At 72.2% G+C, this 114,908-nt stretch carries 94 protein-coding genes (1 of these 94 running past the window's edge); 44 read left to right on the forward strand and 50 right to left on the reverse strand.

Annotation, left to right across the window (positions count from 1 at the left end):
* The first annotated feature begins 152 nt into the window (after positions 1-152).
* The 8 genes from ACZ68P_RS19705 to ACZ68P_RS19740 all read left to right on the forward strand — a co-directional run bounded on the left by ACZ68P_RS19705 (position 153) and on the right by ACZ68P_RS19740 (position 9,970).
* On the forward strand, positions 153-992 hold the full coding sequence (locus ACZ68P_RS19705) for an inositol monophosphatase family protein (RefSeq protein ID WP_471007760.1): 840 nt from the start codon (positions 153-155) through the stop codon (positions 990-992).
* Between the two features lie 150 nt (positions 993-1,142).
* Entirely contained in the window at positions 1,143-2,588 is a 1,446-nt protein-coding gene (locus tag ACZ68P_RS19710; protein ID WP_471007761.1) for an AMP-binding protein, read from the forward strand.
* Positions 2,578-3,093 carry an acyl carrier protein gene (locus ACZ68P_RS19715; RefSeq protein WP_471007763.1) on the forward strand — a complete coding sequence of 172 codons (516 nt, stop codon included), beginning with the start codon at positions 2,578-2,580 and terminating at the stop codon, positions 3,091-3,093. Before ACZ68P_RS19710 ends, ACZ68P_RS19715 begins: the two co-directional genes overlap by 11 nt.
* The gene (locus ACZ68P_RS19720; protein ID WP_471007764.1) at positions 3,093-4,502 is read left to right on the forward strand and encodes a class I adenylate-forming enzyme family protein; all 1,410 of its coding nucleotides are present in this window, start codon (positions 3,093-3,095) and stop codon (positions 4,500-4,502) included. The genes ACZ68P_RS19715 and ACZ68P_RS19720 overlap by 1 nt, the downstream gene beginning before the upstream one ends.
* Positions 4,499-5,503 carry a serine hydrolase domain-containing protein gene (locus ACZ68P_RS19725; RefSeq protein ID WP_471007766.1) on the forward strand — a complete coding sequence of 335 codons (1,005 nt, stop codon included), beginning with the start codon at positions 4,499-4,501 and terminating at the stop codon, positions 5,501-5,503. Before ACZ68P_RS19720 ends, ACZ68P_RS19725 begins: the two co-directional genes overlap by 4 nt.
* Before the next feature lie 100 nt (positions 5,504-5,603).
* Complete coding sequence (locus ACZ68P_RS19730) at positions 5,604-6,971, forward strand: hypothetical protein (RefSeq protein WP_471007767.1); 1,368 nt, start codon at positions 5,604-5,606, stop codon at positions 6,969-6,971.
* A gap of 120 nt (positions 6,972-7,091) precedes the next feature.
* Entirely contained in the window at positions 7,092-8,609 is a 1,518-nt protein-coding gene (locus ACZ68P_RS19735; protein WP_471007769.1) for a pyridoxal phosphate-dependent decarboxylase family protein, read from the forward strand.
* On the forward strand, positions 8,606-9,970 hold the full coding sequence (locus tag ACZ68P_RS19740; RefSeq protein WP_471007771.1) for a lysine N(6)-hydroxylase/L-ornithine N(5)-oxygenase family protein: 1,365 nt from the start codon (positions 8,606-8,608) through the stop codon (positions 9,968-9,970). Before ACZ68P_RS19735 ends, ACZ68P_RS19740 begins: the two co-directional genes overlap by 4 nt.
* Positions 9,971-10,024: 54 nt before the next feature.
* On the opposite strand, the gene ACZ68P_RS19745 is transcribed toward ACZ68P_RS19740, so the two are convergent.
* Both ACZ68P_RS19745 and ACZ68P_RS19750 read right to left on the reverse strand, forming a co-directional pair.
* Entirely contained in the window at positions 10,025-10,891 is an 867-nt protein-coding gene (locus ACZ68P_RS19745; protein WP_471007773.1) for a hypothetical protein, read from the reverse strand.
* Between the two features lie 97 nt (positions 10,892-10,988).
* Positions 10,989-11,861: a LysR family transcriptional regulator gene (locus ACZ68P_RS19750; RefSeq protein WP_471007775.1), complete on the reverse strand. Its 873-nt coding sequence runs from the start codon at positions 11,859-11,861 to the stop codon at positions 10,989-10,991.
* Between the two features lie 77 nt (positions 11,862-11,938).
* On the opposite strand from ACZ68P_RS19750, the gene ACZ68P_RS19755 reads away from it, so the two are divergent.
* Complete coding sequence (locus tag ACZ68P_RS19755; protein WP_471007776.1) at positions 11,939-12,661, forward strand: CTP synthase C-terminal region-related (seleno)protein; 723 nt, start codon at positions 11,939-11,941, stop codon at positions 12,659-12,661.
* 17 nt (positions 12,662-12,678) lie between these two features.
* Here the strand turns inward: ACZ68P_RS19755 and ACZ68P_RS19760 are convergent, their stop codons facing one another.
* Entirely contained in the window at positions 12,679-13,314 is a 636-nt protein-coding gene (locus ACZ68P_RS19760) for a nucleoside/nucleotide kinase family protein (protein WP_471007777.1), read from the reverse strand.
* Between the two features lie 48 nt (positions 13,315-13,362).
* On the opposite strand from ACZ68P_RS19760, the gene ACZ68P_RS19765 reads away from it, so the two are divergent.
* Positions 13,363-13,755 carry a VOC family protein gene (locus ACZ68P_RS19765; protein ID WP_471007780.1) on the forward strand — a complete coding sequence of 131 codons (393 nt, stop codon included), beginning with the start codon at positions 13,363-13,365 and terminating at the stop codon, positions 13,753-13,755.
* Positions 13,756-13,778: 23 nt separating this feature from the next.
* On the opposite strand, the gene ACZ68P_RS19770 is transcribed toward ACZ68P_RS19765, so the two are convergent.
* Complete coding sequence (locus tag ACZ68P_RS19770) at positions 13,779-14,228, reverse strand: ATP-binding protein (protein WP_471007782.1); 450 nt, start codon at positions 14,226-14,228, stop codon at positions 13,779-13,781.
* 144 nt (positions 14,229-14,372) lie between these two features.
* Here ACZ68P_RS19770 and ACZ68P_RS19775 point away from each other — a divergent pair, with 144 nt between their 5' ends.
* Together ACZ68P_RS19775 and ACZ68P_RS19780 are read left to right on the forward strand one after the other, a co-directional pair.
* Positions 14,373-15,203 (forward strand): helix-turn-helix domain-containing protein, encoded by an 831-nt coding sequence (locus ACZ68P_RS19775; protein ID WP_471007783.1) that lies wholly within the window; start codon positions 14,373-14,375, stop codon positions 15,201-15,203.
* Positions 15,203-15,448 (forward strand): DUF397 domain-containing protein, encoded by a 246-nt coding sequence (locus ACZ68P_RS19780; RefSeq protein WP_471007784.1) that lies wholly within the window; start codon positions 15,203-15,205, stop codon positions 15,446-15,448. Before ACZ68P_RS19775 ends, ACZ68P_RS19780 begins: the two co-directional genes overlap by 1 nt.
* Before the next feature lie 34 nt (positions 15,449-15,482).
* Here the strand turns inward: ACZ68P_RS19780 and ACZ68P_RS19785 are convergent, their stop codons facing one another.
* The gene (locus ACZ68P_RS19785) at positions 15,483-16,841 is read right to left on the reverse strand and encodes a TerD family protein (protein WP_471007786.1); all 1,359 of its coding nucleotides are present in this window, start codon (positions 16,839-16,841) and stop codon (positions 15,483-15,485) included.
* 111 nt (positions 16,842-16,952) lie between these two features.
* On the opposite strand from ACZ68P_RS19785, the gene ACZ68P_RS19790 reads away from it, so the two are divergent.
* Together ACZ68P_RS19790 and ACZ68P_RS19795 are read left to right on the forward strand one after the other, a co-directional pair.
* A complete protein-coding gene (locus ACZ68P_RS19790) occupies positions 16,953-17,381 on the forward strand; it encodes a hypothetical protein (RefSeq protein WP_471007787.1) in 429 nt (142 codons plus the stop codon).
* A 20-nt stretch (positions 17,382-17,401) separates the two neighbouring features.
* Complete coding sequence (locus ACZ68P_RS19795) at positions 17,402-18,283, forward strand: hypothetical protein (RefSeq protein ID WP_471007789.1); 882 nt, start codon at positions 17,402-17,404, stop codon at positions 18,281-18,283.
* A gap of 68 nt (positions 18,284-18,351) precedes the next feature.
* Here ACZ68P_RS19795 and msrB read toward each other — a convergent pair whose 3' ends face one another.
* From msrB to ACZ68P_RS19815, 4 genes are all read right to left on the reverse strand, one after another.
* Positions 18,352-18,765, reverse strand: coding sequence for a peptide-methionine (R)-S-oxide reductase MsrB (gene msrB, locus ACZ68P_RS19800; protein ID WP_365721558.1), 414 nt, complete (start codon positions 18,763-18,765; stop codon positions 18,352-18,354).
* 16 nt (positions 18,766-18,781) lie between these two features.
* Positions 18,782-20,191: a UDP-N-acetylmuramate--L-alanine ligase gene (murC, locus tag ACZ68P_RS19805; protein WP_471007791.1), complete on the reverse strand. Its 1,410-nt coding sequence runs from the start codon at positions 20,189-20,191 to the stop codon at positions 18,782-18,784.
* Between the two features lie 305 nt (positions 20,192-20,496).
* The gene (locus ACZ68P_RS19810; protein ID WP_471007792.1) at positions 20,497-20,982 is read right to left on the reverse strand and encodes an indole-3-glycerol phosphate synthase; all 486 of its coding nucleotides are present in this window, start codon (positions 20,980-20,982) and stop codon (positions 20,497-20,499) included.
* 106 nt (positions 20,983-21,088) lie between these two features.
* The gene (locus ACZ68P_RS19815; RefSeq protein ID WP_471007794.1) at positions 21,089-21,862 is read right to left on the reverse strand and encodes a pyrimidine reductase family protein; all 774 of its coding nucleotides are present in this window, start codon (positions 21,860-21,862) and stop codon (positions 21,089-21,091) included.
* 36 nt (positions 21,863-21,898) lie between these two features.
* On the opposite strand from ACZ68P_RS19815, the gene zapE reads away from it, so the two are divergent.
* From zapE to ACZ68P_RS19840, 5 genes are all read left to right on the forward strand, one after another.
* Entirely contained in the window at positions 21,899-22,996 is a 1,098-nt protein-coding gene (gene zapE / locus ACZ68P_RS19820; RefSeq protein WP_471007795.1) for a cell division protein ZapE, read from the forward strand.
* 34 nt (positions 22,997-23,030) lie between these two features.
* Positions 23,031-23,456: an OsmC family protein gene (locus ACZ68P_RS19825; protein WP_471007798.1), complete on the forward strand. Its 426-nt coding sequence runs from the start codon at positions 23,031-23,033 to the stop codon at positions 23,454-23,456.
* A 121-nt stretch (positions 23,457-23,577) separates the two neighbouring features.
* Positions 23,578-24,936: an alkaline phosphatase PhoX gene (locus tag ACZ68P_RS19830; protein ID WP_471007799.1), complete on the forward strand. Its 1,359-nt coding sequence runs from the start codon at positions 23,578-23,580 to the stop codon at positions 24,934-24,936.
* Positions 24,937-25,045: 109 nt separating this feature from the next.
* On the forward strand, positions 25,046-26,002 hold the full coding sequence (locus tag ACZ68P_RS19835; RefSeq protein WP_471007801.1) for a PPK2 family polyphosphate kinase: 957 nt from the start codon (positions 25,046-25,048) through the stop codon (positions 26,000-26,002).
* A 38-nt stretch (positions 26,003-26,040) separates the two neighbouring features.
* Positions 26,041-26,976, forward strand: coding sequence for a polysaccharide deacetylase family protein (locus ACZ68P_RS19840; RefSeq protein WP_471008226.1), 936 nt, complete (start codon positions 26,041-26,043; stop codon positions 26,974-26,976).
* Between the two features lie 7 nt (positions 26,977-26,983).
* Here the strand turns inward: ACZ68P_RS19840 and ACZ68P_RS19845 are convergent, their stop codons facing one another.
* From ACZ68P_RS19845 to ACZ68P_RS19870, 6 genes are all read right to left on the reverse strand, one after another.
* Positions 26,984-28,741, reverse strand: a complete 1,758-nt coding sequence (locus tag ACZ68P_RS19845) for a hypothetical protein (RefSeq protein WP_471007802.1) — start codon at positions 28,739-28,741, stop codon at positions 26,984-26,986.
* Between the two features lie 139 nt (positions 28,742-28,880).
* On the reverse strand, positions 28,881-30,539 hold the full coding sequence (locus ACZ68P_RS19850) for a glycosyltransferase family 2 protein (protein ID WP_471007804.1): 1,659 nt from the start codon (positions 30,537-30,539) through the stop codon (positions 28,881-28,883).
* 113 nt (positions 30,540-30,652) lie between these two features.
* Positions 30,653-30,841, reverse strand: a complete 189-nt coding sequence (locus tag ACZ68P_RS19855; protein ID WP_471007806.1) for a hypothetical protein — start codon at positions 30,839-30,841, stop codon at positions 30,653-30,655.
* Positions 30,842-30,855: 14 nt separating this feature from the next.
* Positions 30,856-31,506 carry an ABC transporter gene (locus tag ACZ68P_RS19860; protein WP_471007808.1) on the reverse strand — a complete coding sequence of 217 codons (651 nt, stop codon included), beginning with the start codon at positions 31,504-31,506 and terminating at the stop codon, positions 30,856-30,858.
* Complete coding sequence (locus ACZ68P_RS19865) at positions 31,503-32,453, reverse strand: ATP-binding cassette domain-containing protein (RefSeq protein ID WP_471007811.1); 951 nt, start codon at positions 32,451-32,453, stop codon at positions 31,503-31,505. Before ACZ68P_RS19865 ends, ACZ68P_RS19860 begins: the two co-directional genes overlap by 4 nt.
* Before the next feature lie 23 nt (positions 32,454-32,476).
* The gene (locus ACZ68P_RS19870; protein WP_471007813.1) at positions 32,477-33,154 is read right to left on the reverse strand and encodes an AIM24 family protein; all 678 of its coding nucleotides are present in this window, start codon (positions 33,152-33,154) and stop codon (positions 32,477-32,479) included.
* A 72-nt stretch (positions 33,155-33,226) separates the two neighbouring features.
* On the opposite strand from ACZ68P_RS19870, the gene ACZ68P_RS19875 reads away from it, so the two are divergent.
* From ACZ68P_RS19875 to ACZ68P_RS19895, 5 genes are all read left to right on the forward strand, one after another.
* Positions 33,227-33,922 (forward strand): aminoacyl-tRNA hydrolase, encoded by a 696-nt coding sequence (locus ACZ68P_RS19875; protein ID WP_471007815.1) that lies wholly within the window; start codon positions 33,227-33,229, stop codon positions 33,920-33,922.
* A gap of 144 nt (positions 33,923-34,066) precedes the next feature.
* Positions 34,067-34,816, forward strand: coding sequence for a DUF4142 domain-containing protein (locus ACZ68P_RS19880; protein ID WP_471007818.1), 750 nt, complete (start codon positions 34,067-34,069; stop codon positions 34,814-34,816).
* A gap of 337 nt (positions 34,817-35,153) precedes the next feature.
* Positions 35,154-36,740 (forward strand): multinuclear nonheme iron-dependent oxidase, encoded by a 1,587-nt coding sequence (locus ACZ68P_RS19885; RefSeq protein ID WP_471007820.1) that lies wholly within the window; start codon positions 35,154-35,156, stop codon positions 36,738-36,740.
* Between the two features lie 7 nt (positions 36,741-36,747).
* Entirely contained in the window at positions 36,748-37,803 is a 1,056-nt protein-coding gene (locus ACZ68P_RS19890) for a TIGR04222 domain-containing membrane protein (protein ID WP_471007823.1), read from the forward strand.
* A gap of 149 nt (positions 37,804-37,952) precedes the next feature.
* A complete protein-coding gene (locus ACZ68P_RS19895; protein ID WP_471007825.1) occupies positions 37,953-39,620 on the forward strand; it encodes an alpha/beta hydrolase in 1,668 nt (555 codons plus the stop codon).
* Between the two features lie 8 nt (positions 39,621-39,628).
* Here ACZ68P_RS19895 and hemQ read toward each other — a convergent pair whose 3' ends face one another.
* Complete coding sequence (gene hemQ, locus ACZ68P_RS19900) at positions 39,629-40,342, reverse strand: hydrogen peroxide-dependent heme synthase (RefSeq protein ID WP_471007828.1); 714 nt, start codon at positions 40,340-40,342, stop codon at positions 39,629-39,631.
* Positions 40,343-40,445: 103 nt separating this feature from the next.
* Positions 40,446-42,089, reverse strand: a complete 1,644-nt coding sequence (hemG, locus tag ACZ68P_RS19905) for a protoporphyrinogen oxidase (protein ID WP_471007830.1) — start codon at positions 42,087-42,089, stop codon at positions 40,446-40,448.
* A gap of 140 nt (positions 42,090-42,229) precedes the next feature.
* On the opposite strand from hemG, the gene ACZ68P_RS19910 reads away from it, so the two are divergent.
* From ACZ68P_RS19910 to ACZ68P_RS19920, 3 genes are all read left to right on the forward strand, one after another.
* On the forward strand, positions 42,230-43,189 hold the full coding sequence (locus tag ACZ68P_RS19910; RefSeq protein WP_471007832.1) for a DUF4349 domain-containing protein: 960 nt from the start codon (positions 42,230-42,232) through the stop codon (positions 43,187-43,189).
* A gap of 27 nt (positions 43,190-43,216) precedes the next feature.
* Positions 43,217-44,590, forward strand: coding sequence for an FAD-dependent oxidoreductase (locus ACZ68P_RS19915; protein WP_471007835.1), 1,374 nt, complete (start codon positions 43,217-43,219; stop codon positions 44,588-44,590).
* 119 nt (positions 44,591-44,709) lie between these two features.
* The gene (locus ACZ68P_RS19920; RefSeq protein ID WP_471007837.1) at positions 44,710-45,198 is read left to right on the forward strand and encodes a hypothetical protein; all 489 of its coding nucleotides are present in this window, start codon (positions 44,710-44,712) and stop codon (positions 45,196-45,198) included.
* 106 nt (positions 45,199-45,304) lie between these two features.
* Here ACZ68P_RS19920 and hemE read toward each other — a convergent pair whose 3' ends face one another.
* A complete protein-coding gene (gene hemE, locus ACZ68P_RS19925; protein WP_471007840.1) occupies positions 45,305-46,381 on the reverse strand; it encodes a uroporphyrinogen decarboxylase in 1,077 nt (358 codons plus the stop codon).
* 91 nt (positions 46,382-46,472) lie between these two features.
* Between hemE and ACZ68P_RS19930 the strand changes: the two genes are divergently transcribed.
* From ACZ68P_RS19930 to ACZ68P_RS19960, 7 genes are all read left to right on the forward strand, one after another.
* Entirely contained in the window at positions 46,473-47,165 is a 693-nt protein-coding gene (locus ACZ68P_RS19930; protein ID WP_471007842.1) for a DUF3000 domain-containing protein, read from the forward strand.
* Between the two features lie 308 nt (positions 47,166-47,473).
* Positions 47,474-48,139, forward strand: a complete 666-nt coding sequence (locus ACZ68P_RS19935; protein ID WP_365714029.1) for a response regulator transcription factor — start codon at positions 47,474-47,476, stop codon at positions 48,137-48,139.
* A gap of 98 nt (positions 48,140-48,237) precedes the next feature.
* Positions 48,238-49,521: an HRDC domain-containing protein gene (locus ACZ68P_RS19940; RefSeq protein ID WP_471007845.1), complete on the forward strand. Its 1,284-nt coding sequence runs from the start codon at positions 48,238-48,240 to the stop codon at positions 49,519-49,521.
* A 201-nt stretch (positions 49,522-49,722) separates the two neighbouring features.
* The gene (locus ACZ68P_RS19945) at positions 49,723-50,937 is read left to right on the forward strand and encodes a thiolase family protein (protein WP_471007848.1); all 1,215 of its coding nucleotides are present in this window, start codon (positions 49,723-49,725) and stop codon (positions 50,935-50,937) included.
* On the forward strand, positions 50,934-53,063 hold the full coding sequence (locus ACZ68P_RS19950; RefSeq protein WP_471007850.1) for a 3-hydroxyacyl-CoA dehydrogenase NAD-binding domain-containing protein: 2,130 nt from the start codon (positions 50,934-50,936) through the stop codon (positions 53,061-53,063). The genes ACZ68P_RS19945 and ACZ68P_RS19950 overlap by 4 nt, the downstream gene beginning before the upstream one ends.
* 147 nt (positions 53,064-53,210) lie before the next feature.
* Positions 53,211-54,281, forward strand: coding sequence for an LCP family protein (locus ACZ68P_RS19955; RefSeq protein ID WP_471007853.1), 1,071 nt, complete (start codon positions 53,211-53,213; stop codon positions 54,279-54,281).
* Positions 54,282-54,293: 12 nt separating this feature from the next.
* Positions 54,294-54,668, forward strand: a complete 375-nt coding sequence (locus ACZ68P_RS19960) for an NTP pyrophosphohydrolase (RefSeq protein ID WP_471007856.1) — start codon at positions 54,294-54,296, stop codon at positions 54,666-54,668.
* A gap of 39 nt (positions 54,669-54,707) precedes the next feature.
* Here the strand turns inward: ACZ68P_RS19960 and ACZ68P_RS19965 are convergent, their stop codons facing one another.
* From ACZ68P_RS19965 to ngcE, 9 genes are all read right to left on the reverse strand, one after another.
* On the reverse strand, positions 54,708-56,183 hold the full coding sequence (locus tag ACZ68P_RS19965) for an amino acid permease (protein WP_471008227.1): 1,476 nt from the start codon (positions 56,181-56,183) through the stop codon (positions 54,708-54,710).
* A 191-nt stretch (positions 56,184-56,374) separates the two neighbouring features.
* A complete protein-coding gene (dxs, locus tag ACZ68P_RS19970; RefSeq protein ID WP_471007858.1) occupies positions 56,375-58,294 on the reverse strand; it encodes a 1-deoxy-D-xylulose-5-phosphate synthase in 1,920 nt (639 codons plus the stop codon).
* A 196-nt stretch (positions 58,295-58,490) separates the two neighbouring features.
* Positions 58,491-59,795: a sugar ABC transporter permease gene (locus ACZ68P_RS19975; protein ID WP_471007859.1), complete on the reverse strand. Its 1,305-nt coding sequence runs from the start codon at positions 59,793-59,795 to the stop codon at positions 58,491-58,493.
* Positions 59,792-60,586 carry an ATP-binding cassette domain-containing protein gene (locus ACZ68P_RS19980; RefSeq protein ID WP_365714014.1) on the reverse strand — a complete coding sequence of 265 codons (795 nt, stop codon included), beginning with the start codon at positions 60,584-60,586 and terminating at the stop codon, positions 59,792-59,794. Before ACZ68P_RS19980 ends, ACZ68P_RS19975 begins: the two co-directional genes overlap by 4 nt.
* A gap of 184 nt (positions 60,587-60,770) precedes the next feature.
* A complete protein-coding gene (locus ACZ68P_RS19985; RefSeq protein ID WP_471007860.1) occupies positions 60,771-61,871 on the reverse strand; it encodes a substrate-binding domain-containing protein in 1,101 nt (366 codons plus the stop codon).
* A gap of 122 nt (positions 61,872-61,993) precedes the next feature.
* Positions 61,994-63,205 (reverse strand): ROK family transcriptional regulator, encoded by a 1,212-nt coding sequence (locus tag ACZ68P_RS19990; RefSeq protein ID WP_471007862.1) that lies wholly within the window; start codon positions 63,203-63,205, stop codon positions 61,994-61,996.
* A gap of 219 nt (positions 63,206-63,424) precedes the next feature.
* The gene (locus ACZ68P_RS19995) at positions 63,425-64,360 is read right to left on the reverse strand and encodes a carbohydrate ABC transporter permease (protein WP_471007864.1); all 936 of its coding nucleotides are present in this window, start codon (positions 64,358-64,360) and stop codon (positions 63,425-63,427) included.
* Between the two features lie 15 nt (positions 64,361-64,375).
* A complete protein-coding gene (locus tag ACZ68P_RS20000) occupies positions 64,376-65,305 on the reverse strand; it encodes a carbohydrate ABC transporter permease (RefSeq protein WP_471007865.1) in 930 nt (309 codons plus the stop codon).
* Between the two features lie 50 nt (positions 65,306-65,355).
* A complete protein-coding gene (gene ngcE / locus ACZ68P_RS20005) occupies positions 65,356-66,795 on the reverse strand; it encodes an N-acetylglucosamine/diacetylchitobiose ABC transporter substrate-binding protein (protein WP_471007867.1) in 1,440 nt (479 codons plus the stop codon).
* A gap of 340 nt (positions 66,796-67,135) precedes the next feature.
* Between ngcE and ACZ68P_RS20010 the strand changes: the two genes are divergently transcribed.
* The gene (locus ACZ68P_RS20010) at positions 67,136-71,014 is read left to right on the forward strand and encodes a GH92 family glycosyl hydrolase (RefSeq protein WP_471007868.1); all 3,879 of its coding nucleotides are present in this window, start codon (positions 67,136-67,138) and stop codon (positions 71,012-71,014) included.
* Between the two features lie 89 nt (positions 71,015-71,103).
* On the opposite strand, the gene acnA is transcribed toward ACZ68P_RS20010, so the two are convergent.
* Positions 71,104-73,821, reverse strand: a complete 2,718-nt coding sequence (gene acnA / locus ACZ68P_RS20015; protein ID WP_471007869.1) for an aconitate hydratase AcnA — start codon at positions 73,819-73,821, stop codon at positions 71,104-71,106.
* A gap of 263 nt (positions 73,822-74,084) precedes the next feature.
* Between acnA and ACZ68P_RS20020 the strand changes: the two genes are divergently transcribed.
* The 3 genes from ACZ68P_RS20020 (at position 74,085) to ACZ68P_RS20030 (ending at position 77,476) form a co-directional block, all read left to right on the forward strand.
* On the forward strand, positions 74,085-74,441 hold the full coding sequence (locus ACZ68P_RS20020) for a VOC family protein (RefSeq protein ID WP_471007871.1): 357 nt from the start codon (positions 74,085-74,087) through the stop codon (positions 74,439-74,441).
* Between the two features lie 50 nt (positions 74,442-74,491).
* Entirely contained in the window at positions 74,492-76,021 is a 1,530-nt protein-coding gene (locus ACZ68P_RS20025) for a helix-turn-helix domain-containing protein (RefSeq protein WP_365713998.1), read from the forward strand.
* A gap of 267 nt (positions 76,022-76,288) precedes the next feature.
* Entirely contained in the window at positions 76,289-77,476 is a 1,188-nt protein-coding gene (locus ACZ68P_RS20030) for a cytochrome P450 (protein WP_471007872.1), read from the forward strand.
* 108 nt (positions 77,477-77,584) lie between these two features.
* Here ACZ68P_RS20030 and ACZ68P_RS20035 read toward each other — a convergent pair whose 3' ends face one another.
* The 5 genes from ACZ68P_RS20035 to ACZ68P_RS20055 form a co-directional block, all read right to left on the reverse strand.
* Positions 77,585-78,766, reverse strand: coding sequence for a cation:proton antiporter (locus ACZ68P_RS20035; RefSeq protein WP_471007874.1), 1,182 nt, complete (start codon positions 78,764-78,766; stop codon positions 77,585-77,587).
* Between the two features lie 2 nt (positions 78,767-78,768).
* Positions 78,769-79,248 (reverse strand): cation:proton antiporter regulatory subunit, encoded by a 480-nt coding sequence (locus ACZ68P_RS20040; protein WP_471007876.1) that lies wholly within the window; start codon positions 79,246-79,248, stop codon positions 78,769-78,771.
* A 185-nt stretch (positions 79,249-79,433) separates the two neighbouring features.
* Positions 79,434-80,987 carry an MFS transporter gene (locus tag ACZ68P_RS20045; RefSeq protein WP_471007877.1) on the reverse strand — a complete coding sequence of 518 codons (1,554 nt, stop codon included), beginning with the start codon at positions 80,985-80,987 and terminating at the stop codon, positions 79,434-79,436.
* A gap of 163 nt (positions 80,988-81,150) precedes the next feature.
* Positions 81,151-81,552 carry a RidA family protein gene (locus ACZ68P_RS20050; RefSeq protein ID WP_471007879.1) on the reverse strand — a complete coding sequence of 134 codons (402 nt, stop codon included), beginning with the start codon at positions 81,550-81,552 and terminating at the stop codon, positions 81,151-81,153.
* Positions 81,553-81,649: 97 nt separating this feature from the next.
* A complete protein-coding gene (locus tag ACZ68P_RS20055) occupies positions 81,650-82,762 on the reverse strand; it encodes an acyl-CoA dehydrogenase family protein (protein WP_471007880.1) in 1,113 nt (370 codons plus the stop codon).
* A 193-nt stretch (positions 82,763-82,955) separates the two neighbouring features.
* Here ACZ68P_RS20055 and ACZ68P_RS20060 point away from each other — a divergent pair, with 193 nt between their 5' ends.
* Entirely contained in the window at positions 82,956-84,743 is a 1,788-nt protein-coding gene (locus ACZ68P_RS20060; protein ID WP_471007882.1) for an AMP-binding protein, read from the forward strand.
* A gap of 59 nt (positions 84,744-84,802) precedes the next feature.
* On the forward strand, positions 84,803-85,633 hold the full coding sequence (locus ACZ68P_RS20065) for a PaaX family transcriptional regulator (protein ID WP_471007883.1): 831 nt from the start codon (positions 84,803-84,805) through the stop codon (positions 85,631-85,633).
* Positions 85,634-85,684: 51 nt separating this feature from the next.
* On the opposite strand, the gene ACZ68P_RS20070 is transcribed toward ACZ68P_RS20065, so the two are convergent.
* Both ACZ68P_RS20070 and ACZ68P_RS20075 read right to left on the reverse strand, forming a co-directional pair.
* Positions 85,685-88,048: an oxidoreductase gene (locus ACZ68P_RS20070; protein ID WP_471007884.1), complete on the reverse strand. Its 2,364-nt coding sequence runs from the start codon at positions 88,046-88,048 to the stop codon at positions 85,685-85,687.
* 1 nt (position 88,049) lies between these two features.
* Positions 88,050-88,877 (reverse strand): enoyl-CoA hydratase family protein, encoded by an 828-nt coding sequence (locus ACZ68P_RS20075; RefSeq protein ID WP_471007886.1) that lies wholly within the window; start codon positions 88,875-88,877, stop codon positions 88,050-88,052.
* 303 nt (positions 88,878-89,180) lie between these two features.
* Between ACZ68P_RS20075 and ACZ68P_RS20080 the strand changes: the two genes are divergently transcribed.
* A complete protein-coding gene (locus ACZ68P_RS20080; RefSeq protein WP_471007888.1) occupies positions 89,181-89,630 on the forward strand; it encodes an ATP-binding protein in 450 nt (149 codons plus the stop codon).
* 309 nt (positions 89,631-89,939) lie between these two features.
* On the opposite strand, the gene argF is transcribed toward ACZ68P_RS20080, so the two are convergent.
* The 6 genes from argF to ACZ68P_RS20110 all read right to left on the reverse strand — a co-directional run bounded on the left by argF (position 89,940) and on the right by ACZ68P_RS20110 (position 98,841).
* Positions 89,940-90,947 (reverse strand): ornithine carbamoyltransferase, encoded by a 1,008-nt coding sequence (argF, locus tag ACZ68P_RS20085; protein ID WP_471007890.1) that lies wholly within the window; start codon positions 90,945-90,947, stop codon positions 89,940-89,942.
* A 150-nt stretch (positions 90,948-91,097) separates the two neighbouring features.
* The gene (locus ACZ68P_RS20090) at positions 91,098-92,330 is read right to left on the reverse strand and encodes an arginine deiminase (protein WP_365713975.1); all 1,233 of its coding nucleotides are present in this window, start codon (positions 92,328-92,330) and stop codon (positions 91,098-91,100) included.
* A 312-nt stretch (positions 92,331-92,642) separates the two neighbouring features.
* Entirely contained in the window at positions 92,643-95,183 is a 2,541-nt protein-coding gene (locus ACZ68P_RS20095) for a polynucleotide kinase-phosphatase (RefSeq protein WP_471007893.1), read from the reverse strand.
* The gene (locus tag ACZ68P_RS20100; RefSeq protein ID WP_471007894.1) at positions 95,180-96,883 is read right to left on the reverse strand and encodes a 3' terminal RNA ribose 2'-O-methyltransferase Hen1; all 1,704 of its coding nucleotides are present in this window, start codon (positions 96,881-96,883) and stop codon (positions 95,180-95,182) included. Before ACZ68P_RS20100 ends, ACZ68P_RS20095 begins: the two co-directional genes overlap by 4 nt.
* A gap of 46 nt (positions 96,884-96,929) precedes the next feature.
* Positions 96,930-97,877 (reverse strand): homocysteine S-methyltransferase, encoded by a 948-nt coding sequence (gene mmuM, locus ACZ68P_RS20105; protein WP_471007897.1) that lies wholly within the window; start codon positions 97,875-97,877, stop codon positions 96,930-96,932.
* Positions 97,878-97,917: 40 nt separating this feature from the next.
* Positions 97,918-98,841 carry an LLM class F420-dependent oxidoreductase gene (locus ACZ68P_RS20110; RefSeq protein ID WP_471007898.1) on the reverse strand — a complete coding sequence of 308 codons (924 nt, stop codon included), beginning with the start codon at positions 98,839-98,841 and terminating at the stop codon, positions 97,918-97,920.
* Positions 98,842-99,088: 247 nt separating this feature from the next.
* Here ACZ68P_RS20110 and ACZ68P_RS20115 point away from each other — a divergent pair, with 247 nt between their 5' ends.
* Positions 99,089-99,382: a hypothetical protein gene (locus ACZ68P_RS20115; protein WP_471007901.1), complete on the forward strand. Its 294-nt coding sequence runs from the start codon at positions 99,089-99,091 to the stop codon at positions 99,380-99,382.
* 148 nt (positions 99,383-99,530) lie between these two features.
* Here ACZ68P_RS20115 and ACZ68P_RS20120 read toward each other — a convergent pair whose 3' ends face one another.
* From ACZ68P_RS20120 to ACZ68P_RS20135, 4 genes are all read right to left on the reverse strand, one after another.
* The gene (locus ACZ68P_RS20120) at positions 99,531-100,028 is read right to left on the reverse strand and encodes a DUF6099 family protein (RefSeq protein WP_471007903.1); all 498 of its coding nucleotides are present in this window, start codon (positions 100,026-100,028) and stop codon (positions 99,531-99,533) included.
* 125 nt (positions 100,029-100,153) lie between these two features.
* Positions 100,154-100,534, reverse strand: coding sequence for a nucleotide pyrophosphohydrolase (locus tag ACZ68P_RS20125; RefSeq protein ID WP_471007904.1), 381 nt, complete (start codon positions 100,532-100,534; stop codon positions 100,154-100,156).
* Complete coding sequence (locus ACZ68P_RS20130) at positions 100,531-101,778, reverse strand: AAA family ATPase (protein WP_471007906.1); 1,248 nt, start codon at positions 101,776-101,778, stop codon at positions 100,531-100,533. The genes ACZ68P_RS20125 and ACZ68P_RS20130 overlap by 4 nt, the downstream gene beginning before the upstream one ends.
* 154 nt (positions 101,779-101,932) lie before the next feature.
* Positions 101,933-102,355 (reverse strand): cell division protein SepF, encoded by a 423-nt coding sequence (locus tag ACZ68P_RS20135; protein ID WP_471007908.1) that lies wholly within the window; start codon positions 102,353-102,355, stop codon positions 101,933-101,935.
* A 448-nt stretch (positions 102,356-102,803) separates the two neighbouring features.
* On the opposite strand from ACZ68P_RS20135, the gene ACZ68P_RS20140 reads away from it, so the two are divergent.
* Together ACZ68P_RS20140 and ACZ68P_RS20145 are read left to right on the forward strand one after the other, a co-directional pair.
* Positions 102,804-104,015: a S8 family peptidase gene (locus tag ACZ68P_RS20140; protein ID WP_471007910.1), complete on the forward strand. Its 1,212-nt coding sequence runs from the start codon at positions 102,804-102,806 to the stop codon at positions 104,013-104,015.
* A gap of 255 nt (positions 104,016-104,270) precedes the next feature.
* On the forward strand, positions 104,271-104,954 hold the full coding sequence (locus ACZ68P_RS20145; RefSeq protein WP_471007912.1) for an esterase/lipase family protein: 684 nt from the start codon (positions 104,271-104,273) through the stop codon (positions 104,952-104,954).
* Here the strand turns inward: ACZ68P_RS20145 and ACZ68P_RS20150 are convergent.
* The 5 genes from ACZ68P_RS20150 to ACZ68P_RS20170 form a co-directional block, all read right to left on the reverse strand.
* Positions 104,924-106,201, reverse strand: a complete 1,278-nt coding sequence (locus ACZ68P_RS20150; protein ID WP_471008228.1) for a PP2C family protein-serine/threonine phosphatase — start codon at positions 106,199-106,201, stop codon at positions 104,924-104,926. The two genes, ACZ68P_RS20145 and ACZ68P_RS20150, sit on opposite strands and share 31 nt — an antisense overlap.
* A 588-nt stretch (positions 106,202-106,789) precedes the next feature.
* Positions 106,790-108,022, reverse strand: coding sequence for a TIGR02679 family protein (locus ACZ68P_RS20155; protein ID WP_471007914.1), 1,233 nt, complete (start codon positions 108,020-108,022; stop codon positions 106,790-106,792).
* Entirely contained in the window at positions 108,019-112,164 is a 4,146-nt protein-coding gene (locus ACZ68P_RS20160) for a TIGR02680 family protein (RefSeq protein ID WP_471007917.1), read from the reverse strand. Before ACZ68P_RS20160 ends, ACZ68P_RS20155 begins: the two co-directional genes overlap by 4 nt.
* Positions 112,161-113,408, reverse strand: a complete 1,248-nt coding sequence (locus ACZ68P_RS20165) for a TIGR02678 family protein (protein WP_471007918.1) — start codon at positions 113,406-113,408, stop codon at positions 112,161-112,163. Before ACZ68P_RS20165 ends, ACZ68P_RS20160 begins: the two co-directional genes overlap by 4 nt.
* Positions 113,405-114,908 carry the 3' portion of a TIGR02677 family protein gene (locus ACZ68P_RS20170; RefSeq protein WP_471007920.1) on the reverse strand. It continues 59 nt past the right edge of the window, so the window shows 1,504 of its 1,563 coding nt (coding positions 60-1,563); its start codon lies beyond the right edge, outside the window; its stop codon occupies positions 113,405-113,407. Before ACZ68P_RS20170 ends, ACZ68P_RS20165 begins: the two co-directional genes overlap by 4 nt.

The following is a 114,908-nucleotide window of genomic DNA, read 5'->3' on the forward strand; positions in this document are numbered from 1 at the left end:
CATCGGCCTCACCGACCACCAGATCGACACCATGTTCTGGGACAACCCCCGCGCAGCCATCCAACACACCGTCACCAACCGCTGAATCGAGGCGAAGCCGGATTCCGACGCGCCGACGCGCGGGGATCCGTCCGTCACGAAGAGGAGGGGAGATGTCGCCGATCGACGCCGAGCTCGAGACCGTCCTCGGCGCGGCCCAGCGCGCCGTGGACGCGACCGACGCGATCCTCAGGCGGCTCCACCGGGAGCCGCGCGAGGTGTCGGTGAAGTCCGACGGCTCGCTGCTCACCCGCGCCGACCTCGCCGTCGAGGACGCGATCCGCGGCGAGCTGGCCCGTCACGCGCCGGGCACCGAGGTCTTCGGCGAGGAGCGCTCCGGCCCGGAGGGGGTGCGCGCGCTGCTCGCCGGCGAGGTCGACGGGTGGCTGGTGGACCCGATCGACCACACCCGCCACTTCGCGCGCGCCGACCCGGAGTTCGGCACGCTCCTGGCCTACCTCCGCGAGGGCGAACCGGTCGTCGGTGTCATCTCCGCCCCGCTCCTCGGCCTCCGCGCCTGGGCGCGGCGCGGGGGCGGCGCCTTCGTCAACGGGCAAGCCGTACGGGTCAGCGACCGGCACGACCTGGCATGGGCCGAGGTCGCCTTCGCGGGTTTCGCCGAATGGACCGCGGGCGCTCCCCACCGCAACCTGCAGGCGGTGCTGGCCCGCTCGTCGTACCCCCACGGCACCCGGGGCGGCTTCCTCCAGCATCTGCGCGTCGCCGACGGCAGCGTCGACGTGGCGATCGAGCCGTGGGGCGCGGCCTGGGACCTGCTCCCGGGCGCCTTGATCGTGACCGAGGCGGGCGGGCGCGCCACGGCGCTGGACGGCGGCCCGTCGGGGGCCGCTTCCGACGGCGGCTTCGTGGTCAGCAACGGCCCCCTCCACGGCGAGGTGCTGGAGCTGCTGCGGGCCGGGGTGCCGACGGCCGGGGGGAAGCTCACGGGATGAACACGCTGTCGAGCGGTGCCGTGGTGCGCCCGGCCGCGCGCGAAGTCCGCCGTACGGAGTCGAGCGGTGCCGTGGTGCACCCCGCTGACCAGCCCGGCCGGCTCCCGCGTCAGGGCCACGCGCGCGAAGTCCACCGTACGGAGGTGACGCATGACCGCTGAGCCGTCCGCGTCCCGTGCCGCCCCGGGCGGCGAGCTCTCGCTGCGCCGCTCCTGGGACGGGGCCGAGGCGTCCCGGGTCGCCCTGGCCCACCTCCGGTCCGGCACGGAACTGACCTTCGGCGAGGTGGAGACGAGGGTGTCGTCGGCCACGCGGGAGATGCTCGCGCAGGCCGCCGCTCACGGTCTTCGGCGCCCGGTCGTCGTGCGCGAGGCCGACGACGAGATCGCCACGCTGGTCGGCGTCCTGGCGGCGGCACGGGCGGGGCTGGGACTCTGCCTGGTGCGGTCCGGCACCTGGCCGGCGTCGTCGGAGCGGCTGTGCTCGCAGCTCGTCGCCGCCGGGTTCGACGGCGTCCTGCACGCGGGGACGCTCGCCGCGCGGGGCGAGCGCGCGCCGCGGGAGGAGACGGCCGGATGGCGTCTGCTCCTGCACAGCGGGGGGACGACGGGCCGCCCCAAGCTGATCCGCCTGGACCTCTCCCCCGCCGCGCTCGGGGGGATGCTCCGCCTGTACCGGCTGGCCGGCTGGCGTGCGGGGCTGAACCAGCTGGTCATGCTGCCCCTGCACCACGCGGCGGGCCTGATCCCCGCCCTGGCCGGACTCCTCGACGGTCACCGCCTCACCGTGACGGGCAGGCCCTTCGACTCCGACGAGGTCCTGGAGGTCATCGGCTCGCAGTCCGTCGAGTGGTTCTGCACGACGCCCACGCACCTGCGCCTGCTGGCGTCAGCCGACCGGTTCGCCTTGGCCGCCCTGGACAGCCTGCACGGCGTCCTGCACACGGCGGCCCCCTGCGACCACGAGACGAAGCGACGGTGGATCGACCGCGTCGGGCCGACGCGGGTGCACGAGTTCTACTCCTCCACCGAACAGGTCGGCCTCACGTTCTGCTCCGGGCGGGAGTGGACGGAGCGTCCCGGCACCGTCGGGAAGGGCTACCTCACCCGTATCAGCGTGCGTGACCGCGAAGGCAGGCCGGTCCCGGCCGGCACCGTGGGCGAGGTGTACATGCGGAGCCTGTCGCACGCGCGCAACACCGCGCCCGGTGTCCGGCGGACGAGCGACGGCTACGGCTCGGTCGGCGACAGGGGGTATCTCGACAGCGCGGGGTACCTGTTCCTCGTGGGGAGGGACGGAGACATGTTCACCGTGGGGGGCGAGAACGTGTACCCCGCCGAACTGGAGAGCGCGATCCTCGCGTTCCCCGGAGTCCGGGACGTGATGGTGCGGGCGCGTCCTCACCGCGTGCTCGGCAGCATCGCCGAGGCCCTCGTCATCGCGGACGAACCGACGAGGTCCACGGCGTCCGCGATCAAGGCGCACTGCCGGAGGACCCTGCCGCCGGCGTCCCGGCCCCATGTGCTCTCGTTCGTCAGCGCCCTCCCCCGTAACGACATCGGCAAGTTGAAGAGATTGAGTGACGATGACCACTGATGCAATAGCGCCCACCGATCTGGCCGCGTTCGTCGAGTCCCTTCCCGACGTCGCCGCGTGCTCCGTCGCCTTCGCGCAGGACCGCTGGATCGTGGCGATCCGCTCCGGCGGAGCGGTCAGCGCCGTCGAGTACCGGAACCTCACGTGGGAGCACCTCGGCCGGGGGACACCGGCTCCGGTGATCGTCATGGAGGATCCGTCGACCGTCGGCGAGCCGACGATGGAGCTGGTGGAGCGGGCTGCGGCGGAGAGCCGCTCGGTCTACACGGCCGCGCGGGACGACGTCGAGGAGCACGTCTGCCGGATCGTCGCCGCGGCGACCGAGAACGCCGTCGTGGGCGTGGACGACGACCTCTTCGACCTCGGAGCCGACTCGCTGGTCCTGATCGAGGTCTCGACCTCGATCTTCGAGACGTACGGCGTGCAGCTCGAGATGCAGGAGGTGTTCGAAGCCGGCACCCCGGCGCAGGTGGCGCGGCTGATCAAGGACCGGACGGCGGACTGATGTGGCTCCTGGGAGGCGAGCGGGACTCCGTGGCGGTCGTCGCCGAGGGCGAGACGATCACCTACGGCGAGCTCGGACGTCTGGTGGACGACTTCGCCGCGAGGTACCTCGGGCAGGAGGGGGCTCTCGTCGCCGTCATGGCCGAGCAGAACCTCCGCACGATCGTCGCGTACCTCGCCTCGTTCGTCACGCCGACCACGGTCCTTCTGGTCGACCCGCAGAGCGGACCGGAGGCCGTGGACCGCGCCGTCGCGGCCTATGAGCCGCAGCTCGTGGTCGGTCCTCCGTCGCTGGATCAGGACCTCTACGGCGAGGCCGAGCCGTGTCACTGGGTGCGCCGGGGAGGCGGGGCGTCGGGCACGGCGCACACCAGGCTGGTCCTGCTCACCTCGGGCTCGATGGACGCGCCGAAGGGCGTGGCGCTGGGCGAGCCGGGCCTGCGGGCCAACGCCACCGGCATCATCGACCGGCTCGCGCTGGACAGCCGCAGCCGCGCCATCACCAGCCTGCCGCTGCACTACGCCTACGGCCTGTCGGTGCTGCACTCCCATCTGGCGGTCGGCGGCAGCCTCGTGGTGACGAGGGAGCGGCCCACGTCCCGGAGGTTCTGGGGCGCCCTGTCGACCGGCGGCGTCACCCATCTCGCCGGCGTCTCCTTCATGTACGAGCTGTTGCAGGATCGATTCACCAGCCACTGGCCGGAGTCGCTGCGCCAGCTGACGCACTCCGGCGGGCGGCTGAAGCCCGAGGTCCAGCGCCGCTATCTCGACCTGGCGCTGGAGCACGGGGCGCAGTTCTTCCCCATGTACGGACAGACCGAGCTGATGACACGCGTCTCGGCCTTCGACCTGACCCGCAGGCCGGACAAGGCCGGCTCCGTCGGCGTACCGCTCGACGGGATCGAGGTGGCCTGCGACGAGGGCGAGCTGGTCGTCAGGAGCCCCAGCGTGATGCAGGGCTACGTCGACTCGGCCGTCGCGCTCCGCGGCCTGGAGGGCCGCGCGCCGTCGCGCGGGTTCCACCGGACGGGCGACCTGGCGACCGTGGACGACGACGGGTTCATCTGGATCACGGGCCGCAAGACCCGGATGGTGAAGCAGTTCGGCAAGCGCGTCAGTCTGGACGAGATCGAGACGTACCTCCGGCGCGAGGGGGACGTGGCCGTCATCGGCACGGACGCGGAGATCGTCATCTGCGTGGCCGGAGGCCGGGCCGATCCGGACGGCCTCGTCACGCGGACCGCGCGGGCGGCCGGCCTGCCGGCGGCCTCGATGTCGGTCGAGGCGGTGCCCGGCATCCCGAGGACGAGCCGGGGAAAGGTCGACTATCCCGCCCTGACCTCGCTCGTCGCGGCCCGGCGCGAGACCGCCGGACGGCCGGACCGGGACGCCCGAAAGGACCCGGCGTGAACCTCATCGACGGCAGCCGTCTGCCCGCCACGGTCTCGGAGCGCCTCATCGTGCGGCGGGCGGGCGAGACCCTCCACGACGAGCAGGTGGGCGCGCAGGACGAGACGTTCTCGCTGCTGTGCGTCAGCAAGCCGGTCTTCGCCCTCGCCGCGCTGAACTTCCTGTTCGGCCGGACCGACGTCGCTCTGGACGATCCGGTGCGGCCCCTGCTGCCGGACGCGTTCGGGCCGCGGTTCGACGCGGTCCGGATCCGCGACCTGCTGACCCACTCCAGCGGCATCACCCGGGACGCCACGCCGGGGCGGTGGTCCGAGGCGCGCTTCCAACGGTGGATCGCCGGCTCCCCCGTGGACCCGGCGCGCTCGCCCGCGTACTCCGTGATGACGGGCTGGTACGTGCTCGCGCTCGCCCTGGAACGCGCCTCGGGCATGGACAGGGCCGCGTTCGCGAAGCGCTACGCCTTCGAGCCCTTCGGCGCCCGCCTGGGCTTCGGCCCGCAGGCACCCGGCGAAGCGCCTCCGCTGCCGATCATGAACGGGGAGACGGGCGACCGCGAGCCCGATCTGTGGTGGGCCGACGCGCCCGACGTCATGGCCTGCGCGTGGCCCGGCTCCGGCTTCCGCGGTACGGCGGAGGACCTGATGCGGATCTTCGGGGCCGTCGCCTCCCGCAAGGGCCGGGAGTCGCTGCCCGAGCCGCTGCGCCGCGCGGTGGAACACCTGGAGCGGCCGGTCGGCGGGGGCCTGTCGACGGACGGCGAGGGCAAGCACGCGTTCGACTACTCGCACGGGGCGCTCGTGGGATGGCGGTGGCTCGGTCAGGAGCCGGGGCGGGAGGGTTTCGGCTCCGACTCCGGCACCGGGTCGTTCGTCCTCGCGGACACCCGCCGCGAAATGTCGGTGGTCTACGTCAGCAATCTCGTACGGGAGCCGGTGCAGAGCCTCTTGCGCCGCCGCCGGCTGATGAGACGCGTCTACGACCTTGTCGACGACGAGCGATGAACGGGGCGTTCCGTGCCGGGCTCGGCACGGGGCGCGGGAGCGGTCGTGGCGAGCGGCCCACGATCACACGGCAACGCAGGACACGAGGCGGGGAGACCGGGTGGACAGCAAGCGAACGGGCCTCACATGGGGGCAGGCGGCCATGGTCGAGATGTTCCACCACCGTGGACTGGACCCCGCCCACTGGCCGTTGAGCATCGTCTTCGACGAGCAGGAGGGGCACACCGACCGCGATGGCGTCCTGGCGGCGCTGCGCGCTCTGGCCGGCCGGCACGACGTCCTGACCTCGGTGTTCGAGGCCGCGGACGACACACTCGACCACGCGGACCCCGACACGTTCCCCCGGCAGATCGTGCGCCCGGGAGCCGACGTGCGCCCGCTGACGATCGAGGTCGACTCGACCGACGCTCCGCTCACCAGCGAGGGTGTCCTGGGGCTCACCCAGAGCGAGTTCGTGCGCCGCGGCCAGGCCTTCGTCCCCCTCCTGATCAACCGCGGCGGCAGATGGCTGGGGGGCGCGGTCGTCTCGCACCTCGCGGTGGACGGCAGCGGGCTGGAACTGCTGCACGACGAATACCGCGCGTTCCTCACCGGCTCCGCCCCGCGCGTGCGGGCGGCCGGGATCGCCGAGGTGCTCGACGCCGAGCGGTCGCCGGCGTTCGCCCAGGCGGATAAGGAGAACCTGGCGGTCGTGCAGCGGATCCTCGCCGAGGCCCCGGAGGCCAATCTGCGGAAGGACCCGACCGAGGCCGCCACCTTCGGGGTCGTGGAGTCCTCCGGGCACGCGCGCACCCTCGGCAGGCTCAGGTCCCTGTTGCGCGTCAGCAAGCCCGGCATCTCGCTCATCGTCTACGCGATCCTGCTCGGCGCCGATCTGTCGACGCGCCGGGTCGTGATCCGGTCCCAGCACCGCCGGCCGTCGCCCGTGCCGGGCGCCGTGAGCGTCGTGGCGAACTCCCCCTTCGCCTTCAGCTCCGTCTCGGTCGACCCGGACCTGAGCTTCCGGGACCTGGTGGCGCGGGAGTACGCGGCGGTCGTCGAGGGCTACCGTGCCTCCCTCTTCTCGCCCTACGGATACGAGCAGGTCAAGCGCGTCGTCGCGCGGGAACGGGACCTGGAGGAGCTGGACGGCCTGCCGGAGTTCAACTACCTGCTGAAGGGCGGGCCGGGCCGGGTGCGGGACGGTGTCCTGGCGGCGAGTTCGGTGGAGCGCTCGTGGTGCGAGATCGTCGACGGCGTCCAGCCGTACTCGCGCGGCAACCTGAGCATCTTCGAGGAGACCGACCACGACGTCCTGCAGCTGTTCGGCACCCGGTGGCGGGAGTCGACCGACGCGTTCGAGGTCGTCCGCACCTTCAACCGGTTCTGTGCCGTGGCCGCCACGGACGTCGACCAGCGGGTCGGCGACATCCTCGACCGCGCGAAAGGCCTCTACCGCGCCCGTCCGATCGCGGCGGCCCTTCCCTAGCCGCGCGTACCCCCGTCCCCCTACGCGTCTCCCGAAGCGACCCGCGATGCATCGACGTGACCGGCGCCGCGTGGTGTCCCACTCTGCCTGACCTCATTCGCCCCTCAGGGAGGAACCTCCATGCGAAGCAGGTCCCACCTGCTCAACAGCGCGACGGCGGAGCGCTACCACCGTGACGTCGCCCTCGCCACCGACCGCATCGCGCGCAAACTCGCCACTGTGGAAGGCCCGTTCAGCGGCGTGACCCCGCAGGAGCTCGCGCCCCTGGTCGACGGTGTCGATCTGGACACCCCCCTCGGCGACACGGCGGCGGCGCTCGACGAGCTGGAGCAGGTCTATCTGCGCGACGCGGTCTGGTTCCACCACCCCCGCTATCTGGCGCACCTCAACTGCCCGCTGGTGCTGCCGGCCGTGGTCGGCGAGGCCGTGATGGCCGCCGTCAACTCCTCCATGGACACCTGGGACCAGTCGGCCGGCGGCACCCTGATGGAGCGGCGGCTCATCGACTGGACCGCCCGGCGCGTCGGGCTCGGGACGGGCGCCGACGGCATCTTCACCTCGGGCGGTTCCCAGTCCAACCTGCACGCGCTGCTGCTCGCCCGCGAGGAGGCGCTGCGGCTGGCCGCGAAGAGAGCCCACGCGACGGGCGGCGCCGGCGACCCCGGCTCCGTCCGCAACGCCGTGCTGCCCACCTTGCGCGTCCTGGCCTCCGAGATCGGCCACTTCTCCATCGACAAGTCCGCCCGGATCCTCGGCCTGGCCCCGGACGCGGTCGTCCCGGTGCCCGTCGACGCCACCACCCGCCGGATGAGCGTGGACGCCCTCTCCGAGGCGCTGGACCGCTGCGCCCGCCGGGGGGAGACGGTGATGGCGGTGGTCGCGACGGCCGGAACCACCGACTTCGGCAGCATCGACCCGCTCCCGCGGATCGCCGAGCTGTGCGAGCGGCACGGCACCTGGATGCACGTGGACGCGGCCTACGGCTGCGGCCTGCTGGTCTCCCCCACCCGCCGTCACCTGCTGAACGGCATCGAGCGGGCCGACTCGGTCACCGTCGACTACCACAAGTCGTTCTTCCAGCCCGTCTCCTCCTCCGCCGTCCTGGTTCGCGACCGCGCGGTGCTCAGCCATTCCACCTACTACGCCGACTATCTGAACCCCCGGCGGATGGCCGAGAACGCCATACCCAACCAGGTGGACAAGTCCCTCCAGACCACCCGCCGCTTCGACGCGCTGAAGCTGTGGATGACGCTGCGCGTGATGGGGCCCGACGCGGTCGGCGAGCTCTTCGACGAGGTCGTCGACCGCGCCTTCGAGGGCTGGAAGCTCCTGGAGGCCGACCCCCGCTTCGAGGTCGCCATCCGTCCCGAGCTGTCCACGCTCGTCTTCCGCCACCGGCCCGCACCCGGCACCCCGGCCGCCCTCGCGGACGCCGCGACCCTGTACGCCCGCGAGATGCTCGCGGCGAACGGCGAAGCCCTGATCGCCTCCACCGTCGCCGACGGACGGCACTGGCTCAAGTTCACCCTGCTCAACCCCATGACCTCGTCGGAGGACATCTCCGCCGTCCTCGATCTGATCGCCACGTACGCCGAGCGGCACCTGGCCGCGCCCGCCCCCGCGGCGCTCGGCACATGACAGCGCACCCGACCACACCACCGGAGAACGAGACCGTGCCCCTGCCGCAAGAGGACGCTCATATCCACGACTTCGCCGCCATCGGCATCGGCCCCTTCAACCTGGGTCTCGCCGCGCTGACCGAGCCGGTTTCCGGCACGGTCCCCGGCGCCGACGGGATCTTCCTCGACGAGCGGGAGCACTTCGACTGGCACCCCGGCATGCTGCTGGAGTACTCCACGCTCCAGGTGCCCTTCCTCGCCGACCTCGTCACCCTCGCCGACCCCACCTCGCCCTACTCCTTCCTCGCCTACCTCAAGGAGTCCGGCCGCCTGTACTCCTTCTACATCCGCGAGAGCTTCTTCCCCCTGCGCAGCGAGTTCCGCGACTACTGCCGCTGGGCGACGCGGAAGCTCGCGCACCGGCTGCGCTTCGGCCACCGCGTCACGCGCGTCGACCACGACGAGTCCGCGGGTGTCTACACGATCCGCGCCGAGACGCCCGACCGGTCCGTGACCCTCCGCGCCCGGAAGCTGGTGCTGGGCACCGGCACGACGCCGTACCTCCCCGAAGCCGTGCACGGCCTGGACGGCAAGCATCATCTGCACACCAACGACTACCTGCTCAGGAAGGCCGAGCTCCAGGAGCGGCGGTCCATCACCATCGTCGGGAGCGGGCAGAGCGCGGCGGAGATCTACCAGGACCTTCTGCAGGACATCGACACGCAGGGCTACGAGCTGAACTGGATCACCCGCTCGCCGCGCTACTTCCCCCTCGAATACACCAAGCTGACCCTGGAAATGACCTCACCGGAGTACGTGGACTACTTCCACGGTCTCCCGGCCGGCACCCGCGACGCGCTGAACGCCTCCCAGAAGAACCTCTACAAGGGCATCGACGCCGACCTCGTCAACGACATCTTCGACCTGCTCTACGCCAAGCGGCGCCGCGGCCCCGTGCCCACCCGTCTGATCACCAACACGGTGCTGACCGGCGCGGAGCACACCGGCGACGTCTACACCCTGCAGCTGCGGCAGCAGGAGCAGGGACGGGACTTCACCCTGGACACCGAGGCCCTGGTCCTGGCCACGGGATACCGCTACCGGCAGCCCGACTTCCTGGAGCCCTTGCGCGAGCGCATCGCCTGGGACGGCAGCGGCCGCTACGACGTCTCCCGCAACTACGCCATCGACACTGCCCGTTCGGAGATATTCGTCCAGAACGCCGAGCTGCACACCCACGGCTTCGTGACCCCCGACCTGGGCATGGCCGCGTACCGCAACTCGTGCATCATCCGGGAACTGACCGGCCGGGAGGTCTATCCGGTGGAACGCTCCATCGCCTTCCAGGAGTTCGGCGTCCCCGCACCGTCCGACCCGTGACCGCGGGCGGGCCGCCGGCTTCCGTGCGGCCCCCACGGCCGACAGGCGCTACCGTCAGCGCAGCAGCGCCCCGCGCAGGGTGATCCCGTGCCGTGTGCGCAGCCGCCGCAGCTCCCACATCGCCACGACGGTGACGGACAGCGGCGCCCCCAGGAGGAAGGCCAGCCGGGCCCCGAGCGGCACCGTGGCGTAGGCGTCCCGGAACACGTCGAAGAGGGCGACCTCCCAGACGAGGAGCGTGGCGAGCAGCGGCGGGACCGTCTCGTGCAGGTCCGCGGTCCGGAAGACGTGGACGAGCGACTGGGCGATGCCGTAGAGGGCGAAGGGGGCGAGCCACAGCAGGAAGGCGCCCAGGGCGAAGAGCAGCACCACCCGCCACGCGGACGCGGTCCAGTCGGTGTTCTCGTCCACGTAGCCGAGCCCGGTGATCAGGCGCGGCACGGCGAGCGTGACGAAGAGCGCGAGGAGCGCCCCGGCGGGCTTGGCCGCGCGGCGCAGGAAGAGGCGCCGGTGGGGCGGGCGGGCCGCCGCGATGAAGGCGGCGACGGCGAGGGGGAAGGTCACCGCCAGCGTGATGAGGGTGGTACGGATCTGTCCGAAGCGGTCGTCCACCACGGCGTCGGCGTCCGGCGCCAGCCGGTAGGACAGCAGCATCCAGGTGATGGCGACCAGTCCGATGACCGTCCGGACGACCTGGACCCGCTTCACGACGGGGTCGTGTACCCGGTCCGGCCGGGACGGCGTGAAGACGGCCTGCGCCACGGCGATCGGGTTGAAGAGGCGCCCGAAGGTCAGCCGGCGCGGCGGGGCGGGCGGCCACGGCCCCGGCGGCGGTGGTGGTGGTGGCCAACCCGGGACCGGCGGCTGCCCCGCTCCGTACCGGTTCCATGGCCCCTGGCCGTTGCCCCCGCTGCCGCTCATCCCCGTGTCCTCCGTGTCGCCGCGCCACGTCACGAGGAGGATAGGCGGGTTGCGCTCCCCGTGACAGCGGCCCGGCACCCGGGAGGCGCCGGGTGCGTCAGGCGGGCAGCGTGCGCGCCAACTCCGCCGCCGGGCCGACGGGTTCGGCGGAGGTGCGGACGAGTTCGGTGCGGTGGACGAGCCGGGGCGCGGACAGCGGGACGGCGACGGTGCCCGGGATTCCCCCGGCGACGGAGGCGGGCAGCAGCGTCAGGCCGTGTCCGGTGGCGGCGAGCGCGCCGAGGGTGCGGACGTCGGTCCCCTCGTGGCGTACGGCGGTACGGAAGCCCTGGCCGGCGGGCCCGCCGTGCGCGGCCCGCAGCCGGTCCGGCGGGAACCCGGCGTCGGGGGCGTCGATCCAGCGCGCGTCGACGAGGTCGGCGAGCTGGAGCCCGGCCCGGCGGGCCAGCGGGTGCCCGGTGGGCAGCAGGACGGCCACCGGCTCCTCGCGCACGCGCACGGCGGTGAGCGGGGCGGTGTCAGCCAGCCTCAAGGGGTCGCTGGGGGCGGCGAGTCCGTCGACCAGGCCGAGGTCGGCCTCGCCGGTGGCGACGGCCGCGGGCACGTCGTCGCGGGGCAGGGTCCGCACGGTGACGCCCGTGGCGGGCAGGGCGGCGAGGGCACGCGGGTGCGCGGCGAGCGGGGACACGGCGACGGTCAGCGCCTCGCCGGGCGCGCCGGTGAAGCGCAGGACGTCGGCGCGGGCCGCGTCGAGCCGCAGCAGCAGCGGCCCGGCGTGTTCGAGGAGACGTTCACCGGCCGGGGTCGGGACGACGGGCCGGCGGCCGAGGAGGGGGAGGCCGAGGTCGTGCTCCAGGGCGGCGATGTGCTGGGAGACGGCGGACTGCGTGTAGCCCAGCTCGCGCGCGGCCCCGGAGAAGGAGGCGAGCCGGGCGACGGTGACGTACGTACGCAGGAGGTGCGGGTCCATGTCCATCAGTGTTCACGATGGAGAGTGCACGGATCATCGTTGGACGTGAACGGGGCGTGCCGACCAGCATGGCCGTCATGACGAGAACCCCTCGGATCGCCCTGGTCGGCGACCGCTCCCCGCAGGTGATGTCCCACGCCCGCGTACCGGCGCTGCTCGACGGGCTGGCCGAGCGCGACGGCCTGCTCCTCGACGCGTACTGGATCCCCACGACGGACGCGGCGGCCCCGGACGCGGTCCGGGGCTTCGACGCGGTGTGGGTGCTGCCGGGCAGCCCGTACGCGAGCGAGGCGGGCGCGCTGGCGGCGATCCGCACCGCACGGGAGGACGGTGTCCCGTTCCTCGGCACGTGCGGCGGCTTCCAGCACGCGCTCCTGGAGTACGCCCGCCACGTCTGCGGCCTGACGCGCCTCGCCCATGCCGAGAACGACCCGGAGGCGGACGCCGACGACCTGCTGATCGCCCCGATGGCCTGCTCGCTCGTGGGGCACGAGGGGGTGGTGCGGGTGACGCCGGGTTCGCTGGCGGAGTCGGTGCTCGGCGCCGAGCGGACGACGGAGCGGTACCACTGCTCCTACGGTCCGGACGGCCGGCATCTGGGGACCCTGCGCGCGCACGGCCTGCGGTTCACGGGCGAGGACGAGCAGGGCGGGGTACGGATCGCCGAGCTGCCCGGTCACCCCTTCTTCATGGCGACGCTCTTCCAGCCGGAGCTGGCGGGGGACGGGACGCGCCCGCACCCGATCGTCCGCGCGCTGGCGCGGGCGGCGACGGAGCACGGGGCGGGCCGAGCGCGGTGACGCGCGGCGGCGGGGTCTCAGCTCATCCGCACGACGAGGTGCGCGCGGTCGCGCCCCCGGGCCACGAGCCGGGCGTTGGCCTCGTCGGAGTCCCTCACCCAGAGTTCGGCCTCGGCCGGCTCCTTGCCGAAGCGGACATGGCGTCGGACGAGCCGGGGCACGCGCCGCCGGTCGTCCAGATCGAGGTACCACGCCTCGTCGAGGAGCGGCAGGACCGCGGCCCACGGGCCCTCGTCGTGGAGCAGGTAGTTCCCCTCCGTCACGACGAGCGGTACGTCCGGGGCGACCGGTACCGACCCTGCGACGGGCTCCTCCAGGGCGCGGTCGAAGGCGGGGGCGTAGACGACGGTGCCGGGTTCGGGGGCGCGCAGGCGGGCCAGCAGAGCGGCGTACCCGGCGGCGTCGAAGGTGTCCGGCGCCCCCTTGCGCCCCGCCCGGCCGAGCCGCTCCAGCTCTCCCTGCGCCAGGTGGAAGCCGTCCATGGGCACGAGCACCGCGCGCCCGTCGAGCCGGTCGACGAGCCGGGCGGCGAGCGTGGACTTCCCGGCTCCGGGCGCCCCGGCGAGACCCAGGATCCGCCGCCGCCCGGGGACGGCGAGGAGCCGTGCGCGAGCGGTGAGGTCGGCGAGCTGCTGGGCGTCCATGCCGGGCATTCTCGCACCACGTGGCGAGAAGCCGGTCATACGTATAACGTGGGCCTCATGTCCTCCCTCGCACTCGTCACCCTCGTCGTCCGTGACTACGACGAGGCCCTCGCGTTCTACACGGACGCCCTCGGCTTCGACCTGGTCGAGGACACCGACCGGGGCGACGGCAGCCGCTGGGTCGTCGTGCGCCCGGCGGGGAGCCCCGCCGGCACGGGCCTGCTCCTCGCGCGCGCGGCCGACGGCGACCAGGAGTCCCGCGTGGGCGCCCAGACCGGCGGGCGGGTGGGCTTCTTCCTGCACACCGACGACTTCGCGCGCGACCACGCCCGGATGACGGCGGCCGGTGTGCGCTTCCTGGAGGAGCCGCGCCACGAACCGTACGGCTCCGTCGCGGTCTTCGAGGACCTGTACGGCAACCGCTGGGACCTGCTCCAGCCCGCCTCCTGAGCGGGACGCCCACGGCCGGCGGCTCAGCCGAGGTCGAGCTCGGCACGCACCGTCTTCCCCACCGGCACGCGGTCCAGGACCTCCCAGCGCGAGGCCAGCGCCTCCACGATCAGCAGTCCGCGCCCGCCGTCGGCGAGCGGCACCACCGCCCCGGCCGCCGCACCGGGCGCCGGAGGCCGGCACTCGGTGCGCGTGTCCGCGACGTCGAGGCGGAGCAGCAGCCCCGGCGTGTACGAGAGCGTCAGCTCGAAGTCCCGTCCGGGCACCCGCCCGTGGGTGACGGCGTTCGCGGCCAGCTCGGCGACGAGGAGGGCCGCGGTGTCGGAGGTGTCCGTGCCGTGCGGGACGCCCCACCGGTCGAGCTGGTGCAGAGCGAGCCGCCGGGCGAGCCGGGCGCCGCGCGGCGTGGAGCTGAAGCGCTGGGTGAACACACGTACGGTGACGGGTGCTTGCTGGGTCCGGGGGGAGGTCATGGGGCCAATGTGGCCAGGTCAGGGCCGGTGGACCAGGTCGGCGACCCGTACGCTGCGTAAGCGTACGGGTCCGGAGGGTGGACAGTACCGGTCACGGCCCGTGAGCATGGTCCCGTCGGGTGAGGGGCACGGGAGGTGTACGGGATGACGGACGGGTACCCGGGTGGCGGAGAGCCCGAGGCGTCGGACAGCTTGAAGGCGTTCGGGGAGGTGGTCAAGACCTTCCGCAGGCGGGCGCGGCTCACGCAGGAGGAGTTCGCGCCGAGAGTGGGGTACTCCGTGCCGACGGTCGCCTCGATCGAGCAGGGCCGCCGCTTCCCCCCGGCCGACTTCGTGGAGCGGGCGGAGGACGTGCTGGACGCGTTCGGGGTCCTGCGGGCGGCGGCGAAGCATCTGTCAAGGCAACCGGGTCTTGCCAGTTGGTTCCGGCAGTGGGCGAAGCTGGAGGCGGAGGCCCTCAGCCTCTACACGTACGAGAACCGGCTGGTACCGGGGCTCCTCCAGACGAAGGCGTACGCGCACGAGCTGTTCGCCGGGCAACGCCCGCCGCTCGGGAACGAACAGATCGAGGCCCAGCTGGTCGCCCGCCTCGAACGGAAGCGGTTACTGACGGAGCGGCCGAACACGGCGTACACCTTCATCGTCGAGCAGCACGTCCTCGAACGCCCCACGGGCGGGGTGGAAACGATGAGGGAGCAGCTCGACCACCTCTTCGCGCTCACCGAGCGCCGGAACATCGAGGTGCAGGTCATGCCGAAGACGCGCGGCCATCACGCGGGGCTCGACGGGCCCATGCAACTCCTGGAGACCCCGGACAACCGGTGGTTCGGCTACTGCGAGGGGCAGCGCGGCGGACAGTTCATCGCCGACTCGAAAGAGATCAGCATCCTCCAGATGCGGTATGCCAGGATGCGGTCACAGGCTCTTACCCTGGAAGACTCCCGGAGCCTGTTGCGGCGGATGCGAGGAGCCTGATGAGCAGCACAGAACTGGCCTGGTTCAAGAGCAGTTACAGCAGCGGCGGCGACGGCGACTGTGTCGAAGTCGCGCTCTCCTGGCGCAAGTCCAGCTACAGCAGTGGCAGCGGCGACGACTGCGTCGAGGTCGCCTCCCGCCCCACCACCGTCCACGTCCGCGACTCCAAGAACCCCCAGGGCCCCCAGCTCGCCCTGGCCCCCACCGCGTGGGCCGCGTTCCTCCCGCACGCGACCCACGCCTGAGCCCACCCGGCGGGGCGGGCGAGCGGAAGGACGCTCAGCGCCCGCCCCGCCGCCCCCAGCCCTGCGCCTGTCGTATGTCGGTCACCCCGGCCGGGGTCACGCCGTCCGACGGCATGCTGTGCGGCTCCAGGTGCTTCAGCTGCGCCCGCCACGGGCCGTCCGCCATCTCCAGCTGGACGACGAGGGGACCCTCGGGCAGCGGCACGGTATCCCGCCTCTTGCCGATCTCGTTGATGACGTTCTCGTCCGTCGGGAGGGCTGTGGGGTCGTCGTGGTGCGCGAGTTCGTAGAGGTTGACGATGAGGTTGTCGTCACCGCGGTAGTGGAGGACGAGATCGGCGGTCCCTCCGGTGTGGAGGAGGACGTCGGGTCCTCGCGACTCCAGCTGGCGCTCCGTCAGGATCGCGGCGGCGGCGAGCGGGAGCACCCGCAGTTCCCAGGGCCCGTCGGCCTTCAGCTGCAACCGCAGCCGCCCGCTCTTGGGGACGTGGGCGAGCACGCGGCCCCGGTAGTCGTCCTCGGTGCTGTTGACGAGGGTGTCACCCTCCTTGTTGAACCGGGTGAGGGGCCACAGGCCGGTGTATCCGTCACCCCGGACGGCGAGGTCGACGATGACCGGCCCGGGTGGCAGCCCGTCCACCGTGATCACGTCGTTGTCCCGCCCGGTCTGCGTGTACGGCTCGAAGACGGCCCCGTAGGTCCAGGGGGCGGGTCCCGGAGCGGCGCCTGCGGGAGCAGGCGGCTGGAAGGGCACGGGCGGCGGCGCGGGAGCCTGGTACGCGACCGGAACGGGAGCCGGAGCCGGCGGCTGGTACGGCACCGGAGCGGGAGCCGGAGCCGGCGGCTGGTACGCGACCGGCGGCGGGGCGGCCGGTGGCTGGAACGGCATCGGCGCCGGGACGGGGGGCGCCTCCGCCACGTCCACGCCGTGGTCCGTCGCCAGGCCGGCGAGGCCGTTCACGTACCCCTGTCCCACCGCCCGGAACTTCCATCCGCCCGCACGCCGGTACAGCTCCGCCAGCACCATCGCCGTCTCGCCGCCGGCGTCGCTCACGTCGTACCGCGCCACCGGCGTACCGTCCGGCGCGAACGCCTCCACGGACAGGCCGTCCACGTCCCGCAGGGAGCCGCGCTCGGTCGACCCGACGACGAGGACGCGGACGATCCCCTCCTCCACGACGGGCAGGGCGGCCTCCAGCCACCCCGTGCCGTTCTCGTCCCCGAGCAGCCGTACGGCGCCCGAGGGATGGAGCGGCGCTCCGTGGAACACGATGTCCCCGTCCCCGCGGACGCGTCCCTGCTCCGTCAGCAGAAGCGCCGTGACGTCCACCCCGTTCCGTACGGCGATGCGCAGTGGCACCGTCGGCACGAAGGCGTTGGCCCCTTTGATCATTTTCCCTCCCCAGGGTCGATCACCGATCGATCCTTCGGATCCTCACTCCTCGCACACCGGTCGGGCAAGCGGCGCGGCCGGTCACCGCAGGCGATCTAGAATCGTCACCGCATGACCGAACTGCCTTGTCCACGGGGGGAGAACGACATGGAAGCCGAGCTGGTGGCTCTGGCCTCTTCGGGGGCCACGACGCTGGTCGCGCTCATGGTCACGGACGGATGGGAGCGGGCGCGCGAGCGGTTCGGCACCCTGCTCAGGAGGTCGAACGCCTCGGCGGAGGCGGAGTTGGACGCCTCGCGGGCCCGGGTGGTCGCCGACCCGGGGAGCGCGTACGAGGACGCACGCGGCCGATGGCGCTCGGAACTGCGGGTGTTGCTCATGGACCACCCCGATGCCGCGGACGAACTCCGCGCGCTGATCGGCGAGTTCCCGGACGCCGAGGCCCGGTCCTCGGCGCGTACCGAGATCCACGGCGGGGAGTTCCACGGCCCCATGCACCTGGGCAGCGGCACCCAGATCAACAACTTCGGCCCCCGCTAGGCGGGAGCGGACTCACGCGCATGCCGACCGAAGAGCCCCTCCCCTCGATGAGCGTCCACGGCGGGGAGTTCCACGGGCCCACGCATCTGGGCAGCGGCACCCAGATCAACGTCCACCACTCCCCGCGCCGCCCCTCGACCGCGGCCGTGGTCGCCGTCGCCGTCCTGGCCGGGGTGGCCGGCCTCTGCTGGCTCGGCCGCCACCTGTACACGTCCGGCTCCGGCTATCGCATGGCGGCCGAGGGACGCCTCCTCGCGGAACTTGTCCCCGGCCAGGGCTACTACAAGATCCAGCAGGCGCTCGGCACCGAACCGGACTACTCGGTCGGCCTCCCTTCGGGGAACCGGCTGCACCAGTACGACCGCGAGTGGGAGACCGTACAGGTGGTCGAGAGCCCGTCGGGCACGGCCCTGTCGGTGGGTGTGTACACGAAGACGCCGGACTTCCGGCCCGCGCTGGTCCTGGGCGGACGCGACCTGCGGCTCAACTCGACCACGGTGGCGGAGGCCCTCGCGCCCTTCCTTCCCGTCGCGGCCCACGGGTACTGCGGCGCCCACAAGGCGGGCTACCTGGAGGGGTACTACCCGATGCCGAACGCCTACCAGACCCGCAACGTGGTGATCGGGGTGAGCAACGCGCGGAGCGCGGCCATCGACACGTCCCGGGCGTGCGCGGCGCTGTCGGCGGCCGCGTGCACGCCGCCGCTGCCCAAGCACGACAACCGGCTGTCGGAGGCGTACGCGAGCTGTCTGCTGCGTTCCCAGGACTTCTCCGCGGCGCGGAAGGACATGGCGGTGTCCGTGTTGGTCTTCACCGCACCGGGCGCGGCCGTCGTCCCCGACATGCTCTATCCGCCCGACGTCGTCGAAGGCGGTGCCCTGCTGGGCGGGCCGGCCGGCTGAACGGCTCGGCCGGCCCGGGCGGGAGCGAAGGCCCGCGCGCGGGAAGCGCCCGCGCGCTGGGAGTGCCCTCAGCCCTCGTCCGACTGCGGCGTCAGACGCAGGGAGATCGAGTTGATGCAGTAGCGCTGGTCCGTGGGGGTGGCGTAACCCTCGCCCTCGAAGACGTGGCCCAGGTGCGAGCCGCAGCGGGAGCAGCGCACCTCGGTGCGGAGCATCCCGTGCGAGCGGTCCTCGATCAGCTCGACGGCGTCGGAGTCCTTCGGGTCGTAGAAGGACGGCCAGCCGCAGTGCGACTCGAACTTCTCCGTCGAGGTGAACAGCTCCGCTCCGCACGCCCGGCAGGAGTAGACGCCCTTGGTCGTGGTGTCGGTGTACTCACCCCGGAAGGCCGGCTCCGTGCCCGCCTGGCGGAGTACCTGGTACTCCGCCGGGGTCAGCTCCGCCCGCCACTGCTCGTCCGGCTTCTCGACGTCGTACGACATCAGCTCACTCCCTCTGCTACTTCGCCAGGTGGGCGAGGATCAGCGGGCCCAGGTCCGTGACGTCGCCCGCGCCCATGGTCAGAACGAGATCACCGGGCCTGGCCATTCCCGCGATCACCTCGGGGACGGCGGCCTTGTCGTGGACGGCCGTCACGTCGGCGCCCGCCGTGCGGGCGGCGGTGATGATCAGGTCGCTGGTGACGCCGGGGACGGGGTCCTCGCGGGCCGGGTAGATGTCGAGCACGACCGAGGCGTCGGCGAGGGCGAGGGCGTCGCCCATCTCCTTGCCCAGCTCCTGGGTGCGGGAGAAGAGGTGCGGCTGGAAGACGACCAGCAGGCGCCGGCCCCCGGCGGCGCCGCGCATGGCCTCCAGGTCGGCGGTCATCTCGGTGGGGTGGTGCGCGTAGGAGTCGATGACCTGGACGCCGGCCGCCTCGCCCTTGAGCTGGAGGCGGCGGCCGACACCGGTGTACGCGGTGAGGGCCTGGGCCAGCTCGGCGGGGTCGATGCCGACGCGGGCGCCGGCGGCGAGGGCCGCGGCGGCGTTGTGGGCGTAGTGGCGGCCGGGGACCGAGACGGTGAAGGTGTGCTCGGCTCCGTCGAGGACGACGACGACCTCGCTGGTCATGCCGTTCGGGGTGATCGAGCGGATCCACACGTCGGAGGTCTCGGACTCACCGACGGTGACGACGTCCAGGCCCTCGCGGTCCGCGACCCGGGCCGCCAGCTCACGGGCGCCGGAGTGCTCGCCGACGACCAGGGTGCCGCTGGGGCGGATCTTGGCGGTGAACGCTTCGAAGGACTCGTAGATCTCGTCCATGGAGGCGTAGTTCGCGTGGTGGTCCAGCTCGACGTTGAGGACGATCGCGACCTCGGGGTCGTACTTCTGGAAGCTGCGGTCGCTCTCGTCGGCCTCGGCGACGAAGACCTGCCCGGCGCCGTGGCGCGCGTTGGTGCCGGGGCCGGCGAGGTCGCCACCGATGGCGTACGAGGGGTCGAGGCCCAGCTCGGTCAGGGCGACGGCCAGCATCGAGGTGGTCGTCGTCTTGCCGTGCGTACCGGCGACCGCGATCGCGCGCAGGCCGTCCATGAGGGAGGCGAGGGCGTCGGAGCGGTGGACGACGGGGATGCCGAGCTCGGCGGCGCGGACCAGCTCGGGGTTGTCGGCCCGGATGGCGCTGGAGACGACGACGGCGGAGGCGTCGTCGGCGAGGTGGGCGGCGGCGTGCCCGATGTGGACGGTGACGCCGAGGGCGCGCAGCGCCTCGGCGGTCGCGGACTCCTTGGCGTCGCTGCCGGCGACCTTCGCGCCGCGCTGGGCGAGGATCTTCGCGATGCCCGACATTCCGGCACCGCCGATGCCGATGAAGTGCGGCCGCTCCATGGTGGCTGGGACGGCGGCGGCGGCAGGGATGGCGGATGCCATGCGGATCTCTCCCCGGAGTGCGGCGTACAGGAGGTCCCCAGCCTAGTGGCTCACGACCCACACCCCGGGCGCCGCACACCACCGTCCCCCGGCGCGGCCGCCCGGGAACGGATCGGAGCGGCCCGCTGGGCGCGGGACCCAGGCGGCCCGGCGGACCCGGGACGGCCCCGGCGGGCGGCGGGACCCGGCCGGCCCGGCGGGCGCGGGAGCCGGACGGCCTACCACCGGCCGGCCCGGTGGGCGCGGGGCCCGGACGGTCCGCCGCCGGTCGCCGGGCCGAGGGCCGGCCCCGCCCCGGCGGCCCGTCACCCCGCGTCCGGCTCCTCGCTGTGCGCGAAGAGCTTCAGGACCGGCACGCCGACCTTGTGGCGGGCTCTCGAGGCCCAGTCCCGGTGGAAGAACTCCTCCACGTAGTGCGGGGCGGTCAGCACGATCACCTCGTCGGCTTCGGCTTCGTCGACCACGGATCTCATCCTGGTGAGCGGATGGTCCTCGACGACCTGCCCGACCGCCTCGCAGCCGGCGGCGCGGAGCGCCCGGAGGGAGTGCTCCAGGGCCACCTCCGCGGGGCGGCGCGCCTCCTTGCCCTCCGGTTCGTCGCCCTCGCGAGCGGCCTCCTTCAGTTCGCCCATCGCGACGTCGTCGATGGCGCGCAGCAGGACATCGGCCTGGTCACCGCGCGGCTGCATCAGCACGATGAAGGAAACCCCCTCGTCGCCGTGCAGGGTGGTGACGAACTCCACGTCGACCGACGTCAGGGGCTTCTCGATCATCAAAACGCTTGTGAACACCTCAGGAGCCCTTCTGCGGAAACCATCCTTCCCCGTGCCCACACGGGGTCTGCGAGAGTAAGTGTGCCCAGCGGCGGCTAACCGGAACGGCAAATTCCGCTCCATGTCAGATCCGACGGTAGCGGGTGAAGAGGAACCCGGCCTCCTCCAGTACCGACGCCACGGCGAAGCGCTTCGGAACGGCCACCGACGGGCCGCCGGCGATCCGCTGGGCGTCCCCCGCCGTCATCGTCGGCGAGACCGTCAGACACAGTTCGTCGAGCGCGTCCGCCGCCACGAACTGGCCGAGCAGCCGGGGGCCGCCCTCCGTCAGCTGCCGCCGCAGACCGCGCTCCGCGAGCGCCGCGACCGCGCGGGCCGGGTCCACCCCCGGACCGTCGCCCGCGACCACCACCTCCGCGCCCGCCTTCCCGGCCTCGTTCACCCGCTCGGGGTCCGCCGCCGCGCCGGTCAGGACCAGCGTCGGCACCAGCGGCTCGGTGAACAGCGGAAGCGAGAAGTCCAGGTTCAGCGAGGCGCTGACCACAGCGATCACCGGCGCGGGCCCCTGCCCGGCGGCGGCCCGGCGGCCGGCGAACGCCTCCCGCGCCCGGGCCGGGCGGTACCCCTCCAGACGTACCGTCTCCGCCCCCACCACGATCACGTCGGCGAGGCCCCGGAGCGTGCCGAAGATCCGCATGTCGGTGTCGGAGGAGAGGGGCTGGGAACGGCCGTCGTGCTGCCCCGCGCCGTCGAGGGAGGAGACCATGTTGGCGCGCAGCCACGCGCCGTCACCCTCCGGGTACGGGTAGGCGTCGGCCAGCTCGTCGAGGGACCACTCCCGGTCCCCGGCCGCCGCATCGGCTGCTGTCATGTCCGTCACAGGGAACAGGCGTCGCATCCCCGCAGTCTGACACGGCGCTTAGAGTGGGGAACTGTGTCGACCCGTGCCATTACCGAAGCGGCTTCCACGGAAGCGGCCCCCCTCTCGCTCTGCGCCCGAGAGCCGCGTGTCCCCGCCGACCGGCTCGTGGCGGAGATGGTGCCGCCGCCGCGGTTCGACTCGGTGCGCTTCGACACGTACATACCGGACCCGAACCAGCCGAGCCAGACCGAGGCGGTCCGGGTCCTGAGCGGCTTCGCCGAGGGGCTCGGCGGCGCCCACGCCTCCGGCGCAGGCAAGCGTCCGGCCCTCAGCCGCTGGTTCGCGAAGAAGCCCGCCGCTCCGGCCGGGCCGCGCGGGGTCTATCTCGACGGCGGCTACGGCGTCGGCAAGACCCACCTGCTCGCCTCACTCTGGCACGCCACCCCCGCCGAGCCCGGGCTCAAGGCGTTCGGCACCTTCGTCGAGCTGACCAACCTCGTCGGCGCGCTCGGCTTCCAGCAGACCGTGGCGACGCTGAGCGGGCACCGGCTGCTGTGCATCGACGAATTCGAACTCGACGACCCGGGCGACACCGTGCTCGTCTCCTCCCTGCTCAGCAGGCTCGTCGAGGCGGGTGTGGCGCTGGCCGCGACCTCCAACACACTGCCGGGCAAGCTCGGCGAGGGCCGGTTCGCCGCGGCCGACTTCCTGCGCGAGATCCAGGGCCTGTCCGCCCACTTCCGGCCGCTGCGGATCGACGGCGAGGACTACCGCCACCGCGGACTGCCGGAGGCGCCGGCCCCGTTCTCCGACGATCAGGTCGTCCGAGCGGCGTACGCGACCCCGGGCGCCTCGCTCGACGACTTCCCCCATCTGCTCGACCACCTGGCCAAGGTGCACCCCAGCCGCTACGGCGCCCTCACGGACGACGTGACCGCGGTCTGCCTCACCGACGTGCGGCCGGTCCCCGACCAGTCGACCGCGCTCCGGCTCGTCGTCCTGGCCGACCGGCTGTACGACCGCGAGGTCCCGGTGCTCGCCTCCGGGCTCCCCTTCGACCGGCTGTTCAGTGACGAGATGCTGAAGGGCGGGTACCGGAAGAAGTACTTCCGGGCGATCTCCCGGCTCACCGCCCTGGCGCGGGACGCGAAGGGCTTGGTGGGGCAGTAGGTTGGGGGCCATACCCGATCGAAAGGGATTCATCATGGCCGCTACCCGCACCGCTCACGCCGTCTGGGAGGGTGACCTCCTCAAGGGCTCGGGCGTCGTCTCGCTCGACTCCTCCGGCATCGGCTCGTACCCCGTGTCCTGGCCGGCCCGCACCGAGGAGCCGAACGGCAAGACCAGCCCGGAAGAGCTGATCGCCGCCGCGCACTCCTCCTGCTTCAACATGGCGTTCTCCAACATCCTGGCCAAGGCGGGCAACGCGCCCACCCGCCTGGAGACCAAGGCCGACGTCACCTTCGTGCCCGGCCAGGGCATCACGGGCAGCCACCTCACCGTCCGCGGCGAGGTTCCCGGCCTGGACGCGGACGAGTTCCAGTCCCTGGCCGAGGACGCCAAGAAGAACTGCCCGGTGAGCCAGGCCCTCGCGGGGACGACGATCACGCTGACCGCCGAACTCGCCTGACCCTCCCACCACATGAGGCCGTGTCGGCCCGCATGGTTCACGTGTCACCACAGCGCGTGATACACACATGCGGGTCGCACGTCACCATCTGTCCTGTCCGCCAACAGGAAGTTGCCGCCTCATGTCCGCAACACGACGTCAGATCCTGTCCCGTACCGGGGCGTCCGTCGCGGGGATCGCCTTCACCGGCGCCCTCTCCGAGCTCTTCGCCGGGAGCGCGGCCGCGAGCGGCGGCGGCGGGTACGGCCCGCTCGTCGCCGACCCGGCCGGACTGCTCGACCTCCCCGAGGGCTTCCGCTACAAGGTCCTCTCCCGGGAGGGCGACCCGCTCCGCTCGGGCGAGGGCCCGGTCCCGAGCAACCACGACGGCATGGGCGCCTTCGCCGGCCGCCGCGGGCGCGTGCACCTGGTCCGCAACCACGAGAACCGGGCCACCGGCCGCATCGGCGTCCCCACCGTCCCGGGCCTGACCTACGACCCCGCCGCCAAGGGCGGCTGCACGGCGCTGGAACTGGACGCCCGGAACGACGTCCTCGGCGAGCGCGTCGCGATCGCGGGCACCGCCGTCAACTGCGCGGGCGGCCCGACCCCTTGGGGCACCTGGCTCACCTGCGAGGAGACCGAGGACAAGGCCGGCACCGCCGGCTACACCAAGGACCACGGTTTCATCTTCGAGGTCGACGGCGCCGACCCGCAGCGGACGGGAGCCGTCCCGCTCACCGCGATGGGGCGCTTCCAGCACGAGGCGATCGCCGTCGATCCGCGCAGCGGCATCGTGTACGAGACCGAGGACGCCTTCCAGCACCCCTTCGGCCTCTTCTACCGCTTCCTGCCCCACAAGCCGCTGGGCGGCACCGGTTCGCTGCGCGCCGGCGGCACGCTCCAGGCGATGCGGGTGCCCGGCGTCCCCGACCTCTCGGTGATCCAGGAGACGGGCGCGTGCTTCGACGGCGTCGAGTGGGTGCCCGTACCGGACCCGCAGGCGGTGGGGACCCCGATCCGCCTCCAGGACTTCGGCCCGAAGGGCATCACGCACGCGCAGAAGCTGGAGGGGTGCTACTGGGGCGGGCGGGCGGTCTACTTCGTCTCCAGCTTCGCCCGCGCCACCGACGGCTCGGGGGCCACCCACTTCGGTCAGGTGTGGAAGTACGAGCCGCACCGCCGCCGGCTCACCCTCGTGGTCGTCTTCGGCCCGAGCACCGACATCCAGCTGCCGGGCGAGTCCCCGGATAACATCTGCCTGGCACCCGGCGGCGGCCTGATGGTCTGCGAGGACGGCGACGGCGCGCAGCACGTGTACGGCCTCACCCGGAAGGGCGAGGTCTACGCGATGGCGCGCGGGGCCCGGAACATCGGCACGCCCGAGGCCCCGGAGTGGGGCGAGTTCGCGGGCGTCACGTTCTCTCCGGACGGCCGGACGATGTACGTCAACTGCTACACGCCGGGGACGACGTTCGCGGTGCGCGGCCCGTGGCGCTGAGGCCCTGAGGGGGCGCCGCCCGGAGGCCGGCGCTCGCGGGGCGGGCGGTTCCGTCGGAGGATCGGGGGAAGGCGGAGGCGAGGCGCGGGGCGGACGGGAAGGGGCGCGGATGCCGAAGAAGGCGAAGGTCACGGAGAAGACCGGGACGCCGGCGCGCGGGGTGTCGAAGAAGGGCGCGGGGAGGACGGGGGCGTCGGGCGGCCCGCCGCCGGCTCCCGCGCGCACGCCGGTCCTGCGGGAACAGCTGCGGGTACCCGTCGGCGAGCCGGTGGACCTCTCGGCGTACGACACCTCGCGCCATCCGTCGGCCGGGCCCGCGGACAAGGCGGCCGGCTCGCGGGCGACCGCTCTGATGGCGCCCGAGCTGGCGGAGCTCCAGGAACGCCTGTACGCGGCGAGCACCGCCGGCGACCGCCGCCGGCTGCTGCTCGTCCTGCAGGGCATGGACACCAGCGGGAAGGGCGGCACGATCAAGCACGTGATCGGCGGCTTCAACCCTTCCGGCTGCCGCGTCCGGGCCTTCAAGGCGCCCACCGCGGAGGAGCGGAGGCATCCCTTCCTCTGGCGGATCGAGCGCGCCCTGCCGCTGCCGGGCGAGATCGGGATCTTCGACCGTTCGCACTACGAGGACGTGCTCGTCGCGCGAGTCCGCGAGCTGGCCCCCCGCCGGGAGCTGAGCCACCGCTACGGCCGGATCAACCGCTTCGAGCGGTCCCTCGCCGACGACGGGGTCACAGTGGTCAAGGTCTTCCTCCACCTCTCGTACGAGGAGCAGCGCGAGCGTCTCCTGCAGCGGCTTGACAAGCCGGAGAAGCACTGGAAGTTCGACCCGGGCGACATCGACGCGCGTGAGCGGTGGCCCGCGTACCGGCGGGCGTACGAGATCGCCCTCGAACGCTGCTCGACGGACGAGGCGCCGTGGTACGTGGTGCCGGCGGACCGCAAGTGGTACCGCAACTGGGCCGTGAGCACGCTGCTCCTGGAGCACCTGCGGGCGCTGGACCCGCGGTACCCGGAGGGCGACTTCGACGTCGCCGAGTGCCGGAGACGATTGCTCGCTGATTAATCAGCTAATTTCCGTGAGTGACCATTTCTGTACGAAGAATGTCGGCGCTCGTTCTCTTGGGCACCGTTCTTGTCGGCTGCGGCGGGGGTAGCACCGACACCTCGACCGCCGCGCGCCCGGCCGGCGCGCCCACCGCCCCCACGGCGAGCGCCCTCGCGAGCGGCAGCCCGAGCGGCAGCCCGAGCCCCGGCCGGAGCGGCGGGCCCGGCAACGCGCGGAGCGACGGTCCGAGCCCCGGGGCCGCGCCGGGCCCCGCGCGCGGGCGCGCGGCGCCGCCGACCATGGCGCCGGGTCCCGGCGGCCTCACGCCGGTGTACACGCGCCGGACCGGCGAAGGCGCGGAGAAGGTCGTCGCGCTCACCTTCGACGCCGACATGACGGCGGACCAGGGCCCGCGCGCGGCGGCCGGGGAACGGTTCGACAACCCGCGGCTGATCGAGACGCTGCGCCGGCTGCGCGTCGACTCCACGGTCTTCATGACGGGCCGCTGGGCCGAGGAGTACCCGGGCCAGGCCCGCTCCATCGGCAACGACCCGCGTTTCGAGATCGCCAACCACTCCTACAGCCACTACTCCTTCGCCTCCCCCTGCTACGGCCTGCCGAGGGTGGGGAAAGAGGACATGACCGCCGACGTCCGGCGTGCCTTCGACGCCTTCCGCGCGGCGGGGGCGCGCAATGTCGTGCCGTACTTCCGCTTCCCCGGCGGCTGCTACGACGACGAGGCGCTGCGCGCCCTCGCCCCCGCGAAGGTGACGGCGGTGCAGTGGGACGTGGTCAGCGGCGACGCCTTCGCCAAGGACGGCGACGCCGTGGCCCGGCAGGTCCTCGACGGCGTGAAGCCGGGCTCGGTGGTGGTCATGCACTGCACGCGCAGCGCGGCCCCCGTCACGGAACAGGCGATCCGCCGGATCGTCCCGGAACTCCGTGCCAGGGGCTACCGCTTCGTGAAGGTCTCGGAGCTGATGGCCGGCTAGCGCCCCGTCAGGGGCGGGTGAGCAGGGTGAGGATGATCGAACCGTCCGCGGTCGCCTTGCGCCACGGGTACTCGCAGACCATCCGCTCCACCTCGACCGGCTGCTCGGCGACGGTGCGCTCCGGGAAGGGCTTGCACTTCCCGAGGTTGGCGTACTTGGGGCAGTCGCCGTCCGGCTTGCGGAACTGGTGGGCCTGCCAGGCCAGCGTCCCCGCCAACTTCTCGTCGGGGTGGGTCGGCAGGTACTGGTTGCCGAAGAAGGACCCGATCATGCCGCCGGCGAGCGCCATGGCCAGCAGCACGCCGACCGCGGTGAACCTCCGCGCCTCGGGCCGCGCCGCCTCGGGCCCCTCGGCCGCCCGCAGCCGCTGCACCAGGGGCACGAGCCGCTGCGCGGCGAGGACGCAGGCGAGGACGGTCAGGGCGGTCAGCGTGACCTGGATCTGCATGATCGTGCGCGGGAAGAGCTGCACCTGCTGGTCGGCCTCCATGTGGCCGGCCAGCCAGAAGCGGACGAGCCACGCGCTGCCGAAGCAGGCGAGCGGGGCGACGACCACGGCCTTGCGAAGGCCGAGGGCCACGGCGAAGCCCAGGCCGATCAGCACGATCACGGCGTACATGTGCAGACCCGAGAACTCGCCGAAGCCCGGGTACTCCCCCGGCTCGTCCCAGGCGCGGCTGCTCAGCGGCGTGGTGCCGATGTACGCCGGTTCGGTGAGCGTGTAGCCGGAGCACCACTGGTCCCGGGTGCTCGTCGCCCCGAGCAGGACGCGCAGGTAGACGCCCGCGACCAGCAGGAAGCCGACGAGCGAGCTGCCGAGGAGGAGGAGACCGCTCAGCCGGCCGGTGCGCCACGGGAAGAAGAACAGGACGGCGACGAGCACACCGGGCAGCGACCACAGGTGCCAGCCCGAGTAGACGAGGAAGAGGAGGCCGAAGAGCAGGCCGAGAAAGCCGCCGCGCAGGACCGTGCCGCGGGTGGTGAAGTGCGGCGAGGCGCGCAGCCACAGCAGCAGCTTCGCGATCAGCGGCAGGATCAGGACAAGGACGAGCGGGCTGTACGGCTTGTGCGGGAGCGTCTGCTGAAGGGCGGGCAGCAGCCCCAGGGCGAGCGCGGGCAGCGGCCGCAGACACATCCGCCAGAGCAGGTAGGCCGCGGGTCCGGTGATGGCCACGAGGGCGATGAACACCCACTTGAACGCCAGCGCGGGTTCGCCGTCGAAGAGCCCGGCCTTGGCGAGGTAGCCGATGGTGTAGGGAACGGCGGGCGGATAGAACGCGTCCATCGCGCCGGTGTGCAGCACCTCCTCGGCCCACCCGAGGATGCGGTTGTTGTCCCCGTACGGACCGTTCAGCGGCCAGGGAGTCCCCCGCAGGGCGAAGACCTGCGAGGCGCCGATGAACCCGGTGCCCAGTCCGGCGACGGCCGCGGCGGCGAGCCGCACGGTCACGTCCCGCACCCGCGCGCTGCCGCGCACGGTCGCCCAGCCCACCACGGCGACGATCACAAGGATGACGAGCGCGAGCCGGAACTGGAGGTTCGACAGCCCGCTGACCTGCCCGACGCGGGTGACCGGGCTGTTGTCGACCGTCAGCCCCCAGTACGCGAACCCGAGCGCCGTGAGCAGCCCGACCGCGATCTCCCCGGCCGCCGGCCCCCAGCGGCGGGCCGACCGCCCCGCGAGTTCCTGGGGGGTGCGCCAGGACGGCGCACGCCTCTCGGCCGGAGCCGGCGCGGCCGTCTCCAGGGGCAGGTCTGTCTTCAACTGTGTCTCCAGAGTGCGCGGCCGGGCATGGTGCGCCCGGCCGCCATGAACAGGTTCGGCGTGTCAGGGGAGCGGGCGCCGAGGGCGCCGCGTGGTCGGGGTCCCGGCCATGGCCGGGACGGGGTGCGGTGGCTCCGTGTCAGCCGTTCCGCTGGCGTGGGACGCGGACGGCCCGGCCCAGCTTGTTCTTGACCCGGGCCAGCGTGGAGGGCGGCTGTGGCACGGGCCGGATCTGCACGGCGAGCTGCCCTTCGCGTGGCCCGGCGCTCACCGTGTGCGGCCGGCCCTCGGCGGCGGGCAGGGCGACGGTCCGCCGGTCGGCCTGCCGGGGGACGTCGGGCCCGAGGGCGCCGCCCAGCCCTCCGCGGGCCGAGAGCCCGTGCGCGGTGCAGCGCAGGGAGACCTCCCAGACGCCGTGGTCGAGCGGGCCGCCGTCGGCGGCCTCGGCGACGTCGATCGCCACCCGGAAGCCGGCGAGGCCGTAGTCGTACGTCTCCTTGCCCCGGCTCACGGTCAGGTGCGGGGACTCCTCCCTGCGTGCCGGGACCACGATCTCGCGACGGGTGCCGGAGTGGCGCAGGACCACCTCGGTCTCCAGGGCGTCGGTGTCCACCTGGTCGAGGTAGGCGTATCCGGCCAGTTCGACGACGGTGCCGTGCCAGGTGAGCTCGTCCACCCGGCGCCGCGGGCTGGCGCCCAGGGCCACGTCGGTGATGTCGCACAGCTCCTCGTACGCGGCGGAGGAGGCCGGCGGGAAGGGAGCCGCCGCGTACAGCCTGCCGTCGCGGAGGACCGCCTTGCCCGGCCGGCCGGCCAGGTCCCAGGCGACGACCTCGGCGAGCTCGTCCAGGAGCCCTTCCCGCAGACAGTGCACGCGCAGCCGCTCGGCGACGTCGAGCCGGCCGAGGACCCCGGGTGTGACCCAGGCGTGGGCGTGCGGAGCGGCGAGGTCGGCCAGCTCCTTGCGGCCCGCCTCGTCGGCGTCGAGGTAGCGGCGGTCGAAGCGGCGCAGCAGCTCGACCTTGACGTGCCTGGCCACCAGGCGGTCCCGCAGCGGTCCGGGCTCGGTGAGGCCGGTGACGATGTCGACCAGCTCGGCCGCCTGGCTGAGCATGGTCGGATAGTCGAGTCCGCCATGGGTGATGTTGCCGTTGTCGGCGCGCCTGACCAGGTAGTAGCAGTCGTAGTCGGCGAGGATCGATATCACCGTGCTGTGCAGGTACGCGCGGGCGACGAAGTGCTGGTCCTCGCTGATCCGCATGTGCTCGGGAAAGCGCAGGCCGTGGCGCTCGATCATCTCGCGCCGGAACAGCTTGAACGGCATGAGCGTGTAGTAGACGGTCGCCGGGTCCGCCTTGTCCACGTTCTTGGCGAAGACCTCGCGGACCTCCTTGCGGATGACCCGGCCGACGCCGACGAGCTTCGCCAGGACCGTGTCGGCGTCGTTCTTCTCGGCCATGGCCACCAGACGTTCGAGGGCCTGCGGCCCCAGGCAGTCGTCGCCGTCGAGGAAGAAGACGTACCGGCCGGTCGCGTGGTCGAGGCCGACGTTACGCGGACGGCTCGGGCCGCCGGACGGCTCCTGGTGGATGACGGTCATCCGCCCGGGGTGTCCGGCCGCCCACGCGTCCAGGGCCTCGCCGCTTCCGTCCGTGCTGCCGTCGTCCACCGCCACCACTTCGATGGCGTCCAGGCCGATGCTCTGCCGGGCCACCGACGCGAGCGTCCGCTCCAGGTACGGCATCGCGTTGTGCACGGGAATGACCACGGAGACGGTCGGCGTCGGCGAAACGTTCATCGAGCGGTTGCTCCCGTGCGGAAAGTGTGAAGGCCGAGGACACAGTAAGGCACCTCGGCCCGACGGCGTCAGGGGTGGGGAAGGACTGATCGCGAGGGCTGCGGGACGACGTGTCAGCCGGAGCAGGCCGTGCGTTCCGCCTCGCGCCACTCGCAGACCGGGCAGAGGGTGATGCCCTTGGCCGACTCGGGGTGTTCGGTCGGCTTCCCGCACAGGACGCAGTCGGCGTAGGGCTCCCCGGCAGCCGAAGGCACCGGCGGCGGGGCGCTGGTGGGCGTCTTCTCGGCCCGGTCCTCGTCCATGGATCCGAGGGTACTCACTCGCGCCGCGCCGTGGCCCGGCATGACAGGGTCACCGTCGCCGCCGTGAGGGCCAGGGCTCCGGCGAGGGGGAGCCAGGGCAGGTGGACGGACGCTGTGTGGGAGCCGGTGACCAGGGACGTGACGGCGCGTTCGGCCGGGGAGCCGCGGGTCAGCAGGGCGAGCAGCGAGCCGAGGACCAGGGTCACCAGGGAGAGGCCGCGGGCGGGCAGGAACGGGCGGGAGGACAGGGTGCCGACGGCCGCGCCGGTCAGGACGCAGACGGACGCGCCGAGGAGGCCGGCGGCGCCGGCCGCGAGGGGGCCGACCCCGCGGAGGTCGCTCACCGCCGTCACGGCGAGGGCCGTGACCGCGCCGACGAGCCCCGCGCACCCGACGGCGGCCAGGACCGCGGCGGCGTGGGTCCGCTGCCGGCCCGCCGCGGCCGCCACCACGGTGCGCGCGGCGGGCGGTTCCTGGGTCAGGCAGATCCGTACGGCCCAGCCGGTCACCGGGAGCAGCCCGGCCACCGCGTAACCGAGGGCGCCGAGCACCGGCTCCCCGGGCCGGACGCCCACGACGAGGAAGGCGCAGTACAGCAGGAACGGCGCGAGCCAGCGCTGGGAGCGCACGAGGAGAGCGGTGTGGTAGCGCAGCAGTGCAGTCATACCCGTGCGTCCTCGGTGCCGAGCTCGTGGACGTGCCAGGCGGGGTGGGCGGTCAGCAGCGTGCGGAGCACGGCGTCGGAGTGGGCCGCGTCGACGGTGAGGGCCGTGGTCCCGCCGGGGCCCGCGACGGAGGCGGGTCTGCCCGGGAGCCCGTCGGGGAGCGCTCCTGGGCCGGAGACCACGATGCGCACCCGGGCGCCGGGGAGGGCCCGGAAGGCGTCGGCGTCGGCCCGGCGGGCGGGGCTTACGGTGTCCGGGGCCGCGGTGTCCGACGCCCGGGGGGCGGGGCCCACGGTGTCCAGGGTCGCGGTGTCCGGCGCCCGGAGGGCGGGGCCCACGGTGTCCGGGACCGGCGCCGGGCGCACCGTGCCCGCGTCCACGGTGTAGACCGCGCCCGCCTCCCCGGCGAGCCGCCGAGGGTCGTGGTCGACGAAGACCACCACCGCGCCGGCCGCGACGCGGGCGCGGACCGCGCGGTCGAGCTCCTGGCGGGCCGCCGTGTCGAGGCCGGTCCACGCCTCGTCGAGGACCAGCAGGGCGGGGTCCGCGAGGAGGGCCTGGGCGACGGCGACCTTCTGGCTGCTCCCCTTGGACAGTTCGGCGAGCGGTGTGTCGGCGAAGGCGCCCGCGCCGAACCGGTCCAGCCACTCCCCCGACCTCGCCGCCGCCTCCGCCCGGCCGAGCCCCTGGACGCGGCCGAGGTGGCGCAGATAGCCGCGCGCGGTGAACGGCAGAGCGGCCGGGAAGCGTTCGGGGACGTACGCCGTGCGCGCCGGCCTCCCCGTGATCCGGCCCTCCGATGGGGCGTCGATGCCGACGACCAGCCGCAGCAGGGTCGACTTGCCGGTGCCGTTGCCTCCGGTGATCCGGACGAGGGTGCCGGGGGGCAGCGTGAGGTCCGCCCCGCGCAGGACCCACGGCCCGCGCAGGCCGTAGCGGCGGCCCACCCGCTCCAGTCGCGTCGGCGTGGTCAGTTGGCCGACGCCTTGTGCGGGGTCTGCTCGCTCGGCCGGACGATGACGAATCCCTCGCCCTCCAGTTTGAGCTGGACCGCCTCGCCCGAGCCGCCCCGCATCATCGAGCCGAAGGACTGCGAGCGGTGCAGCGAGGTCTGCAGGCGCTCGCTCCAGCCGACGACGGCGTCGGTGTCGACGAAGACCGGCGCCTGCGGGGTGACGGGGATGACGATCGGGGTGCCCTCGCAGACCAGGGCGATCTTCCCGTACCCCGAGAAGACGCTGTTGAAGAGGCCCCCGCCGGTCATGCCGGCGCCCTTCACGGTTTTGATCTCGTACGAGAGGGTCGGGTCGAAGCAGAGGACGTTCCGGCCGTTCACGGTGAGCGAGTCGTGCTGCTCGATCTCGACGATGAAGCAGTTCTGCGCCTCGTGCGCGAACCACGCCTCGCCCCGGCCGCGGACGGCCATCAGCGCCAGGCCCTCGCCCGTGACGGCGCGCTTGAGCATGCCTCCTATGCCCTGCCCCTTGCGCTCGAACTGGAGGTCGCCCCGGAAGGCGATCATCGAGCCCTGGCGTGCGTGCATCTCGCCGTTGACGGTGTACTTGACGGCCTTGGCGTTCTGGAGGGTCATCCCCGGATACGCGGCGGCCTCGGCAAGGTGCTCGCCGGAGAACAGATCGCTCTTCATGAGGTGCATCCTGACCCGGAAGCTGTCGTTCCTACAAGAATCGCCCGTCGCCCGCGGTGGCAGACTTGCCGGGTGAGCAGCAACGAGACCGATTCCCGTGACGACAAGCCCCAGTTCGTCCTGCCCCTCGTCGTGCGGATCGAGCGGGCCGCACCCCCCGCCCGTACCGACGCCTTGGAGACGGCCGCCCGCGCCGTCCTTGCGATCCTCGCCGACGAGCGCTCGCACGGCGACGGGGAGTGGGCGGGGGTCATGGACGACTGGCAGGACGCCCGGATCCGCAAGGTCGTGCGCCGGGCGCGCGGCACGGAGTGGCGCAAGGCTGCCGCCCTCCCCGGCATCACCGTGCACAGGGAGGAGGCGGAGGTGCGGGTGTTCCCGCCGGTCCCGCTGGACGGCTGGCCCAGGGAACTGGCCAAGCTCCAGGCCTCGGGCACCGACCTGGAGGATCCCGCCGAGCCGGGCGCCGCGCCGGAGGGGGCCGCCCGGCTGTGGCTCAACCCCGATCTGGAGATGTCGGCGGGCAAGGCGATGGCGCAGGCCGGCCACGGGGCGCAGCTGCTCTGGTGGGAGATGCCGGAGCCGGACCGCAAGGCCTGGCGCGAGGCCGGTTTCCCGCTGTCGGTGCGGACGGCCGACCCGGCACGGTGGGCGGCGCTGACGGCGAGCGGGCTGCCTGTGGTGCGGGACGCCGGTTTCACGGAGATCGCCCCCGGTTCCTGCACGGTGGTCTCGGACTTCCCGGTTCCCGGTCCGCCCGTGGGCTGAGCCGGCCGGGATGTCCCGGATCCGGTCGCCCCGTCGCTGAACGCTCGCTTCGCCCCGTGCGTATCTCCTCATATCGCCAAGGAGGTTGAACCGCTGCCCGGTTGGCGGTTCAGTCTGCGGTACAACGAACGTACGGGAGACACCTTGTCGCTACGCGTCAACGGGACGGCACTCATCATCGCGGCGCTGGTCGCCACGGTCGGCGCGCTCGCCTTCCCCGTCTGGTCCTATGCCGACCGCTCCGGCACCGGGGAGGCGAATCTCAACGCCTCGTCCGTGGCCACCCAGTGGGGTCCGCTCTCGGCCACCGACCGGGACTTCCTGGTGAAGGTGCGACTGGCCGGGCTCTGGGAGCTCCCGGCCGGCCAGCAGGCCATCGAGCGCGCGCCCAGCCGGGCGATCGTGGAGTGCGGCGACCATCTGGTCGTCGGCCACACGGACCTGGACCGGCGGGCCAGGACCGTGGCGGCGAAGCTGGGCGTCGAGCTGCCCAACCAGCCCACCGAGCAGCAGCAGGCGTGGCTGCGGGAGCTGACGGCGGCGCGCGGCGAGGAGTACGAGCGGAAGTTCGCGAACCTGCTGCGCAACGCCCACGGCAAGGTCTTCGCGCTGGTCGCCGAGGTCCGGCACACCACCCGCAACACGCTGATCCGCCAGTTGGCGAGTGACGCGAACCAGACGGTGCTCGACCACATCACCATGCTGGAGGCCACCGGGATGGTGGACTTCGACGCGCTGGCGAACGAGGCTGCGGGGCGCAAGACGTCGAGCCCCACCGGGCCGCCGGTGGTGCCGTCGCCCGCCGTCCCCACACCCGCCCTGCCCTCGGGCACGGACCAGTCCTTCACCTCCCGCCCGGTGCCGGAGGCGGGGATCGTGACACCGCACTCGTAGCCGGTCCGCGCCGGACCGGTCCCAGGGCCGGACCGCGCGTCCGGCTCCCTCTCCGGCCCGGCGACGGCCCGTTCCGGAACGGATCTCGTCCGGCGCGGAACGACGCCCGTGTGACCGCCGCTTGGCCGCCGCTTCGCGGGAAGCGGCGGTCTCGTCGTATCCGGTGGCCCGGCCGATCGCCCGCGCCCGGCCGGCAAGCGTGCCGCCCCGCGGCCGCTGAGCGGCTTCGGGGACGGCCCGCCGGTCCCGGAACCTCAAATCAACCTCTGAACGTCCCTCCGGCTGGATTCGAACGGATCCGGCGGGGCCATCACACCGGGGACTGAAGGAGGGGGACATGACGGAACTCGGTATCGGCATCGGCTGGCGGCCGGAGATCGCGGACGCGGTGGAGGGGCTGCCCGGCGTCGACTGGGTGGAGGTCGTCGCGGAGAACCTCTGCCCCGGCCACCTCCCCGACTCCCTGACGCGGCTGCTTTCGCGCGGGGTCACGGTCGTCCCGCACGGCGTGTCCCTGGGGCTCGGCGGCGCGGACCGGCCGGACGCGGGGCGGCTCGCGGAGCTGGCGGCGAAGGCGACGGCGCTGGGGGCGCCGCTGGTGACGGAGCACATCGCGTTCGTACGCGCCGGGGGCCCGCTGACCGCGACGCCGGTCCTGGAGGCGGGACACCTGCTGCCGGTGCCCCGCACCTGGGACGCGCTCGACGTGCTCTGCGAGAACGTCCGGATAGCGCAGGACGCGCTGCCGGTTCCCCTGGCCCTGGAGAACATCGCGGCGCTGGTCGGGTGGCCGGGCGAGGAGCTGACGGAAGGGCAGTTCCTGGCCGAGCTCGTGGAGCGTACGGGGGTACGGCTCCTGATCGACGTGGCCAACCTCCACACCAACCACGTCAACCGTGGCGAGGACCCCGCGAAGGCCCTCTCCGAACTCCCGGTCGAGGCGATCGCGTACGTCCACGTCGCGGGCGGTCTGGAGCGCGACGGCGTCTGGCACGACACCCACGCCCACCCGGTGACGCCTCCGGTCCTCGCGGTCCTGGCCGACCTGGCCTCCCGGGTCGCCCCGCCGGGAGTCCTGCTGGAACGGGACGACCACTTCCCGCCGCCGGAGGAACTGGCGGCGGAGCTGTCCTCGATCCGCGAGACGGTGGCGGCGGGTCGTCACCGGCAGGCGCGACGGGACGCGCGCGCCGAGGGCCCGCTGCTCATCGGCGCGGGCGCCCGCGTCTCGGGCGGCCCGATGCCGACCCCGCCGGCTCCGCCGGAGGCCACCACGGCGGCGGAGGCGACGATCCCGGGCCGAGCGTCGGGCACGGGGACGGCCCCCGCCGCGTCCCGGCCCCGGCACGTCGCCGGCCCGGGCTCGGGCGCGGCCTTCGGCCCGGGCTCCGGCGTGGTCACGGCCCGCACCGGTGCCGACGCCGGCACCCTCCGCGGGACGGCCACCACCGCCGGGCCCGCCCCCGCCACCGGCGACCCCGAGCCGCGTCACACCGCCGCCCGCCCGGACCACGCACCCGCCCGGGAGCGCGTCGCCCTCGCGCAGGCCGCGCTGCTCTCCGCGCTGGTCGCCGGGACCCCCGCGCCCGAGGGCTTCGACACGCGGCGGCTCGGGGTGCAGAGCCGGGCGCTCGCGGCCAAGCGCGCCGACGTGATCGCCAAGGTCGCCCCTGAGCTGCCGGAGATACTCGCCGCCGGCTACCGGCCGGCGTTCCTCGCCTACGCCAAGTCCCGTCCCATGAGCGGCGGTTACCGCCGCGACGCGCTCGACTTCGTCGAGCACCTGCTCGTCGCAGGACGCCCCGAAGACCCCGATGCCCGACACCGGCTCACCCAGTGGTGGCAGGACCGTTCCGGTTCCCGCCCGCCGGGCCGGGTCACCCGCCTGGCCCGGGCCGCCCGCGCCGCGCTCGTACGAAGGTGAGAGACCGATGACCACACTCGCCGTCCTGTACTACCTGGCCGCCGCCGCGGCCGTGGTCGTCCTGATCACCAGGACCGCCCGCACCCGCTCCGGCGTCGGCGGGCCCGTGCACGACCGCCACGAGGCCGCCTTCCTCAACGGCGGTCCGGCCCGGGTCGTCGACGCCGCGATCGCCGCGCTCCAGGCGGACGGCCGGATCGCGGTCGGCGGCCCGGGGATCGTCTCCGTCCTGCGCCCCACCGCCCACGACCACGTCGAGCGCGCCCTGCTCCACGAGCACGCGGCCGCCCCGCACGGCGCGCTGCACCATCTGCGCCTCGTCACGATGCGCCACCCGGCCGTGCAGGAGATCGGCGACGGCCTGGCGGCGCGCGGGCTGATCGTGACGCCCCCCGTCCGCCGCTCCGCGATCCGCTGGAGCGTCTCCGTGGGCATCGGCTGCCTCGCGCTGGTGCCCCTCACGCTCATCCTCACCGTCTTCCAGCTGGCCGGCCCCGACAACAGCGGCCTGTCCGTCCCCTTCTTCGTCATCGTCCTGCCGGCCCTCCTCGGCGCCGGTGTCACGGCCGCCGTCTGCGGAGCGATCGCCGCACGCCGGATCACCCCGGCGGGCCTCGGCGCCGTCGCCGCGTACGGAGGGGCGCACGGCCACCTCGCCGACGCCGGCCATATGGTCGCCCTCTTCGGGCTGCGCGCCCTGCCGGACCCGATGCTGCGGGAGCAGCTGCTGACGGCGGCCCGGATCCGCGTCGCCCGCCCGTCGGGCGGCGGACCGCGCCGGACCCACCGAAGCGGCTCGTCCTCGACCGACTCGTACGCCGCCCTGGTCACCGTGTGGTGCGCGGCCGGTGCGGGCGGCGAGAGCGGCGGAGGCGGCTGCGGTGCGGGTGGGGGCGGCGGGGGCGGCTGCTCCGGCGGCTCGTGCTCCGGCGGAGCAGGGGGCGGCGGAGGCGGAAGCAGCTGTTCGAGTTCGAGCGGGAGTTCCTGTTCGAGTTCGAGCTCCGGCGGCAGTTCGTGCTCCAGCAGCAGCGGTTCGAGCTGCGGCGGCGGCTCCAGCGGCTGACCCGCCGTACCGTCGACGCGTCCCCGCGCCCGGGGGGCGCGTCGGGGGCATTCGGCCCGACACCACCCGACGGTCCTTTACTTCCCGCTTCCGCCCGCCAACGATCCCTTTGTTCCCGCTTGCCTGCGCGCGTACGAAGGGTAGGGCCGATGAGAACGCTCGCGCTGTACGGAGCCCTCGGATCGATGGTCCTCACGTCCTTGGCCGTGGCCCCCGCCGGAGCCCTGGACACGCCGCCCGCCGAGACCCGGGGCCTCCTCGCCGCCGCCGGCCGGGCCGCCACCGAGGGCATCCACTGGGGCGTGTGCCCGGCGGCCGAGAAACTCCCCTCGTCCGTCCAGTGCGGCACGGTCCGGGTCCCCCTCGACTACGCGGACCCCGGCAGCAGCCGGATCGGGCTCACCGTCAGCCGGGTCAAGGCCTCCGGTCCGGCCTCGGCGCGCCAGGGCGCCCTCGTGTACAACCCCGGCGGCCCCGGCGCCTCCTCGACGTCGTTCCCGCTGGTCGCGAAGGCGCCGGCGTGGAAGCGGATCTCCGCCGCGTACGACCTGATCGGCTACGCCCCGCGCGGGGTGACGGGCAGCTCCGCACCGGTGTCCTGCCAGGATCCCGCCGACCGCGCCAAGGGCCCGACCCTGGCGCCGTCCCAGCCGTCCGAGGTCTTCAAGCGGGAGCGCGTCGCGCGGGCGAAGACCTACGCCCAGGGCTGCGCGCAGCGCACCGGAGCGGGCCTGCGGCACTACCACTCGCTCAACAACGCCCGCGATCTGGACGTGCTGCGCGCCGCGCTCGGCGAGGCGGAACTGACCTACATGGGCGCCTCGTACGGCACGTACTTCGGCGCGCTGTACGCGACGCTCTTCCCGCAGCGGGTGCGCCGGATGGTCTTCGACGCGCCGGTCCACCCCGATCCCCGGCACGTCTGGTACGTCAACAACCTCGACCAGTCGCTCGCCTTCGAGCGCCGGTGGGCGGACTTCCGCACCTGGGTGGCCAAGCACCACACGGTGTACGGCCTGGGGTCCACGGCGGACGAGGTGCGCGAGAGCTACGAGAAGGTCCGCGTGGAACTCGCGGCGCGGCCGGCGGGCGGGAAGGTGGGCCCGGGGCAGCTGCACGCGGCCATGATCCAGGCCGGTTACCACGACGGCTTCTGGCCTTCGCGGGCCGCCGCGCTCTCCCGGTACCTGAAGGGCGACCCGAAGCCGCTGATCGAGCAGGCCGCGCCCCCGGCGGCGCCGGCGGGCAAGGGCAGCCCTGATCCGGGCAACGGAACGGCCGTCTACACGGCGGTGGAGTGCAACGACGCCCCCTGGCCGGAGGATTTCGCCGTGTGGGACCGGGACAACACCCGGCTCGCGAAGGTCGCGCCGTTCGAGACCTGGGACAACGTCTGGATGAACCTGCCCTGCGCCTACTGGAAGGAGCCGCGCCAGAAGCCGCTGGACGTGCGGACCGGGGAGGGAGCGCTGCCGCCGGTGCTCATCCTCGCCGCCGAGCGGGACGCGGCCACGCCGTACGAGGGGGCCCTCGAGCTGCAGCGCAGGCTGCGGGGGTCGGCGCTGGTCACCGAGCGGGACGCGGGGACGCACGGCATCGGCGGCGGGGCGAACGCCTGCGTGAACCGCCATCTGGAGACGTATCTGCTCACCGGGGAGGTGCCCGGAAAGACGCCGGTGCGGCGCGCGTCATGCGCGCCGCACCCGGAGCCGGACCCGGTGTCGCTGGAGCGGCGCACGGAACTCCGTCCGCCGTCTGATCTTCCGGGTCGGGGGGCGACGGCCCGGCTGGGCGCCGGGTCGTCACCAGGTCGGTAGGCCGGCCGTCAGGCCAGACCCGTCACCAGCTCGGCGACGCTCTTGCGCCGGCCGGTGTAGAAGGGGACCTCCTCGCGGACGTGCATCCGCGCCTCGGAGGCCCGCAGGTGGCGCATGAGGTCGACGATCCGGTACAGCTCGTCGGCCTCGAAGGCGAGCAGCCATTCGTAGTCGCCGAGCGAGAAGGAGGCGACCGTGTTGGCGCGGACGTCGGGGAAGCCGCGGGCCATCTTGCCGTGGTCCGCGAGCATCCGGCGACGGTCCTCGTCCGGCAGCAGGTACCAGTCGTAGGAGCGCACGAAGGGGTAGACGCTGACGTAGTCGCGGGGCGTCTCGTCGGCCAGGAAGGCCGGGATGTGCGACTTGTTGAACTCGGCCGGGCGGTGCAGGGCCATGTTGGACCAGACCGGCTCCAGGGCGCGGCCGAGCCTGGTGCGGCGGAAGAGGTTGTACGCCTCCTGGAGCTCATCGCTCGTCTCGGCGTGCCACCAGATCATCAGGTCGGCGTCGGCGCGCAGACCGGAGAGGTCGTACGTGCCGCGGACGGTGATGTCCTTGGCGGCGAGCTGGTCGAAGAGCTCCTGGACCTCGTCGGCGTAACCGGCGCGGTTCTCGGGCAGGACGTCGCGCAGCTTGAACACGGACCACAGGGTGTAGCGGATGACCTCGTTGAGGTCCTTCGCCTTCTTACCGGCGTTCGGGATCTTTTCGGGCGCACTCATACGCCTATTCTCGCCCGTCACGGACAGTGCCCCGCACCAGGGTCGGTGGTTTCCGACGTGGCGATGATCTCCCCGGCCGTCGCGCGGGCCGTCCTTCCCGCCGTCACCGCCGCCCCTCCCCCGCCGCCGGTCCGGCGATCCCGTCCAGGATCTCGTCGGCCGCGCGGTGGGCGGAGGCGATGCAGGCGGGGATGCCGACGCCGTCGTACGCGGCCCCGGCGAGGCGGAGGCCGGGCAGTTCGGCGACGGCCCGGCGTGCGCGGGCGACCCGGGCGAGATGGCCGACCGGGTACTGCGGCAGGCCGTCGATCCAGCGGGTGACGGCGGTGGCAACGGGCCGGGCGGCCAGACCGGTGGCGGCGGCCAGGTCCTTCGCGGAGGCCGCGACGAGGTCGGCGTCGTCGCGGTGGACCTGCTCCTCCTCGCCGTAGCGGCCGACGGAGGTGCGCAGGACGAAGAGGTCGGGTGCGGCGTCCGCGACCCACTGCCACTTCTGGCTGGAGAAGGTGGACGCCTTGATGGTGTGTCCGTCGACGGGCGGCACGAGGAAGCCCGAGCCGGGCAGGCGCCGGATGTCCGTCCGCCGGAAGGCGAAGGTGACCAGGGCCATCGAGGCGTACTCGACGGTGTCGAGCTGCGCGGCCGCGGCCGGCGCCTCCTCGGCGAGGAGCGCGGCGGCGGCCCAGGTGGGCGTGGCGAGGACGACGGCGTCGGCGTGGTGCACCCGGTCGCCCGCGACGATCCGCCAGCGTGTGTCCCGGTCCGTGCGGGCGGTGGCGGCCGACAGCCGGGCGGCGGCCGAGGCGGAGGCCACGGCGGCTCCGGCCACGGCGGCCGAGGCCAGGCCCGCGGTAGCGGAGGACAGCCCCGCGGTGGCGGCGGCGTCCACGCGGCCGCTGGGCATGCCGGTGTCGCTTTCCCCGTCCGTCTCGCCTTCGCCGGGCGCCACGCGGCGCAGTTCCGTCACGGGGGCGTGCGTCAGGATCTCGCCGCCGGCCGCGCGGATCGCGTCCGCCACCGCTCCGGGCAGGGTGCCGATGCCGCCTTCGATGCCCATGAAGGCGGAGCCCCCGAGGCCGGTGGCCGCGCCGGCCGCGTCGGAGGGGGTCGCGGCGCCGGCCCGCTGCACGGCGCGGACGGCCTCGGTGAGGGTGGGGTGGGCGCGGGCGGCGTCGAAGAGCTTCGGCACGGCGGCCCGGAGGGAGATGCGGTAGGCGTCTCCGGCGTAGACGCCGCCGAGGAGGGGCTCGACCAGCCGGTCGACGACCTCGTGGCCCATCCGTTCGGCGACGTACGCGCCGATGGCGATGTCGTCGCCGATCTCGGTCGGCGGCAGTTCGAGGTCCTGACCGACGCGGCGCACACCCTGGTCGGAGAGGAGCCCGGCGAGCGCTCCGCCGTCGCCCGGTACGCCCATCACATGCCCCTTGGGCATGGGGACCAGCGCGCCGCGTGACCACACGGACGCGGTGGTGGTGGCCGGTGCCCGGAGCCGGTCGGCGAGGCCGACGGCCCCCGCGAGGGCGACCGCCTCGGGGCGCCGGGCGAGCAACGACTCGGCGCCGAGGTCGACGGGGGCGCCGGCGATCTCCCCGGCGAGCAGCTTGCCGCCGAGGCGGTCGCCGCCTTCGAGGAGGGTGACCCGCACGCCCGCCGTGGCCAGCCGGTGCGCTGCGGCGAGCCCGGCGATGCCGCCCCCGACGACGACGACGTGCCCCAGCGACCTGCCCGTGGTGTCCGCGTTCATGGGTCCACTCTCTCAAATCGCCCCCACCGAGCCGTTCCGAGGCCGGAACGTGATCACTTCGCTATCGGGCGAGGGCAACCTGTTCCCCCCTCTCGTACGTCGAACCGGCGACACTCACCACCACCCTTGGGGGGAACCGGATGCGTGGAGCACGCATGGCGGCCGTGGCGTTCCTTGCGGCCTCGCTGGCACTGACCGGCTGCGCGGGATCGGACGGCGCCGCCGACAAGACGAGCCTGAGCGACGCCAAGGGGGCCGACGGTGCCCGGGGCGCCGGCGGCGCGGCCGACAGCGCGGAAGCGTCGGGGCAGGGTCAGGGAGCCGGGGCCCGCAAGCCCGCGGCAGCGCCCCGGCAGCACGTCATCCGTACCGCCGAACTGTCCGTGGAGGTCGCGGACGCGACGAAGGCCCTGGCCACGGCCCGGCGGGTCACGGGGGACGCGGGCGGCCATGTCGCGAACGAGTCGACCGAGCGGACCGACGACGCGCACACGACCTCGCGGATCGTCCTGCGGGTGCCCCAGGAGCGTTACGAGGCGGTCCTGAGCGAGCTCGCGGGCACCGGCAGGCTCCTCTCGCGCACCGCGGAGGCGAAGGACGTCACCGATCAGGTGGTGGACGTCGAGAGCCGGATCGCCACCCAGCGCGCGAGCGTGCAGCGGGTGCGCGCGCTGATGGACCGGGCGACGACGCTCGGCGAAGTGGTCACCCTGGAAGGGGAGCTGAACCGCCGTCAGGCCGATCTGGAGGCGTTGCTGGCCCAGCAGGCGTCGCTGAAGGACCGTACGACGATGGCGACGGTGACCCTGGCGCTCAGCGAGAAGGAGTCGGCGCGGGCGACCGAGGACGAGGACCGTCCCGGCTTCCTCGACGCGCTCGCCGGCGGCTGGCGCGCGCTGGTGACGTCGCTCGCCTGGATCCTGGTCGTGCTGGCGGCTCTGGCTCCGTGGCTGCTGGTGGGGGCGGTGCTGTACGTGGTGTGGCGCCGGCTGATCAAGCCGCGGCTGCCCCGCCGTCCCGCACCGCAGCTGCCCCCGCGCCCCTTCCCGGCCCCGGGATCCGACATGCCCTCGGCGCCGCCGGCGCAGCGGCAGGACTGAACGGCCGCCTCGACGTAGCGTGTTCGTATGAGTGAACGACTGGTGGTCATCGGTGGTGACGCGGCGGGCATGTCCGCCGCGTCACAGGCACGCCGGCTGCGGGAGCCCTCGAAGCTGGAGATCGTCGCCTTCGAACGAGGCCGCTTCGCCTCCTTCTCGGCCTGCGGCATCCCGTACTGGGTCGGGGGCGACGTCGACGAGCGCGACGACCTGATCGCCCGCACCCCCGAGGAGCATCGGGCAGGGGACATCGACCTGCGGATGCGCACCGAGGTGACCGAACTGGACCTGGCGGGGCAGCGCGTGCGCACCCGGGACCTGGAGTCGGGCGGCGAGGCGTGGACGGGCTTCGACAAGCTGGTGATCGCGACCGGCGCCCGCCCCGTCCGGCCTGCGCTGCCGGGCATCGGCGCGCCGGGGGTGCACGGCGTGCAGACCCTGGACGACGGCCAGGCGCTGCTCGACTCCCTGGAGGGGACCCGCGGCCGGCGGGCGGTCGTCGTGGGCGCGGGCTACATCGGGGTGGAGATGGCGGAGGCGCTGCTGAAGCGGGGCTACGAGGTGACGGTCCTCAACCGCGGCGAGCAGCCGATGTCGACGCTGGACCCGGACATGGGCCGGCTGGTGCACCGGGCGATGGACGGCCTGGGCATCACGACGGTCGGCTCGTCGGCGGTGACGGAGGTCCTCACGGGCGAGGACGGCCGCGTCCGCGCGGTGGCCACGGAGGACGCCGAGTATCCGGCGGACGTGGTGGTCCTCGGCATGGGCGTGGAGCCGGAGACGACCCTCGCCCGGGCGGCCGGCCTGCCGACGGGCTCGTACGGCGGGCTCCTCACCGATCTCGCGATGCGGGTACGGGGCCACCAGAACGTGTGGGCGGGCGGCGACTGCGTCGAGGTGCTCGACCTGGTGTCGGGGCGTGAGCGGCACATCGCCCTGGGGACGCACGCCAACAAGCACGGTCAGATCATCGGCTCGAACGTGGGCGGCGACTACGCCACCTTCCCCGGCGTGGTCGGGACGGCGGTGTCGAAGGTGTGCGACCTGGAGATCGCGCGGACGGGGCTGCGGGAGAAGGACGCCCGGGCGATGGGCCTGCGCTACGTGACGGTGACGGTGGAGTCGACCAGCCGCGCGGGCTACTACCCGGGGGCGGCGCCGATGACGGTGAAGATGCTGGCCGAGCGGCGGACGGGCCGGCTCCTCGGGGTGCAGATCGTGGGCCGCGAGGGCGCGGGCAAGCGGGTGGACGTCGCGGCGGTGGCGCTGACGGCGGGGATGACGGTGGAGCGGATGACGTCCCTGGACCTCGGCTACGCCCCGCCCTTCTCCCCGGTGTGGGACCCGGTCCTGGTCGCGGCACGGAAGGCGCTGGCGGCGGTCCGGGCGGCCGGGTAGGCGGCCCTCCGCGGGATGGGCGTCGCGGGCCGGGCGCGAGGGCGATGCTCGACCGAGCGGCGCAGGCACCGACGGTGACGAATTGCGACCATGGAATCACCATGGGTTAACTCGATGACATGATCAGACACTCCGTGCGCGCGCTCTGCGCCGCCTCTCTCGTCCTCGCCCCGCTCGCCCTGAGCACCCCTGCCCACGCCGCGACCGCCTGCACGGTCAACGGCCTCGCCGTTCCCAGCGGGAACGTCAGCGGCACGGTGGGACGGGACTACATCCAGTGTTCGTCGGTGGACGCGGGCCACACGGTCGACGGCCTCGCCGGCAGCGACACGATCGTCCTTACCGGTCCGGTGGCCGGGACCGTGCTCGGCGGGACGGGCTCCGACTACCTCCGCTTCGGCAGCCTGGCGCCGCTCGGCGGCCAGGCCGACGCCGGGGCGGGCAACGACTACGTACAGGTGGACGGCACCGTCCTGGCCACGGCCGCCGTCCGCGGCGGCGACGGCGCCGACTGCATCCGGGTCAACGTCAACCAGGGCGCCGTCGACGGCGGAGCGTCCCTCGACTTCTGCCAGGTGGTGTCCGGCAACCCGGCCGTCAACTGCTGAGCTCCCGGAGGCAGCCCGGCTCACCCGACGCACGCACCACGATGCCCGTCACCGCGAGCGGTGACGGGCATCGGTTCGGGTACGGCGCCGGCCGGGCGCGGGGGTGTCAGACGGCCGTGTGCGTGTGGACGTACTCCACCAGCCGGGTCAGGGCGTCCGGGTCCGTGGTGGGCAGCACGCCGTGGCCGAGGTTGAAGACGTGCCCCTCCAGGCCCTTCGCGGCGGCCAGGACCTCGTCCGTCTTGGCCTCCACGGCCTCGCGCGAGGAGAACAGCACCGCGGGGTCCAGATTGCCCTGGAGCGCCTTGCCGGGGCCGACACGGCGGACGGCCTCGTCGAGCGGGACGCGCCAGTCCACGCCGACGACGTCGGCGCCCGCCTCGCCCATGAGGCCGAGCAGCTCGCCGGTACCGACACCGAAGTGGATGCGCGGCACGCCGTAGGAGGCGACGGAGTCGAAGACCTTCGTGGACGCGGGCATCACCGAACGGCGGTAGTCGACGGGGGCCAGGGCGCCCACCCAGGAGTCGAAGAGCTGGACGGCGGAGGCGCCCGCCTCGATCTGGACCTTGAGGAAGGCGGAGGTGATGTCGGCGAGGCGGTCCAGGAGATCGGCCCACAGCTGCGGGTCGCCGTACATCAGCGCCTTGGTGTGCTCGTGGTTGCGGGACGGACCGCCCTCGACGAGGTAGCTCGCGAGGGTGAACGGCGCGCCGGCGAATCCGATCAGAGGAGTGGATCCCAGTTCGGCGGTGAGCATGCCGATGGCCTCGGTGACGTACGCGACGTCCTCGGGGGTCAGGTCGCGCAGCCGGGCCAGGTCGGCACGGGTGCGGATCGGCTCGGCCACGACGGGACCGACGCCGGGCTTGATGTCGAGGTCGACACCGATGGCCTTCAGCGGGACGACGATGTCGCTGAAGAAGATCGCCGCGTCCACCTTGTGACGCCGCACGGGCTGCAGCGTGATCTCGGTGACCAGCTCGGGCCGCATGCAGGACTCGAGCATCGGGATGCCCTCGCGGACCTTCAGGTACTCGGGCAGCGAGCGACCGGCCTGCCGCATGAACCAGACCGGCGTGTGCGGCACGGGCTCACGCCTGCACGCCTTCAGGAACGGGGAGTCGTACGTCTGCGGCTGCTGCGTCGTCTGCTGGCCCGAGGGGGCGTCGTTGGCACTCACGCCCAGAATCTTCGCATGTGCGCGGAAGCCGCTCGCCCGGCCCGGGTGTCCCTCCCTGCGCGGGGGCCCCGTTCCGCCTACTCTTCCCCGCATGGCTGCGGCTCAGGGACATTTTTCCGATCATTCCGAAGGCGACGAAGAGGCGGGCGAGACGGCGGGCACCACGGAGACCAACCCCGTCCCGCCCGCGTTCCGGCGGGCGGTGGAGGCGCTGCGTTCGGCCCGGCTGCGACCGGAGATGGAGATGGATCCGACCCGGCCTCCGCAGCGGCTCGCCCCGTACGCGTACGCGCTGGAGGCGGCCGTCGTCGACGGTGAGGAGGACCTGGCCGACGGCCGGCTCGTCCTGCTCCACGACCCGGCGGGGCACGACACCTGGAAGGGCACCTTCCGCCTGGTGACGCTGGTACGGGCGGAGCTGGAGCCGGAGATGGCCGCGGACCCGCTGCTGCCGGAGGTGTGCTGGTCCTGGCTGACCGGCGCGATGGAGGCGAGGGGCCTGGCCTACGCGGAGGCGAGCGGCACCGTCACCATGGCCGGTTCCCACTACTTCGGCGGGCTCGCGGACCGGCGGCCCGCGACGCAGATCGAGATCCGGGCGTCCTGGACGCCGAGAGAGGGGCTCGGTGGAGTCCCGGACACGGGGTCCCATCTCGCCGCCTGGTGCGACCTCCTCTGCCAGATCGCGGGGCTCCCGCCGTCGTCCCCCGAGGCCGGGGAGGGCACCACGTCGGGGGCGGGCGTCGTCTCGCTGCCCCAGCGCCGGGGCCCGCAGCAGCCCTGAGCGGTCCGGGGAACACGCCCTCGGTCGCGTCCGGATCCCGGCGGGCTCGCGGCGGGCCGTGGACCACGCGCCGCGGACGGCGCGGACGGCGGCCGAAAGCGGGCCCGTGAGACCCCCGACAGGGAGGCTCACTCGTAGGATGATCGATCACGCGTCCGAATTGCCCGAATTGTTACTCACCAAATCGTGATCATTCCCTAAAGGCGGGCGCCCCAGCTGCCGAAGAGGTCAATGACCCCTTCACCGCTCGGGTCGCCCCCGGCTTCTTCCCCGAGCCGGCTCCGTCCCGCATCTCCCCAGGAGGCCGTGTGTCCGTTCTCCTCGAGCAGCCCGCAAGCCTGGTCGCCTACCGCCCGAACAAGCCGACCGCGATGGTCGTCGTGGCCGACCCGCGCGTCCGCTCCACCGTCACCCGCCACCTGTGGGCCCTTGGAGTACGAGACGTCATCGAGGCGTCCTCCATCGCGGAGGCCCGCCCCCGCGTGGGAAGCCCCCGCGACATCTGCGTGGCCGACGTCCACCTTCCCGACGGCAGTGGCCTCACGCTTCTGTCCGAGACCCGCGCGGCGGGCTGGCCCAACGGCCTCGCCCTCTCCGCGGCCGACGACATCGGCGCCGTACGCAACGCCCTGGCCGGCGGCGTCAAGGGCTATGTCGTCACCGGTACCCGTACGAACATCGGGCACCCCACCCGCCCCGGCGCCGCCCCCATCGGCTCCGCGGCCGCCCGCCTCGGCCACCGCCGCCCCCCGGGTGCCCCGAGCCACCCGGGCGGCTACCGCGAGCTCTCCGGCCGTGAGGTCGAGGTTCTCCGGCTGGTCGCCGAAGGTCAGTCGAACAAGGCCATCGGCGTCTCGATGGGCCTGTCCGCGCTGACCGTGAAGAGCCACCTCGCCCGGATCGCCCGCAAGCTGGGCACCGGGGACCGGGCCGGAATGGTCGCGGTGGCGCTGCGTACCGGGATCATCCACTGAACCGGGCGGCGGCCCCGTGAACGGCTGACAGAAGATCGGCGCCTGTCGACGGAACGTTCCGTCGGCAGGCGCTTGCCGTTCGCAGATACCCTTGACAGGTGACCGACGCCCAAGAGACCGCAGCAGACACAGCACTGCGAACCACCGGGGGCGCCCCTCCGGACGACGACGTCCCTGCGAACGGGCTGCCGATCCCCTTGCTGGAGCCCCGTGAGGGCATCCCGCCCGTGGTGGCGACCGAGGAGGCCCTCGCCGAGGTGATCGCCTCCTTCGCCGCAGGCCGCGGCCCCGTGGCCGTCGACGCCGAGCGCGCCTCCGGCTACCGCTACGGCCAGCGGGCCTATCTCGTCCAGCTGCGCCGCGAGGGCGCGGGCAGCGCCCTGATCGACCCGGTCGGCTGCCCCGACCTGTCGGCCCTCGGCGAGGCGCTCGCCGGGACCGAGTGGATCCTGCACGCGGCGACCCAGGACCTTCCGTGCCTGCGCGACATAGGCATGGTGCCGACGCGGATCTTCGACACCGAGCTGGCCGGCCGGCTCGCCGGGTTCCCCCGGGTCGGACTCGGGGCCATGGTCGAGTCCGTCCTCGGTTACGCCCTGGAGAAGGGCCACTCCGCGGTGGACTGGTCCACCCGCCCGCTGCCCGAGCCCTGGCTCCGGTACGCCGCGCTGGACGTCGAGCTCCTCGTCGACCTGCGTGACGCACTGGAGAAGGAGCTGGACCGGCAGGGCAAGCTGGAGTGGGCCCTTCAGGAGTTCGACGCGATCGCCGCGGCCCCGCCCGCGCCCCCGCGCAAGGACCCGTGGCGGCGCACCTCCGGCATGCACAAGGTGCGGCGCCGTCGCCAGATGGCGGTGGTGCGCGAGCTGTGGACGGCGCGCGACCGGATCGCCCAGCGCCGGGACGTCTCACCGGGCAAGGTGCTGAGCGACGCGGCGATCGTCGAGGCGGCGCTCGCGGTCCCGGCGAACGTGGCGGCGCTGACGGCGCTGCCCGGCTTCGGCCACCGGATGGGACGGCGTCAGCTGGAGCAGTGGCAGGCGTGCGTGGACCGCGCGAAGGCGCTGCCGGACACGGAGCTCCCCCAGCCCGGCCAGCCGCTCATGGGCCCGCCCCCGCCCCGCGCCTGGGCCGACAAGGACCCGGAGGCCGCCGCCCGCCTGTCGGCGGCGCGCGCGGCGGTCTCGGCCCTCGCCGAGGAGCTGAACCTCCCGCAGGAGAACCTCATCACCCCGGACACGGTCCGGCGCGTCTGCTGGGAACCGCCGGCCCCGCCGGCCGCGGCCTCGGTCGCGGAGGCCCTGACCGGCTTCGGCGCCCGGCCGTGGCAGGTGGAGCTGGTGACCCCGCTGCTGGTCACCGCGCTGTCGGCGACCGGCTGACGGCCGTGTCCCGTTCCGTGAGAGCCCCTGGCGCACCGCGCCGGGGGCTTTCCCGTACGCCTTTCGGGGTGTGACCTTCGCCGCTCCGCCCCCAGGGGGTGGGCAGCCTGGTTACCCGCAAGTAGCATGGGGGCAGCAAGCGCGCGCTTAGGCGTGCGCCGCAGCAGTGCAGTGCCATCCCGCACCTGGAGGAGAGCCATCGTGCCTCGTACCGTCAGGGACGTCGTCTTCGTCGACGGCGTCCGCACCCCGTTCGGCAAGGCGGGCCCGAAGGGCATCTACCACGAGACCCGCGCCGACGACCTCGTCGTGAAGGCCATCCGGGAGCTGCTGCGCCGCAACCCCGGCCTCGACCCCGCGAAGATCGACGAGGTGGCCATCGCGGCGACCACGCAGATCGGTGACCAGGGTCTGACCCTCGGCCGCACCGCCGGCATCCTCGCCGGGCTGCCGCAGTCCGTCCCGGGGTACTCCATCGACCGGATGTGCGCCGGCGCCCTCACCGCCGTGACCAGCGTCGCCGGTTCGATCGCCTTCGGCGCGTACGACGCCGTCATCGCCGGTGGCGTCGAGCACATGGGCCGCCACCCCATGGGCGAGGGCGTGGACCCGAACCCGCGCTTCGTCAGCGAGAAGCTGGTCGACGAGTCCGCCCTGTTCATGGGCATGACCGCCGAGAACCTGCACGACCGCTACCCGAGCATCACCAAGCAGCGCGCCGACGAGTACGCCGTGCGCTCGCAGGAGAAGGCCGCCAAGGCGTACGCCGACGGCAAGATCCAGCAGGACCTGGTGCCGATCTCGGTCCGCCGCACCAACGCCGAGGCCGGCGAGACCGGCTGGGGCCTGGTCACCGCCGACGAGCCGATGCGCCCGGGCACCACCCTGGAGTCGCTGGCCAACCTCAAGACGCCGTTCCGCGTCCACGGCAACGTCACCGCGGGTAACGCGGCCGGTCTCAACGACGGCGCCACCGCCTCGATCATCGCCTCCGAGGACTTCGCCCGCGAGAACGACCTCCCGGTCAAGATGCGCCTCGTCTCGTACGCCTTCGCCGGCGTCGAGCCCGAGGTCATGGGCTACGGCCCGATCCCGGCGACCGAGAAGGCCCTGGCCCAGGCCGGCCTGTCGATCGGCGACATCGGCCTCTTCGAGATCAACGAGGCGTTCGCCGTCCAGGTCCTCGCGTTCCTGGAGCACTACGGCATCGCCGACGACGACGCCCGCGTGAACCAGTACGGCGGCGCGATCGCCTACGGTCACCCGCTGGCCTCCTCCGGCGTGCGCCTGATGACGCAGCTGGCCCGCCAGTTCGAGGAGAACCCGCAGGTCCGCTACGGCCTCAACACGATGTGCGTCGGCTTCGGCATGGGCGCGACGGTCATCTGGGAAAACCCCCACTGGGAGGGCAAGTGAGCACCACCGCCGAGCTTCTGAAGGGCGCCGCCGAGCTCTTCCCCGACGAGGTCGTCACCAGCGCCCACGTACGGCACTTCGACCTGCCCGCGGGTGCGGGCCGGTTCGCCCTGATCACGCTGGACAACGGCTTCGACCACACCAAGCCGACCACCTTCGGCCCCCAGTCGCTGGCGAACCTCAACACCGCCATCGACCAGGTCGAGAAGGAGGCGGCCGACGGCTCGATCGTCGGTGTCGGCCTCACTGGCAAGCCGTTCATCTTCGCGGTCGGCGCCGACCTCAAGGGTGTCGAGCTGCTGAAGCAGCACTCCGACGCGCTGGCCATCGGCAAGGGCGGCCACGACGTCTTCAAGCGTCTGTCGTCGCTGGCCGTGCCGACCTTCGCGTACTACAACGGCGCGGCGATGGGCGGCGGTGTCGAGGTCGGTCTGCACTGCACCTACCGCACCGTCTCCAAGGCCCTGCCGGCCTTCTCGCTGCCCGAGGTCTTCCTCGGCCTCGTGCCCGGCTGGGGCGGCTGCGCGATCCTGCCGAACCTGATCGGCGCCGACAAGGCCGTCTCGGTCATCATCGAGAACTCGCTGAACCAGAACCGTCAGCTCAAGGGCAAGCAGGTCTTCGAGCTGGGGATCGCCGACGCGATCTTCGAGGGCGCGGACTTCCTGGAGCAGTCGCTGATCTGGACGGCGTCCGTGCTCAACGGCTCCGTCACCGTCGAGCGTCCGGAGATCGACCGCGGCGAGGCCTGGGACCAGGCCGTCGCCAAGGGCCGGTTCATCGCCGACTCCAAGGTGCACGGCGCGGCTCCGGCCGCGTACCGCGCCCTGGACATCATCGAGGCGGCCAAGGACGGCGACCTGCAGAAGGGCTTCGACGCCGAGGACACGGCGCTGGCCGACCTCATCATGGGCGGCGAGCTGCGCTCCGGCATCTACGCCTTCAACCTGGTGCAGAAGCGCGCCAAGCGCCCGGCCGGCGCCCCCGACAAGTCGCTGGCCCGCCCGGTCACCAAGGTCGGTGTCGTCGGCGCCGGTCTGATGGCCTCCCAGCTGGCCCTGCTCTTCCTGCGCCGCCTCGAGGTGCCGGTCGTCCTGACCGACATCGACCAGGAGCGCGTCGACAAGGGTGTGGGCTACGTCCACGCCGAGATCGAGAAGCTGCTCGGCAAGGGCCGCGTCAACCAGGACAAGGCCAACCGTCTCAAGGGCCTGGTCTCCGGTGTCCTGGACAAGGCCGAGGGCTTCGCGGACGCGGACTTCATCATCGAGGCCGTGTTCGAGGAGATGAGCGTCAAGCAGAAGGTGTTCGCGGAGGTCGAGGCGGTCGCCCCGGCGCACGCGATCCTCGCCACCAACACCTCCTCGCTGTCCGTCTCGGAGATGGCCTCGAAGCTCCAGCACCCGGAGCGCGTGGTCGGCTTCCACTTCTTCAACCCGGTCGCGATCCTCCCGCTCCTGGAGATCGTGCGCGGCGAGCAGACGGACGACGCCTCGCTCGCCACCGCCTTCGGTGTGGCGAAGAAGCTGAAGAAGACCGCGGTCCTCACCAAGGACGCCCCGGCGTTCGTCGTGAACCGCATCCTGACCCGCTTCATGGGCGAGATCCAGAACGTCATCGACGAGGGCACCCCCGTCGAGACGGCGGAGAAGGCCATCGAGCCGCTCGGCCTGCCGATGTCGCCGCTGGTCCTCCTGGAGCTCGTCGGCCCGGCCATCGGTCTGCACGTCTCCGAGACCCTGAACCGCGCCTTCCCGGAGCGCTTCACCGTCTCGCCGAACCTCAAGCGCGTGGTCGAGGCGGGCAAGCGCGGCTTCTACGTCTACGACTCCGGCAAGCCGGTGCTGGACCCCGAGGTCGCCGCCCTCCTGGTGCAGGGCGACTCCGTCCTGACCGAGGAGCAGGTCCGCGACCGCGTCCTGGACGCGGTGGCGCAGGAGATCGGCCTGATGCTGGAGGAGGGTGTCGTCGCCGAGGCGCAGGACATCGACCTCTGCCTCATCACGGGCGCCGGCTGGCCCTTCCACCTGGGCGGCATCACGCCGTACCTGGACCGCGAGGGCGTCTCCCAGCGGGTGAACGGCAAGCCGTTCCTGGCGCAGGGCGTGGCGAGCGTCCCGGCGTAGCTCGGGCATCGCACGCGGAACCGGCGGCCCCGGCACCTTCCTGGTGCCGGGGCCGCCGGCCGTGCCGGCAGCCCGTGCGCCCCAGGGGGAACGCCCGGATACCCGTACGGGGAACGGGAGTCGAAAGGCTGTCTATAGTGCGAACCCATGACGGACAACTCGACCTCGCCCTCCGGGCGCGCCGCCCGGCGCAGACCCCGTACCCGCGGGCAGCGCGTCCGGCGCGCCCTGCTGTGGACCCTGCTGATCGTCGTGGTGGGCGCGGGCGCCACCGGGTACTGGGGGTACTCCAGCATCGACGGCAACATCAAGGGCGTCGACCTCGACAAGGCCCTCGGTGACGACCGCCCGCCGCGGCTGCCGACCGCCGGGCAGAACCTGCTCGTGCTCGGCTCGGACTCGCGGGCGGGCGCCAACGCGGCGCTGGACGGCGGCAAGGTCTCCGGGGCCCGTTCGGACACGGCGCTCGTGGTGCACATACCCGAGGGCCGGACCCGGGCCACCGCGATCAGCATCCCGCGCGACACGCTCGTCACCCGGCCGGCGTGCGGGACGTCGGGCGGCGGCACGGCCCCGACCGCGCAGCGGGTCATGTTCAACTCCGTGTACGCGCAGTACGGTCCGGCCTGTGTCGTGAAGACGGTCGAGAAGATGTCGGGCGTCCGGCTCGACCACTACATGGAGATCGACTTCGCCGGCTTCAAGGACCTGGTCGACGCGATAGGCGGGGTCACCGTCGACATCGACGAGCCCATCCGGAACGGCCCCGGCGGTCTCGACCTCGCGGCCGGTCCCCAGCGGCTCGACGGCACGCAGTCGCTCGCGTTCGTCCGGACCCGCTACGGCGTCAAGGACGGCAGCGACCTCGGCCGGATCAGCAACCAGCAGAAGTTCCTGACGGCCCTGCTCACCGAGGTGAAGAAGCAGGACCTGCTGGGCAGCCCGACGAAGTCCTACAAGATCGCCGACTCGGCGACCAAGGCGCTCACCACCGACTCCGAACTGGCCTCGCTGACCGCCCTGAGCGAGTTCGCCCGCTCCATGAACGGCGTCGACCCGAGCACCATGGAGACCGTCATGCTGCCGGTGGCGTACGACAAGAAGGACCCGAACCGGGTCGTCGCCGCCGAGCCGAACGCGTCGCTGCTGTGGAAGGCGATCCGTGAGGACGCGCCGATCCCCGCCTCGGCGAAGAAGTCCCCGGCGACCGGCGGCTGACATCCTGGCGCCATGGACCGTACGGAACCGCCGCTTCTGATCGTCGACGGCGCCAATGTGGTCGGGTCGGTGCCCGACGGGTGGTGGCGCGACCGGCGCGGGGCCGCCGTGCGGCTGCGTGACCGGCTCGTGGACGGGCCGGTGCCCGAGGGCGGGCCCTTCGAGGTCGTGCTGGTCGTGGAGGGCGCGGCGCGGGGCGTCGAGTCCGTGCCGGGCGTCCGGGTCGAGGAGGCGCCCGGGAGCGGTGACGACCTGATCGTCGAGCTGGCCCGGAACGCCGGAGGCCGGCCGTGCGTGGTGGTCACGGCCGACCGGGAGCTGCGGCGGCGGGTGGAACGGCACGGGGCCCGGTGCGTGGGCCCGCGTGCCGTCCGGGACGCCTCCTGAGGGCCTTCTGGCGGCCTCCTGAGGTGTCGAGGGCGGGGTCTAGTACTCCGCGTTCGGGCCCGCCTTGCCGAGGCGGCTGTGGCGTCGTCCGTACAGGAAGTAGACGACGATGCCGATCGCCATCCAGACGGCGAAGCGGAACCACGTCTCGCCCGGCAGGTTGAGCATCAGCCAGAACGAGGCGGCGATGGACAGGATCGGGAGCGCCGGCACCCAGGGGGTGCGGAACGCTCGGGGCAGGTCCGGGCGGTTGCGGCGGAGCACCATCACGCCGACCGCCACGACGACGAAGGCGAAGAGCGTGCCGATGTTCACCAGGGTGGCCAGCTCGTTGATGCTGGTGAAGCCGGCGACGATGGCGATGATGACGCCGAGCAGGATGGTCGGCCGGTAGGGGGTCCGGAACCGGGGGTGCGTGATGGAGAAGAAGCGCGGCAGGAGGCCGTCGCGGCTCATCGCGAAGAACACCCGGGTCTGGCCGAGCAGCAGGATCAGGCAGACCGTGGTGAGGCCGACGGCGGCGCCGAAGCTGATGACGCCCGCGTAGAAGGGGTGCCCGGTGGCCTTGAAGGCGTCCGCGAGCGGCGCGCTCACCGACAGTTCGGAGTAGTGCTGCATGCCGGTGACCACCAGGGCGACGGCGACGTAGAGCACGGTGCAGATGAAGAGCGAGCCGAGGATGCCGCGGGGCATGTCCCGCTGCGGCAGCTTGGTCTCCTCGGCCGCCGTGGCCACCACGTCGAAGCCGATGAAGGCGAAGAAGACGACGGACGCGGCGGTGAAGATGCCCATGACGCCGAAGTTGGTGGGCTCGTAGCCGAAGATCGTCTGCACGAGCGGGGCGTCCCATCCCGAGCCGGCCGGCGGGGTCACCGAGGGCGGGATGAACGGCGAGTAGTTGTCGCCGACGATGAAGAACAGACCCGCGACGATCACGATCATGACGACCGTCACCTTGATGGCGACGACGAGCGCCGTGATCCGGGCGGAGAGCTTCATGCCGAGGACCAGGATCACGGTCAGCACGAGGACCAGCAGGAAGGCCAGGATGTCGAAGGTGCCGTTGGGCACGTCCGGGCCTTCCAGGGCCGCCGGTAGATGCCAGCCGATGTTGTCCATCAGGGAGCGGACGTAGCCGGACCAGCCGACCGCGACCACCGCCGTGCCGAGCGCGAACTCCAGGACGAGGTCCCAGCCGATGATCCAGGCCGGGAGTTCGCCGATGGAGGCGTACGCGAAGGTGTACGCCGATCCGGCGACCGGGACGGTCGAGGCGAACTCGGCGTAGCACAGGGCGGCGAGGGCGCAGACGATGCCGGCGGCGACGAAGGCCAGCGCGGTCGCCGGGCCCGCGTTCTCCTTGGCCACCTTGCCGGTGAGCACGAAGATGCCGGTGCCGATGATGACTCCGACGCCGAAGACGGTCAGGTCCCAGGCGGAGAGTGATTTCTTGAGCGCGTGCTCGGGTTCTTCCGTGTCGCGGATCGACTGCTCGACCGTCTTGGTCCGGAACATGCCGGTGCTCGCCTGTGGCGGCTTCTGGTCCGTGCTCACCGTCGTACCTCCGTGCCGTCGGTCACAGACCCATGATCGAGACGCCAGGGGGGTGGCGCGCGCCGACGGAACGGCTTTCACACGAAAGGACCGGTCGGACACCCCGTGGGGTGGTCCGACCGGCCCAATGTGGTGACGCTCCGTCGCCGCCGTCAGTCGCGGGCGGGCTCCACAGCCCGCTCGCTGTCCTCGTAGCGGCCGTCGAGGCGCGAGACGAGGCCGGTGACCTGGCGGGCGATGTCCGGGGCGGTCAGCCCGATCTCGGCCATGACCTCCTTGCGGGAGGCGTGGTCGAGGAAGCGCGGCGGGATGCCGAAGTCGCGCAGCGGGACGTCGACACCCGCGTCGCGCAGGGCCTGCGCGACGGCCGAGCCGACACCGCCGACGCGGCTGTTGTCCTCGACGGTGACGACGACGCGGTGGCCCTCGGCGAGCGGGGCGAGCGCCTCGTCGACCGGCTTGACCCACCGCGGGTCGACGACGGTGGTGCTGATGCCCTGCGCGTCGAGCAGGTCCGCGATCTCCAGGCACATCGGCGCGAGCGCGCCGACGGACACGAGGAGGACGTCGGGCGTGTCGGCCCCGGACTCGCGCAGGACGTCCATGCCGCCGATGCGGCGCAGGGCCGGTACGGCGGGGCCGACGGCGCCCTTGGAGAAGCGGACGACGGTCGGGGCGTCGGTGACCTCGACGGCCTCGCGCAGCTGGGCGCGGACCTGGTCGGCGTCGCGCGGGGCGGCGAGCCGCAGTCCGGGGACGACCTGGAGGATCGACATGTCCCACATGCCGTTGTGGGAGGCGCCGTCGGTGCCGGTGACGCCGGCCCGGTCCAGGACGAAGGTGACACCGCACTTGTGCAGGGCCACGTCCATCAGGACCTGGTCGAAGGCGCGGTTGAGGAAGGTCGCGTAGACCGCGAAGACGGGGTGCAGCCCGCCGGTGGCGAGCCCGGCCGCCGACACGGCGGCGTGCTGCTCGGCGATGCCCACGTCGTAGACCCGCTCGGGGAACGCCTTGGCGAACTTGTCGAGCCCGACCGGCTGGAGCATGGCCGCGGTGATCGCGACGATGTCCTCGCGCTCCTTGCCGAGCTTGACCATCTCCTCGCCGAAGACCGAGGTCCAGTCGGCGCCGGAGGAGGCGATCGGCAGACCGGTGTCCGGGTGGATCTTGCCGACGGCGTGGAAGCGGTCGGCCTCGTCCTGGAGGGCGGGCTGGTAGCCGCGGCCCTTCTCGGTCAGGCAGTGGACGATCACCGGGCCGCCGAAGCGCTTGGCGCGCGTCAGGGCCGACTCCAGGGCCTCGAGGTCGTGCCCGTCGATGGGGCCGACGTACTTCAGGCCGAGGTCCTCGAACATGCCCTGCGGGGCGATGAAGTCCTTCAGGCCCTTCTTGGCGCCGTGCAGGGTCTCGTAGAGCGGCTTCCCGACGACGGGGGTGCGCTCCAGGATGTCCTTGCCGCGGGCGAGGAAGCGTTCGTAGCCGTCGGTGGTGCGCAGCGTTGCCAGGTGGTTGGCGAGGCCGCCGATCGTCGGGGCGTAGGAACGCTCGTTGTCGTTGACGACGATGACGAGCGGGCGGTCCTTGGCGGCGGCGATGTTGTTCAGCGCCTCCCAGGCCATGCCGCCCGTCAGGGCCCCGTCACCGATGACGGCGACGACGTGGTCGTCCTTCCTCAGGACCTCGTTCGCCTTCGCCAGGCCGTCGGCCCAGCCGAGGACCGTGGAGGCGTGCGAGTTCTCGATGACGTCGTGCTCGGACTCGGCCTGCGAGGGGTAGCCGGACAGGCCGCCCTTCATCTTGAGCTTCGAGAAGTCCTGGCGGCCGGTGAGCAGCTTGTGGACGTAGCTCTGGTGGCCGGTGTCGAAGAGGACCTTGTCCTTCGGGGAGTCGAAGACGCGGTGCAGGGCGATGGTCAGCTCGACCACACCCAGGTTGGGCCCGAGGTGACCACCGGTCTTGGAGACGGCGTCCACGAGAAACGTCCGGATCTCCTTCGCCAGCTGCTCCAGCTGTTCCGGGGAGAGCCGGTCCAGATCGCGCGGTCCCCTGATACGGGTCAGCAGAGCCACCCGTGCCTCCTTGCGTTTGAGCTGGTCGAGCTTGCCGATTTGTCGAGTCTAATGTTCCGCTCCGGACCGTCGTCATCGGGCGGGCCGTTCCGCGCCACTCGTGTGGCCGACACGCCGATGAGCGTACGGCGTCACACAGGGCCGGACGCAGCAGTGCCCGGCGCCGGTTCTCCGGCGCCGGGCACTGTGGTGAGCGTTACGCGCGTCCCGCGGTCTTCTGTGTGCGGCGGGAGACCGAGTCGATCACGACGGCGGCGAGGAGCACCGCGCCGGTGATCATGTACTGGATCTCGTTGGCCATGCCGATCATGTTCAGGCCCTGCTGGATCGACTGGATGACGATCATGCCCAGGAGCGCGGACCAGACCTTGCCGCGGCCACCGAAGAGGCTGGTGCCGCCGATGACGGCGGCCGCGATGACCAGCATCAGCGTGTTGCCGCTGCCGAGGCTCTTGGTGGCGCCGCCGGAGAGGCTGGCCACGAAGAGGCCGCCGAAGGCGGCGAGCATGCCGGAGACACCGAAGACGATGATCCGGATCCGGTCGACGTTGATGCCGGCGCGGCGGGCGGCCTCGGCGTTGCCGCCGACCGCGAAGACCTTGCGGCCGAAGAGGGTGCGGCGGGCGACGAAGTCGGCGATCACCAGGACGGCCACGAAGAGGACGAGGGCCAGCGGCAGGCCGCGGGCGCCCTCGGGCTCGTTCAGGACGTAGGCGACGACGAAGCAGAGGGCCGCCACGATCGCGGTGCGCAGCACGATCTCGCTGGTGGGGCGGGACGGCAGCGCGGCGGCCTTGCGGCGCTTGGAGTCGAGCAGCAGCGAGCCGGCGTAGGCGAGGACCGCCACGACGGCGAGGCCGTACGCGGCGCCCTTGTCCTCGAAGTAGTACGCGGTGAGGTTCTCGACGATCGAGCCGGAGGGGGCGTTGATCGAGCCCTCCTTGCCCATCAGCCAGATCTGCAGGCCGCTCCAGCCGAGGAAGCCGGCGAGGGTGACCACGAAGGCCGGGACGCCGATCTTGGCGAAGAAGAAGCCGTGCAGCAGACCGATCAGCAGACCGGCGATCACCGCGATCACGACCGACAGCAGGTCGTTCACGCCGTTGGTGACGTTGAGCACGGCCCAGACGGCCGCGCCGACACCGGCGACGGAGCCCATCGACAGGTCGATCTCGCCCAGGATGAGGACGAAGACGATGCCGACGGCCATGATGCCGAGGCCGGAGGAGTAGACGGCGATGTTCGCGACGGAGCTCGCCGAGAGGAAGTTGCCGTTCTGGACCTGGAAGACGACCGCGATGACGATCAGGCCCAGGACGACGGGCAGGGAGCCGAGCTCGCCGCCGCGGATCTTGCGGTTGAACTCGGTCCAGTAGCCCTTGAGGCCTTCCTCGCGGACCAGCAGGCGCGGGTCGACGGCGGGGATCGGGGCGGCGGAGCCGGTCCCGCTCGCGGGGGCCTCGGGGGAACGGGGCTGGGGGGTCTTGGCGAGGTCGCTCACTTCGCGTCCTCCTTCGTGGCCTGGCGCGCCTGGCGACGGGTCACGGCGTTGTCCGTGGCGCCCGTGATGGCCGCGATGATCGTCTCGTGGCTGGTGTCGGCGACCCTGAAGTCGCCGTTGTTGCGGCCGAGGCGGAGGACCGCGACGCGGTCCGCGACGGCGCGCACGTCGGCCATGTTGTGGCTGATGAGGATGACGCCGTGGCCGCGCTCGCGCAGCCGCTCGACGAGGTCGAGCACCTGTGCGGTCTGCTCGACGCCGAGGGCGGCGGTGGGCTCGTCGAGGATGACGATCTTGGGGTCGCCGATCAGGGCGCGGGCGATGGCGACGACCTGCCGCTGACCGCCGGAGAGCGCCGCGACGGGGATGCGGACCGACGGGATGCGGATGGACAGCGTGTCCAGGAGCTCCTTGGCGCGCTTCTCCATGGCGATCTCGTCGAGGACGGACGCGGAGCGCAGCTCGCTGCCGAGGAAGAGGTTGGCGACGACGTCGAGATTGTCGCAGAGCGCCAGGTCCTGGTAGACGGTGGCGACTCCGAGGTTCTGGGCGTCGTGCGGCTTGGTGATCTGGACGGGCCGGCCGTCCCACTCGATGGTGCCCTCGTCGATCGGGTGGACACCCGAGATCGTCTTGACGAGGGTCGACTTGCCGGCGCCGTTGTCGCCCACCAGGGCGACGACCTCTCCGGCATGGATCTCCAGTTCGACATCGGTGAGCACCTGGACGGCGCCGAACCGCTTGGAGACTCCGCGCAACGCCAGCACGGGCGTAGCGGACACGTGAATCATCTCCTTCGCCGCCTGACCGGCGGGGATGGTGGTACAGGGGGGAGCACGCAGGGGGGTGTGAGACGAAGTAGTCCGGCGCCCCGCCCCCGCTTGCGGGGCGTGGAACGGGGCGGGAGCGCCGGACCGGACCGGGGCCGTTCGGAGGGGGTCTGTGGGATCCGAACGGCGTGACCGGCAGCGGGTGTTACTTGATGCCCGCCGCGTCGCAGGCGGCCTTGTACTCGCCGGCGCAGAGCGCCGCGGCCTCGTAGACACCGTCGGCGATGATCGTGGAGCCGATGTTCTCCTTGGTCACGACCTGCGCGTCGTACAGCTTCGCCGGGATGTCCTTGAACTCACCGGTGAGGCTGGTGACCTTGGTGGGAACCAGGTCGTCGATCTTCTCGCCCTTGAGCAGGCGGACCGCGATCTCGGCGGTGGTCTCGGCCTCCGGCTTGATCTGCTTGTAGATCGTGAAGGACTGGTCGCCCTTCAGGATGCGCTGCAGACCGGCGAGCTCGGCGTCCTGGCCGCCGACCGGGACCTTGATGCCCTGCTTGGAGAGGGCGGTGATGATGCCGCCGGCCATGCCGTCGTTGGCGGAGTAGACGCCCTGGAAGCCGTCCTTGCCCAGGGAGTCGATGGCGGCACCCATCTTCTTGTTGGCCTCGTCCGGGGACCAGTCCGGGATGTCCTGCTCGTAGACGACCTTCTTGACGCCGCCGTCGAGGACGCTGTGGGCGCCCTTCTTGAACAGCGGGGCGTTGGGGTCGGTCGGCGAGCCGTTGATCATGACGACGTTGGCGTCCTTCGCCTTGTCGCCGAGGGCCTTGATGAGGCCCTCGCCCTGCAGGCGGCCGATCTTCTCGTTGTCGTACGAGACGTAGGCGGAGATCGGGCCCTCGGCCAGGCGGTCGTACGCGACGACCTTGACGCCCTTCTTCTCGGCCTGCTGGACCCAGGACTTGGTGGCCTTGTAGTCGACCGAGTCCAGGATGATGACCTTCACGCCCTGCGTGACCAGCGCGTCGAACTGCTTCTTCTGCGTCTCGGTGTCCTGCGCGGCGTTGTTGTACTTGACCTCGCAGTCCGAGCAGAGGGCCTTGATCTTCGCCTCGATGATCGGGCGGTCGAAGGTCTCGTAACGCGTGGTCTTGTTCTCCGGAAGCAGCAGACCGATGGTCTTGCCGTCGCCGCCGTTCCCGTTACCCGAGTCGCTGTCGCCCGCCTTGCCACAGGCGGCGACGGAGAGGGCCAGCGAAACCGCGGCCGTGCCTATGACGACGCGGCGCGTCATTGCGTTCATGTGGGGTTGCCTCCCTGACGAGGCCGCGACGTTGCGGCCGAGGTGGCTGGAAGTCAACTCGGCCGCAACCTCGACGTCAAGGAGTAAATCCTTAACGAGATGACAACGGTGCCATCCGTTATCTAAATGAAGGCAGGCGTCGAGGTGGCCGCAGCGGAGGGCAGGGCACTCTCCAACAGGGTCGAATCGCCCATTTCGTTCAGCGCGAGAGCCAGCGCGCCGAGCACCTCGGCGCGGCCGCCGAGGGCTCCGGGGACAAGCGAGAGCTGGCGGGCCGCGCTGGGGATGGCGTACCGCGAGACGGAGTCCCGGATGGGGGCGAGCACCAGCTCGCCGGCCTCCGCGAGGTCGCCGCCCAGCACCACGCGGCTGGGGTTGAGCAGGTTGCACAAGTTGGCGATACCGCTGCCGATGTGGCGGCCCACGTCGGCGATCACACGGCGGCAGCCCGGATCGCCCTCGCGCGCCAGCTGGACGACCCGCTCCATGGTCAGATCGGGCCCGTGGCCGGGCTGGAGCAGCGGCAGGACGTAGCGGGCGGCCGCGAAGGTCTCCAGGCAGCCGCGGTTGCCGCAGCGGCACACCGGGCCCGACTCGTCGAGGGTGATGTGCCCGATCTCGCCGGCGGTGCCGCCCGGGCCCCGGTAGACGCGTCCGTCGATCACGAGGCCGGCGCCCACGCCGCTGGCGACCTTGATGTACGCCAGGTCCCTGACCCCCCGCCCGCTGCCCCAGACCAGCTCGCCGAGCGCGCCGAGGTTGGCGTCGTTGTCGACGTACACGGGCACGCCGAGGCGGCCGGACAGCTCGTCCGCGGGGTTGATGCCGGTCCAGCCCGGCAGGATCGAGGTGGAGCCGAGGGTGCCCGAGGAGACGTCGATCGGCCCCGGCACGCCGAGGCCCACGCCGACGACCTTGTCCTGGCCGATGCCGGTGGCCGCGATCAGCCGTTTGACCAGCGTCTCCGCCCGGTCGAACCCCTCCGCGGAGGAGGCGTCGACGTCGAGCGGCTCGGACTCCTCGGCGAGGACCTGGTGGGCGAGGTTGCCGACGGCGACCCGCAGGTGGGTGTGGCCGAAGTCGACGCCGATGACGATTCCCGCGTCACCGGAGAGCGAGACGCTGCGGGCCCGTCGGCCGCCGGCGGAGGTGGGCGTGACCTCGACGGTCCCGCCGTCCTTCAACTCCCGCACGATGTTGGACACCGTGGCGGCCGACAGACCGGTCGCACGGGCGATCTCCGCCTGCGTGAGCGAGCCCGCCATGCGGACCGCGCGCACGACCCGTTCGAGATTGGCCCTGTGCAGAGATGTCTGCGACCCCGGAGTCTCCATCGACTCATCCACTCCCGCCTGCAGGGGCCGCGCCAATGAGACCCCGGCCTCTTCTCCAACTTGTGAACTCTAAGATGAGCTCTTCGGGGTGTTCCCCGTCAAGACCTTGAGCGGGGCGAGGCTCGTATGAGCCACGGCGGCCCGCCGGGCGGGCATGCGTGAGGCCCCGGAGGGGGACGTCCTCCGGGGCCTCGGCGCCCGCGCGGGCGGGGTGGATCGTTACTTGAGCGTGGCCGACGTGAGACCGGCCTGGACCTGCCGCTGGAAGGACAGGTACACGACCAGCATCGGGATCATCGCGATCGTCACGCCGGCGAAGAGCACCGGCAGGTCGGTGGCGTATCCCTGCTGCTGCTGGAGCTGGATCAGTCCCTGGGTGAGGACGTACCGCTCGGGGTCGTCACCGCTCTGCGGCTGCATCAGCACGGTCGGCAGGACGAACTGGTTCCACTGCCCGAGCGTGTTGAAGATCCCCACGCTGAGCAGGCCCGGCTTGGCCATCGGCAGCATCACCTGGAAGAAGGCCCGGGTGTGCGAGGCCCCGTCCAGGATCGCCGCCTCGAAGACGGCCGTGGGCAGCGTCCGGAAGAACGCGTGCATGAAGAACACGGTGAAGGGCATCGAGTACGCGATGTAGACGAGGATGAGCCCCTGGTACGTGTTCAGCATCCCCAGCAGCTTCACCATGAAGAAGAGCGGGACCAGGGCCAGGAACACGGGGAACATCGCGCCGGCGACGAAGAAGTAGTAGACGAGGCGGTTGCCCCAGAACTGGTAGCGCGCCAGGACGTAGGCGGCCATGGAGCCGAAGAGCATCGTCAGCGGCACGGAGAACACCAGCACGACGAGCGTGTTGACGAAGTAGTCGCCGATGCCCTTCTCCCACGCGCGGGAGAAGACGTCGAGCGACCAGTTGGCCGGCCAGCCGAAGGCGGACCCGGCGATCTGCGCGTCGGTCTTGAAGGAGCTGAGCACCAGCCACAGCAGCGGCAGGACGATCATCAGGGCCCACAGGGCGAGGAAGCCGTGGGAGAAGGCGTTCAGGACGACGCCCTCGCTCCGCCGGCCTCCGGGGCCGCTGCCCCGGTCGCCCCCCGCGCGCTGCCGGGGCAGCGTGCCGTCCTTCGTGACGGTGTCTTGGGTGGGTGCAGTCATCGTTGGCTCTCCCGCTCAGAACTCGAGGCGCTCGCGGCGGGTGGCGCGCAGCGTGACCACGGACACGATCAAGGTCAGCAGCAGCATGATCACGCCCATGGCGCAGGCGTAGCCGCTCTTTCCGTAGTAGAGGAAGTTCCGCATCATCACCGTCGACATCGTCTCGCTGGCGTGGTCGGGGCCACCGCCGAACTCGCCCGAGGTCATGGTGGAGACGAGGACGAACATGTCCATCGCGACGATGCCGAGGTAGACCCAGGCCGTCTGCACCGAGTCCCACAGCAGCGGGAGGGTGATGCGGAAGAAGGACTGGGCCCGGCTGGCTCCGTCGATGAGCGCGGCCTCGTAGATGTCCCTCGGGATGGACTGCATGGCGGCGGAGAACAGCACGAGGTAGAAGCCCACCCCATGCCAGACGACGATCGCCATCAGCGCCCACAGCACGACGTTGGGTTCGTTGAGCCACTCGACGGGGGTGGCCTCGTCGATCAGGCCCAGCTTGAGGAGGAGGCCGTTGAGCATGCCGCCGGTGTCGCTGCGGTAGAGGGCGCCGAAGAGCACCGCGAGGATCGCCAGCGACAGGACCTGGGGGAAGAAGTAGACGATCTTGTAGAACCGGGCTCCGGCGACGCCCGAGACGCCGCCGGCCCGGCTCCGCCCGCCCGCGTTCACCATGAAGGCGAAGAACAGGGCGAGCAGAATGGTGATCACCGGGATGAACACCAGGAACAGGATGTTGTGCCAGATGGCCCCCAGGAAGATGTCGTCCTCGAACAGCGCGACGTAATTGTCGAGGCCGACGAACGAGAAGGTCTGCGACTGGCCCTTCCAGTCGGTCAGCGAGTAGCCGAACGTCTGGATGTACGGCCAGATGACGAAGACCAGATAGAGCGCCACGGGTACGAAGAGAAATCCCGCGACGAACTGGTACTGCCCTTTACGCATGGCGTTCCTGCCCCTGATGTCCCCGGCGGTTTCCGGCAGTGGAAGCGTGGTCAGTCGCGGCGGTTGTTCTTGGCCGCCGGGTCCTTGGCGGCCTTGTCCACCGCGGCCTGGGCGCGCTTCAGCCATTCCGCGGGCTGGATACGCTTGGCCATCAGCTCGTTGGAGGCGTTCTGGATGGCGGTATCCATCTCGCTGTACCACTCGGTGTACAGGTAGCGGAAGGTGTTGGGTCCGGCCGCCTTGGACACCTCGACCGTCGACTGCGTCCCCGGACGCAGCTTGACGCTCGGGTCCACACCGTCCTGGAGGATGGTGAGGGAGTTGGCCTCCTTGGCGAAGAGCGTCGACCACTCCTTGGAGAGCATCATCCGCATGAATTCCTTGGCCTCGGCCAGGTTCTTGGCTTTGGACGGGATGATGAAGGGCTCGCCGGAGCCGGCGCGGATCGCCTCGTACGGCATCACGGAGCCGGGCAGCAGCGGCATCGGCATGAACTTCATGTCGAAGTCGGCCGGCGTCTGCTTCAGCTGCTCGTTCTCCAGCCACGAACCGCTGGTGATGAAGGCTGCCTTGTACTGGTTCCAGCGGGTCTGGGACTCGGTGTGGGTCAGGCCGTTGGTGCCGGGCATCAGATAGCCCTTCTCCACGACCTCGTAGATCGCCTCGACGGCCTCCTTGGCCGCGGCGGAGCCGACGAACGCGTCGGGCTCCAGGTTGTCGATCGCCTTCATGGCGTCGAGACCGCCCTTCTTGGCGATCAGGTCCATGATGGCGACGTTGATGTAGTACGGGAACTTGCCCTGGTGGGCGAGGCCGCCGATGCCCTGGGCGGTGGCGTCCTTGCAGACGGCGAGGAACTCGTCCCAGGTCTTCGGCTCCTTCCAGCCCTTCTCCCGGAAGAGCTTGCCGGAGTACCACAGGCCCCACACCGTGTAGATGTAGTTGAGCGCGACGACCTTGCCCTCCTGGAGGCCCGGGTCGAGGGTGCCCGGGATGAGGGTGTCGCGGACCTTCTTGGTGGGGTCGTCGACCGAAGGCGCGTCGAGGACCTCGGCGAGGTCGAGCAGCTGGCCGTTCTTGTGGAGAACGTCGATCTTGATCTTCTGGGCGCCGGAGTCGTCGACGATGTCCGGCGGGTTGCCGGCGTTGAAGCGCGGCTGGAGCTTGCCGGTGATCTCCTGCGTACCGGTGTGGGTGGCGGTGACACCCCACTTCTTGGCGAAGCTGGCCTCCCACGCCTTGGCGTAGTCGTCGCCGTAGCCGCCCTTGAAGACGACGACGTCGATCTTGCCGCCCTTGGCCACACCGAACGGGTTCTCCTTGGAGACCTTCCCCTTCGGCTTGCTCTCTTCCGTGCTGCCACCGCCGCCGGAGGCGCAGGCGGACAGGAAGCTCATCGTCGGCACCGAGATCAGACCGAGAGCGGCGGAGCGCTTGATCAGATCGCGGCGGCCGAGGCCCTCGTTGGTGTGCGCGGAGGTGGATCCCATGCTCAAGTCCTCGCCTTCATTCAGGACTCAGGCGGTGTACCGGTCGCCCGTACTGCTCGCCTCAGGCGAAGGGCCCCGCCACCGCATTCGAATGCAGCTTGGGTCGTGCGCCGACAGGTATAGTCCACTTCCCGTCAACTGAGCAAGATCGAAAGCCGGTTTGGGCGGCCATCTTTCCCGAGTTGAGACCTCGGGGATATCCGCGCCGCATCTGCACCGGTTTCTCCCGCGCATTGCCGCGAACACCCTTGACACACGGCGTCACTTGGACCCCTACTAGAGCCTGCGCGTTCCAATTGACAACGTTGTCTAAAACGAGCGGCAGGAGTGACGACACCGAATGCTGGCCCGACTTCACACCGGACCGAGACCTCGGCACACGCACAGGCAGACGTTCACCCACACTCTCGAAGGGCCTCCGGGACGGCGGCTGCGGCAGACGCGGGCGGCCGCCCTCCTCGCGGCCGCCGCCCTCCTCGTGACGGCGGCCCCCTCCCCCTCCTTCGCCCTTCCCTCCGCGTCGAAAGGCGCGGCCGAGAAGGAGTTCACGACCTCCTTCGAGCCGGACGAGACACAGCCGACCTGGCGGAACACCGTCGACGTCGGCCGGGACGGCACGCAGCGGGCGTCGGGGGTCGACGGCGGCTTCGCCGGCGGGATCCCCGGCAACGTCACCGACAAGGTGGTCGGCCTGCGCGCCAGCGGCGAGAACGCCGGCGGGGGAGAGATCAAGGAGAACCTCGTCGACCTCCAGCCCGGGACGAAGTGGCTGGTCTTCGAGCCGACCGCCTGGGTCGAGTTCGACCTGGACGCCCCGGTCAAGGTCGCGACCTACGCGCTGACATCGGCGAACGACGCGGCCGAGCGCGACCCGCGCGACTGGACCCTGAAGGGCTCGGCGGACGGCAAGGAGTGGAAGGTCCTCGACACCCGGGAGGGCCAGAGCTTCGCCAAGCGCTTCGAGACGAGGACGTACGACGTCGCCGGTGACACGGCCTACGCCCACTACCGGCTGGAGATCACCGAGAACGGCGGTGGAGGGATCACCCAGCTCGCCGACGTTCAGTTCTCGAACGGTGACACCTCCGCCCCCGTCCCGCCGGAGATGCGCAGCCAGGTCGACCGCGGCCCCGGCGGCTCCCCCACCGCAAAGGCCAACGCCGGTTTCACGGGCATCCGGGCACTGCGCTACGCCGGGACCCACAAGGCGGCCGGGCGGGCGTACTCGTACAACAAGGTCTTCGACGTGAACACGGCGGTCGGCCGGAACACCGAACTGTCGTACCGGATCTTCCCGTCGATGCCCGAGACCGACCTCGACTATCCGGCCACCCACGTCTCCGTGGACCTGGCCTTCACCGACGGCACCTATCTGAGCGAGCTGGGCGCCACCGACGCGCACGGAGGTCCGCTCACCCCGCAGGGCCAGGCCGCCGCCAAGCGGCTCTACGTCAACCAGTGGAACCACGTGAGCGCCCGGATCGGGGCGGTCGCGGCCGGCAGGACCGTGGACCGGATCCTGGTGGCGTACGACTCCCCGAAGGGACCGTCGACGTTCCAGGGCTGGATCGACGACATCGCCCTCCGGGTCAAGGCGCCGGAGCAGCGCCTGGAGCGGCTCTCCGACTACGCCTCGACGACCCGCGGCACGAACTCCTCCGGTTCGTTCTCCCGGGGCAACACCTTCCCCGCGACCGCCGTGCCGCATGGCTTCAACTTCTGGACGCCGGTGACCAACTCGGCGTCCAAGAGCTGGCTGTACGAGTACGCGCGCGGCAACAACGCCGACAACCTGCCCACCGTGCAGGCGTTCGCCGCCAGCCACGAGCCGAGCCCGTGGATGGGCGACCGGCAGACCTTCCAGGTGATGCCGTCCGCGGCCGCGGGCACCCCGGAGACCGACCGGGTCAAGCGGGGCCTGGCCTTCCGCCACGAGAGGGAGACCGCCCGGCCGCACTACTACGGCGTGACGTTCGAGAACGGTCTGAAGGCCGAGATGGCCCCGGCCGACCACGCGGCGACGATGCGCTTCACGTATCCCGGCGACGACGCGAGCGTCGTCTTCGACAACGTCACGGAGGAGGGAGGACTCACCCTCGACGCCGCGACCGGCTCCTTCACCGGATACTCCGACGTGAAGAGCGGTCTGTCGGCCGGCGCCGGCCGGATGTTCGTGTACGGCGTCTTCGACGCACCGGTCACCGCCTCCGGCGCGCAGGGCGTGAAGGGTCATTTCCGCTTCGACGCGGGCGCGGACCGCACGGTGACCCTGCGCCTGGCGACCTCCCTGATCTCCGTCGACCAGGCGAAGGCGAACCTCGCGGACGAGATCCCGGCCGGCACCGGCTTCGAACAGGTCGAGGAGCGGGCGCAGGACGCCTGGGACACGATCCTGAGCCGGGTGGAGGTCGAGGGCGCCACCCACGACCAGCTCGTCACCTTCTACTCCAGCCTCTACCGCCTCTACCTCTATCCCAACTCCGGCTTCGAGAAGGTCGGCTCCACGCACCGGTACGCCAGCCCCTTCTCCCCCAGGACCGGCCCGGACACCCCGACGCACACCGGCGCCAAGATCGTCGACGGGAAGGTGTACGTCAACAACGGCTTCTGGGACACCTATCGGACGACGTGGCCCGCCTACTCCTTCCTCACCCCGAAGAAGGCCGGCGAACTGGTCGACGGCTTCGTGCAGCAGTACAAGGACGGCGGCTGGATCTCCCGCTGGTCCTCCCCCGGCTACGCCGACCTGATGACCGGCACCTCCTCCGACGTGGCGTTCGCCGACGCCTACGTCAAGGGCGTGGACTTCGACGCCGAGGCGGCGTACGAGGCGGCGCTCAAGAACGCGACCGTCGTCCCGCCGAGCGGTGGCGTAGGACGCAAGGGCATGGAGACGTCCCCCTTCCTCGGCTACGCCTCGACCCGGACCCACGAGGGACTCTCCTGGTCCCTGGAGGGCTACCTCAACGACTACGGCATCGCGAAGATGGCCGAGGCCCTGCACAAGAGGACCGGGAAGAAGCGGTACCAGGAGGAGGCCGCGTACTTCCTCTCCCGCGCCCGGAAGTACGTCTCGCTCTTCGACACGAAGGCCGGCTTCTTCCAGGGCCGCGACCTCACGGGCGCCTGGCGGGTCCCCTCCGCCGCGTACGACCCGAGGATCTGGGGGCACGACTACACCGAGACCAACGGCTGGGGCTACGCCTTCACCGCCCCGCAGGACTCGCGCGGCCTGGCCAACCTCTACGGCGGCCGGTCCGGTCTCGGCGCGAAGCTGGACACGTACTTCTCCACCCCCGAGACGGCGAGCCCCGAGTTCACCGGCTCGTACGGCAGCGTCATCCACGAGATGACCGAGGCCCGTGACGTCCGGATGGGCATGTACGGCCACTCCAACCAGGTCGCCCACCACGTGCCGTACATGTACAACGCGGCCGGCACGCCGTGGAAGACGCAGGGGAAGGTCCGCGAGGTGCTCTCCCGCCTCTACACCGGCAGCGAGATCGGCCAGGGCTACCACGGCGACGAGGACAACGGCGAGCAGTCCGCCTGGTACCTCTTCTCCTCGCTCGGCTTCTACCCGCTGGTGATGGGCAGCGGGGAGTACGCGATCGGCTCACCCCTGTTCAAGAAGGCGACGCTGCACCTCGACAACGGACGCACGCTGGTCGTCGAGGCTCCGCGCAACAGCGCGAAGAACCTCTACGTCCAGGGCGTGAAGCTGAACGGCGGGCGGTGGAACTCCACCGGCCTGCCGCACGCCCTGCTGTCCCGGGGCGGCACGCTGACGTTCGAGATGGGCCCGAAGCCGTCGGCCTGGGGCACGGGCGCGCAGGCCGGCCCGGTCTCGATCACCCGGGACGACAAGGTGCCCGCCCCGCGCGCCGACGCGATCGCCGGAGCCGGTCCGCTCTTCGACGACACCTCCGCCACGGAGGGCCCCGTCGCCTCGGTGGACCTGCCGGTGACGGAGCCCGTCCGGGCGGTCCAGTACACGCTGACCTCGTCCGCACGGGGCAAGGCGCCCACGGGCTGGGTCCTCCAGGGGTCGGCGGACGGCGCCGTCTGGAAGGACCTCGACCGGCGGACGGACCAGTCCTTTGCCTGGGACCGCCAGACCCGGGTCTTCTCGGTCGCCGCACCGGGCACGTACGCGAAGTACCGCCTGGTGGCGAGCGGCACGGGCGGGACGCTGGCGGAGGTGGAGCTGCTGTCCTAGGCCGTGCGTGAAGTCCTGCCCGGCAACGCGGACCGGCCGCCACCCCCTGCGGGGTGGCGGCCGGTCCGTGTGCCGGGTGACCGGGTGGGTCAGCCGCGGATGAGGTTCCGGAGCACGTACTGCATGATGCCGCCGTTGCGGTAGTAGTCCGCCTCGCCGGGGGTGTCGATGCGGACGACCGCGTCGAACTCGACACCGGTGTCGGTGGTGACCTTGACCGTGCGCGGGGTGCGGCCCTCGTTCAGCTCGGTGACGCCGGTGAAGGAGAAGGTCTCCTCGCCGGTCAGGCCGAGGGAGGCCGCCGAGGCGCCCTCCGGGAACTGGAGCGGCAGCACGCCCATGCCGATGAGGTTCGAGCGGTGGATGCGCTCGTACGACTCGGCGATGACGGCCTTGACGCCGAGCAGCGCGGTGCCCTTGGCGGCCCAGTCGCGGGACGAGCCGGAGCCGTACTCCTTGCCCGCCAGGATCGCGAGCGGGATGCCCTGCTCGATGTAGTTGCGCGAGGCGTCGTAGATGAACGACACCGGGCCGTCGGCCTGGGTGAAGTCGCGGGTGAAGCCGCCCTCGGTGCCCGGCGCGATCTGGTTGCGCAGGCGGATGTTGGCGAACGTGCCGCGGATCATGACCTCGTGGTTGCCTCGGCGCGAGCCGTAGGAGTTGAAGTCACGACGCTCCACACCGTGCTCGGTGAGGTACTGGCCGGCCGGGGTGTCGGCCTTGATGGCGCCGGCCGGGGAGATGTGGTCGGTGGTGACCGAGTCGCCCAGCTTGGCCAGGACGCGCGCGCCGACGATGTCGGAGACCGGGGTGGTCTCCATCGTCATGCCCTCGAAGTAAGGGGGCTTGCGGACGTAGGTGGACTCGGCGTCCCACTCGAAGGTGTTGCCGGTCGGGATCGGCAGGGCCTGCCACTGGGCGTCGCCCGCGAAGACGTCCTGGTAGGACTTGTTGAACATGTCCTCGCCGATGGCGTTGGCGACGACGTCGTTGACCTCGGCCTCGGAGGGCCAGATGTCGGCCAGGTAGACCGGCTTGCCCTCGGTGTCGATGCCGAGCGCGTCCTTGGTGATGTCCACCTTCATGGAGCCCGCGAGGGCGTACGCGACGACCAGCGGCGGGGAGGCCAGGTAGTTCATCTTGACGTCGGGGTTGATCCGGCCCTCGAAGTTGCGGTTGCCGGACAGCACCGAGGTGACCGCGAGGTCGTGCTCGTTGACGGCCTTGGAGACCTCCTCCGGCAGCGGGCCGGAGTTGCCGATGCAGGTGGTGCAGCCGTAGCCGACGAGGTTGAAGCCGACCTTGTCGAGGTACGGGGTCAGGCCCGCCTTGTCGAAGTAGTCGGTGACGACCTTGGAGCCCGGGGCGAGGGTGGTCTTGACCCACGGCTTGCGGGTCAGGCCCTTCTCCACGGCCTTCTTCGCGACGAGCGCGGCGGCGACCATGACGTACGGGTTCGAGGTGTTGGTGCAGGAGGTGATCGCGGCGACGGTGACGGCGCCGTGGTCGATCTCGTAGGTCGAGCCGTCGGGGGCCGTGACGGTGACCGGCTTCGACGGGGCGCCGTTGGGGTGGTTCGCCGGAGCGTCGGAGGCCGGGAAGGACTCCTTGCCCTGCTCGTCCACGTCGTCCACGTAGTTGCGGACGTCCTGGGCGAACTGCTGCGCGGCGTTGGCGAGGACGATGCGGTCCTGCGGACGCTTCGGTCCTGCGATGGAGGGGACGACCGTGGAGAGGTCGAGCTCCAGCTTCTCGGAGAAGTCGGGCTCGGCGGACGGGTCCAGCCAGAGGCCCTGCTCCTTGGCGTACGCCTCGACGAGCGCGACCTGCTGCTCGGAGCGGCCGGTGAGCTTGAGGTAGTTCAGGGTCTCGCCGTCGATCGGGAAGATCGCGGCGGTGGAGCCGAACTCCGGCGACATGTTGCCGATGGTGGCGCGGTTGGCGAGGCTGGTGGCGGCCACGCCCTCGCCGTAGAACTCGACGAACTTGCCGACGACGCCGTGCTTGCGCAGCATCTCGGTGATCGTGAGGACGAGGTCGGTGGCGGTGGTGCCGGCCGGGAGCTCGCCGGTCAGCTTGAAGCCGACGACGCGCGGGATGAGCATGGAGACCGGCTGGCCGAGCATGGCGGCCTCGGCCTCGATGCCGCCGACGCCCCAGCCGAGCACACCGAGGCCGTTGACCATGGTGGTGTGGGAGTCGGTGCCGACGAGGGTGTCGGGGTAGGCCTGGCCATTGCGAACCATGACCGTACGGGCCAGGTGCTCGATGTTCACCTGGTGCACGATGCCGGTGCCCGGGGGGACGACCTTGAAGTCGTCGAAGGCGGTCTGGCCCCAGCGCAGGAACTGGTAGCGCTCCTTGTTGCGGCCGTACTCCAGCTCGACGTTCTGGCCGAAGGCTTCCTTCGTGCCGAACTTGTCGGCGATGACGGAGTGGTCGATGACCAGCTCGGCCGGGGAGAGCGGGTTGACCTTCGCCGGGTCGCCGCCGAGCTCCTTGACGGCCTCGCGCATGGTGGCGAGGTCGACGACACAGGGCACACCGGTGAAGTCCTGCATGATCACGCGGGCCGGCGTGAACTGGATCTCCTGGCTCGGCTGAGCCTGCGAGTCCCAGCCGCCGAGCGCCCGGATGTGGTCGGCGGTGATGTTCGCGCCGTCCTCGGTGCGGAGCAGGTTCTCCAGGAGCACCTTCAGGCTGTAGGGGAGGCGCGCGGAGCCCTCGACCTTGTCCAGCCTGAAGATCTCGTACGACTCGTCGCCCACGCGCAGCGTGCTGCGGGCGTCGAAGCTGTTCGCCGACACGACAGTCTCCTTCATCAATGTGCGCGTTCTGACCGCATCCTGCCGCGATGGCTCCTCGCCGATCCGCTAAGGTAAGACTTAGTTAGGTAACCCTTACCGGCTGGCGCGGCTGCGGTGCGTCTTTCGGCAGATATCTCGATGTCGAGATAACTCTAGTACATGACCGCCGCGCGGTCATGCCCGGCATGCCCCGGGGCACGGCCCGGGACCCGTACGGCGGCGCAGCGATGGCCGCATCCTCACACCGGCGTGACGATCGGACCATGTTCAGCGGCGCGCATGTGATTCTCTACACCCCCGACGCGGACGCGGACCGCGCCTTCCTGAGGGACGTGGTCGGGTTCGAGCACGTCGACGCGGGCGAGGGCTGGCTCCTCTTCCGGCTACCGCCGGCCGAGCTCGCCGTACACCCCTCCCCCGGCGACCCGAAGCACGAGTTCTATCTGATGTGCGACGACATCACGGCGACGCTGACCACGCTGGAGGACCGCGGCACCGAGATCTCACGACCCATCACCGACCAGGGCTGGGGACTCCTCGCCGCCGTACGGATGCCGAGCGGTGCCGAACTCCCGCTCTACGAACCCCGCCATCCCACCGCTCACGGTTCGTCACCCTGATGGCCCACCCCCTCGCGAGCGTCATCTCATATCTGAGATAACGTGACGCCATGGCAGACGACTACCTCGTACGCATCGGCAAGCTCATCCGTGACGCCCGCCAGCACCGTGGCTGGACTCAGACGCAGCTCGCCGAGGCCCTGGCCACAAGTCAGAGCGCCGTCAACCGGATCGAACGCGGCAACCAGAACATCAGCCTTGAGATGATCGCTCGGATCGGCGAAGCGCTCGACAGTGAGATCGTGTCTCTCGGTTACGCCGGCCCCATGCACCTGCGGGTCGTCGGCCGCCGGCGGCTCTCCGGAGCCATCGACGTGAAGACGAGCAAGAACGCGTGCGTCGCGCTGCTCTGCGCCTCCCTCCTCAACAAGGGCCGCACGGTCCTGCGCCGCGTCGCCCGGATCGAGGAGGTCTTCCGGCTCCTGGAGGTCCTGGGCTCCATCGGCGTCCGCACCCGGTGGATCAACGAGGGCGTCGACCTGGAGATCGTGCCCCCGGCCGAGCTGGACATGGAGTCGATCGACGCCGAGGCCGCGATCCGCACCCGGTCGATCATCATGTTCTTCGGCCCGCTGATGCACCGGCTCGACCGCTTCAGGCTGCCCTACGCGGGCGGCTGCGACCTCGGTACGCGCACGATCGAGCCGCACATGATCGCGCTGCGCCGCTTCGGCCTCGACATCACGGCGACCGAAGGCCTTTACCACGCCCAGGTCGAGAGGTCCGTCTCGCCCGACCGTCCGATCGTGCTGACCGAGCGCGGCGACACCGTGACCGAGAACGCGCTGCTCGCCGCCGCGCGCAACGACGGTGTCACCGTCATCCGCAACGCCTCCTCGAACTACATGGTCCAGGACCTGTGCTTCTTCCTGGAGGCGCTGGGCGTGAAGGTCGAGGGCATCGGCACCACGACGCTGACCGTGCACGGCGTCCCGCAGATCGACGTGGACGTCGACTACTCCCCCTCCGAGGACCCGGTCGAGGCGATGAGCCTGCTGGCCGCGGCCGTCGTCACGGAGTCGGAGCTGACGATCCGCCGGGTGCCGATCGAGTTCATGGAGATCGAGCTCGCGGTCCTGGAGGAGATGGGCCTGGACCACGACCGCTCCGCGGAGTACGCCGCCGACAACGGCCGCACCCGCCTGGTCGACCTGACGGTCCGCCCCTCCAAGCTGGAGGCGCCGATCGACAAGATCCACCCGATGCCGTTCCCCGGCCTCAACATCGACAACGTGCCGTTCTTCGCGGCCATCGCGGCGACCGCGCAGGGCAAGACCCTCATCCACGACTGGGTCTACGACAACCGCGCGATCTACCTCACCGACCTCAACCGCCTCGGCGGCCGCCTCCAGCTCCTCGACCCCCACCGCGTCCTGGTCGAGGGCCCGACCCGCTGGCGCGCCGCCGAGATGATGTGCCCGCCGGCCCTGCGCCCGGCGGTGGTGGTACTGCTGGCGATGATGGCGGCGGAGGGCACGTCGGTCCTGCGGAACGTGTACGTGATCAACCGCGGATACGAGGAGCTGGCGGAGCGCCTCAACTCGGTGGGCGCGCAGATCGAGATCTTCCGCGACATCTGATCCCCGCGACCTTCCCGCACCCGGGCCGTCGTCCGCGGCGCTTCGCCTTCCGAAGCGCCCGGTCGGCGGCCCTTCGCGCGTGCTCCTGCCGAGCCGCCTCACGGATTGACCCATTGCAACGGATCGTTGCGTTAACGAACAGCGCCATTGCATCAATTTACCGCCTCCGAACTGCCGTTACACCCTCAAGTCGATTGACGAAATCATGAACGCAACGTAGCTTTCGACATGTGTCAAGCAGGTGCCGCCGCGAGATGAGGAATGGCCATGGGTGAATCCGTCCACACCGTCACGACGCTGCCGGCGGAGCGCCCGCCCGGCTGCCCGTTCGACCCGCCGACGGAGCTGATCGAGGCCCGTCGGCAGGGGCCCATCAGCCGCTACACCCACCCCGGCGGGAAGCCCGGCTGGCTGATCACCGGGTACGACCTCGTCAGGTCGGTCCTGGCCGACCCGCGGTTCAGCTCCCGCAAGGACCTCCTGAACGTCGTCGACTTCGAACTCCCCCCGGCCCCGCCCGGCGAGTTCCTCCTCATGGACGAGCCGGAGCACGGGCGCTACCGGAAGCCGCTGGTGGGCAGGTTCACCGCGCGGCGGATGCGGCTCCTCACCGAGCGCATCAAGCAGATCACCGCCGACTGCCTGGACGCCATGGAGGCGGCCGGGCCGACGGCGGACCTGGTGTCCGCGTTCGCCAAGCCGATCCCCACCATCGTCATCTGCGAGCTGCTGGGGGTGCCGTACCAGGACCGCGCGTCCTTCCAGGAACAGATCGACACGTTCATGAACGGGGAGACGAGCGACGAGGACCTGATCGCCGCCTACACCGCGACCCAGGAGTACCTCGCCCGGCTGGTGGCCGCCAAGCGCGCGAACCCCACGGACGACGTGCTCAGCGAACTCACCGACAGCGACCTGACCGACGAGGAGCTGCGGGGGATCGGCCTGATCCTGCTGGCGGCCGGCTTCGACACCACCGCGAACATGCTGGCCCTCGGGGCCTTCGCCCTCCTGCGCAATCCGGACCAGGCGGCCGCGCTGCGCGCCGATCCCGCGCTCACCGACCAGGCCGTGGAGGAGCTGCTGCGGTATCTGAGCGTCGCCAAGTCGTTCATGAGGACGGCGCTGGTGGACGTCGAGGTGGGCGGGCAGCTGATCGAGGCGGGCACGACGGTCGTCCTGTCGTACAGCACCGCCAACCGCGACCCCGAGCGCTTCACCGATCCGCAGGTGCTCGACCTCCACAGGCAGGACGGCGGCCACCTGGCCTTCGGCCACGGCATCCATCTGTGCCTGGGTGCGCAGCTGGCCCGGATCGAGATGCGGGTGGCGTTCTCCGCTCTGTTCGCCCGCTTCCCCGGACTGCGCCTGGCCGTACCGGCCGAGGAGGTCCCCGTCCGCCCTGAGGCCGCGGACATCCACGGGGTGAAGAGCCTGCCGGTGACCTGGGCGTGACGGGCACCCGGGCCCGATGAGGGGGCGGGACGCCCGGGCCCCGTGACGCGGGGCGGGGCACCCGGGCCCGTGACGCGGGACGGCCACCGGGGGCGCCGTCCGGTGCGGTCAGGCGGCGCCGTCCTGTGCGTCGGCGCGGGGCGGCTGCCGCCTGCCGAGGGGGACGGCGCCTGCCAGGCGCGTCAGGACCGGGCCGACGATCGCGAGGATGAAGACGTACGCGGTCACCAGCGGCCCGAGAGAGCCGTGCAGGGTGCCGACGAGGCCGACGATGACGAGGGAGAACTCGCCACGGGCGATCAGGGCCGTCCCGGCACGCAGCTGCCCGCGGCGCCCCACGCCGTCCCGCGCGGCGGCGAACCGCCCGGTGAGCACCTTGGTGACGATGCTGACGGCTGCCAACGCGAGGGCCGCGGGAAGGGCGGGCACCAGGTCGTCCGGATCGACCGACAGGCCGATGGCGAGGAAGAACACGGCGGCGAAGAGGTCCCGCAGCGGGCTGAGCACGGCGCGGGTGCGGGTCGCCGTCTCCCCGGTGAGGGTGAGGCCGACGAGGAAGGCACCGACGGCCGCCGACGCGTGGACGAGTTCGGCCAGGGCCGCCACGATCAGGGTCAGGCCGAGCACCCGGAGCATGAGCTGCTCGTCGTCCGGGTGGGAGACCAGCCGGCCCAGGTGGTGCCCCCAGCGGTACGAGACGGTGACGGCCGCCACGACGGCGCCGACCGCCGCGAGCACGCCGAGGGCCGCCTGCCACCACCGGCCGCCGGAGGCGAGCACGGCGAGCACCGGCAGGTAGAAGGCCATGACGCAGTCCTCGAGGACGAGGACCGACAGCACGGCCGGGGTCTCCCGGTTGCCGAGGCGGCGCAGGTCTGCCAGGAGCCGGGCGACGATGCCCGAGGAGGAGATGTACGTGGCGCCGGCCAGGGCGAGCGTCCCGATGGCGTCGAGGCCGAGCAGCACTCCGGCCACCGCGCCGGGCAGGGCGTTGAGGAGGAGGTCGACCAGGGCGGACGGAACGCGGCGGCGCATGCCGACGGCGAACTCCGGCAGGGAGAACTCGAGGCCGAGCGTCAGCAGGAGCAGGACGACGCCGATGGTGGCGCCCGTCTCGACGAACCCGCCGGCCGCGGGGACGGGGGCGATGCCCCCCTCGCCGATCGCCAGGCCCGCGAGCAGGTAGAGCGGGATCGGCGAGAGCGTGAGGCGCCTGGCCACGGTCCCGAGCAGGCTCAGGGCGGCGAGGATGATGCCGAGCTCCAGCAGCAGCGCGACCGGCGTGTGCACGGTCAGCCCTGGATGATCTGTTCCACGGCCGCGATGCCCTCGTGGGTACCGATCACCACGAGGACGTCCCCGCCCCGCAGGACGTCCTGAGGGGCGGGCGAGGGCAGCACGATCCCACCCCTGACCACGGCGACGACGGACGCGCCGGTCAGGGTCCGCGCCCGGGTGTCCCCCAGGGGCCGGCCGTCGTAGCGGCTTCCGGGGCGGACCTCGGTCTGCCCGGACCGCAGCCCGGGCGCCTCCTCGGTCAGTCCGGCGAACCGCTCGGCGATCCGCGGCGCCCCGAGGATCTCGGCCACCGTGTCGGCCTCTTCCGCGTTGAGTTCGAGGACGGACCGCCCCTCGTCGGGGTCGTCCCGTTCGTACACCACCAGTTCGTAGTCACCGGTCTGCCGGGCGACGACTCCGATGCGGTCGCCCTGGTGGTTGGTGAACTCGTAGCGCAGGCCGAGGCCGGGCAGGAGTACCTCGGTGACGTCCATCCACCCATCATCGAGCGAAGCGCTGAGGGCGGCACGCGCGGCGACGCCACCCGGGTCGGATCGCCCGCGGGACGTGATCCGACCGGGTGACGACGGTGCCGCGTGACCGCCGGAGCCGTGAGCCGCCCGGCCTCGGGCGACTGGGCGCGGGGGCTGGGCGGCTCGGCCCGACCCGGCGGACCGGGTCAGGCCGCGCCCGGCGGGCCCATGCCGCCCTTGAGGCGTTCGAGATCGGAGGGGCGTACCTGGATCGCGACGAGGGCGATCACGGCGGCGATGATCGCGAAGGCGGCCGCGACGATGAAGGCCAGGGACACACCGGAGGTGAGGACCTCGTCGGCCCAGGGCGGCGGCAGCTGGCCCGTCTTGGCGAACTGCGCCTTCTCCAGCGGTCCGGCCTGGGAGAGGAAGGCCGGCACCTGCTTCTCCGCCTCGTTGCGGCTGGCCGTTCCGAAGACGGTCACCAGGATCGAGAGGCCGAGGGAACCGCCCACCTGCTGGGTCGCGTTGAGCAGCCCGGACGCGGCGCCCGACTCCTCCGTGCGCACGTTGGAGAGCGCCATCAGGGTCAGCGAGACGAAGAGCATGCCCATTCCCAGGCTGAAGATGAGCATGGGGCCGAGGATGCTGCCCAGGTACGTGGAGTGCACGTCGGTCAGGGTCAGCCAGGAGAGACCGGCCGCGGCGAGGAGCGAACCGACGACCATGAAGGGCTTGGGCCCGAACCTCGGCAGCATCTGGGAGGCGAGCCCCGCGCCGACCGCGATCACCGCGCTGACCGGCAGGAAGGCCAGGCCGGCTTCCAGGGGGCTGAAGCCCAGGACGTTCTGCACGAACAGCGTCAGGAAGAAGAACATGCCGAACATCGCCGCGGCCAGGCAGAGCATGATGGCGTACGTGCCCGCCCGGTTGCGGTCGGCGAACATGTGCAGCGGGGTGATCGGCTGCCGCGAGCGCCGCTCGATCGCGATGAAGACGATGAGCAGCACGACGGCCGCTCCGAAGGAGGCGAGGGTGACGGGGTCGCGCCAGCCTTCCTGGGCGGCGCGGATGAACCCGTAGACCAGCGCCACCATGCCGACGGTGGCGGTGAGCGCACCGGTCAGGTCGAAGTGGCCGGCGTGGCGTTCGGACTCCTTGATGTAGCGGGGCGCCGCGACGGCGATGAGGACGGCGATCGGCACGTTGACGAAGAACACCCAGCGCCAGTCGAGCCATTCGACCAGGACACCGCCCGCGAGCAGTCCGATCGCGCCACCGCCCGCGGACACGGCCGCGAAGACGCCGAACGCCCGGTTGCGCTCCGGTCCTTCGGTGAAGGTGGTGGAGATCAGTGCGAGAGAGGTCGGCGAGGCGATCGCGCCGCCCACGCCCTGCAGGGCTCGGGCGGCGAGGAGTTGCCAGTCGTTCTGGGCGAGTCCGCCGAGGAGGGAGGCGAGTCCGAAGAGGAGGACGCCGAAGATGAAGACCCGGCGCCGGCCGAGGATGTCACCGACCCGCCCGCCGAGCAGGAGCAGGCCTCCGAAGGTCAGGGTGTACGCGTTGACGACCCACGACAGGCTCGTCGTCGAGAAGTCGAGCGAGCTCTGGATGTGGGGCAACGCGATGTTCACGATGGTGATGTCGAGGACGACCATCAGCTGACAGGAGGCGATGACCAGAAGGGCGATCGTGTTGCCGCCGCCCTGGCGCTTGGTGGCGGCGGTCCGTGCTGGTGTCGTCGGCTTGGGGGTACTCATGGCGCATCGCGCCCTCGCGTGGTGGGTAGGCGGCCGTGGGCCGGTCAGTCCACCTTTCGACCCTAAGCCCGCCTCCGGCGAGTGACCAATTGATCAAGCACGGTGGGGCGGCGGCCACGACCGCCGCCCCCGCACCAGGAGTTCGGTGGGAGGCCGGTCGTCGCTACTCCAGGACGGCGAAGCCGTCCAGCTCCACCCGCGCCTGGTCGTCCCAGAGGCGCACGACCCCGATCACGGCCATCGCGGGATAGTCGCGGCCGGCCAACCGCCGCCAGACGCAGCCGAGTTCGTGGGTATGGCGGCGGTAGTCGGCGACATCGGTGGCGTACACGGTGACCCGCGCGAGGTCGGCCGGGGAACCTCCGGCGTGGCGGAGGGCGGCGAGCAGGTTGGCGAGCGCGGTCTCGAACTGCTCGGGCAGCGTCTCCCCGACGATCTTTCCGTCGCGGTCGAGGGCGGTCTGCCCGGCGAGGAAGACCAGACGGGAGCCCGTGGCCGTGACGGCGTGCGAGAAACCGGTGGGCGGGGACAGCTCGGCGGGGTTGTGCCGGTGGAGGGGCGTCATCGGTACGGCTCCTTCGTCATCCGTGCGGCTCCTTGGGTCATCCGTACAGCGCTCCGGTCATCCGTGCGGCTCCTCGGTCCTCCGTACGGCGTTCCGCTCATCCGTACAGCTCCCTGGCGATGATCGTGCGCTGGACCTCGGTGGCTCCTTCGTAGATGCGTGGTGCGCGCACCTCGCGGTAGAGGTGTTCCAGCAGGTGGCCGCGTTGCAGGGCACGGGCGCCGTGGAGCTGGACGGCGGCGTCGACGACGTACTGGGCGGTCTCGGTGGCGAGGAGCTTCGCCATCGCCGCGCGCTTGGGCACGTCGCTCGCGCCGGAGTCGTACGCCGCCGCCGCCGCGTAGACGAGCAGCCGGGCGGCTTCGGTACGGGTGGCCATCTCGGCGACCTGGTGGGCGACCGCCTGGAGGTCGCGCAGGACGCCCCCGAAGGCGGGGCGGGCGGCGGTGTGGGCGAGGGTGGCGTCGAGGGCGGCCTGGGCCATGCCGACGGCGAAGGCCCCGACGCTGGGACGGAAGAGGTTGAGGGTGTTCATGGCGACCCGGAAGCCGCGGTCGACCTCGCCGAGGACGTCGTCCGGGCCGACGGGGACCCCGTCGAAGACCAGCGTGCCGATGGCGTGCGGGGAGAGCATGTCGAGCGCGCTGCCGGTGAGGCCGGGCCGGTCGGCGGGGACGAGGAACGCGGTGACTCCGCGGGCTCCGGCTCCTGGCGTGGTGCGGGCGAAGACGGTGGCGAAGTCGGCCTCGGGGGCGTTGGAGATCCAGCGCTTCTCGCCGTGCAGCAGCCACCCGCCGGCGCCGTCGGGGCGGGCCTCCAGGGCGAGTGCGGCGGCGTCGGAGCCCGCGTCGGGTTCGGAGAGCGCGAAGGCGGCGACCGCACGCCCCGCCGTGACCTCGGGGAGCCAGCGGTCGCGCTGTGCGGGGGTGCCGGCGGCGGCGACCGGATGGGCGCCGAGCCCTTGGAGGGCGAGCGCGGTCTCGGCCTCGGTGCACGCGTGGGCCAGGGACTCGCGCATCAGGCAGAGGTCGAGGGCCCCGGCCTCGAAGAGACGGGCGAGGAGTCCGAGTTCCCCGAGGGCGGCGACGAGGGGGCGGTTGACGCGCCCGGGTTCGCCCTTCTCGGCGAGGGGCCGCAGGCGTTCGGCCGCGAGGGTGCGGAGCTCCGTACAGCGGGCGGTCTGTGCGGGGTCGAGCGAGAATGCGGACATTCGGACTCCTGCCTCCGTCGTCACGTCGTCACGTCGTCACCTGGTCACGGGGCCACGTCGTCGCATGACCGCGGTCGTCACCGTCGCCATCGCCGCCGTCTCGCCGCCGGACCGTCCTATCGCGCACCGTTGACTGTCGTCACCATCACGATACGCTCGTTGGGCGACCCCACCACGACAAGGGGACGAACTCATGGAGCTGACCGGCTCGGCCCATCACGACACCTTCGCGCGCGATCATCTGCCGCCCGCCGGGCAGTGGCCGCGGTTGCTCTTCGATCTGCCCGGCCTGCGCTATCCCGAGCGGCTCAACTGCGGGGCGGAACTGCTCGACCGCACGGTGGAACGATTCGGCACGGAGCGACCCGCCTTCCGGGACGGATCGGGTCTTGTCTGGACATACGGACAACTCCAGGAGCGTGTGAACCGGATCGCCCATGTCCTGACGACCGACCTGGGCGTACGGCCCGGCCACCGGGTGCTGCTGCGCGGCCCCACGACACCCTGGCTCGCCGCCTGCTGGCTGGCGGTGATGAAGGCGGGCGGGGTGGCCGTCACCGTCCTGGCCCAGCAGCGTGCCGGCGAGCTGGCGGTGATGGCCGAGATGGCACGCTGCACCCACGCACTGTGCGACATCCGGTCGGTCGACGAGCTGGTCAAGGCCGCGATACCGGGGCTGCGCGTCACCACGTACGGCGGGGACTCCCCCGACGACCTGCTCTCGCTCGCCCTCGCCAAGCCCACCGCCTACGCGGCCGTGCGCACGGCCGCGGACGACGTGGCGCTGATCGCCTTCACCTCCGGTACCACCGGTCGGCCCAAGGGGTGCATGCACTTCCACCGCGACGTGCTGGCCGTCGCCGACACCTTCTCCGCCCACGTCCTGCGTCCGCTTCCGGACGACGTCTTCGCCGGCTCCCCGCCCCTGGGCTTCACCTTCGGCCTCGGCGGGCTGGTGGTCTTCCCCCTGCGCGCGGGAGCGAGCGCCCTGCTCCTGGAGCAGGCCGGCCCCGCCCAGCTGCTCGCGGCCGTCGCCGAGCACCGGGTGTCGGTGCTGTTCACGGCACCGACCGCGTACCGGCTGATGCTGGACGAGCTGGACGACCACCACGGGCGTCACGGGCACGAGGAGCACGAGGAGCACCAGGAGCTCCGTGACGGGGACGGCCGGGACGGTCCTGACGACCGCGACGGTCGGGACCGGGGTCGGGGTCGCGGTCGGAGCGACGTCACCGCCTCCCTGCGCCGGTGCGTCTCCGCCGGCGAGAACCTGCCGGCCGCCACCTGGGAGGCCTGGTACGACCGGACCGGACTCAAGCTCATCAACGGCATCGGCGCGACCGAGCTCCTCCACATCTTCATCTCCGCGGCGGACGGCGACATCCGCCCGGGCACCACCGGCCGCCCCGTCCCCGGCTGGGAGGCCAGGATCGTGGACCCCACGGGCGCGGAGGTGCCCGACGGCGAGGAGGGGCTGCTCGCCGTGCGCGGCCCCGTCGGCTGCCGATACCTGGCCGATCCCCGCCAGGGTGAGTACGTCCGGGACGGCTGGAACGTCACCGGCGACACCTACGTACGGGACAAGGAGGGCTACTTCCGGTACGTCGCCCGCGCCGACGACATGATCATCTCGGCCGGCTACAACATCGCGGGCCCCCAGGTCGAGGAGGCGCTGCTCGCCCACCCCGACGTGGTCGAGGCGGCGGTGGTCGGCCGTCCGGACGAGCTGCGCGGCCGGATCGTGGTGGCGTACACGGTCGTACGGCACGGGGTACCGCGCGACGCGGAGACGGCGGCCGCGCTGCGCGCGTTCGTCCGCGCCCGCCTGGCGCCGTACAAGAGCCCCCGGAAGATCGTCTTCCTGGACGCCCTGCCCCGGACGGCGACGGGGAAGCTGCAGCGCTTCCGGCTGCGCGCCGAGGAGACCACCGCAGGGCCCGGGGCCGAGGAGCACGCGGGAGGGCCCGGCCCGACGCCGTGAGGCCCGCGTAAGCCACCCGAGCCGGGCTCCACGGCCACACCACCCCCTAGAGTGATCACGTGGCCGAGCAGCACACTCCCCGTTCCCTGATCGTCTCGCTGTACGGCGCGTACGGCCGTGGCCCCGCGCGCGACGGGGCGCCGACGCCGGTGGCCGAGCTGATCCGCCTCCTCGCGGCGCTCGGCGTCGACGCGCCCTCGGTGCGGTCGTCGGTGTCGCGGCTGAAGCGGCGGGGCCTGCTGCTGCCGGGGCGGACGGCCGACGGTGCGGCCGGATACATGCTCTCGGACGAGGCGCGCCAGCTCCTGGACGACGGTGACCGCCGGATCTACTCCCGTACGGAGCCGAAGCTGTCCGAGGGCTGGGTCCTCGCCGTCTTCTCCGTGCCCGAGTCCGAGCGCCACAAGCGGCATCTGCTGCGCTCGCGGCTGGCCCGGCTGGGCTTCGGCACGGCGGCCCCGGGCGTCTGGATCGCCCCCGCGCGGCTCCACGAGGAGACCCGGCACACCCTGGAGCGGCTGGAGCTCTCCCCGTACGTGGACCTCTTCCGCGGCGAGCACCTGGGGTACACGGCGACGGCGGAGGCGGTGGCCCGCTGGTGGGACCTGGCCTCGATCGCCACGCTGCACGAGGAGTTCCTCGCCGCCCACGAGCCGGTCCTGCGCGCCTGGAAGGTATCGCCGGGGACGGCGGAGGACGCGTACCGCGACTATCTCCTCGCCCTGGACTCCTGGCGCCGCCTGCCGTACGCGGACCCGGTGCTGCCGCCGGAACTGCTGCCCGACGACTGGCCGGGAGGCCGCTCGGCGGAGGTGTTCGCGGCGCTGCACGAGAGGCTTCGGGACGCCGGGGAGACGTTCGTGCGCGGGGACGGCGACGGCCGGGGCTGAGGACGGCTCCGGGACGCGCCGACGCTTGGGCCTCGGCCGGAGGACGCCCTCTCAGGGGCGGAGATGGAGGGCGAGCCGGGGCTTCGGAGCGTCGGTGCGGCCCGTCGGCGGCGTACGGCTGCCCGCGCGGTACGGGTCGGGCCACGGGGCCGCCGGGCCCCGGTAGTCCTGTTCGGCCGCCGCGTGCAGCGTCCAGTGCGGGTCGTAGAGGTGCGGGCGCGCCAGGGCGCAGAGGTCGGCGCGGCCCGCGAGCAGCAGGGAGTTGACGTCGTCCCAGGACGAGAGGGCGCCGACGGCGATGACCGGGACGGGGACGGCCCCGCGGATCCGGTCGGCGTACGGGGTCTGGTACGAGCGTCCGTACTCGGGGCGTTCGTCGGGGACGACCTGGCCGGTGGAGACGTCGATGGCGTCGGCTCCGTGAGCGGCGAACGCGCGGGCCGTCCCGATCGCGTCCTCGTCGGTCGTGCCGCCGTCCGCCCAGTCGGTGGCCGAGATCCGGACCGTCATCGGACGTTCCGGCGGCCACACCTCGCGGACGGCGTCGAAGACTTCGAGGGGGAAGCGGAGCCGGTTCGCGAGCGGGCCGCCGTAGGCGTCGTCCCTGCGGTTGGTCAGCGGGGAGAGGAAGCCGGAGAGCAGATAGCCGTGGGCGCAGTGCAGTTCGAGCAGGTCGAAGTCGCAGCGCGCCGCCCGGCGGGCCGCCGCCGTGAACTCCTCCCGGACGGCCGTCATCCCGGCCCGGTCGAGGGCGTGCGGGATCTGGTTGACGCCGGGGCGGTACGGGAGCGGGGAGGCGGCCGTCAGGGGCCAGTTGCCGTCGGGCAGCGGCTGGTCGATGCCCTCCCACATCCGGCGGGTGGAGCCCTTGCGGCCGGAGTGGCCGAGCTGGACGCCGATCGCGGTGCCGGGTGACCGGGTGTGCACGAACGAGGTGACGCGGCTCCACGCCTCGGCCTGCTCGTCCGTCCAGAGGCCGGTGCACCCGGGTGTGATCCGGCCCTCGCGGCTCACGCAGACCATCTCGGTCATCACGAGCCCGGCGCCGCCGAGGGCCCTGGCGCCCAAGTGGACGAGGTGGAAGTCGTCGGGAACGCCGTCCTCGGCGACGTACAGGTCCATCGGCGAGACGAGGACGCGGTTGCGCAGGGTCAGTCCGCGCAGCCGGAAGGGGGTGAACATCGGCGGGGTACCGGGCGGGCAGCCGAAGGCGCGCTCGACGGAGTCGGTGAAGGCGGGGTCCCGGAGCCGCAGGTTGCCGTGGGTGACGCGGCGGCTGCGGGTGAGGAGGTTGAACGCGAACTGGCGCGGCGGCTGGTCGAGGTACCGGTCGACCTCCTCGAACCAGCGCAGGCTGGCGGCCGCGGCGCGCTGGGTGGACTCCACGACGGGTCGGCGCTCGGTCTCGTAGGCGGCGAGGGCCTCGGCCACGGTGGGCTGTTCCTCGACGCAGGCGGCGAGGGCGAGTGCGTCCTCGACGGCGAGCTTGGTGCCGGAGCCGATGGAGAAGTGGGCCGTGTGGGCGGCGTCGCCGAGCAGGACCGTGTGGCCGTGCGACCAGCGCGCGTTGACGACCGTGCGGAAGGCGGTCCAGGAGGAGTTGTTGGAGCGCAGGGGGCGGCCGCCGAGGGGCTCGGCGAAGATCTTCGCGCAGCGGGCGATGGAGTCGGTCTCGTCCTGTTCGTCGAAGCCGGCGGCGCGCCAGACCTCTTCGCGCATCTCGATGATGACGGTGGACGCGCCGGGGGCGGTGCCAGGACGGGCGAGAGGGGCGGGGGCCTGTCCGGGGCCGGGCGCCGGCGGCGGCCGGAAGTAGGGGTAGCCGTGGAGCTGCATCACGCCGTGCTCGGTCTCGGCGATCTCGAAGCGGAAGGCGTCGAAGGCGAAGTCGGCGGCGAGCCAGATGTATCGGCAGCGGTGGGTGGTGAGCCGGGGGCGGAAGACGTCCGCGTGGGCCTCGCGGGTCGCGCTGTGGACGCCGTCCGCCGCCACGACCAGGTCGTGCGTGGCGGCCAGCTCGGCGGCGGTCGGGGCCTCGGTGTGGATGTGGAGCCGTACGCCGAGTTCGGCGCAGCGGGAGTGCAGGATCTCCAGGAGCCGGCGGCGGCCGAGCGCGGCGAAGCCGTGCCCGGAGGAGGTGAGCAGGTGCCCGCGGTGGGCGATGTCGATGTCGTCCCACCGGACGAACTCCGCTTGGAGTGCGCGGTGGACGTCGGGGTCGGCGTGCTCGATGCCGCCGAGGGTCTCGTCGGACAGGACGACGCCGAAGCCGAAGGTGTCCTCTGGGTCGCCGCGCTCCCAGACGGTGACCTCGCGAGCCGGGTCGAGCCGCTTGAGGAGGGCGGCGGCGTAGAGCCCTCCGGGGCCGCCGCCGATGACGGCGACCCGGAGCGGTCGGGCCGGTGTCCCTCCCACGTCAGCGTCCCCGCCACTTCGGTGGGCGCTTCTCGGTGAAGGCGGCGTGGAACTCCGCGTAGTCCTCGCCGTTCATCAGCAGCGCCTGGGTGGCGGCGTCGAGTTCGACGGAGGCGGCCAGGGGCATGTCCAGCTCGGCCGTGAGGAGTGCCTTGGTCTGGGCGTGGGCCAGGGCGGGGCCGTCGGCGAGGCGCCGGGCGAGTGCGGCGGCCCGGGCGTCGACGTCGCCCTCTTCGGTGAGTTCGCTGATCAGTCCGATGCGCTCGGCCTCGGGGGCCCGGACGGCATCGCCGAGCATGAGCAGCCGGGTCGCGTGGCCGAGGCCGACGACCCGGGGCAGCAGGTACGCCGCCCCCATGTCGCCGCCCGAGAGGCCGACCCGGGTGAAGAGGAAGGCGAAGCGGGCGCTGGGGTCGGCGATGCGGAAGTCGGCGGCGAGGGCGAGGACGGCGCCCGCGCCGGCCGCGACCCCGTGGACGGCGGCGATCACCGGGAAGGGGCATTCGCGGATCGCGCGGACGACCTGCCCGGTCATCCGGTTGAAGTCCAGCAGTCGGGCCGTGTCCATCGACAGGGTCGCGCCGATGATCTCGTCCACGTCGCCGCCGGAGCAGAATCCGCGCCCCTCGCCGCCGAGGACGAGAGCGCGCACGGCCCGCTCGCGGGACAGCTCGGCGAGGAGGTCGCGCAGGTCGGCGTAGGCGCCGAAGGTGAGGGCGTTGAGCTTCTCGGGGCGGGCGAGCGTCACGGTGGCGACGCCGTCGTCGACGTCGAGGCGCAGATGCCGCCAGTGCTCGGTGCGGGGCGCGGAGCCGGTGAAAGGGCTCATACGGGACGGCCTCCCTCAGCGTGCGTGTACACGGCATCACCTGAGGGAACCTTATCACTGGTATGTGACTGTCGTCACGGGTGCGCTATACGACACCGGGCCGCCACGCCGCCGGGCGAAGGTCCCGGGCCGGGGCGGGCACAGGTCCCCCACGACCCCGGACACAGGCCCCTGGCACCCCGTTTTTGACTTCTTAAGGTTGAAAGTAGGACGTTGAGACCCCGTGCATCCCGGGCACTCCTCGTCCGCACGCGTCCCCACGCCCCGCCCCCGCGTCCACTCCCCGGCCCGAACGGACCTGCCGTGTTCCCTGCCCCAGGCTCCGGCCCCGCCAGCTGGCGCATCGAGCTGCCGCACGACACCGCCGCCGTACCGATCGCCCGGGCGCTGATCCGTACCGCGATGGCGGACCTGGACACCCCCGCCGACAGCGACACGGCCGAACTCCTGACCGCGGAACTGGTCGCCAACGCCGTCGAGCACACGGACGGCGGGGATCCCATCGAGCTGGTCGTGGAGCTGCTTCCGGGCACCTGCCAGGTGGAGGTGCACGACCGGCGTCCGATGGACCCAGAAGAGCTGGTCTGCCCGGGGCCGGGCGAGGAGCCGGACCCCTGGCAGGAGCACGGCCGCGGCCTGCTGCTGATCCGCGCCCTGAGCAGCGACTGCGGCCACCGCCCCACCGCTCACGGAAAGGCGGTCTGGTTCACCCTTCCCGCGCTGCCGCGGCAGCGCCGGCCCGGCGAGACGTGAACAGGCCGCCGTGCGGGCATGCACCGGGCCTCCCGTGGGGAGCCGGGAGGTGCGGTGCAGCCACGTCCCCGCGGGCGACGCATGGGAGGGCCGGCGCGGTCCGTCCCCCGGAGGAGCGGAGAGCGGAGGACCGCGTACGCACACCCTGCCATCCGTCGCCCCCGCCGGAACAGATGCGTGCACGAAAGAACCCGAGGCATATGCGAGGGCGAACCGGCGCGGCCACACCCCTCACCTGGGGACGGGAGGTCGTGCGACCCCGGGCCACGCGCCGGGCCGCGGACTAGGGGCACGCCCTCCGGACCCGACCTAGCCCTGCGCGGCCAGCGTGGCGACCAGCACGGCCTTGATGGTGTGCATGCGGTTCTCGGCCTCGTCGAAGACGACGGAGTGCTCGGACTCGAAGACCTCGTCGGAGACCTCCAGCTCGGTCAGACCGTGGCGGGCGTGGATGTCCCGCCCGACGACGGTGCCGAGGTCGTGGAAGGCCGGCAGGCAGTGCAGGAACTTCACGGCCGGATTGGCGGTGGCGCGCAGCACGTCCATGGTGACGGCGTACGGCGAGAGGGCGGCGATCCGCTCGTCCCAGACCTCCTTGGGCTCCCCCATGGAGACCCAGACGTCGGTGGCCACGAAGTCGGCTCCGCGCACGCCCTCGGCGACGTCCTCGGTGAGGGTGATCGTGGCACCGCTCGCCTCGGCGAGCTTGCGGGCGCGCGCGACGACGCCCTCGGCCGGCCAGTAGGCCTCGGGGGCCACGATCCGGACGTCCATGCCGAGCAGGGCGCCGGTGATCAGGTAGGAGTTGCCCATGTTGAAGCGGGCGTCGCCGAGGTAGGCGAAGGTCATCCCGTCCAGCGGCTTGTCCGAGTGTTCGGTCATGGTGAGGACGTCGGCGAGCATCTGGGTGGGGTGCCAGTCGTCGGTCAGGCCGTTGTAGACGGGAACTCCCGCGTACGCGGCCAACTCCTCGACGTTCGCCTGACTGTCACCCCGGTACTCGATGGCGTCGAACATCCGGCCGAGGACGCGGGCGGTGTCCCTGACCGACTCCTTGTGCCCGATCTGCGAGCCGGACGGGTCGAGGTAGGTGGTGGAGGCCCCCTGATCGGCGGCCGCGACCTCGAAGGCGCACCGGGTCCTGGTCGAGGTCTTCTCGAAGATCAGGGCGATGTTCCTGCCCCGCAGCCTCTGGACCTCGGCGCCCGCCTTCTTGGCGGCCTTGAGCTCGGCGGCCAGCGCGATCAGACCGCGGAACTCCTCGGCGGTGAAGTCCAGCTCCTTGAGGAAGTGGCGGCCGATGAGGTCAGTGGCCATGGGGGCGCTCCTGTATTCGCGAACGGGGACGGCGACGGTTGACGATGGAAGTCTATACGTACACCAGTATTCCTATACAGTGATGCGGGCCACTGGCTCCGGGGCCCCGCGAGGTCGCACCGCCCCGCGAGGTCGCACCGCGCCGCGAGGTCACACCGCGTCGCGCTCCACCGGACAGCTCATGCAGCGAGGGCCGCCCCTCCCCCGCCCCAGCTCGCTGCCCGGGATCTCGATCACCTCGATGCCCTGCTTGCGCAGGTGCGTGTTGGTGGTGACGTTGCGCTCGTACGCCACCACCACCCCGGGTTCGACCGCCAGGACGTTGCAGCCGTCGTCCCACTGTTCGCGCTCCGCCGCGTGGACGTCCTGGGTCGCCGTGAGGACCCGGATGTCCTGCAGCCCGAGCGCCGCGGCGATCGCGCTGTGCATGTGCTCCGGCGGATGGTCGGTGACCCGGAGCGACTGGCCCTCGTCGCCCGGCTCGATCGTGTACGAGCGCAGCATGCCGAGCCCCGCGTACTGCGTGAAGGTGTCGTGGTCGACCATCGTCATCACCGTGTCGAGGTGCATGAACGCACGCCGCTTCGGCATGTCGAGCGCGACGATCATCCGCGCCGAGCCGGCCGCGAACATCCCACGGGCCAGCATCTCCACCGCCTGCGGAGTGGTCCGCTCGCTCATGCCGATCAGGACGGCGCCGTTGCCGATGACGAGGACGTCCCCTCCCTCGATGGTCGACGGATAGTCGGCCTGCCCCTCCGACCAGTGGTGGAACGGCCCGGCCTCGGCGTCCGTGAACAGCGGATGGTGCCGGTAGATCGCCTCGAAGTGGACCGTCTCGCGCTGGCGGGCGGGCCAGCGCATCGCGTTGATGGAGACACCGTCGTAGATCCAGGCGGAGGTGTCCCGCGTGAAGATGTGGTTCGGCAGCGGCCCGAGGACGAAGTCGTCGAGGTCCATCACATGGAACCGCACCGAGGTCGGCTCACGGTGCGCCGCGAGGAACTCCCGCTTCGTCATCCCCCCGACCAGCGCCTCGGCGAGCGCCGACGGCTCGAAGGAGTCGAAGGCGGCGCGCAGATGGTCGGCGGCGGCCGGACCGTACTCCTTCTCGTGGAAGACCCGGTCCAGCACGAGAGCCCGGGCGGCGGGCAGCTCCAGGGTCTCCCGCAGCAGATCGCCGAAGAGATGGACCTCGACTCCCCGGTCCCGCAGGACGTCCGCGAAGCCGTCGTGCTCATGCCGCGCCCGCCGCACCCACAGCACGTCGTCGAAGAGGAGCGCGTCCCGGTTGGTGGGGGTGAGCCGCTTCAGTTCCAGATCGGGCCGGTGCAGGATGACGCGGCGCAGCCGCCCGGTCTCGGAGTCGACATGGAATCCCATGCCCCCATCCTGACGGAGCGAACCCCCGCGCGCCGTGCTCCGCGACGAGATACCGGCGATTACCGGTTCCCGCGCCTCCCCTCACGCGCAGGGCGACCGCGGCCGGCCGGTGAGGGGGCACGGCACGCCCCCTCGCCACCCCGCCCCGTCATCGAGTCCGCCGCTCCCACCGTCCGCGGGGCCACCGACCGTTCACACCCCGCCCCTCGGCCGCGGATCGCGATCGAAGGGCGGGCGGGCGGCGGCCAGGGGCGGGGGGCAGGGGTCCCGCGATCACCGGTCACGCGGGCACACGGGCCCGCGGACAACGGCTCACAACCGCGGGTCCACCGGCTCCGATTCCAGGGCGAGCACGGCGAAGACCGCCTCGTGCACCCGCCACAGCGGCTCCCCCTCGGCCAGCCGGTCCAGCGCTTCGAGCCCGAGGGCGTACTCGCGCAGGGCCAGCGAGCGCTTGTGGCCGAGGAAGCGGCCACGCAGGCGCTCCAGGTTCTCGGGGCGGGTGTACTCCGGCCCGTAGATGATCCGCAGGTACTCCCGTCCCCGGACCTTCACACCCGGCTGCACGAGCCGGCCGTCTCCGCCCCGGACCAGCGCCGCCAGTGGCTTGACGACCATGCCTTCGCCGCCGGCCGCCGTCATCTCCAGCCACCAGTCGACCCCGGCCCGCACCGACGCCTCGTCCCGCGGGTCGACGATCAGCCGGCGCGTGACCTGGAGGAGGCCCGTCGGATCGTGCTCGACCAGCCGGTCCAGCCATGCGAGCTGCTCGTCGTGCGGCACGGCGGCCAGCGAACGGCCCCGCACCGCGAGGACCTGGAACGGCGCGAAACGTACGCCGTCGAGCCCCTCGGTCGGCCAGCAGTAGCGGCGGTACGCCTCGGTGAACGCCTCCGCGTCCGCCGCCCGCTCCCGCTGCTTGTCCAGCAGCGCCTCGACATCGCCGACGACACCCCGCGCCGCCGCCCGCTCCAGAGCGTCGAGCGCGCCGGGGAAGACGGCCCGGGAGGCCGCGCCCACGGCCGCGTACTGCGAGCGCAGCAGCCCGGCCGACTTCAGCGACCACGGCATCAACTCGCCGTCCAGCAGCAGCCAGTCGGTGTCCAGCTCCTCCCACAACCCGGCGGCGGAGACGGCCGTCCGCAGGCGTTCGAGGACCTGCTCGGTGACCGTGGGATCGTCGAAGAAAGGCCGTCCGGTCCGGGTGTGCAGCGAGCCCGTCGCACCTTCCACACCGAAGCGTTCCCGTGCCGCGTCCGCGTCACGGCAGACGAGCGCGACGGCCCGCGAGCCCATGTGCTTCTCCTCGCACACGACCCGCTCGACCCGGTCGGCGGCGTACTGCGCGAACGCCTCGGCCGGGTGCTCCAGATAGCCGTCGACCTTCGAGGTGGCGGTCGGCGCCATGGTCGGCGGCAGATAGGCGAGCAGCCGCGGGTCGATCGCGAACCGGCTCATGACCTCGAGGGCCGCCGCCGCGTTCTCCTCGCGCACGCTGACGTTGCCCATGGCGCGGGTCTCCACGATCCGGCGACCGTGCACGTCGGCCAGGTCCAGCGGGCGCCCCTGGTGCCCACCGGGCGCCTCGGTCGCCAGCGGCCGGGCCGGCTCGTACCAGACCTTCTCCGCCGGTACGTCGACGAGCTCGCGCTCCGGCCAGCGCAGCGCGGTCATCCTGCCGCCGAAGACGGCGCCGGTGTCGAGGCAGATGGTGTTGTTGATCCACGAGGTGTTCGGGACGGGGGTGTGTCCGTAGACGACGGTCGCCCGGCCCCGGTACTCCTCCGCCCACGGGTAGCGCACGGGCAGCCCGAACTCGTCGGTCTCCCCGGTGGTGTCCCCGTACAGCGCGTGCGAACGCACCCGGCCGGAGGTCCGGCCGTGGTACTTCTCCGGCAGACCGGCGTGGCAGACCACGAGGCGTCCGTCGTCGAGGACGTAGTGGCTGACGAGCCCGTCGATGAACCGGCCCACCTCCGTGCGGAACTCCTCGGACTCGTGCCCGAGCTGCTCGATGGTCTCGGCGAGTCCGTGGGTCTCCTGGACCTTGCGGCCCTTGAGCCAGCGGCCGAGCTTGTTCTCGTGGTTCCCGGGCACGCAGAGCGCGTCGCCGGCCGCGACCATGCCCATCACGCGGCGCAGGACGCCCGGGCTGTCGGGGCCACGGTCCACGAGGTCGCCGACGAAGACGGCCGTGCGGCCCTCGGGGTGGTGGCCGTCCTCATAGCCGAGCTTGGCCAGGAGGGTCTCCAGCTCGGAGCGGCAGCCGTGGATGTCACCGATGATGTCGAAGGGACCGGTGAGGTGTCGCAAATCGTTGAAGCGCTTCTCGAGGACGACCTCGGCCGCCTCCACCTCCTCGACGCTGCGCAGCACATGGACCTTGCGGAAGCCCTCGCGCTCCAGGCCGCGCAGCGAGCGGCGCAGCTCGCGCCGGTGGCGCTGCACGACGTGGCGGCCCATGTCCGCGCGGTCGGGGCGGGCGGCGTTGCGGGCCTGGCAGACGTCCTCCGGCAGGTCGAGGACGATCGCGATGGGCAGGACGTCGTACCGGCGCGCCAGCTGGACGAGCCCGCGCCGGGCCTCCTGCTGCACGTTGGTGGCGTCGACGACGGTCAGCCGGCCCGCCTCCAGACGCTTGCCCGCGATGTAGTGCAGGACGTCGAAGGCGTCCCGGCTGGCGCTCTGGTCGTTCTCGTCGTCGGCGACGAGGCCGCGGCAGAAGTCGGAGGAGATGACCTCGGTCGGCTTGAAGTGGCGGCGGGCGAACGTCGACTTGCCGGAGCCGCTCGCACCGATCAGGACCACGAGGGACAGATCGGTGACGGGCAGCGTGCGGATGGTGTCGGTCATGCCGTGTCCTCCTTCGCGACGGTCCGGGCGTTCCGGTCGTTCCCACGGTGGTGCTGATCGCTGTGATCGCTCTGGCTGTGCTTGTCGGTCCGGTCGTTCTCGACGCTCTGGCTGTTCCTGTCGCTCTGGTCGTTCTCGACGCTCTGGCTGTTCCTGTCGCTCTGGTCGTTCTCGACGCTCTGGCTGTTCCTGTCGCTCTGGTCGTCCGCGTCGTTCCGGTCGTTCTTCGGCGCCTGGGTGAAGACGGCCATCTGGGTGGGCGGGCCGACCTCGGGGTCGTCCGGTCCGACCGGCCGGAACTCGACCGCGTAGCCGTACTGTTCCGCCACGCGCCGCGCCCATGTACGGAACTCCTCACGGGTCCATTCGAAGCGGTGGTCGCCGTGCCGGACGTGCCCGGCTGGGAGGGATTCCCAGCGGACGTTGTACTCGACGTTGGGTGTGGTCACGATGGCGGTGCGGGGCCTGGCCGAGCCGAACACGGCGTACTCCAGCGCGGGCAGCCGCGGCAGGTCGAGGTGCTCGATGACCTCGCTCAGCACCGCCGCGTCGTACCCCTTCAGGCGCTTGTCGGTGTATGCGAGCGAGCCCTGGATCAGCTTCACCCGCCCGGCCTGCCGCTCGCCGAGCCGCTCCAGGCGGAGCCGGCGTCCGGCGACGGTCAGGGCCCGTACGGAGACGTCGACGCCCACGATGTCGGTGAAGCGCACGTCCTTGAGGAGCGCCTGCAGCAACTGGCCCTGGCCACAACCGAGGTCGAGGACCCGGCTCGCGTCGGCGGCCCGCAGCTCCGCGAGGATCGCCTCCCGTCGCTGCTCGGCGAGCGGCACGGGCTTCTCGTCGGTGTCGGTCGTCTCGTCGACGGCGTTGTCGACGTCGTCGACGTCCAGCCCGTCGCTCTCGGCGAGCCGCACCAGCTCCAGCCGCTCCATCGCCTCCCGGGTCAGGCCCCAGCGGCGGGAGAGGTAGCGAGAGGTGATCAGCTTCTGCTCGGGGTGCTCGGCGAGCCAGCCGTCACCGGCGCGCAGCAGCTTGTCGACCTCGTCCGGCGCCACCCAGTAGTGCTTGGCGTCGTCGAGCACCGGCAGCAGGACATAGAGCTGGTTCAGCGCGTCGGCCAGCCGCATCTCCCCTTCGAGGACGAGCCGCACGTAGCGCGAGTCGCCCCACTCGGGGAACGCGGGGTCGAGCGTGACGGGCTCCGCCTCGACCGTCTCCCAGCGCGGGGGTCCCGCCACGCCGCCGGCCGCGGGGGCCGGGCGGAACAGCTTGCGGACCAGTTCGGCACCGCCACCGCGGGCGGGGAGCGCCGGGATCTCGACACGCAGCGGCAACGGCTCGGCGGCCCGTTCGGGCATCGCCTTGCACACCCCGTGCAGGGCGCTCTTGAAGACCGTGGCGAGCGCGACGGCGAGCAGTGAGGACGCGGCGTAGGGCCGGTCGTTCACGTACTGCGCGAGAGCCGAGTCGGGGGCACCGCCCCGGCCCTTGCCCTTGCCGCGACGCACCAGCGCCACGGGGTCCACCTCGAGGAGGAGCGCGGCGGTGCACCGCTCGACGGACGCCTCGGGGTAGAGGACATGCGCCGTGCCGTGCGAGGTCGAGAACGTCTGCGCGTTGTCGGGATGCTTGTGCAGCAGGAAGCCCAGATCGGTCGCGGGACGTTCGGGGGTGCCGGTCGTACTGATCGTCAGGAACACGTGTCCGAGTATGGTCTCCTCTCTCCCCTCCGACCAGGCATTTTCGTCAGGCCCGCGGCGTGACGGCGGCGGCCAGCTCGGCGATCCGGTCGGGACCGATCCGGCAGCAGCCGCCGAGGAGGCGGGCCCCGGCCGCCGGCCACTCCCGCATCCGGCCGGCGTCGAAGGTGACGGACCCGTGCCAGTCCCGCGCCCGCGCGTCCCACCGCTCCCCGCTGTTGGGATAGACCACCACCGGTTTCCCGGTGGTCCCGGCGGCGATCTCCACGGCCCGTGCGGCGTCGTCCGGCTCGCAGCAGTTGACCCCGACGGCGATCACCTGGTCGTTGCCCGCCGCGAGCGCGAACGCCTCCGTCAGCGACTGCCCGGCCCGGGTCCGCTCCCCGTCGACGGTGTACGAGAGCCACACCGGCACCCCGCACCCCTCGACCGCCCTCAGCAACGCCTCCGCCTCGTCCGTGTCAGGCACGGTCTCCAGCGCGAGCACGTCCGGTCCGGCCGCCATGAGCGCCTCGACGCGAGGCCGGTGGAACCGCTCCAGCTCCCGCACCGTCAGCCCGTACCGGCCCCGGTACTCGCTGCCGTCGGCGAGCATCGCCCCGTACGGCCCCACGGACCCGGCGACCCACACCTGCCGCCCGGCCCCTGCGGCCCCCTCGCCTCCCTCGGCCGCGTCGGCCGCCTCCCGCGCCAGTTCCACGCTCCGCGCGAGGAGCCGCCCGGCTCCGGCCCGGTCGATGCCCCGCCGGGCGAAGCCCTCGAACGTGGCCTGATAGCTGGCGGTGATCAGCACCCGGGCGCCCGCGCGGACGTACGCCGTGTGCGCCGCCTCGATCTGCTCGGGGCCGTCGGCGAGCAGCCGCGCCGACCACAGGGCGTCGGAGAGGTCGCAGCCCTGCGCCCGCAGCTGGTTGGAGAGACCTCCGTCGAGAACGAGCACCTCCTCGTCGAGGGCGTCGGCCAGCGAGCGGGCCGGGCCGGGCATGGGTGGCATGTCAGTGTCCTTCCGTTCCGTCCCCCGTTCGTCCCTCCGCTCAGGCCAGCTGCGACTGGACCTGGGAGGAGATCAACTCCAGGTGGTCCAGGTCGTCCAGGTCGAGCACCTGGAGATAGATCCGGGAGGCTCCGATCGTCCCGTACCGGCCGATCTTGTCGACGACCTCGGCCGGCGAACCGGCGAGACCGTTCGCCTTCAGCTCCTCCACCTCCCGGCCGATGGCCGCCGCCCGGCGCGCGACCTCGGCGTCGTCCTTGCCCACGCAGACCACCAGCGCGTTGGAGTACACGAGGTCGTCGGCCGGGCGACCGGCGGCCTCGGCCGCGGCCCGCACGCGCCCGAACTGCCGCTCACTGTCCTCCAGCGAGGCGAACGGGATGTTGAACTCGTCGGCGTACCGCGCGGCCAGCCGCGGGGTACGGGTCGCACCGTGCCCGCCGATGAGCACCGGCACCTTGGACTGCGCCGGCTTGGGCAGCGCCGGCGAGTCGGCGAGCTGGTAGTACTCCCCCTCGAAGGAGAACTTCTTGCCGACCTCCGTCTCCCACAGCCCGGTGACGATCGCCAGCTGCTCCTCGAGCCGGCCGAACTTCTCCTTGGGGAACGGGATGCCGTACGCCCGGTGCTCCTGCTCGAACCAACCGGCGCCCAGGCCCAGTTCGACCCGCCCGCCGGACATCCGGTCGACCTGGGCGACCTGGATGGCCAGGACGCCGGGCAGACGGAAGGTCCCCGCGGTCATGAGGGTGCCGAGGCGGATCCGCCGGGTCTCCCGGGCCAGGCCGGCCAGGGTGATCCACGCGTCCGTCGGGCCGGGCAGACCGTCACCGGAACCCATGCTGACGTAGTGGTCGGAACGGAAGAAGGCGTCGAAGCCGAGGTCCTCGGTGGCCTTGGCGACGGTGAGCAGGGTGTCGTAGTCCGCCCCTTGCTGGGGCTCGGTGAAGATTCGAAGATCCATGCCTCCATCCTGCACCTTCGGGCAGCTGTCAACCCTCACGTCAGCCCACGGTCCCCACCTGCCCTGTCGGGTGAATATCCGCCCCTCCGGGCCGCCGCGGCCCACCGGGCCAGTGACCGTGGCCCGGCGCCCGTCGTTGCTCGGGCGGAGCCGGACCGCCCGGCCCGCGCGTCGGCGGCCGCTGCCGGTGCGTCGTTCTCACGCGTGGCCTCTCCTCGCCGGAGCGGCCTGGGCCGAGGAGGCCGCCATGTCCCAGGAAGCCACGCCCGAACGGGCACTGCCCGAGCAGCCGGCGCACCGGTCCTCCGTTCCCGAGCAGAAGGGGGGCGGCGCCCCCAAGGGTCTGCTGCAGCAGATGGAGGAGCTGATGGCGGCGCTGACCGCCGACCTCTCGCAGCTTGACGCCGACCTGCAGTCCTCCGCCGACCGCCAGGGCGGCGCGGAGGGTCAGGACGGTCAGGGTCGCCGCCAGGAGGCGAACGAGGCCCAGGACGGCGACGCGCCCGACACCCGCCGCCGGACCGGCGGCCTCTCCTTCTGACCACGCCGCTTCTCCCGGTCCGGCTGACTTCCCGGCTCGTTCCCGCCCACCCGGCGGCACCGATCCACTCGACCCACCGGGTCCGTCGGCCTCGTTTGGGCCGCCCGCGTCCCGACAGCCCTATGCAGCCCGCCCGCATCGCACGTGCTCACGACAGGCCCGCCACCGGGCCCGCCCGACCTCGGGCGGGGTCGGGCGGTCGGTCCCGGTCCCGCACCGCGATCCGGCGCAGCATGCCGCAGACCCGGTCGTTCGATTCGTCGGCGGCGTCGATCGCCTCGATGCACTGCCAGTACAGACCCTCCTCATCCGTGGCACAGGCCACCCCGACGAGGGCGATGCCCACCTCTCCGAGGAGGGCGCTCAGCGCCGTCAACGCCGCGCAGGCGTCGCCGACTTCGGTGAGCTGGGCGGCTCTGGGGCCGCCCGTCCGCACGACGGCATGGTCGAACGTCCCGCGCACCCCTCCGATCTCGCTCAATCCCCGCGCCTCGCCCCGCAGTTCCAGCGGACCGCAGAGCGCGAGGTGACTCCCTATCGCCTGGGCGAGGGCCTGGGTCTGCCAGGCCTCCGCCACGATGTCCAACGCCGTCCGGCTCTGCGCCAGCGCGTGCCTGCCGGTCGCGATCAGTCGCTCCGCATCCATGAACGCCGCCCCCGTTCGTACGACTTACTGCTCACTCATTCATTACCCAGAGTGAATGAGCCTGAGCCCAAACTCCAGAGGAATTCGGAAATCTGTGGACAGGAAGCGCTGCGGTGCGAAGGCGATCACTCCGAAGAGTGACGATCACCCTCCTCGGAGACTCTCGCGGCCCGTCCCGGCGGTCGACCGACCGGGAACCGGAGTTCGTTCCGGTCGATCTTCGCCGCCAGCGCGGCGAGCGGATCGACACCGACGGCCCCGCAGAACTGGAGCAGGTACGCCAGCACGTCCGCCACCTCGTCGGCGACACGGTGCGCCGTCTCCGGGTCCTCCATCACCCGGTCAGCCTCCTGCGGCGTCAACCACTGGAAGATCTCCAGCAGTTCGGCCGCCTCGACGCTGAGCGCCGCCGCCAGGTTCTTCGGCGTGTGGTACGGCTGCCATTCCCGTGAGGCGGCGAACTCCGCCAGCCTCCGCTGCAATCCCGCTACATCGAGTTCACTCACGGCTCAAGGTCTACCACCGACACACCGGGCGCCTCCCGCGCTGCCACCGCGCCCGCCTCCCCGATCGCCCCGACGAGCCGGATGTGGCCGTCCGCGCAGATGTCGCCGGCGAGTCCGAGCAGCGCGTGGAGCTGCCGCCGGTCGAGACCGCGGTCGAAGCCGTCGACGAGCACGGTCAGCGTCTTCATCGCATCCGGCACTTCGGCGAGTTGGTCCATGGCGAGCACACCGGGGCCGGTGAGCAGGACGAGTGCCAGCGCCAGGTACCGCAGTTCACCGTCGCCGAGCCTTCCCAGCGGAGTCGCGGCCAGGAGGCGCGCGGCCGCCGGTAAGCCCTCCGCACCCTCCGTCCGCCCCGAGCCCACCTGACCCGCGGCCCTCGCCGCCCGCTCCAGTACGGCTCGAACGGTGGCGTCGGGCAGCTCCTCCACACCGAGCCCCGTCACAGGCCCGGCGCAGCCGGCCCCCGCGATCGCGGCCAGCCGGGCGTGGCGGCGCGGGCAGTCGGTGCGGGTACGGTGCAGGACCTCGGCGAGGTTGCCGCAGCCGCGCCGCAGTCGCCCCTCCCCCGTCGGGACGGGCGCCCGCATGTGGCGGGGCTGCGGATCGCAGGCGAACACCGAACGCAGCGCGACGACCACCTGCTCGGCGGCGGCCAGGACCTCCAGCTGTCCCTTCGTCTTGCCGGCCACGCGCAACGGGAGCAGGGCGGTGCCCAGCACGTCGTCCGGGAGCGGCGCCCGGGTGACGGGGGTCGCCCCCGCCGTGTGCCATTCCGCCTGGACGGTGCTGCGTCCGGGGTCCCGGAGCGCGGTGGTGAGCAAGGTGCGGCCGCGCCAGGTGAGGCGTTCACCGACTACCCGGAGCTGCGGCTCGGCCTGGACGGCGACATCGAGATGGACGGGGCCGGCCGGCCCGTCGACGGTGCAGCCGATACGGAACCCCCGCCTGCCTTGCGCGTCGGGCCTGGCCCGCTCGGGGACGCAGCCGACCGCGTCGGGAAAAGCGGAGGCGAGGTCGTCGCCCGCCCCCAGCCGGGCCAGTGCCTCGAAGGCCCGCAGGGCACTCGACTTGCCGCTCCCGCTCGCCCCCGCGAACAGCGTCACGGGCCCGAGGGGATGGACGGCGGCGCGGTGGGAGGCGAAGGCGGAGAGACGGAGTTCGGTGACGGCGGGGCGGGCGGGCCGCCGGGCGGGACCATCGGAGTGATGCCGCGCCACGTCACGCGCGGCGGCAGCGGTCATGGCAGGGGCGTCGACGGTGGCTGTGGCTGTGGCTGTGGCTGTGGAAGGGGCGGTCACGGAAGCAACGGAATCAGGCGTGAGGCTGCCGGAGAAGTCCATGATCGGACCGTACGCAGACCGTTGCATGACGAACCGTTACGCCGTGACGCCCTTCCTACGATCGGGGGACGCCGGCTCCCACCTCGTCCTCATCCGACGCCGCCGCCGTGCCCTCCACCTCGGTGCCGGCCGGTGCCAGCAGGAAGACGTTGCGGTCCACCCGGTGCATACCGCTGCCGAGACCGAAGACGACTCCGCTGCTGAAGTCGAGGATGCGCTTGGCGACGTCGGTGTCGGCGCCGGTCAGGTCCAGCAGGACGGGGATCTGGGCGATGAGGTATTCGGCGACCTCTCGGGCGTCGGCGAACACCTGCACGCGCAGGACGATCATGCGGCGCTGCTCGGCGGCCTCATACTGCTCGGGAAGCGCGCGGTGATCCACCCTGGACGGCCATTCGTCACGGCCCCTCAGGGGCACGACCTGGGCCAGGCCCTCCCACTGCTCGTCGGTGACGTCGTACCTCTCGTACCTACTCATGTGTCCCATCCTCGCGCCCCTCACTCGTTCGGCCCAACAGCGACACGTCACGACTCGGCTACCACCCGTATGGATCCGGCCCCGGCGCCCACCCTTGACGACGACTTAGCCGAGTCCGTCGGATCAAACCCGTCCGAGGCGACCGGTCGACGCGTACGGGAGTACACCTGCCGCTCTTCACGCTCCGTACACGCCTCTTGACTCTCTGTGGCGTGACGAGCAGACTTTCAGGCAGGCAGATCACCGTCGTCCTGAGCCCTCTCGACCCTTGGTGGCGCCCCGTCGCCGGCGCCCGCTGGTGTCGCGGCCGTGCGCGCACCTCCCCGGCCCTCCTCCGCACCTCACCGCACGCGTCCTCGTCGCGCCCGCACGCCTTCATGCCCGCGTGCGGCTGACCAGGGGTTCCACGGCCGTACCCACGTGTCCGGCATCCTCGACGAAAGGTTCGATGCACCACATGCGTCCCCCCACACACCGAACAAGCGCTGTGCTCACCGCCGTTCTGCTGGTTCTGGGCATACAGTTCGCGGGCTCTCCCGCCCGCGGCGCGGCTCCCGCCGGAGACGTCCGGCTCGCCGCCGCCGAGCGTGCGATCACCGGCAGTTGGATCGTCACCCTCAAGCACGGAACCAGGTCCACCGAAGGGCTCGCCGCCGCACTGACCCACCGCACCGACGGGCGCGTCACCCATGTCTACCGCGCGGCCTTGAATGGCTTCGCCGCGGAGATGACGCACACGCAGGCGCGTGAGCTGGCCGCGGACCCACGTGTCGCGCGCGTCGAACAGGACGCGAGGGTCACCGTGTCCGGCGAACAGACCGACGCACCTTGGGGCCTTGACCGCATCGACCAGCGGCGATTGCCCCTGAACCACACCTACACCTGGGACAACAGAGCACGGAACGTCCGCGTGTACGTCATCGACACCGGTGTGCGCGCCTCGCACCAGGACTTCGGAGGCCGTGCCTCCATCGGGACCGACACCGTCGGCGACGGCCAGAACGGCAACGACTGCCAGGGGCACGGCACGCATGTGGCGGCCACGGCCGCCGGCAACACCTTCGGCGTCGCGAAACGAGCCCGGGTCGTCGGCGTGCGCGTGCTGGACTGCGAGGGTTCGGGATCCCTCTCGGGTGTCATCGCGGGCGTGGACTGGGTCACCGAGAACGCCGTCAAGCCGGCCGTGGCGAACATGAGCCTGGGTGGCGGTGTCGACCCGACCCTCGACGAGGCCGTGACGAACTCCATCGCCGCGGGCGTCACCTACGCCGTCGCAGCCGGCAACGGCGACTTCCTGGGACGGCCCGAGGACGCCTGCGACGTCTCACCGGCGCGGGTCCCCACGGCCATCACCGTCGGAGCCACCGACGACTCCGACCGGCGGGCCTCCTTCTCCAACTACGGCACCTGCCTGGACCTGTTCGCCCCCGGCGTCGACATCACCAGCGCCTGGACGGACAGCGACACGGCCACCCGCACGATCAGCGGCACCTCCATGGCGTCCCCGCACACCGCCGGCGCCGCCGCCCTCTACCTCCACACCCACCCCTCGGCGACCCCCGCCCAGGTCCGCGACGCACTCGTCGGCCGGGCCACCGGCAACCGGATCGAGGACCCCGGGCCCGGCTCCCCGAACCGACTCCTCTTCACCCGCTTCTGAAGGCCGGGGCGCAGGCCCCGGCCTTCGGGTGGGGCGGGCCGCGCGTGGCCACGGCCCGCTCCGCCCCCTGCCCCGCCACAGCTTCCTCGCGGCATCGGGGCAGGCACGCGAGCGGAGTACAGCACGACAACCTGAGCGGCCGGCCGTCGTTGTGACCTCCGGTGCAGCGACTCCCCGTCCGCCTCCTCCCCCGCGAGGCGCCGGTCCCCCTCACCACGCTCCCTCGGCCCGCCCCCCTCGTACAGGAGTACCGACATGCGCGTCCCGCGCCGTACCGCCCTCGGCACCCTCGCCTTCGGCGCCCTCATCGGTCTCGGCTTCAACGCCCCCTCGGCGGACGCGAAGCCCGCCGCCGCGGCTCCCGATCCGATCGTCTTCGTGCACGGCTGGAACTCCAGCGGCTCCACGTGGAACACCATGGCCGGCCGCTTCGCCGCCGACGGCTGGCCGGCGGGCCGCCTCCACCAGTGGAGCTACGACACCAACCAGTCCAACGCCACCACCGCCACGCAGCTCGCCCAGGAGATCGACCGCGTCCTCGCCGCCACGGGAGCGGCGAAGGTCGACGTCGTCACCCACTCCATGGGCGGCCTCTCCTCGCGCTACTACACGAAGAACCTCGGCGGCGACGCCAAGGTCGACGCCTGGGTCTCGTTGGGCGGGCCGAACCACGGCACGGACCTCGCGTACTTCTGCGGAGGTGCCTCCTGCGCCGAGATGCGCCCCGGTTCCGCCTTCCTCAACGCGCTCAACGCCGGCGACGAGACCCCCGGTGCTTCGCGGTACGCGACCTGGTGGTCGCCCTGCGACACCGTCGTCAACCCGGACAGCAGCGTCGCCCTGACCGGCGCGGCCAACACCAGAACGGCGTGCCTCGGCCACACCCGGTTGCACACCGACGCGACCGTCTACGGCCAGGTCCGGTCGTTCGTCCGCTGACCGCCCGCCGGTTCACGGGGCGGGAGGCCGGCCAGGGCGGCCGCCCGGACCGTCGGCGCGGCGGTGGCGCCCAGCCACTCGCAGAAGAGGACGGTGGCATCGTCCTGGAGGTTGCCGGCGTGGTGGTCGAGGACGGCATGGATGAGGCGGCGAAGCGTCTCCGGTACGGGCAGCCCGTCGGCGTGGTGGCGGATGAGGAAGTCGGTGAACCGCTCCAGGCCGAACTCCTGGTCGCCGCCCCCTCGCGCCTCGGTGATGCCGTCGGTGTAGAACACGATCCGGTCGCCGGGCTCCAGCTGGTCGTGGCACAGGACGGTGGGCAGCCCCAGCGCGGTACCCATGGGGTGCGAGGGTGGGCAGTGCAGGAGCGTGCTCCACCGGCCGCCTCTGATGATCAGAGGTGGGTGGTGGCCCCGGTTGACCCAGGTCAGGGCGCCCGTACGGGTGTCGAGATCGGCGAGGACACCGGTCGCGTACCTGCTCCTGCCGTACTGCTCGATGAGTGCCCGCTCGATCCGCTCGCTGGTCTCGACGAGGCCCGCGCCCTGTCGGCGGGAGTTCCGGCAGACGCCCATCGCGAGGTGGGCGGTCAGCCCCGCCGCGGTGTCGTGTCCCATCGCGTCGAAGAGCGACAGGTGCACCACGGGGCCGGCGGTGGCGTAGTCGTAGGCGTCGCCGCTGATGCGCGAGGCCGGCTCCATCGCGGCGGCGATCACCACCCGCCCGTCGGCGTAGGTGGGAGGGGGCATCAGGTGCCACTGCATCTCGGCCGCGATGTTCAGCGGCTCGGTGCGGGTCAGTCGCGCATGGGTGTCGCTGCTGCGGCGCTTGCTGTCGATGAGCAGGGCCACCAGGGCGGAGAGCAGGCGCATGTCCTCCCGGGCTCGTGGATCGTCGAGGGTGGTGGTGACCCGCAGGACGCCCATGCGTTCCGTGCCGTCCAGCAGCGGCACCCACCAGTGGGCTCCTTCCTCGCCCGCCTCGGCGCCGGCCAGGATCTCCCCGTACTGGTAGGCCCGCCCGGCCACCGTCCCCTCGACCCTGAGCTCCGTGTCCTCGCCCATCCCCACGGCGGCCTGTCCGGGATCGAGGCCGTCGACGCCGGCCAGGCGCAGTACGTCGCCCCGCAGGTCGGTGAGGTAGATGAGCACCTGGCTGAAGCCGGCCTCCGCACCCTGCGCGGCCGCCTTGGCCGGCAGGTGCTCGAACGCCATCAGATGGCTCTCGTGCAGCAGCCCGGCCAGCATCCGACGCCCCTGCGCGTCCCGGTCACCGCGTCGATCGTTCACAGCAGCACCCCAGCTCCAGGACAAGCCCACACGCTGGCTCACGTCCCCGTGCCCGGGGGGCCCTGGCTTCCAGTGTCCCTCCCCTGCGCGGCCGACGCCCACGGGAGCATCGGGCGCCGATCCCGGGGGCATGGCCGGGCGGGACCGTCGTCCGACCGGACCGACAAGCACGAGACGCGCGCGGCACGGCAGGGCCCGCCGCCGACGCGTCGAACGGCGTTGCGGCGGCGGGTTTCCGGCGCCGCTCAGGCTCTCAACCGACCTCCGCGCACCGGCAGTCGGTTTCCAGAGGTGCGCACCGGAGGCGCTGGTCGCGGCACCGCAGGTCAGGCGTCCTTCTTCACCGGCTCAAGGATCGCGACGCACTCCACGTGGTGCGTCATCGAGAGCACCTACGAATCGGGATCGGCCAGCAAAGTAGCAGGTCAAAGGCCACATGGATCGCCATTCACAGCCCCTCGTGAGAGTCCGTGCGTCAAACGAGCGTCACTGGTCCTGGCGTCGGTCCCGGTCTCGGCACGTCGCATGTCTCACCAGCCGCACGTCCTACCCGAGGTCTGCCAGCAACGAGTCCAGAACAGCCTCCTCCTCTATACGCACACCGTGCTCAGCGAGGGCAGTCGCCAGATCCGGATCCCATGGCGACAGAGCCGACATCCCGGTCAGAGGCAGGGGAGCAGAACCGGCAGCGGCTACCGCCGCACGGTATTCCTCGGCTGTGTAGCGCCATGGCTGCCACGGCACGTGCTGGTGCAGCGTCGTGGCGATGCGCAAGCCGCCCCAGTCGAAGTCGCCGTGGTAGCGGAATTCGGTACGGAGCTCGTGGAGGTGCGCCAGGAGGGCCAGGGCGGCAGCCGACGGCTGGCCCTGGAGGCAGACCAGCGGAAGGGCGTCCGGGCCGTAGGTGTCGGCCGCGGCCGACAGAACGGCGGGATTCTCACAGATGTGGACCACCGGCGGCGTGGTCCGGGGCGGATGGTGCGCGAGCTGGCGAAGGGTGAGTACACACGGCTCCCCCATGTCGGCCATCCAGTCCAAAGCGGGGGTCCCTCGGAGGTTGAGGGTGAGGACTGTGGAGGAGACGTCGTCACGGAGAAGGCCGGCGGAGGCCCAGGCGGCCCGTCGCCAGGCTGCGCCCGCCCCGTCCGGATGTCCGGTGAGGGCACGGATGCCGGAGAGGCAGAGCGTCGCCGGGGGTGTGCCGTCGTCCAGTGCGTGGGCGCTGCCCAGGATGTCCGCGGCGAACACGGAGAGGGAGCGCGGCGGCTCGGCCGGCAGTTCCCGCAGGACGCGAGCCACCTGATCGAGCAGCGGTCGGGCGGCCTCAGGCGTACGGGCGAGACGCCGCACAAGGCCGTCTTCGCGTACCCGGCCGGCCCATTCCTCGAGGGACTGAACCTCTCCGGCGAGCCCGGTGAGCGGAGCGTAGGCCTCCGCCCAGGCCTGATCCTCACTCCGGCGGACCTCTTCGAGAGAGATGACGGGCCCGGTGAGCGTCGTCACAGCAGCCGTCAGCCCCTCGGGGCTGACGCCTGATCTGACCAGTACGGCGTCCACGGCGTCGAGCCGGACCGTCAGCGCCTTGCCATCACCCGGGGCCCGGCCCAGCAGCCGCTCGGCCGCGGCCCGTTGGGCCGGGGTCGGCACGGCCAGAGAGACGGGTCCGGTGAGGGACTGTCCGCGCTCCAGCCGGCGGCGTACGCGCTCCAGCAGCCAGGCCAGATCGGGCCCGCCGAGGAGACGGCGCAGGCGGGCTTCGTCGACCGGAGGCCTGTTCACGTCCACAGGGGCTCCGGGTCCGGCGTGCGCACCGGGTCCTCGTGACGGGTACGAGCCGTGCCGTCCCATTCCCAGCGGGTGACCAGAACGGCGGCCACCTCGTCGACCCGGGACAGCTGGGCGATGGCGATGCCCGGTACCTGCGGATAGCAGGCCCATTCCCGCTCGCTGGTCATGACCACATCCAGGTCGAAGGCGTGCAGGAGGCCGAGGCACTTGGCGCGCGAGTCGTCGTCGACGCCCGCGAACGCCTCGTCCAGGGTGACGAGTCGTGGTGCGTACGGGCTGGCCGCGCTCGCGTAGTGCGAGGAGGCCGCGGCGAACAAGGGCACGGAGACCGCCAGGACGCGTTCGCCTCCGGACGCGGGACCGGTGGCAGGCACCCAGCGACCGTGCTGCTGCCGCTCGACGGCGAACTCGTGCCAGGAACGGTAGTCGAGCGCCGCCGTGAGGTGTTCCAGCCAGCTGCCGGCCGCGTCCTCGGTCTGCTGACGGGCGATCTGCGTCTGCAGGAACTCCCCGACCGCGGCCCGGTCCTCGGGAGTCCAGGCGTCGGCTGTCTGGAGCAGTCGGCCACGGGCCTGGGCAAGGCCGGCAGGTGCCTTGCGGGAGGCCCGCCACACCAGGCGCAAGGTCATGCCGGTGGAGGTCGGACGGTCCTCCAGCTCGGCGTTCATGGCGAGCACGTGCCGTTCGGCGGTCGCGATCAGCTCCTGAAGAGTGCCCGCGACCTCGGTGATGAGGTGGGTTTCGAGGATTTCTCGTTCGTTCGCGGAGAGGATGCGGGTGAGTTCGCCGACCTCGACCGCCAGTGCCTCGGCGAGTTCGGGTACGGCGCGTTCGCGGCCCTGGTAGACGATGTCGACGATCATCCCGTCCTCGACCATCCGGGCCGAGGCGGTATGGCCGTGCCGGGACAGCGCGTCCTGAAGGGTTTTGAGCTCTTCGCTCAGACGCCGCTGTACGCGCTCCCAAGCACCGTCCGAGTCGTCCGTCGTCGACAGCTCCGCTTCGAGGGAACGGGCGAGGGCGATGGCCGGGGTGGCCGCCCAAGGGCCGTCGGCGGCGTCCGGTACGGCGAGTTCGGGAAGTGCGACCGTGACCAGCCCGGTAGCCGTGAAGCGCTGGAGCGCGGCGACGGCCTCGGAGCGCGCGGCGGCAGCATCGGTGACGGCCTTCTCCAGCTGTACGATCCCGCCTTCGGCCCGGTTGGCCCGCCGGTCCGCCTCCGTGCGACGGTCCTGGGACGACCGCTGATCGGCAGCGCAGCCGCGCAGGGCCTCCGCGGTCTCCGCCAGCCGCCGTTCCAACTCGGCCACGGCCGCGCCCACGGTCGAGCGCAGCGTGGCGAGCCGCTCGTCCGCGGCTGCCGCCTCGCGGGCGGCCTCCTCCGCGCGCAGAGCGAGTTCGGCGGTGCGCTCCCCTGCCCGGCCGGCTTCCTCACGCTCCTCCTGCGCCTGCCGTGCCGCTTCGGTCCGCTCGCGCAGGGCGGGCCAGAGTGCGGCCAGGACGGCCGCGAGTTCGACGAGGGCCTGCCGTACGACGGCCAGCGCCGGCCGGTCCGGGGGCAGCCCCAGATCGGCGGCGGCCTCCTGGAGCTCGGCGCTCGCCAGCTCCGACCGCTCGGCTGCGGCCAGCGCGTCGGCGGCTCGTGCCTCACGCCGGGACCTGGCCCGGCGCGCGGTGTCGGCGGCAGCCGCCGCGCGGGCGTGCGCCCGGGTCAGCGGCGCGTCGTCGGGCACCGTGGCCAGTTCGGCGTCGAGCGTACGGCGCCGGGTCTCCAGAGCCTGCGCGTGCACGGCCTCGGATGCCGCCTCCCCCTGGAGAAGCGACAGCTCGGCGCGCAGGGTGGTGATACGGGTGCGCCGCGCGGCTTCCCGGGCGCCCTCGCCGATGTACTCGGCCGCAGGCTTGGCCCACCGGCCGATGAGGACGCCTGCGCGGTAGCGTCCGTCCGGAGCGGCCCACGTGCCCGCCGTCGGCTCGGTGCCCCCTGACCCGGCGCCCGCCTCCGCGTTCCCTGCGACCGCGCCCAGGCCGATCGCCGAGAGGAGTCGGCCCACGGTCTCCTCACCCACGTGGGCCGCCTGGGCATCGCCGTGGTCGACGGCCGGGCGCAGCACGTCGGCGAGCGATGGCCCGTCGACCGGCCCCGTCCGCGCGTCGAGGAGTACGTCGTGACCGTCCGCCGCCAGGGCCGCGCCGTCGGGGCGCACCCACGCGTCCAGCAGCCCGGACGCCTCCAGGGCCGCCTCCAGGCCGGCGCGCTCCCGGTCCGCGACCTCGTCCCGGAAGTCGACCAGCCGCCACAGCGGGGCGCCCGAGGCCTGATCGCGCAGACCGGGGTTCCGGGTGTACGGGGCCTGCGGTCCCCGGCGGCCGCCGGCCTCCAGCTCGGCAAGCTCCTGCTCCGCGCCTCGGGCACGGGCCGCCAGGGCTGCCCTGCGCTGCGCTGATTGCGCCGCCTGGTCGGCGAGTACCGCTGCCGTGGCGCTGTGCGCGTCCGATCCGTGCCGGCGTGCCGGGTAGGGCCCGTCCTGGTGCCGGGTCCACTCCTGGAGCTCGTCCAACAGTCCGACCGGGTCGGCGTACGCGAGCTCCTCGCACCGGCCCGCGTGCTCGCGCACGGCGTCCACCAGGGCCCGGCCCGCGGCCGTCACCGTCTCGTCGGCCGCGCCCTGTTCCTCGGCGGCGTGCGCCAGGTCGGTTTCCGTCTCGTCGAGCCGCAGTGCGGCGGCCCGGCGCTCCGCCGCCGCCGCCTCGGCGCGGTCCGCGAGCTCCTCGACGTGCGCGAGGGCGCGGTGTCGGCGGTCGGTCGCCTCGGACACAGCGGCGCGCAGTTCGGCCGGCGTCAGCCCCTCGTCCCCGGGCAGGTCCAGCCGGGCCGCCTCGGCAGTCTCCCGCGCGAGGCGAAGCGTGTCCTCGACTCGGTGCCCGGCGGCCTGAAGCCGGTTCTCCGCCGCTGTGAGGCGGCCGAGCGCCCGTGTGTGCAGCAGCGCGGCCTCCTCCCGGTCGGCGCGTGCGCGTGCGCTGTCCTGCCCGCACCGTTCCAACACCTTTGCAGCCCGCTCCAGCTCATGAGCGCTGCGCATTTCCGGGCCCTCACGCAGGGCCGCGTCGACGGCCTCCAGTCGGGCCTGCGTCTCGGTGAGCGCGGCGATCCGCTCATCGGCTGCCGCACGCTCCTCCTCGGCCGCGGCCTTCTCGGCCTGTGCCTCGGCGAGGTCGCGCAGCAGGTGCTCGTACTTCGAGTGCTCGCTGCGCGGGAGGCGTGCGCGGCGACGGGAGGCGATGCGGGCGTAGCGCCGGTAGTGGTCGAGGAACGCGGAGGCCGCGCGCTCGGCCGCGCCGGCGGCCCGTAGCTCCTCCTTCTCCTCGTCCAGGGAGCGGAAGGCCTCGGCCACATCGGCGATGACGGCCTGGTCCATGGGCGGGAGCGCTTCGGTGAGGGCGCGGGAGAGGGCGGCTTCGTTGGGGCGTTTGGACAGTTGGGGCTGGCGCAGCTGGATGAGCAGGTCCACGAGGGCGCCGTAGCGCTGCTCCCCGAGCCCGAAGAGCGCCTCGTCGACGGCCCGGCGATAGGTCTTGGCCTGGTCGTAGACCATTCCGTGTCCCGCGACCGCCTCGATGAGCCGGTCCCGGGACAACACCGTGCCGGTGGCGTCGAGGAGGCTGAGCGACCCCTCCGACACCGCCCCGGACGGTGCGTGGTCGATCCGCTGGGCGGTCACCGCCCACCAGTGCCGGGCGATGCCGCGCCCGCTGACGGCCTTGAGCCCGCAGAGGAGCGTACGGAACTGCTCCTCGCCGCTCACCTCGTCGCGGCGGCCGAACTCCGCCCAGGTGTAGCCGAGCCGTTCGGAGTGGGGGTGCTCTCCGCCGAGCAGCAGATTCCACTCCATCCTCTTTCCGGCGTCGCCGTCGGGCTCCACCCGGCGCGCGCTCAGGTCCCCGTCGAGGAGGAAGGGCAGGGTCAGGGCGAGCACCTTCGACTTGCCGGTGCCGTTGTTCCCCCGGAGCAGCAGCCGCCCGTCGCGGAAGTGGAACTCCTCCACGTCGTAATGGAAAAGATCGACAAGACCGATCCGCAGGGGCTGCCAGCGGGCGCGCGCGGGGACCGGGAGTACGGCACGGGGGGTCAACGCTGGTGGGCCTTTCGCTGTGCGGGCACCTGAGCGGTGCCGATTGTGCGGGGTTCGAGTACGACGGTCTCGCCGACCGCGTACCGGGCGAGCGCCGGGCGCGGCACCACCCCGTCAGGAGTACGGGAGACCAGGCCCAGGGCGGCGAGCCGACTGACGGCCTGCTCCACGAGCTCACCCTCGGCTCCCGGCTCGCGGGCCGACTTGGCCCAGAAGCCTCCGTGTTCGGCGGCCAGTCCGGCGACGCGGCGCTCAAGGTCTGCCGTGGAGACGACCATGCCTTCGGCCCTCGTGAGGAACTCGGCGAGCAGCAGGGTGACGTGACCGTGGGTGCCGGATTCCGGCATGCGGACGTCGGTGAGGTCGTCGTCGGGGTCGACCATGGCGATGCCTTCGGCCCTGACCTCGGCCACCAGGCCCGTCAGTTCGGTGATGCGTGCGGTGAGGAAACCGCGCTGGCGGGTGAGGTAGCCCAGCTCGGCGTCGGTCAGTTCGTCGTAGTAGAGCACGGGGTCGTCCAGCAGTCGGCGGGTCAGCGAGCGGCGCATCGCCCGGAACCGGAGTTCGTCACTGTCGAGGGCCGTTTCGGCGGTGAGCCCGACGAGCCGCTCGTCCAGGGTGGCGGCCCGGATGGTGGACGGGCCGCGTCGGGTCGCGAGCAGCCCGGCGAGCACCCGCCGTTCGACGTCGTACAGGACGTCTCCGGCGCCGCTGACGTACGCCTCTTCGTCGCCGGCGACGCGCCGCAGTACTCCGAGGCTGAGCAGGAGGCGTACGACGGCGGCGAGGTCGAGGCGCTCGTCGCGGCGGTCCAGGGTGAACTGGATGCCCGTCGCGGCCAGCTGCGGATCAGCGGCGTCGAGGACGACCTGGTCGGCGAGGCGGCCGAGCGCGATCTGCGCCTCGCCGCGTTCGAGGGCGGCGAGGGCGAGGCAGAGCAGGACGTACCGGCGGCGGGTGAAGGGGGCGGCGCTGCGCGTGGCCTCGCGGGCGGGGTGGGTGGCGTCGGCGAGGTGGGCGGGGATCTTGCCCAGCCGGGCGGTCTCGGCGTCGACCTGGAGGGACCAGCCGGTGTTGCGGTCGAACCACTCGCGCAGGTCGGAGGCGTGCCGCCGGACGAGACGGAACTCGTCGGCGTACGCGCCGACGGCGAGCAGCAGAGGCTGCTTCAGCAGAGCGCGGGCGGCCTTGCGCAGTTCCGCGGCGTGCTGCCCGTCCAGCACTTCGGCGAGCGGAGTACTCACAGTCCGTCGTCTCCTTCCGCCAGATCGATGATCTCGATGGTGTGGTCAGGGCCGCGGAAGATGCCGCCCGGCGTGCGGACCTCGGCCGCGGATCCATCGGTCAAGGCGGTGAGTCGGATCTCCATGGACCCGTCGTTGCTGGTGGCCACCGTGTGCGTCATACCGGGCCGCCAGGTGGCCAGGGCGTCCCCGAGGAGCTGGAGGAAGAGCCGGAAGCTGACGGGGTCGAGCTCCCCGAGCGCGGACAGGCGGGTGATGCCGTCGGTGACGAGCCGGGCCCGCGCGGCCGCGATCTCCGCGGCCTGCTTGACGGCCACCTCGGCGAGCCTGCGGCGCGCTTCCTGGCGGTCCTCCACCTTGCGGGGCTTGCCGCGCCGCTCGTAGCTGCCGGTACGGCGCAGCTGCGGGCTGATGCGCAGCGGCTCGGCGTCGGCCCATGGGGTGGACGCGGGATCGGGCCGGGCGGCGCGGGCGGCCAGCGTCTCGGCGTCGACCGTGAGGTGCCGGGCCGGGTACAGCCCGAAGGCGGTGCGCCACAGCCGGTGCCGGGACTCGTCGTCGGGGGCCTCGGCGAACCAGCGGGCGAGCGTACGGAAGTCGGCGGACCGGTCGGAACGCCCTGCCCGCCGCTCGTTCAGCGACCGTACGACGGCGAGCAGCTGGGGTACGGCCCCGAGCGCACGGCCGCGCAGCAGCCGGGCCTGCGATTCCCGGCCGTCCCGGCTGAGGAACCAGGCCGCCAGCCCGGCCCACCGGCCGGCCCACCGCTCGTAGGCGGCCTGCTCGGCGTACGTGGCCTCCTGCGGCGTGGCGTCGGCGGCCTCCCGGGCGGCGGCGGCCCGCAGCAGCGCCTCGATGCTCCCGCCCTCCTCCAGCTCCAGGATCAGCCGGGCGATGCGGCCGCCGAGGGTGATGAGGTCCTGGATGAACCGTTCCAGGTACTGGATGAGCTGGTCCTTGTAGGCGAGGAAGACCTCCTCCCCCACGTCGTGGAGGTCGATGGTCCGCTGCAGGGACCCCATGAAGGCCCGCGCGTTGTCGGCGAGCGCTCCGAACCGACTGGCGAGCCCGTCCAGCGCGAGATGCGTCTTGGCCGGATCCGGCGCCTCCTCGGCCGCCAGCACGAGGAGGGCGCGGAGCTGGGTGACGATGTCGTGCAGCGCGACGGCCTGGAGCGCACCCCGCCGCCCGAGCGCCTCGTCGTAGGCGGACAGGGCCTCCTCGGCCGCCTCGCCCTCCCGGGTGAGCTGGTAGATGTACCGCTTGCGGTAGAAGTCCTCGACGGCCGTGACCCGCCCGGTGTCCGGGTCGGCGCGCAGGTTCCCCCACTCGACCAGCTTGTCCAGTGCGCCGACGACACCCTCCAACTCGCCGGGCCGTACGGCGGCGGGCAGCGCGGCGTACACGTCCTCGGGCCGCAGATGCACGGCGAACCGCTCCTTGGCCACGAGGAAGGCACGCATCACCGAGCGGTAGAGCAGCACGTTCGGGGCGGTGAGA

The sequence above is a fragment of the Streptomyces sp. NPDC036822 genome (assembly GCF_055609145.1).

What these genes read in the sequence shown, in the direction of transcription:
- ACZ68P_RS19705 (WP_471007760.1), top strand. Translation starts at nt 153, where the DNA reads ATGTCGCCGATCGACGCCGAGCTCGAGACCGTCCTCGGCGCGGCCCAG.
- ACZ68P_RS19715 (WP_471007763.1), top strand. Translation starts at nt 2,578, where the DNA reads ATGACCACTGATGCAATAGCGCCCACCGATCTGGCCGCGTTCGTCGAG.
- ACZ68P_RS19765 (WP_471007780.1), top strand. Translation starts at nt 13,363, where the DNA reads ATGTCCTCCCTCGCACTCGTCACCCTCGTCGTCCGTGACTACGACGAG.
- ACZ68P_RS20045 (WP_471007877.1), bottom strand. Translation starts at nt 80,987, where the DNA reads ATGAGTACCCCCAAGCCGACGACACCAGCACGGACCGCCGCCACCAAG.
- ACZ68P_RS19835 (WP_471007801.1), top strand. Translation starts at nt 25,046, where the DNA reads ATGCCGAAGAAGGCGAAGGTCACGGAGAAGACCGGGACGCCGGCGCGC.
- ACZ68P_RS19710 (WP_471007761.1), top strand. Translation starts at nt 1,143, where the DNA reads ATGACCGCTGAGCCGTCCGCGTCCCGTGCCGCCCCGGGCGGCGAGCTC.
- ACZ68P_RS19780 (WP_471007784.1), top strand. Translation starts at nt 15,203, where the DNA reads ATGAGCAGCACAGAACTGGCCTGGTTCAAGAGCAGTTACAGCAGCGGC.
- ACZ68P_RS20030 (WP_471007872.1), top strand. Translation starts at nt 76,289, where the DNA reads ATGGGTGAATCCGTCCACACCGTCACGACGCTGCCGGCGGAGCGCCCG.
- ACZ68P_RS20075 (WP_471007886.1), bottom strand. Translation starts at nt 88,877, where the DNA reads ATGAGCCCTTTCACCGGCTCCGCGCCCCGCACCGAGCACTGGCGGCAT.
- ACZ68P_RS19720 (WP_471007764.1), top strand. Translation starts at nt 3,093, where the DNA reads ATGTGGCTCCTGGGAGGCGAGCGGGACTCCGTGGCGGTCGTCGCCGAG.
- ACZ68P_RS19790 (WP_471007787.1), top strand. Translation starts at nt 16,953, where the DNA reads ATGACCGAACTGCCTTGTCCACGGGGGGAGAACGACATGGAAGCCGAG.
- ACZ68P_RS19870 (WP_471007813.1), bottom strand. Translation starts at nt 33,154, where the DNA reads ATGAAGAGCGATCTGTTCTCCGGCGAGCACCTTGCCGAGGCCGCCGCG.
- ACZ68P_RS19760 (WP_471007777.1), bottom strand. Translation starts at nt 13,314, where the DNA reads ATGCCCGGCATGGACGCCCAGCAGCTCGCCGACCTCACCGCTCGCGCA.
- ACZ68P_RS19990 (WP_471007862.1), bottom strand. Translation starts at nt 63,205, where the DNA reads ATGGAGACTCCGGGGTCGCAGACATCTCTGCACAGGGCCAATCTCGAA.
- ACZ68P_RS20115 (WP_471007901.1), top strand. Translation starts at nt 99,089, where the DNA reads ATGTCCCAGGAAGCCACGCCCGAACGGGCACTGCCCGAGCAGCCGGCG.
- ACZ68P_RS19850 (WP_471007804.1), bottom strand. Translation starts at nt 30,539, where the DNA reads ATGAACGTTTCGCCGACGCCGACCGTCTCCGTGGTCATTCCCGTGCAC.
- ACZ68P_RS19825 (WP_471007798.1), top strand. Translation starts at nt 23,031, where the DNA reads ATGGCCGCTACCCGCACCGCTCACGCCGTCTGGGAGGGTGACCTCCTC.
- ACZ68P_RS20055 (WP_471007880.1), bottom strand. Translation starts at nt 82,762, where the DNA reads ATGTCCGCATTCTCGCTCGACCCCGCACAGACCGCCCGCTGTACGGAG.
- ACZ68P_RS19960 (WP_471007856.1), top strand. Translation starts at nt 54,294, where the DNA reads ATGGACCGTACGGAACCGCCGCTTCTGATCGTCGACGGCGCCAATGTG.
- ACZ68P_RS19745 (WP_471007773.1), bottom strand. Translation starts at nt 10,891, where the DNA reads ATGAGCGGCAGCGGGGGCAACGGCCAGGGGCCATGGAACCGGTACGGA.
- mmuM (WP_471007897.1), bottom strand. Translation starts at nt 97,877, where the DNA reads ATGCCACCCATGCCCGGCCCGGCCCGCTCGCTGGCCGACGCCCTCGAC.
- hemQ (WP_471007828.1), bottom strand. Translation starts at nt 40,342, where the DNA reads ATGAGTGCGCCCGAAAAGATCCCGAACGCCGGTAAGAAGGCGAAGGAC.
- ACZ68P_RS19795 (WP_471007789.1), top strand. Translation starts at nt 17,402, where the DNA reads ATGCCGACCGAAGAGCCCCTCCCCTCGATGAGCGTCCACGGCGGGGAG.
- ACZ68P_RS19920 (WP_471007837.1), top strand. Translation starts at nt 44,710, where the DNA reads ATGATCAGACACTCCGTGCGCGCGCTCTGCGCCGCCTCTCTCGTCCTC.
- ACZ68P_RS19980 (WP_365714014.1), bottom strand. Translation starts at nt 60,586, where the DNA reads ATGATTCACGTGTCCGCTACGCCCGTGCTGGCGTTGCGCGGAGTCTCC.
- ACZ68P_RS20010 (WP_471007868.1), top strand. Translation starts at nt 67,136, where the DNA reads ATGCTGGCCCGACTTCACACCGGACCGAGACCTCGGCACACGCACAGG.
- ACZ68P_RS20140 (WP_471007910.1), top strand. Translation starts at nt 102,804, where the DNA reads ATGCACCACATGCGTCCCCCCACACACCGAACAAGCGCTGTGCTCACC.
- ACZ68P_RS19785 (WP_471007786.1), bottom strand. Translation starts at nt 16,841, where the DNA reads ATGATCAAAGGGGCCAACGCCTTCGTGCCGACGGTGCCACTGCGCATC.
- ACZ68P_RS19915 (WP_471007835.1), top strand. Translation starts at nt 43,217, where the DNA reads ATGAGTGAACGACTGGTGGTCATCGGTGGTGACGCGGCGGGCATGTCC.
- ACZ68P_RS19740 (WP_471007771.1), top strand. Translation starts at nt 8,606, where the DNA reads ATGACAGCGCACCCGACCACACCACCGGAGAACGAGACCGTGCCCCTG.
- hemG (WP_471007830.1), bottom strand. Translation starts at nt 42,089, where the DNA reads ATGAACGCGGACACCACGGGCAGGTCGCTGGGGCACGTCGTCGTCGTC.
- ACZ68P_RS20150 (WP_471008228.1), bottom strand. Translation starts at nt 106,201, where the DNA reads ATGCTGGCCGGGCTGCTGCACGAGAGCCATCTGATGGCGTTCGAGCAC.
- ACZ68P_RS20025 (WP_365713998.1), top strand. Translation starts at nt 74,492, where the DNA reads ATGGCAGACGACTACCTCGTACGCATCGGCAAGCTCATCCGTGACGCC.
- ACZ68P_RS19815 (WP_471007794.1), bottom strand. Translation starts at nt 21,862, where the DNA reads ATGCGACGCCTGTTCCCTGTGACGGACATGACAGCAGCCGATGCGGCG.
- ACZ68P_RS19840 (WP_471008226.1), top strand. Translation starts at nt 26,041, where the DNA reads ATGTCGGCGCTCGTTCTCTTGGGCACCGTTCTTGTCGGCTGCGGCGGG.
- ACZ68P_RS20120 (WP_471007903.1), bottom strand. Translation starts at nt 100,028, where the DNA reads ATGGATGCGGAGCGACTGATCGCGACCGGCAGGCACGCGCTGGCGCAG.
- ACZ68P_RS20130 (WP_471007906.1), bottom strand. Translation starts at nt 101,778, where the DNA reads ATGACCGCTGCCGCCGCGCGTGACGTGGCGCGGCATCACTCCGATGGT.
- ACZ68P_RS19885 (WP_471007820.1), top strand. Translation starts at nt 35,154, where the DNA reads ATGACGGAACTCGGTATCGGCATCGGCTGGCGGCCGGAGATCGCGGAC.
- ACZ68P_RS19910 (WP_471007832.1), top strand. Translation starts at nt 42,230, where the DNA reads ATGCGTGGAGCACGCATGGCGGCCGTGGCGTTCCTTGCGGCCTCGCTG.
- ACZ68P_RS19735 (WP_471007769.1), top strand. Translation starts at nt 7,092, where the DNA reads ATGCGAAGCAGGTCCCACCTGCTCAACAGCGCGACGGCGGAGCGCTAC.
- argF (WP_471007890.1), bottom strand. Translation starts at nt 90,947, where the DNA reads ATGGCCACTGACCTCATCGGCCGCCACTTCCTCAAGGAGCTGGACTTC.
- ACZ68P_RS19895 (WP_471007825.1), top strand. Translation starts at nt 37,953, where the DNA reads ATGAGAACGCTCGCGCTGTACGGAGCCCTCGGATCGATGGTCCTCACG.
- ACZ68P_RS20000 (WP_471007865.1), bottom strand. Translation starts at nt 65,305, where the DNA reads ATGCGTAAAGGGCAGTACCAGTTCGTCGCGGGATTTCTCTTCGTACCC.
- ACZ68P_RS20135 (WP_471007908.1), bottom strand. Translation starts at nt 102,355, where the DNA reads ATGAGTAGGTACGAGAGGTACGACGTCACCGACGAGCAGTGGGAGGGC.
- ngcE (WP_471007867.1), bottom strand. Translation starts at nt 66,795, where the DNA reads ATGGGATCCACCTCCGCGCACACCAACGAGGGCCTCGGCCGCCGCGAT.
- ACZ68P_RS19775 (WP_471007783.1), top strand. Translation starts at nt 14,373, where the DNA reads ATGACGGACGGGTACCCGGGTGGCGGAGAGCCCGAGGCGTCGGACAGC.
- ACZ68P_RS20110 (WP_471007898.1), bottom strand. Translation starts at nt 98,841, where the DNA reads ATGGATCTTCGAATCTTCACCGAGCCCCAGCAAGGGGCGGACTACGAC.
- ACZ68P_RS20095 (WP_471007893.1), bottom strand. Translation starts at nt 95,183, where the DNA reads ATGACCGACACCATCCGCACGCTGCCCGTCACCGATCTGTCCCTCGTG.
- ACZ68P_RS20145 (WP_471007912.1), top strand. Translation starts at nt 104,271, where the DNA reads ATGCGCGTCCCGCGCCGTACCGCCCTCGGCACCCTCGCCTTCGGCGCC.
- ACZ68P_RS19770 (WP_471007782.1), bottom strand. Translation starts at nt 14,228, where the DNA reads ATGACCTCCCCCCGGACCCAGCAAGCACCCGTCACCGTACGTGTGTTC.
- ACZ68P_RS19860 (WP_471007808.1), bottom strand. Translation starts at nt 31,506, where the DNA reads ATGACTGCACTGCTGCGCTACCACACCGCTCTCCTCGTGCGCTCCCAG.
- ACZ68P_RS19755 (WP_471007776.1), top strand. Translation starts at nt 11,939, where the DNA reads ATGACGAGAACCCCTCGGATCGCCCTGGTCGGCGACCGCTCCCCGCAG.
- ACZ68P_RS19890 (WP_471007823.1), top strand. Translation starts at nt 36,748, where the DNA reads ATGACCACACTCGCCGTCCTGTACTACCTGGCCGCCGCCGCGGCCGTG.
- ACZ68P_RS20060 (WP_471007882.1), top strand. Translation starts at nt 82,956, where the DNA reads ATGGAGCTGACCGGCTCGGCCCATCACGACACCTTCGCGCGCGATCAT.
- ACZ68P_RS19995 (WP_471007864.1), bottom strand. Translation starts at nt 64,360, where the DNA reads ATGACTGCACCCACCCAAGACACCGTCACGAAGGACGGCACGCTGCCC.
- ACZ68P_RS20090 (WP_365713975.1), bottom strand. Translation starts at nt 92,330, where the DNA reads ATGGGATTCCATGTCGACTCCGAGACCGGGCGGCTGCGCCGCGTCATC.
- ACZ68P_RS20050 (WP_471007879.1), bottom strand. Translation starts at nt 81,552, where the DNA reads ATGACGCCCCTCCACCGGCACAACCCCGCCGAGCTGTCCCCGCCCACC.
- ACZ68P_RS19830 (WP_471007799.1), top strand. Translation starts at nt 23,578, where the DNA reads ATGTCCGCAACACGACGTCAGATCCTGTCCCGTACCGGGGCGTCCGTC.
- ACZ68P_RS19965 (WP_471008227.1), bottom strand. Translation starts at nt 56,183, where the DNA reads ATGTTCCGGACCAAGACGGTCGAGCAGTCGATCCGCGACACGGAAGAA.
- ACZ68P_RS20020 (WP_471007871.1), top strand. Translation starts at nt 74,085, where the DNA reads ATGTTCAGCGGCGCGCATGTGATTCTCTACACCCCCGACGCGGACGCG.
- ACZ68P_RS19930 (WP_471007842.1), top strand. Translation starts at nt 46,473, where the DNA reads ATGGCTGCGGCTCAGGGACATTTTTCCGATCATTCCGAAGGCGACGAA.
- ACZ68P_RS19985 (WP_471007860.1), bottom strand. Translation starts at nt 61,871, where the DNA reads ATGAACGCAATGACGCGCCGCGTCGTCATAGGCACGGCCGCGGTTTCG.
- msrB (WP_365721558.1), bottom strand. Translation starts at nt 18,765, where the DNA reads ATGTCGTACGACGTCGAGAAGCCGGACGAGCAGTGGCGGGCGGAGCTG.
- ACZ68P_RS19955 (WP_471007853.1), top strand. Translation starts at nt 53,211, where the DNA reads ATGACGGACAACTCGACCTCGCCCTCCGGGCGCGCCGCCCGGCGCAGA.
- ACZ68P_RS20040 (WP_471007876.1), bottom strand. Translation starts at nt 79,248, where the DNA reads ATGGACGTCACCGAGGTACTCCTGCCCGGCCTCGGCCTGCGCTACGAG.
- murC (WP_471007791.1), bottom strand. Translation starts at nt 20,191, where the DNA reads ATGGCATCCGCCATCCCTGCCGCCGCCGCCGTCCCAGCCACCATGGAG.
- ACZ68P_RS19750 (WP_471007775.1), bottom strand. Translation starts at nt 11,861, where the DNA reads ATGGACCCGCACCTCCTGCGTACGTACGTCACCGTCGCCCGGCTCGCC.
- ACZ68P_RS19855 (WP_471007806.1), bottom strand. Translation starts at nt 30,841, where the DNA reads ATGGACGAGGACCGGGCCGAGAAGACGCCCACCAGCGCCCCGCCGCCG.